At 51.9% G+C, this 115343-nt stretch carries 103 protein-coding genes (2 of these 103 cut by a window edge); 65 read left to right on the forward strand and 38 right to left on the reverse strand.

The features are described from left to right. Both ACYVK4_RS00205 and ACYVK4_RS00210 read left to right on the forward strand, forming a co-directional pair. A protein-coding gene (locus ACYVK4_RS00205; protein ID WP_461125464.1) for a GH39 family glycosyl hydrolase crosses the window boundary here: on the forward strand, positions 1-613 show its end. Its footprint begins 1097 nt before the window's first position; only the last 613 of its 1710 coding nucleotides appear in the window; the start codon falls outside the window, past its left edge; the stop codon is at positions 611-613. 107 nt (positions 614-720) lie between these two features. Then, on the forward strand, positions 721-1584 hold the full coding sequence (locus tag ACYVK4_RS00210) for a sugar phosphate isomerase/epimerase family protein (protein ID WP_461125465.1): 864 nt from the start codon (positions 721-723) through the stop codon (positions 1582-1584). Between the two features lie 130 nt (positions 1585-1714). Here ACYVK4_RS00210 and ACYVK4_RS00215 read toward each other — a convergent pair whose 3' ends face one another. From ACYVK4_RS00215 to ACYVK4_RS00240, 6 genes are all read right to left on the reverse strand, one after another. Further along, the gene (locus ACYVK4_RS00215; RefSeq protein WP_461125466.1) at positions 1715-2860 is read right to left on the reverse strand and encodes a chromate transporter; all 1146 of its coding nucleotides are present in this window, start codon (positions 2858-2860) and stop codon (positions 1715-1717) included. Positions 2861-2885: 25 nt separating this feature from the next. Beyond that, positions 2886-3128 (reverse strand): hypothetical protein, encoded by a 243-nt coding sequence (locus ACYVK4_RS00220; protein WP_461125467.1) that lies wholly within the window; start codon positions 3126-3128, stop codon positions 2886-2888. Between the two features lie 50 nt (positions 3129-3178). Continuing rightward, a complete protein-coding gene (locus ACYVK4_RS00225; protein ID WP_461125468.1) occupies positions 3179-3325 on the reverse strand; it encodes a DUF1259 domain-containing protein in 147 nt (48 codons plus the stop codon). After that, complete coding sequence (locus tag ACYVK4_RS00230) at positions 3304-3603, reverse strand: DUF1259 domain-containing protein (protein ID WP_461125469.1); 300 nt, start codon at positions 3601-3603, stop codon at positions 3304-3306. Before ACYVK4_RS00230 ends, ACYVK4_RS00225 begins: the two co-directional genes overlap by 22 nt. 47 nt (positions 3604-3650) lie before the next feature. Next, complete coding sequence (locus ACYVK4_RS00235; RefSeq protein WP_461125470.1) at positions 3651-4238, reverse strand: hypothetical protein; 588 nt, start codon at positions 4236-4238, stop codon at positions 3651-3653. A gap of 65 nt (positions 4239-4303) precedes the next feature. Further along, positions 4304-5161: a chromate resistance protein ChrB domain-containing protein gene (locus tag ACYVK4_RS00240; RefSeq protein WP_461125471.1), complete on the reverse strand. Its 858-nt coding sequence runs from the start codon at positions 5159-5161 to the stop codon at positions 4304-4306. A gap of 359 nt (positions 5162-5520) precedes the next feature. On the opposite strand from ACYVK4_RS00240, the gene ACYVK4_RS00245 reads away from it, so the two are divergent. Next, a complete protein-coding gene (locus ACYVK4_RS00245) occupies positions 5521-6234 on the forward strand; it encodes a VIT1/CCC1 transporter family protein (protein ID WP_461125472.1) in 714 nt (237 codons plus the stop codon). Between the two features lie 89 nt (positions 6235-6323). Here ACYVK4_RS00245 and ACYVK4_RS00250 read toward each other — a convergent pair whose 3' ends face one another. Both ACYVK4_RS00250 and ACYVK4_RS00255 read right to left on the reverse strand, forming a co-directional pair. Further along, positions 6324-6656, reverse strand: a complete 333-nt coding sequence (locus ACYVK4_RS00250) for a hypothetical protein (RefSeq protein ID WP_461125473.1) — start codon at positions 6654-6656, stop codon at positions 6324-6326. 132 nt (positions 6657-6788) lie between these two features. Further along, positions 6789-7313, reverse strand: a complete 525-nt coding sequence (locus ACYVK4_RS00255; protein ID WP_461125474.1) for a hypothetical protein — start codon at positions 7311-7313, stop codon at positions 6789-6791. A gap of 191 nt (positions 7314-7504) precedes the next feature. On the opposite strand from ACYVK4_RS00255, the gene uvrB reads away from it, so the two are divergent. Further along, positions 7505-9526 (forward strand): excinuclease ABC subunit UvrB, encoded by a 2022-nt coding sequence (uvrB, locus tag ACYVK4_RS00260; protein ID WP_461125475.1) that lies wholly within the window; start codon positions 7505-7507, stop codon positions 9524-9526. Positions 9527-10000: 474 nt separating this feature from the next. After that, positions 10001-10528, forward strand: coding sequence for a DUF2911 domain-containing protein (locus tag ACYVK4_RS00265; protein WP_461125476.1), 528 nt, complete (start codon positions 10001-10003; stop codon positions 10526-10528). Between the two features lie 34 nt (positions 10529-10562). Here ACYVK4_RS00265 and ACYVK4_RS00270 read toward each other — a convergent pair whose 3' ends face one another. Continuing rightward, positions 10563-11519, reverse strand: coding sequence for an alpha/beta hydrolase (locus ACYVK4_RS00270; RefSeq protein WP_461125477.1), 957 nt, complete (start codon positions 11517-11519; stop codon positions 10563-10565). Between the two features lie 362 nt (positions 11520-11881). Here ACYVK4_RS00270 and ACYVK4_RS00275 point away from each other — a divergent pair, with 362 nt between their 5' ends. Continuing rightward, the gene (locus ACYVK4_RS00275; protein WP_461125478.1) at positions 11882-13033 is read left to right on the forward strand and encodes a sigma-54-dependent transcriptional regulator; all 1152 of its coding nucleotides are present in this window, start codon (positions 11882-11884) and stop codon (positions 13031-13033) included. Positions 13034-13160: 127 nt separating this feature from the next. Here the strand turns inward: ACYVK4_RS00275 and ACYVK4_RS00280 are convergent, their stop codons facing one another. Next, entirely contained in the window at positions 13161-14327 is a 1167-nt protein-coding gene (locus ACYVK4_RS00280; protein ID WP_461125479.1) for an acyl transferase, read from the reverse strand. A 38-nt stretch (positions 14328-14365) separates the two neighbouring features. Here ACYVK4_RS00280 and ACYVK4_RS00285 point away from each other — a divergent pair, with 38 nt between their 5' ends. Both ACYVK4_RS00285 and ACYVK4_RS00290 read left to right on the forward strand, forming a co-directional pair. Then, positions 14366-14908, forward strand: a complete 543-nt coding sequence (locus ACYVK4_RS00285; protein ID WP_461125480.1) for a hypothetical protein — start codon at positions 14366-14368, stop codon at positions 14906-14908. A 181-nt stretch (positions 14909-15089) separates the two neighbouring features. After that, positions 15090-15230 (forward strand): hypothetical protein, encoded by a 141-nt coding sequence (locus tag ACYVK4_RS00290; protein ID WP_461125481.1) that lies wholly within the window; start codon positions 15090-15092, stop codon positions 15228-15230. 14 nt (positions 15231-15244) lie between these two features. On the opposite strand, the gene ACYVK4_RS00295 is transcribed toward ACYVK4_RS00290, so the two are convergent. Beyond that, positions 15245-16438, reverse strand: a complete 1194-nt coding sequence (locus ACYVK4_RS00295) for a sensor histidine kinase (protein ID WP_461125482.1) — start codon at positions 16436-16438, stop codon at positions 15245-15247. Between the two features lie 350 nt (positions 16439-16788). On the opposite strand from ACYVK4_RS00295, the gene hemA reads away from it, so the two are divergent. Continuing rightward, on the forward strand, positions 16789-18072 hold the full coding sequence (hemA, locus tag ACYVK4_RS00300) for a glutamyl-tRNA reductase (protein WP_461125483.1): 1284 nt from the start codon (positions 16789-16791) through the stop codon (positions 18070-18072). Between the two features lie 113 nt (positions 18073-18185). Here the strand turns inward: hemA and ACYVK4_RS00305 are convergent, their stop codons facing one another. Then, a complete protein-coding gene (locus ACYVK4_RS00305) occupies positions 18186-18788 on the reverse strand; it encodes an OmpH/Skp family outer membrane protein (protein WP_461125484.1) in 603 nt (200 codons plus the stop codon). A gap of 229 nt (positions 18789-19017) precedes the next feature. Between ACYVK4_RS00305 and ACYVK4_RS00310 the strand changes: the two genes are divergently transcribed. Beyond that, on the forward strand, positions 19018-19620 hold the full coding sequence (locus ACYVK4_RS00310) for a DUF4230 domain-containing protein (RefSeq protein WP_461125485.1): 603 nt from the start codon (positions 19018-19020) through the stop codon (positions 19618-19620). On the opposite strand, the gene ACYVK4_RS00315 is transcribed toward ACYVK4_RS00310, so the two are convergent. The 4 genes from ACYVK4_RS00315 to ACYVK4_RS00330 form a co-directional block, all read right to left on the reverse strand. Further along, positions 19608-21398, reverse strand: a complete 1791-nt coding sequence (locus tag ACYVK4_RS00315; protein ID WP_461125486.1) for a sodium:solute symporter family transporter — start codon at positions 21396-21398, stop codon at positions 19608-19610. The genes ACYVK4_RS00310 and ACYVK4_RS00315 overlap by 13 nt on opposite strands. A 74-nt stretch (positions 21399-21472) precedes the next feature. Then, positions 21473-22645 carry an LLM class flavin-dependent oxidoreductase gene (locus tag ACYVK4_RS00320; protein ID WP_461125487.1) on the reverse strand — a complete coding sequence of 391 codons (1173 nt, stop codon included), beginning with the start codon at positions 22643-22645 and terminating at the stop codon, positions 21473-21475. 46 nt (positions 22646-22691) lie between these two features. Next, on the reverse strand, positions 22692-23099 hold the full coding sequence (locus ACYVK4_RS00325) for a hypothetical protein (RefSeq protein ID WP_461125488.1): 408 nt from the start codon (positions 23097-23099) through the stop codon (positions 22692-22694). Between the two features lie 58 nt (positions 23100-23157). After that, positions 23158-24393: a sulfite oxidase gene (locus ACYVK4_RS00330; RefSeq protein WP_461125489.1), complete on the reverse strand. Its 1236-nt coding sequence runs from the start codon at positions 24391-24393 to the stop codon at positions 23158-23160. A gap of 228 nt (positions 24394-24621) precedes the next feature. On the opposite strand from ACYVK4_RS00330, the gene ACYVK4_RS00335 reads away from it, so the two are divergent. From ACYVK4_RS00335 to ACYVK4_RS00360, 6 genes are all read left to right on the forward strand, one after another. After that, complete coding sequence (locus tag ACYVK4_RS00335) at positions 24622-25182, forward strand: YqgE/AlgH family protein (RefSeq protein WP_461125490.1); 561 nt, start codon at positions 24622-24624, stop codon at positions 25180-25182. A 177-nt stretch (positions 25183-25359) separates the two neighbouring features. Next, positions 25360-25965 (forward strand): porin family protein, encoded by a 606-nt coding sequence (locus ACYVK4_RS00340; RefSeq protein ID WP_461125491.1) that lies wholly within the window; start codon positions 25360-25362, stop codon positions 25963-25965. A 22-nt stretch (positions 25966-25987) separates the two neighbouring features. Further along, entirely contained in the window at positions 25988-26455 is a 468-nt protein-coding gene (locus ACYVK4_RS00345) for an NADH-quinone oxidoreductase subunit A (protein WP_461125492.1), read from the forward strand. Between the two features lie 17 nt (positions 26456-26472). Further along, the gene (locus ACYVK4_RS00350; protein WP_461125493.1) at positions 26473-26979 is read left to right on the forward strand and encodes a hypothetical protein; all 507 of its coding nucleotides are present in this window, start codon (positions 26473-26475) and stop codon (positions 26977-26979) included. A gap of 17 nt (positions 26980-26996) precedes the next feature. Continuing rightward, a complete protein-coding gene (locus tag ACYVK4_RS00355; RefSeq protein WP_461125494.1) occupies positions 26997-27503 on the forward strand; it encodes an NADH-quinone oxidoreductase subunit B in 507 nt (168 codons plus the stop codon). A 108-nt stretch (positions 27504-27611) separates the two neighbouring features. Continuing rightward, positions 27612-28550, forward strand: coding sequence for a hypothetical protein (locus ACYVK4_RS00360; RefSeq protein WP_461125495.1), 939 nt, complete (start codon positions 27612-27614; stop codon positions 28548-28550). A gap of 41 nt (positions 28551-28591) precedes the next feature. Here ACYVK4_RS00360 and ACYVK4_RS00365 read toward each other — a convergent pair whose 3' ends face one another. Then, positions 28592-29977: a hypothetical protein gene (locus tag ACYVK4_RS00365; RefSeq protein ID WP_461125496.1), complete on the reverse strand. Its 1386-nt coding sequence runs from the start codon at positions 29975-29977 to the stop codon at positions 28592-28594. 260 nt (positions 29978-30237) lie between these two features. Here ACYVK4_RS00365 and ACYVK4_RS00370 point away from each other — a divergent pair, with 260 nt between their 5' ends. The 6 genes from ACYVK4_RS00370 to ACYVK4_RS00395 all read left to right on the forward strand — a co-directional run bounded on the left by ACYVK4_RS00370 (position 30238) and on the right by ACYVK4_RS00395 (position 37155). Continuing rightward, entirely contained in the window at positions 30238-31506 is a 1269-nt protein-coding gene (locus ACYVK4_RS00370) for an MFS transporter (protein ID WP_461125497.1), read from the forward strand. A gap of 129 nt (positions 31507-31635) precedes the next feature. Next, on the forward strand, positions 31636-32877 hold the full coding sequence (locus tag ACYVK4_RS00375; RefSeq protein WP_461125498.1) for an MFS transporter: 1242 nt from the start codon (positions 31636-31638) through the stop codon (positions 32875-32877). Positions 32878-32991: 114 nt separating this feature from the next. After that, positions 32992-33405, forward strand: a complete 414-nt coding sequence (locus ACYVK4_RS00380; RefSeq protein ID WP_461125499.1) for a hypothetical protein — start codon at positions 32992-32994, stop codon at positions 33403-33405. Between the two features lie 205 nt (positions 33406-33610). Continuing rightward, the gene (locus tag ACYVK4_RS00385) at positions 33611-35308 is read left to right on the forward strand and encodes a sodium:solute symporter family transporter (RefSeq protein WP_461125500.1); all 1698 of its coding nucleotides are present in this window, start codon (positions 33611-33613) and stop codon (positions 35306-35308) included. Positions 35309-35421: 113 nt separating this feature from the next. Beyond that, positions 35422-35820, forward strand: a complete 399-nt coding sequence (locus tag ACYVK4_RS00390; RefSeq protein WP_461125501.1) for a GxxExxY protein — start codon at positions 35422-35424, stop codon at positions 35818-35820. 99 nt (positions 35821-35919) lie between these two features. Next, complete coding sequence (locus ACYVK4_RS00395) at positions 35920-37155, forward strand: MFS transporter (RefSeq protein ID WP_461125502.1); 1236 nt, start codon at positions 35920-35922, stop codon at positions 37153-37155. Between the two features lie 143 nt (positions 37156-37298). On the opposite strand, the gene ACYVK4_RS00400 is transcribed toward ACYVK4_RS00395, so the two are convergent. The 3 genes from ACYVK4_RS00400 to ACYVK4_RS00410 form a co-directional block, all read right to left on the reverse strand. Continuing rightward, complete coding sequence (locus tag ACYVK4_RS00400) at positions 37299-38897, reverse strand: hypothetical protein (RefSeq protein WP_461125503.1); 1599 nt, start codon at positions 38895-38897, stop codon at positions 37299-37301. Positions 38898-38907: 10 nt separating this feature from the next. After that, positions 38908-39618, reverse strand: coding sequence for a hypothetical protein (locus tag ACYVK4_RS00405; RefSeq protein WP_461125504.1), 711 nt, complete (start codon positions 39616-39618; stop codon positions 38908-38910). 128 nt (positions 39619-39746) lie between these two features. Continuing rightward, on the reverse strand, positions 39747-41279 hold the full coding sequence (locus tag ACYVK4_RS00410) for an amidase (protein ID WP_461125505.1): 1533 nt from the start codon (positions 41277-41279) through the stop codon (positions 39747-39749). Positions 41280-41388: 109 nt separating this feature from the next. Between ACYVK4_RS00410 and ACYVK4_RS00415 the strand changes: the two genes are divergently transcribed. Beyond that, on the forward strand, positions 41389-42315 hold the full coding sequence (locus ACYVK4_RS00415) for a DUF389 domain-containing protein (RefSeq protein WP_461125506.1): 927 nt from the start codon (positions 41389-41391) through the stop codon (positions 42313-42315). 48 nt (positions 42316-42363) lie between these two features. On the opposite strand, the gene ACYVK4_RS00420 is transcribed toward ACYVK4_RS00415, so the two are convergent. Genes ACYVK4_RS00420 through ACYVK4_RS00440 form a run of 5 tightly spaced genes read right to left on the reverse strand, consistent with a single transcriptional unit; the run spans position 42364 to position 45766 of the window. Further along, complete coding sequence (locus ACYVK4_RS00420) at positions 42364-43485, reverse strand: glycoside hydrolase family 130 protein (protein WP_461125507.1); 1122 nt, start codon at positions 43483-43485, stop codon at positions 42364-42366. Continuing rightward, positions 43463-43624, reverse strand: a complete 162-nt coding sequence (locus ACYVK4_RS00425) for a hypothetical protein (RefSeq protein WP_461125508.1) — start codon at positions 43622-43624, stop codon at positions 43463-43465. The genes ACYVK4_RS00420 and ACYVK4_RS00425 overlap by 23 nt, the downstream gene beginning before the upstream one ends. Continuing rightward, positions 43621-43857 carry a HEPN domain-containing protein gene (locus ACYVK4_RS00430; RefSeq protein ID WP_461125509.1) on the reverse strand — a complete coding sequence of 79 codons (237 nt, stop codon included), beginning with the start codon at positions 43855-43857 and terminating at the stop codon, positions 43621-43623. Before ACYVK4_RS00430 ends, ACYVK4_RS00425 begins: the two co-directional genes overlap by 4 nt. Then, positions 43854-44186 carry a nucleotidyltransferase domain-containing protein gene (locus ACYVK4_RS00435; RefSeq protein ID WP_461125510.1) on the reverse strand — a complete coding sequence of 111 codons (333 nt, stop codon included), beginning with the start codon at positions 44184-44186 and terminating at the stop codon, positions 43854-43856. Before ACYVK4_RS00435 ends, ACYVK4_RS00430 begins: the two co-directional genes overlap by 4 nt. Beyond that, positions 44183-45766, reverse strand: a complete 1584-nt coding sequence (locus ACYVK4_RS00440; protein ID WP_461125511.1) for a M61 family metallopeptidase — start codon at positions 45764-45766, stop codon at positions 44183-44185. The genes ACYVK4_RS00435 and ACYVK4_RS00440 overlap by 4 nt, the downstream gene beginning before the upstream one ends. Positions 45767-45908: 142 nt before the next feature. On the opposite strand from ACYVK4_RS00440, the gene rpmH reads away from it, so the two are divergent. The 3 genes from rpmH (at position 45909) to ACYVK4_RS00455 (ending at position 48282) form a co-directional block, all read left to right on the forward strand. Next, positions 45909-46076, forward strand: a complete 168-nt coding sequence (gene rpmH, locus ACYVK4_RS00445; protein WP_100990412.1) for a 50S ribosomal protein L34 — start codon at positions 45909-45911, stop codon at positions 46074-46076. Positions 46077-46126: 50 nt separating this feature from the next. Further along, the gene (locus ACYVK4_RS00450; protein WP_461125512.1) at positions 46127-46507 is read left to right on the forward strand and encodes a ribonuclease P protein component; all 381 of its coding nucleotides are present in this window, start codon (positions 46127-46129) and stop codon (positions 46505-46507) included. Positions 46508-46623: 116 nt separating this feature from the next. Continuing rightward, entirely contained in the window at positions 46624-48282 is a 1659-nt protein-coding gene (locus tag ACYVK4_RS00455; protein WP_461125513.1) for a S41 family peptidase, read from the forward strand. A gap of 30 nt (positions 48283-48312) precedes the next feature. Here ACYVK4_RS00455 and ACYVK4_RS00460 read toward each other — a convergent pair whose 3' ends face one another. From ACYVK4_RS00460 to ACYVK4_RS00475, 4 genes are all read right to left on the reverse strand, one after another. Further along, positions 48313-48708, reverse strand: a complete 396-nt coding sequence (locus tag ACYVK4_RS00460; protein ID WP_461125514.1) for a GxxExxY protein — start codon at positions 48706-48708, stop codon at positions 48313-48315. Positions 48709-48774: 66 nt separating this feature from the next. Continuing rightward, complete coding sequence (locus ACYVK4_RS00465; RefSeq protein ID WP_461125515.1) at positions 48775-49359, reverse strand: LutC/YkgG family protein; 585 nt, start codon at positions 49357-49359, stop codon at positions 48775-48777. Further along, a complete protein-coding gene (locus ACYVK4_RS00470) occupies positions 49356-50735 on the reverse strand; it encodes a lactate utilization protein B (protein WP_461125516.1) in 1380 nt (459 codons plus the stop codon). Before ACYVK4_RS00470 ends, ACYVK4_RS00465 begins: the two co-directional genes overlap by 4 nt. A 116-nt stretch (positions 50736-50851) precedes the next feature. Then, complete coding sequence (locus ACYVK4_RS00475) at positions 50852-51589, reverse strand: (Fe-S)-binding protein (RefSeq protein WP_461125517.1); 738 nt, start codon at positions 51587-51589, stop codon at positions 50852-50854. 366 nt (positions 51590-51955) lie between these two features. Here ACYVK4_RS00475 and ACYVK4_RS00480 point away from each other — a divergent pair, with 366 nt between their 5' ends. The 6 genes from ACYVK4_RS00480 to arsB all read left to right on the forward strand — a co-directional run bounded on the left by ACYVK4_RS00480 (position 51956) and on the right by arsB (position 56349). Then, on the forward strand, positions 51956-52786 hold the full coding sequence (locus ACYVK4_RS00480; protein WP_461125518.1) for a phosphatase PAP2 family protein: 831 nt from the start codon (positions 51956-51958) through the stop codon (positions 52784-52786). Between the two features lie 159 nt (positions 52787-52945). Continuing rightward, complete coding sequence (locus ACYVK4_RS00485) at positions 52946-53275, forward strand: ArsR/SmtB family transcription factor (RefSeq protein ID WP_461125519.1); 330 nt, start codon at positions 52946-52948, stop codon at positions 53273-53275. A 105-nt stretch (positions 53276-53380) separates the two neighbouring features. Further along, on the forward strand, positions 53381-54268 hold the full coding sequence (locus tag ACYVK4_RS00490; RefSeq protein WP_461125520.1) for an arsenite methyltransferase: 888 nt from the start codon (positions 53381-53383) through the stop codon (positions 54266-54268). 98 nt (positions 54269-54366) lie between these two features. Further along, a complete protein-coding gene (locus ACYVK4_RS00495; protein ID WP_461125521.1) occupies positions 54367-54858 on the forward strand; it encodes a GNAT family N-acetyltransferase in 492 nt (163 codons plus the stop codon). A 10-nt stretch (positions 54859-54868) separates the two neighbouring features. After that, positions 54869-55294, forward strand: coding sequence for an arsenate reductase ArsC (locus ACYVK4_RS00500; RefSeq protein WP_461125522.1), 426 nt, complete (start codon positions 54869-54871; stop codon positions 55292-55294). Then, complete coding sequence (gene arsB / locus ACYVK4_RS00505) at positions 55291-56349, forward strand: ACR3 family arsenite efflux transporter (protein ID WP_461125523.1); 1059 nt, start codon at positions 55291-55293, stop codon at positions 56347-56349. Before ACYVK4_RS00500 ends, arsB begins: the two co-directional genes overlap by 4 nt. A gap of 206 nt (positions 56350-56555) precedes the next feature. On the opposite strand, the gene ACYVK4_RS00510 is transcribed toward arsB, so the two are convergent. From ACYVK4_RS00510 to ACYVK4_RS00520, 3 genes are all read right to left on the reverse strand, one after another. After that, positions 56556-56957: a hypothetical protein gene (locus ACYVK4_RS00510; protein ID WP_461125524.1), complete on the reverse strand. Its 402-nt coding sequence runs from the start codon at positions 56955-56957 to the stop codon at positions 56556-56558. Between the two features lie 276 nt (positions 56958-57233). Further along, positions 57234-58925: a tetratricopeptide repeat protein gene (locus ACYVK4_RS00515; RefSeq protein WP_461125525.1), complete on the reverse strand. Its 1692-nt coding sequence runs from the start codon at positions 58923-58925 to the stop codon at positions 57234-57236. Positions 58926-59094: 169 nt separating this feature from the next. After that, positions 59095-59910: a purine-nucleoside phosphorylase gene (locus ACYVK4_RS00520; protein ID WP_461125526.1), complete on the reverse strand. Its 816-nt coding sequence runs from the start codon at positions 59908-59910 to the stop codon at positions 59095-59097. Between the two features lie 314 nt (positions 59911-60224). On the opposite strand from ACYVK4_RS00520, the gene ACYVK4_RS00525 reads away from it, so the two are divergent. From ACYVK4_RS00525 to ACYVK4_RS00590, 14 genes are all read left to right on the forward strand, one after another. Continuing rightward, entirely contained in the window at positions 60225-61265 is a 1041-nt protein-coding gene (locus ACYVK4_RS00525; protein WP_461125527.1) for a LacI family DNA-binding transcriptional regulator, read from the forward strand. A gap of 197 nt (positions 61266-61462) precedes the next feature. Then, entirely contained in the window at positions 61463-62704 is a 1242-nt protein-coding gene (locus ACYVK4_RS00530; protein ID WP_461125528.1) for a mandelate racemase/muconate lactonizing enzyme family protein, read from the forward strand. A 184-nt stretch (positions 62705-62888) separates the two neighbouring features. Then, positions 62889-66020 carry a SusC/RagA family TonB-linked outer membrane protein gene (locus ACYVK4_RS00535; protein WP_461125529.1) on the forward strand — a complete coding sequence of 1044 codons (3132 nt, stop codon included), beginning with the start codon at positions 62889-62891 and terminating at the stop codon, positions 66018-66020. 46 nt (positions 66021-66066) lie between these two features. Next, positions 66067-67602 (forward strand): SusD/RagB family nutrient-binding outer membrane lipoprotein, encoded by a 1536-nt coding sequence (locus tag ACYVK4_RS00540; RefSeq protein WP_461125530.1) that lies wholly within the window; start codon positions 66067-66069, stop codon positions 67600-67602. A 167-nt stretch (positions 67603-67769) separates the two neighbouring features. Then, entirely contained in the window at positions 67770-69125 is a 1356-nt protein-coding gene (locus tag ACYVK4_RS00545; protein ID WP_461125531.1) for an enolase C-terminal domain-like protein, read from the forward strand. Positions 69126-69281: 156 nt separating this feature from the next. Continuing rightward, positions 69282-70529 (forward strand): galactonate dehydratase, encoded by a 1248-nt coding sequence (dgoD, locus tag ACYVK4_RS00550; RefSeq protein ID WP_461125532.1) that lies wholly within the window; start codon positions 69282-69284, stop codon positions 70527-70529. A 193-nt stretch (positions 70530-70722) separates the two neighbouring features. Next, on the forward strand, positions 70723-73713 hold the full coding sequence (locus tag ACYVK4_RS00555) for a SusC/RagA family TonB-linked outer membrane protein (protein WP_461125533.1): 2991 nt from the start codon (positions 70723-70725) through the stop codon (positions 73711-73713). 19 nt (positions 73714-73732) lie between these two features. Further along, the gene (locus ACYVK4_RS00560; protein ID WP_461125534.1) at positions 73733-75208 is read left to right on the forward strand and encodes a RagB/SusD family nutrient uptake outer membrane protein; all 1476 of its coding nucleotides are present in this window, start codon (positions 73733-73735) and stop codon (positions 75206-75208) included. A gap of 166 nt (positions 75209-75374) precedes the next feature. Beyond that, positions 75375-76367, forward strand: a complete 993-nt coding sequence (locus tag ACYVK4_RS00565; RefSeq protein WP_461125535.1) for a hypothetical protein — start codon at positions 75375-75377, stop codon at positions 76365-76367. A gap of 159 nt (positions 76368-76526) precedes the next feature. Further along, positions 76527-78773 (forward strand): outer membrane protein assembly factor BamB family protein, encoded by a 2247-nt coding sequence (locus ACYVK4_RS00570; RefSeq protein ID WP_461125536.1) that lies wholly within the window; start codon positions 76527-76529, stop codon positions 78771-78773. A gap of 21 nt (positions 78774-78794) precedes the next feature. Next, positions 78795-79802: a 2-dehydro-3-deoxygalactonokinase gene (locus ACYVK4_RS00575; RefSeq protein WP_461125537.1), complete on the forward strand. Its 1008-nt coding sequence runs from the start codon at positions 78795-78797 to the stop codon at positions 79800-79802. Continuing rightward, on the forward strand, positions 79799-80464 hold the full coding sequence (locus ACYVK4_RS00580; protein ID WP_461125538.1) for a bifunctional 4-hydroxy-2-oxoglutarate aldolase/2-dehydro-3-deoxy-phosphogluconate aldolase: 666 nt from the start codon (positions 79799-79801) through the stop codon (positions 80462-80464). Before ACYVK4_RS00575 ends, ACYVK4_RS00580 begins: the two co-directional genes overlap by 4 nt. A 97-nt stretch (positions 80465-80561) precedes the next feature. After that, on the forward strand, positions 80562-81857 hold the full coding sequence (locus ACYVK4_RS00585) for an MFS transporter (RefSeq protein ID WP_461125539.1): 1296 nt from the start codon (positions 80562-80564) through the stop codon (positions 81855-81857). Between the two features lie 15 nt (positions 81858-81872). Continuing rightward, positions 81873-82865, forward strand: a complete 993-nt coding sequence (locus ACYVK4_RS00590; protein WP_461125540.1) for a 3-hydroxyacyl-CoA dehydrogenase family protein — start codon at positions 81873-81875, stop codon at positions 82863-82865. Here the strand turns inward: ACYVK4_RS00590 and ACYVK4_RS00595 are convergent, their stop codons facing one another. After that, on the reverse strand, positions 82866-83069 hold the full coding sequence (locus tag ACYVK4_RS00595) for a hypothetical protein (protein ID WP_461125541.1): 204 nt from the start codon (positions 83067-83069) through the stop codon (positions 82866-82868). Here ACYVK4_RS00595 and ACYVK4_RS00600 point away from each other — a divergent pair. The 18 genes from ACYVK4_RS00600 (at position 83068) to ACYVK4_RS00685 (ending at position 104470) form a co-directional block, all read left to right on the forward strand. After that, positions 83068-84147, forward strand: coding sequence for a dipeptidase (locus ACYVK4_RS00600; protein WP_461125542.1), 1080 nt, complete (start codon positions 83068-83070; stop codon positions 84145-84147). The genes ACYVK4_RS00595 and ACYVK4_RS00600 overlap by 2 nt on opposite strands. 370 nt (positions 84148-84517) lie before the next feature. Next, positions 84518-84718, forward strand: a complete 201-nt coding sequence (locus tag ACYVK4_RS00605) for a hypothetical protein (RefSeq protein WP_461125543.1) — start codon at positions 84518-84520, stop codon at positions 84716-84718. 106 nt (positions 84719-84824) lie between these two features. Continuing rightward, the gene (locus tag ACYVK4_RS00610; RefSeq protein ID WP_461125544.1) at positions 84825-85037 is read left to right on the forward strand and encodes a hypothetical protein; all 213 of its coding nucleotides are present in this window, start codon (positions 84825-84827) and stop codon (positions 85035-85037) included. 79 nt (positions 85038-85116) lie between these two features. Continuing rightward, on the forward strand, positions 85117-85242 hold the full coding sequence (locus ACYVK4_RS00615) for a hypothetical protein (protein WP_461125545.1): 126 nt from the start codon (positions 85117-85119) through the stop codon (positions 85240-85242). 78 nt (positions 85243-85320) lie between these two features. Beyond that, complete coding sequence (locus ACYVK4_RS00620) at positions 85321-85791, forward strand: hypothetical protein (protein WP_461125546.1); 471 nt, start codon at positions 85321-85323, stop codon at positions 85789-85791. A gap of 824 nt (positions 85792-86615) precedes the next feature. Next, on the forward strand, positions 86616-86822 hold the full coding sequence (locus tag ACYVK4_RS00625) for a hypothetical protein (RefSeq protein ID WP_461125547.1): 207 nt from the start codon (positions 86616-86618) through the stop codon (positions 86820-86822). A gap of 769 nt (positions 86823-87591) precedes the next feature. Continuing rightward, positions 87592-88716 (forward strand): FecR family protein, encoded by a 1125-nt coding sequence (locus ACYVK4_RS00630; RefSeq protein ID WP_461125548.1) that lies wholly within the window; start codon positions 87592-87594, stop codon positions 88714-88716. 205 nt (positions 88717-88921) lie between these two features. Continuing rightward, on the forward strand, positions 88922-92350 hold the full coding sequence (locus ACYVK4_RS00635; protein WP_461125549.1) for a SusC/RagA family TonB-linked outer membrane protein: 3429 nt from the start codon (positions 88922-88924) through the stop codon (positions 92348-92350). A gap of 18 nt (positions 92351-92368) precedes the next feature. Next, a complete protein-coding gene (locus ACYVK4_RS00640) occupies positions 92369-93931 on the forward strand; it encodes a SusD/RagB family nutrient-binding outer membrane lipoprotein (RefSeq protein WP_461125550.1) in 1563 nt (520 codons plus the stop codon). Positions 93932-94256: 325 nt separating this feature from the next. After that, positions 94257-94715, forward strand: a complete 459-nt coding sequence (locus ACYVK4_RS00645; RefSeq protein ID WP_461125551.1) for a RidA family protein — start codon at positions 94257-94259, stop codon at positions 94713-94715. Between the two features lie 164 nt (positions 94716-94879). Next, positions 94880-95554: a carbohydrate-binding family 9-like protein gene (locus ACYVK4_RS00650; protein WP_461125552.1), complete on the forward strand. Its 675-nt coding sequence runs from the start codon at positions 94880-94882 to the stop codon at positions 95552-95554. 105 nt (positions 95555-95659) lie between these two features. Next, on the forward strand, positions 95660-96883 hold the full coding sequence (locus ACYVK4_RS00655; protein ID WP_461125553.1) for an aminotransferase class V-fold PLP-dependent enzyme: 1224 nt from the start codon (positions 95660-95662) through the stop codon (positions 96881-96883). A 108-nt stretch (positions 96884-96991) separates the two neighbouring features. After that, the gene (locus ACYVK4_RS00660; RefSeq protein WP_461125554.1) at positions 96992-98236 is read left to right on the forward strand and encodes an amidohydrolase/deacetylase family metallohydrolase; all 1245 of its coding nucleotides are present in this window, start codon (positions 96992-96994) and stop codon (positions 98234-98236) included. 165 nt (positions 98237-98401) lie between these two features. After that, on the forward strand, positions 98402-100201 hold the full coding sequence (locus tag ACYVK4_RS00665; protein ID WP_461125555.1) for a PQQ-dependent sugar dehydrogenase: 1800 nt from the start codon (positions 98402-98404) through the stop codon (positions 100199-100201). Between the two features lie 21 nt (positions 100202-100222). Beyond that, positions 100223-100690 carry a RidA family protein gene (locus ACYVK4_RS00670; RefSeq protein ID WP_461125556.1) on the forward strand — a complete coding sequence of 156 codons (468 nt, stop codon included), beginning with the start codon at positions 100223-100225 and terminating at the stop codon, positions 100688-100690. A gap of 115 nt (positions 100691-100805) precedes the next feature. Beyond that, positions 100806-102026 carry an aminotransferase class V-fold PLP-dependent enzyme gene (locus ACYVK4_RS00675; protein WP_461125557.1) on the forward strand — a complete coding sequence of 407 codons (1221 nt, stop codon included), beginning with the start codon at positions 100806-100808 and terminating at the stop codon, positions 102024-102026. 190 nt (positions 102027-102216) lie between these two features. After that, positions 102217-103500, forward strand: coding sequence for an amidohydrolase/deacetylase family metallohydrolase (locus ACYVK4_RS00680; protein ID WP_461125558.1), 1284 nt, complete (start codon positions 102217-102219; stop codon positions 103498-103500). After that, on the forward strand, positions 103454-104470 hold the full coding sequence (locus ACYVK4_RS00685; RefSeq protein ID WP_461125559.1) for an SMP-30/gluconolactonase/LRE family protein: 1017 nt from the start codon (positions 103454-103456) through the stop codon (positions 104468-104470). Before ACYVK4_RS00680 ends, ACYVK4_RS00685 begins: the two co-directional genes overlap by 47 nt. A 37-nt stretch (positions 104471-104507) precedes the next feature. Here ACYVK4_RS00685 and ACYVK4_RS00690 read toward each other — a convergent pair whose 3' ends face one another. Further along, a complete protein-coding gene (locus ACYVK4_RS00690) occupies positions 104508-105116 on the reverse strand; it encodes an RNA polymerase sigma factor (RefSeq protein WP_461125560.1) in 609 nt (202 codons plus the stop codon). Positions 105117-105396: 280 nt separating this feature from the next. Between ACYVK4_RS00690 and ACYVK4_RS00695 the strand changes: the two genes are divergently transcribed. Beyond that, complete coding sequence (locus tag ACYVK4_RS00695) at positions 105397-107178, forward strand: SGNH/GDSL hydrolase family protein (protein ID WP_461125561.1); 1782 nt, start codon at positions 105397-105399, stop codon at positions 107176-107178. A 128-nt stretch (positions 107179-107306) separates the two neighbouring features. Here the strand turns inward: ACYVK4_RS00695 and ACYVK4_RS00700 are convergent, their stop codons facing one another. From ACYVK4_RS00700 to ACYVK4_RS00715, 4 genes are all read right to left on the reverse strand, one after another. After that, entirely contained in the window at positions 107307-109127 is a 1821-nt protein-coding gene (locus ACYVK4_RS00700; RefSeq protein WP_461125562.1) for a beta-N-acetylhexosaminidase, read from the reverse strand. 203 nt (positions 109128-109330) lie between these two features. Further along, on the reverse strand, positions 109331-111055 hold the full coding sequence (locus ACYVK4_RS00705) for an FAD-dependent oxidoreductase (protein WP_461125563.1): 1725 nt from the start codon (positions 111053-111055) through the stop codon (positions 109331-109333). Between the two features lie 44 nt (positions 111056-111099). Continuing rightward, positions 111100-112707, reverse strand: coding sequence for an FAD-dependent oxidoreductase (locus ACYVK4_RS00710; protein ID WP_461125775.1), 1608 nt, complete (start codon positions 112705-112707; stop codon positions 111100-111102). 318 nt (positions 112708-113025) lie between these two features. Beyond that, positions 113026-115343, reverse strand: the end of a protein-coding gene (locus tag ACYVK4_RS00715; protein WP_461125564.1) for a beta strand repeat-containing protein. 3550 nt of this gene lie beyond the right edge of the window; 2318 of the gene's 5868 nt are visible here — the last part of the coding sequence; its start codon lies beyond the right edge, outside the window; its stop codon occupies positions 113026-113028.

Here is a 115343-nt window from a genome sequence, read left to right on the forward strand (position 1 = left end):
GGCTTTTGCCCGAAAGTATGATCTGGCTAGGGCACGTGGTGTGAATCTGTTAGGGGCGGTTACCTGGGCGTTTGAGTTCGAAGATCAGGCGTGGTTTCGCGGATTTCGGGATCTGGCCACCAATGGCGTCGATAAGCCGGTACTGAACGTATTTCGCATGTTCGGGATGATGCAGGGGAACCGGGTTGATGTCAACACCAACCTGGCCTATGATGCCAATAAGATCAGAAATGAAAGTGTTCGGGGTGAACGGGATATTAACGCGCTGGCGGCTAAAGATGCGCGATCGGCTACGGTAATGGTCTGGAATTACCACGACGACAATATCCTGGGGCCCGACTCGCCGGTCACTCTGGCGCTTAAAGGTATTCCGGCCCAACGGGTATTTATCCAGCATTATCGAATCGACCAGCAGTTTAGCAATTCGTACGAAGTGTGGAAGAAAATGGGCTCGCCTAAATCGCCGACCACTGAGCAAGTCGCCGAGTTGGAAAAGGCCGGTCAGTTGCAATTACTCACGTCGCCAACGTGGGTAAACGTCAGGAACGGTGAACTGACAATGCCCTTTTCACTGCCAACACAGGGCGTATCGCTGGTAAAATTATCCTGGTAAGCGATACCTGTCACCCGTTACCCGTTGTCCTCATCCCTATGAATCGCCGAACATTTACTAAAAAAACGGTACAGGCTTCTTCCTTACTTGGGTTAACACCTTCCTTTATGAATTTCACTGCCGGGAAACCGTTCGTTCGGCTGGGCGGGCCGTTATTCGACAAGTATAATGGGCCTGACGAATGGATAGCTGCGCTGAAGAAATACGATTACCGGGCGGCCTACTGCCCCCTCAAAACGGATGCGCCCGCCGATCAGATCAAGGCCTACGAAAACGCGGCAGAAAGGGCTGACATTGTTATTGCCGAGGTAGGTGCCTGGAGTAACCCGTTGAGCAATGACCCGGCCACCGCCCAGACGGCCATCAAAAAATGCGTCGATTCACTGGCTCTGGCCGAAGCCATTGGGGCGAACTGCTGCGTCAATGTCAGTGGGTCAAAAAATCCGGCACAGTGGGCCGGTCCCCACAAAGACAACCTCACGAAAGAGACCTTTGACCAGATTGTCGAGATCACCCGGCGCATCATTAACGACGTAAAACCCACCCGCACGTTTTTCGCGCTGGAACTGATGCCGTGGAGCTACCCGGATTCTGTCGACTCGTATGTGCGTCTGCTTAAAGCCGTTAACCATAAGCAGTTTGCCGTACATCTGGACCCTATGAATATCATTGTCAGTCCGCAGCTATTTTACACCAACGGGGAATTGATTCGTGACTGTTTCCGAAAGCTGGGACCCTATATCAAAAGCTGTCACGGCAAAGACATTATCTTAAAAGAAGACGTGTATACCCCTCAACTGGTGGAGTGCCGTCCGGGTTTGGGCCAGATGGATTACGCCGTTTATCTGAACGAACTCAGTAAACTAAAAAACATTCCGCTCATGATGGAGCATCTGCCCACAACGGAAGAGTACCAGAAAGCAGCAACCTACATCCGATCTGTGGGGTCGAAAGAAGGAATTTCCGTTTGAGTTATTGACATCGCGTAACAGGGAACGGATCGAACGTCACCAAAAAGTCGTCCCTTTTCATACAGCACGGTCAGGATCGCATCTGCTTCTATTGGCATATGGGAAAGAGGTGATCCTGATCTACGGCTGACTAGCCAGCGTATCGGAGTAACAACCCAAGTAAAGCGGCCCCGCCAATGACGGATAGCTCGGGTAATTTCCTGAACCGGTAGAGTAGTCCCACTGTGGCTAGAGCGATTATAATTGACGGAAGATCGACCAGTTGTCGACGTGCCAGCACAATAACTGCCCCGGCAATGGCCCCAACGGCGGCAACGGTTACGCCATCCACAAACGCTTTGACACCGGCATGCTTTCCCCAGCGCTTAAAGTAGGGTGCGGGCAGAATAGTGAATAAATAACAGGGCAGAAACGTGGCTAAAGCGGCTACACAAGCGCCCCAGAAACCAGCGACGAGATAGCCGATAAACGCTACCGTAATGACAACCGGACCGGGCGTTATCATGGCTACGGCAACAGCATCCAGAAACTGCTGTTCGGTCAGCCAGCCATATTCCTTCACAACACCGCCATACAAAAACGGGACAATGGCCAGTCCACTGCCGAAGACAAACGCACCGGCTTTGGCAAAAAACAACGCCAGTTGCCAAAGGATCGAGTCGGTGGGGATAAGCAGTATCTGCAGAAGAAAGGGCGCCAGGCTACTACCCATACCCGACCGAATAAACGGAGGGGGCGTTTTCACCAGCCAATAGATAGCTCCTGACAAAAGCACAAGCCACAGCAACTCGGATTCCATAACCACAGTCGCTATGGCCGACAGGCTGAACAACACCCAGCCTAAGGAGTCTTTTCCAATGGTCTTGGCGGTTAGTTTGTAGGTTCCTACGGCAATAATACCAATCACGGCTGCCCCAATACCATAGAAAATAGCCTGCATCCAGGGCAACCCCCCAAACTGTACATAGGCCCACCCCAGCAACAGGACCATCACAAATGAAGGCAGGACAAAGACCACTCCCGTTAAAGTAGCGCCTAGAACGCCATAGTGGACATAGCCAAGGTAAATAGCCAGTTGAGCCGCCAACGGTCCCGGAGCCAGTTGCGCCAGAGCCAGCCCCTCGCGGTAATCAGCTTCGGTAATCCACTGCCGCTCCACCACCAGATCGCGGTGCATAGCACTCACCAGCGCGGGCGGCCCACCGAATCCAAGCGCCCCCAGGCGCAAAAAGTAGTGAACCAACTCGCCCAGTGCGTAAGAAGATGGCGTTTTCATTTAGACATTAAAATGACCAGTTGCGTTAGTGTTTCATGTCGCCCGCTTTTCCGAATTGGTCCAGAGCAGCCCGGAACCCTTTAGCCAACGATGGAGCGGACCCGCGACCATAGTCGTATTGACGATACCAATCCAGCACAGGCAAGTCGAACAGCTCTTTTCCGGTAAAGGGCGGTGCGCTGGTTGCCGTTCCGGATACGGGTGAAGGTACGGCCGAAGCGGGCTGATTGGCGGGAAAGCAGTTTCGTATCACGAATAGCCTGTGCATACTTTTGGGCGAGTTCGGCGGTATAACCCACCAACGCGCCATTCCACAACTCACCAAAAAGCAGACCGAGCGTAAAAGAAGTGGTTATGAATAGCGCCCACTTCCAGACCGGCGGCCTGGGTAGCGTCGATAAGTGGGTTGACTTCATTGTCGGGCAGCACCGTATCGCTCATCATCATGGTTTGCCTGCCATCCATGTTTTTTTAAAGGCTATCCAACCACCAAATCCAAAGGGAATCGAAACCGGCTCACCTTTTACCGTCACCTTTAGATCGTTGCGGGGTAGCGGCACATTGTAGGTGGCCTGTGCTTCTTTATAAGTCCCTTTTTTACCCAGTGCCAGCACAATCGCACCCTGGTCATCAGGTGATAAAGCAGGCGTTTTACCAACGGGCAATAGCTTCGTTTCAGGCGCTCCACAGAGCGGAATGATACGAGGCAAGGCGATTGTTTGTAGGAAACTTCGTCGTTTCATGGCTTCAGAGGGGAATGAAAAGCTGACCTGATTTACGCGCTATTCCGTTAAAAAACAATGCCAAACTGAAAGCCAACCGTTAACGCCGTGGGTCGGTCGTTACCGAAACGAATAGGCATAGGTATCGCCACAAAGTAATTATTCGTTTTGCCATGCCGAACAATTTTATTGAGGACCGGCGTAACGCCATAACGTCCCGATGTTTCAAACGCCAGCCGACCGGCAAACGTAAAATCGTATCCCAAATTCACCAGAACACCCGGATGAAACAGCACATTAGCAACTTTACTGGTCCCATTCTCAGCTCGAATAAGCGGCACGATCTCTACGGAGAAACCAAGTTTACTGGTTTTCCAAAGGTTCAGTCCAACCGGGAAGCCAACGACATAATACTGCTTGAAGTTTGTCTCACTCCCCTTTTCGTCGAGCGTTACCAGGGGATGTAAAACCCCTAAATAACCAGCCATTCGTGGGTATACAGGCGATGGTGCAGGGGGTGCGGCCGTTTGGGCAGCCACCCGATAAATAAACAGGCAGGAGAAACTTAAAAAGACAAAAAAAGTCTTTTTAAGTGAATTTTTGTGAGGAAAACGTGTCGGTTTAGTAAGAATATCGTTGAGATCCAATGCGCTCATAACTGGTTGATTTATGCTTTCGCTTGCAAGAATAGAGCATGCCTCAACCCTGAAATAGAACAGATTTAACCTTTTGTATCCGCTTTACCTTTTTGCCAGTTTTTTCGATAGTCCGACGGATTTTGCCTCATCTGTTTCTTAAAAATCCGGGTAAAATGACTCTGGTCCGAGAAGCCCGTTAAGTAGGCAATTTCAGACAGGCTATAGTTCGTCGACTCCAGCAGCTGGATCGCTTTCTCAATCCGAAGCTTGCGGATGTACTCGCCAAACGACAAATCATCGAAGTATCGGGCGAAGGTGCGCGAAACATACGTCGGATTGACGTCCAGACTTTCGGACAGTTCGGACAGGCTAAGCGTAAGATTCGTATCAATCTGATCCTGGATCAATTCCTTCAATTCATTGACCCAGACCGGCGTTTTACGTTTTCCGGTCGGTTTACTATACGAATGAAGGACCTGCAACAACAGCCGCTCCGTTGGACTTTGCGTATGTTTAACCGATTGCAGGTGTTTTGCCCAGCTGTAGAGGGCATCATAAATGACTATTCCCTGGGCTAGCAACTGCTGATCATCAGAGATATTAAACGCCAATCCGGCCGAAATAGCCCACAAACCGGCCGCCTGTGCCGCCAGCGTATGGTCGTCTGTATCGGCCCCTCGAACAATAGGGGCCAGCGCATGCAGGGCCGGGTCGTTCAGGGCGTGCTTTTGCAGAAAATAGTCGAACGTGCAGCGGTCTTCATAGTGCGAGTACTCAACACCGGGTATATCAAAAGGAGTTGCCCCCAACGCCTGCGCCTTTGACAATACCTGCGTTTCAGGCACGAAAAGAATGGTAGCTTCCCGGTCAATAAATCGCCTGATGAGCCACGGGCAGGCTAATCGATCAATTTTAGGACGTTCGCGGGTAATCCAGATCATAAGCTATGCGTAGAGAGTCGTCGGTGTGACGTGTTTCCATGGCAAACATACTCCCAAAACCAGGCAGACGTTTATGATAATCGTTAAATCTAATCTATGAGAATCGGACTGTTTTAGTTGTCGGGTTTGCTGCCGGGCAAGTCCATTCCCTCATTTGGCGAAGTACCTCACTAACCATTTACCAGGAAAGCAGTAAAAGATGGATGACAAATGCCGTATAGTACATGACAACAGCCGGCATCTGATTTGAATGTCGGCTGTTTTAGCAGGCCACGTTCAGTTGTGCTAGAAAGTATACCCGATCTTCCTTACCTTAAGGTCGAAGAAGCGAACACAGCCCCACCCGTAGAAAAAGCACCATGACAAACACCGGTATGCCCCAGCATACAGCTCACCATGAGCATCATCTCCGAAGCTCCGACTTTATTTCCGATATTGTCATCGGCATGTCTGATGGGCTAACTGTCCCTTTTGCCTTAGCCGCTGGCCTGAGTGGGGCCGTTGCCAGTTCATCGCTGGTCGTTACGGCAGGAATTGCCGAAATCGTGGCGGGGTCGATCGCGATGGGCCTGGGTGGTTACCTGGCCGGTCGAACAGAAGCCGACCATTATTCATCGGAGCGACAGCGGGAAGTCAATGAAGTAGAGACCGTACCCGAACGTGAAAAAGAAGAGGTTCGTGAAGTCTTTGCCGAAATGGGCCTGAGCCCTGCCCTTCAGATAACCATTGCCGACGAACTGGCCAAGGATAAAACCAAATGGGTCGACTTCATGATGAAGTATGAACTCGGCCTCGATGAGCCCGATCCGAACCGGGCCACCAAAAGTGCCCTGACCATCGGGCTGTCCTATGTGGTTGGCGGCCTGGTGCCCTTATTACCCTACCTACTGATCAGCAACCCCGAAGAAGCGCTCATGTACTCATGCGGCATAACGCTTATTTGTCTGTTTGTTTTTGGGTATTTCAAAAGCAAAGTGACCGGCCAGCCGCCCATTGGCGGAGCCCTTAAAGTGATGGTCATTGGCGCGCTGGCCGCGGCTGCGGCCTTTGGAGTAGCCAAACTTGTCAGTTGATTCAGCCCCTTACAGGGTACTCCCATACATAGAAAAAGGTCGGCCGTGCGTAATGCATGGCCGACCTTTTTCTATGTATGAGTATTCCGTTACAGGAGGTCGATAGCGATCATTAGCACATGCAGAACCAGGCTGGTAGCAAACGCCGGGAAGATAATTTTTACGGGCATAGCCGACAAAATGGGCACTAGTACGCCCAGAAAGCAAAACATACTAATCAGGAACTGCCAGTCACCACCGCCAAAATACGACATGATCAGCAGTAATGCCGGTGATAGAATACAGCCCTGAATGGCCAGGGCGGTAGTAGCCCAGCCAAACCGATTAAATTCGGCTTTGGCGACATAATTGTTGTAAGCGCTTAGCGAGGAACCGGCCGAAGCGTTGGTATAATCAGAAGTCGAATGAGCGAGCGTTGCCATGTCTTTATGCGATTAACTTATGCTGCAAAGTACGGGCAACGGTTCGCGTTGAAACCTGACGAACATCACGTCAAAAAATGATCCTTATGGCCCTGATCGATTGACGTTGATCAGCACAGAGCCATACGTATTCTATTTGCCCAGGAAGAGGGTGGCAACGACCAGCGCCATCAGTATGCCGCCCAAGGCCAGCACGACAAATTCGCCGGGGCTGAAAACAGGCCGGTACTCATTCGGATAAGCTTTGTCGTAAATAAAGTTGAGTTGCCTGACACTCGGAATCAGGAAGATGAACGGCGGAATGAGGACAGCAGCCAGCGCCCAGGCACCCGGTAACGTACGATCCAGAATCCGTTGCAGAACAGCCAGGGCCACATATCCCGTGGCATAGGTGTTACTACTAATGTCAGCGTATCCTTTTTCAACCGCCAAATCGTTAATGTGCTCCAGTAGTATATGCACAAAGAAGATACTGAAAATGGCGCGCCACACCGGGTAAACATCCCAGTTATACAGGTCTCTGAAAAAACGCCAGTTTTTATAGAACCAGTAGATAATGTACAGGCCAAAGGATAAAAATGATAACAAACAGAACGCCCAGACAGGTTGTTTTTTCACATACTCAACGGACCCATTCAGGCCATAGTCATTTTGCATCAGTACACGTCTTTATAATTGGCCTACAATATAAAAATAAGCATCGAACCGACTTTGGATACACGCCTGTTTCCTCTAAAATTGGTCGTAAGTTGTCCTTTACAGACGCTGTTCACACACAATTTGTTTCAGAACCGCCCTTGTAATCCACCCCACATTTTCGTAAATTAGCCAGATTATAAACGGCAATAATGGACTTTAAACTAACCTCAGAATTTCAACCAACCGGCGATCAGCCCAAGGCTATCGAAAAGTTGGTGAAGGGTATAAACGAAGGCGAACCCGCCCAGGTATTATTGGGAGTTACGGGTAGCGGCAAGACCTTCACCGTAGCCAACCTCATTGCGCAAACCAATCGACCAACGCTTGTCCTGAGTCACAATAAAACCCTGGCAGCCCAGCTCTACGGCGAATTCAAGCAGTTTTTCCCCGAGAATGCGGTCGAGTACTTCATTTCTTATTACGACTATTACCAGCCCGAAGCGTTCATTGCCACCACCAATACCTACATTGAGAAAGACCTCGCCATCAATGAAGAGATCGACAAGCTGCGCTTGGCAGCAACATCGGCCCTTATGAGCGGTCGGCGCGATGTGATTGTGGTGGCGTCGGTATCCTGTATCTATGGTATGGGTAATCCCGAAGAGTTCAAACGCAACGTGGTGAACATTGGCGTGGGGCAAAACATGAGCCGCAACCAGTTTCTGCATCAGTTGGTCAGCATCCTGTACAGCCGCACGGAAGGCGAATTTCAACGGGGCAATTTTCGGGTGAAGGGCGATACCGTGGATCTGTATGTCGCCTATGCTGACTTTGCCTATCGGGTTATTTTCTTCGGCGACGAAATCGAGACCATACAGCGCATCGACCCGGAAACCGGCAAGAAAATATCGAACGAAACCCTGGTGACGATCTTCCCGGCCAACCTGTTTGTTACCGGTCGTGACACACTGAACGATGCCATGTATCAGATTCAGGATGACATGGTGGCGCAGGTTCGCTATTTCGAATCGGAGTTTCGGGAGCAGGAAGCTACCCGCATTCGTGAGCGCACCGAGTTCGACCTCGAAATGATGCGCGAACTGGGCTATTGCTCGGGTATTGAAAACTATTCGCGGTATTTCGACAAACGCAAACCCGGTCAGCGACCCTTCTGTTTGCTGGATTACTTCCCCGACGATTACCTGATGGTAATTGATGAAAGTCACGTGACCATTCCCCAGATTCGGGCCATGTGGGGGGGCGACCGCTCCCGCAAAACTGCCCTGGTCGACTATGGGTTCCGGCTTCCATCGGCCATGGACAACCGCCCGCTGACGTTCCAGGAATTTGAAGACCTCACGGGGCAGTCTATTTACGTGTCGGCCACCCCATCGGACTACGAACTCCGCAGAAGCGAGGGCGTTGTGGTCGAACAGCTCATCCGGCCAACCGGGCTGCTCGACCCTGAAATAGAGGTTCGTCCGAGTCTGAACCAGATTGACGACTTGTTAGAATCTATCGACGGCCGCATTAAAAATGGCGAACGGGTGCTGGTTACGACCCTCACCAAACGAATGGCCGAAGAGCTGACCAAGTATCTGGACCGCGTAGGCATAAAAACCCGGTACATCCACTCCGAAGTAAAAACGCTGGACCGCGTTGAAATTCTGCGTGATCTGCGACTTGGCAACTTCGACGTGCTCGTGGGCGTCAACCTGCTTCGCGAGGGCCTCGACCTACCCGAGGTATCACTGGTAGCCATCATGGATGCGGATAAGGAAGGTTTCCTGCGCGACATCCGGTCGTTGATTCAGACTATCGGTCGTGCTGCCCGGAATGCCAACGGCAAAGTGATTATGTATGCCGACCGGATAACCGGCTCGATGGAGAAAGCCATCGACGAAACCAACCGGCGCCGGGCTATTCAGCTGGAGTACAACACCGACCATGGCATTGTCCCAACAACGGTATTGAAATCCCGCGAAGCCATTATGGGTCAGACGAAAGTTGCCGACTCAAAGGCCAAGCATTTCTATGTCGAACCGGAAGAAATCCGGATTGCTGCCGACCCGGTGGTGCGTTATATGGGCAAGGGCGATCTGGAGAAAATGATTCAGGAGACCCAATCGAGAATGGAGCGAGCCGCCAAAGACCTCGACTTCATGGAGGCTGCCCGTTTACGAGACGAGCTGTTTCAACTGCGGGATAAGCTGAAGAAAGAAACGGTATAAACCGTTAAAAAAGCAGAATTTGTGTATTTGTACTGGTCAGGGAGCGATCCCGGGGCCCTCCCTGAGGTGATGCGGTTCGGCCGTGTCACCTCTTCGAGAGACGCATCCGTAACGCGTCCATTTTCACAGAACCACCAACTAACCCTGTCCCGTTTTTACGGAAATCAGCGCACATAAGTGGGTATCGGAATACGGTTATGTTTTTTCCAGCTGTTCTCAGAATCACGTTCATTACCTACATGTATGTAGTGGACGTGATTTTTCTTTGACTTCAACACAAGGGACTTATCTATATTTTGTAAGCTACCTTTTCCCAAAGTCATCAAAGGAATCCGTTTCGCCCTTGCCCGGACCTGGTTAAACAGGTGGGTAATGGATTCAGAACATTACGGTTTTGCAGGAACATAAGGGAAGTTTGCAAGTTACAAAATCTTCATACCTTGCATTCTGTCTGTGTAAAACCACTAATTACCCATGAAACGAATTCTTATCATTCTCGGTGTTATTGCCGCTATAGCCCTTGTTGGCTTCTTTTCGCTGCGCAGCTGGACTAAATCCGGCAGCCCCGAGGCCATTGCACAAATCGACCAGAACGGCCTGAAAATAAAGGTCGACTATTGCCAGCCGTATAAAAAAGGGCGCAAGATCTTTGGCGGCCTGGTGCCTTACGGCGAAGTTTGGCGTACGGGTGCCAATGAAGCTACCGTTGTCGACTTCGATCAGAATATTGTTGTGGCCGGGCAACCGCTTGACAAAGGAGAATATTCCTTGTGGACAATTCCGTCGCAAAACGGCTGGATCGCCATTTTTAACCGCGAAACCGGTCAATGGGGCACCAACTACGACCAGACAAAAGACATTTTGCGGGTACCTGTTGTCTCACAAAAACATAGCCCCAAAGCCGAGCAGTTTTATATAACGTTCAGGCCTTCGGCCAGCGGCACCGATATGGTGCTGGCGTGGGACGAAACAGAAGCCATTATTCCGATCCAGAAACGATAACGGGGTTACACCTACCGAGGTCGTGCGGTAGCCATTAACGTTGAAAACTTGTAGCCAAAAACTTGAGCGCATCGGGCAGGCCGGTGCGCCAGTATGACCAGGTATGTCCTCCATCCCGCACTCGGTATTCGTGCGGAATCTTACGATCGAGCAGGGCCAGATGCAGCATGGCGTTGCCAACGGTCAGGGCATCATCGTCGCCACAGTCGATGTACCACCGCACATTGGAAAGGTCTTTTTCCGGAGCCGACCTGGCCAATGTAATGGGACTGTTGCGTTTCCAGGTAATTGTCAGCCGTTCGTCGCCTTTGGCGGGACCGCTGAAAACCGGGGCAAAAACGAGGTTGTATCGCTCATCAGGAATACTTTTAAAGCCTTCATCGGTTCGAATACCCGCACTTAAAGCAGCACACGAACCGAACAGTTCGGGGTGGTGCATAGCCAGGGCCAGCGAACCAAAGCCACCCATCGACAAACCCGAAACACCTCTGAATTCGCGCTGGGTACGGGTACGAAACATCGAGTCGATGTGTGGAATCAGCTCCTGCACAAACATATCTTCGTAACGCACCTTGTTCTGATAGTCGTTTACGAACCAACTGGCTCCTCCGTTAGGCATAACGATAATCATTGGCGGCAACTCACCGGCTTTAATGCCCTCATCGGCAATACGATCGGCCTCGCCAAACTGTACCCAGCTGGTCTCATTATCTCCGTATCCATGAAGCAGATAAACCACCGGATAACGCCGGTTGGAAACGTAATAGTCGGGCGGCAAATAAATCGAGAACTTAAGGGCCTGATTCAGGAGCGAGCTGTTCATAATCAAACTCTCCAGCAAGCGGGCCTGCGGGGCTGATACTACCGGAACGGGGCCATTGGTTTGCGGAGCCGTCAGCTGCGCCCGTCGGCGGGACTGCCCCGAAGCCGTTGTTAACCAAAGGGCCAGCCCTGAAAAAAGCAGCAGATTGCGTATAGATAGAACCTTCATAACAGGATGAAACATACAGTCAGTATAACCTATGGTTTGCGCGTTCGAACGAACTCACTTGGGGATCGGTGTTATCCTATACTAGTACGTACAAAGATGGTCTAAACGTGTTCTATTGCGTCAGTTTGTGAAAAAGAAAGGAGATTTTATCAAATTTCGGCTCGTGGATAACGCATGCCGATGCAAAATCCCCTATTTTCGGGCTACACTAGGTAGTGCTGAATTGTTTATATGTCATTGATTTATTAGTAACCAGCTAGTCATCAGTAATTTACTAACAAAAAAGTCGCACTGGCGATCTACTGGATCGTAACACCTAACTTTTTACTTAAAATTCCATTGTTCAAATCTACCCCTGTTGTATGGCCAAACTGATTATCGTGGACGACGAAAAACCTATTCGGGCGGCTCTACGCGATATTTTAGAGTATGAAGGCTACGATGTTGACGAAGCGAAAGACGGCGAAGAAGGACTGGACATGATTATGCGGACAAGCTACGACGTAGCCCTGTGCGACATTCGAATGCCGAAGCTTAATGGGCTGGAACTGCTCATGAAGGTCAACGAAGCCGAAAAGAGCACGCAGATTATCATGATCTCTGCCTATGGTAACGTCGAAAACGCAGTAGAAGCAACCAAACGTGGCGCTTTCGATTTCATCACCAAACCACCCGATCTGAACCGCCTGCTGATCACGGTTCGAAATGCGATCGAACGATCCAAGCTGGTTCAGGAAACCAAAACGCTTAAGAAACGAATCTATAAACTGAACGAGATCGTTGGTGAATCCGACTCGATCAAGAAGGTTAAAGATACAATCAATCGGGTGGCAGCTACCGAAGCACGGGTCCTCGTAACGGGCGCCAACGGGTCGGGAAAGGAAATGGTTGCCAAACAGATTCACGAAAAAGGCAGCCGGGCCAATCAGCCTTTGATCGAAGTAAACTGTGCCGCCATCCCCAGCGAACTCATTGAAAGTGAACTCTTTGGTCACGAAAAAGGTGCCTTTACCGGTGCAGCGGCCCGACGCGTCGGCAAATTTGAACAGGCCGATGGGGGTACGCTCTTTCTGGACGAGATTGGCGATATGAGCTTATCGGCGCAGGCTAAAGTGCTTCGGGCTTTGCAGGAAAGTAAAATTACCCGTGTTGGTGGCGATAAAGAAATTAAAGTCAACGTACGGGTTATTGCCGCTACCAACAAAGACCTGCGGCAGGAAATCGTGAACGGCAACTTCCGGGAGGATTTGTTTCACCGACTCAGTGTAATTATGATTCATGTCCCCCCCCTCACCGAACGGCGGGGTGACATTCCGCTGCTGGCCGATAAATTCCTTCACGATATAGCCACTGAATATGGTGCCCCCGCAAAGGACCTGACGCCCGAAGCCATGAACTACCTGCAATCGCTGCCCTGGACGGGTAACGTGCGCGAACTGCGCAACGTCATCGAGCGCCTGGTGATCATGTGTGGCGATGAAATCATGCTGGACGATGTGAAGTTGTACGCGTAGCTATAACCGCACAGACGGCCCCGCCGGATTTAGTTGATTGGCCTGATTTTGCCTGTATAGAAAGCCAGCTTTTGAAAATCAGATTAATCCGTAAATCAACTAAATCCGGCGGGGTCGACCATGCAGTCTAGATAGTCATCAGATTACAACCCCGTACGTCTGAATTATCGAAACGCCCGATAATCCGAAAGTTTTCTGACGGGACTGCCTCTTCGTCGCTAACATATTGGCCTAGATCCTGCGTTTCGATAAAAGAGCAGGAATCCAGATTAGCCAGATCGATAACATTAACACCGCCCGTTTGGCGTGCCCCCCTCCCTCTAGAATCGGTCTGGATGGGTAGATCAGGGTAGATCGAAAATGGGTCGTTAATATCGCGGAGCAGGATACGGAACGTTGAACTGGGGGCAAAAACGCCATTGCCTGCCGAGTATGCCTGCGAAAGCAATTCCGTCATGCCGTACTCGGAATGGATGGCGCTGACACCTAATCGGCTCGTTAGAATGTCATGCACTTCTTCGCGCAGCAATTCTTTCCGACGGCCTTTCATACCACCCGTTTCCATAACGACCAGGCCGGGCAGTTGGCCCAGAAATGACAGATCAGCTTCTGATTCAGCCCAGTCAAGCAAGCCAAACGTAACGCCAATCAAAAGAATCCGCTTTTGGTCAGGCCGTTCGGCCAGTTGTCGCAGTCGTTGAGTCAGTTCCTGGTGGTTGTCAAGAAAGAACCCCGACAGGTTTGAGCCAGTATTCGAAAGCGCGCTCTTGTCCATAAATTGCTGAACCATATACACCAGCGACGAGTTATTTCGTTCAAGGTAAGAAGGCAGCAGTGCCAGAATGTGGAAATTACTGAGCGGGCCATACGTTTGCTCAAAAATTCCGAGGCTGACGGCCTCATAAAGGGCAGGGTCCGGCACAAAATGCTGGCTGGTCACAACGGGGCCAACCCGGCGATCGGTAGTACCACTGCTGGCAAATGTTAATAGCTTATTGAGTTGTTCGGGTATCGGATTGGCAGGAGCACCCGTCAGGATTGGGTGCTTTTTAAAAAAACCAATCGGCATAAACGGAATCTGACGTAAATCAGTAACTTTCTCAGGCTGAACATTGAGGCAGTGTAAGTATGCTGAGTAAACGGGATTATAACTCGCCTGATAGCGAAAAACAGCCAGCGCCAACGCGTCGAATACATCCCGATTGGGTAAGTTGGCGCTAAGCGTTAGTATCTGTTGCCGAAGTGATTGCCGAAGTGCAGTAGTCTCGGCCGAGAGTGTTGATAAGAATGACAAAATAATAAAAGCGTTTATTGCACAACGAGTACAACAGTATGCGACGGCAACTAATTCAACCGTATATCTTCGTAGTAGGGATAGCTCTGGCTCTATCGTCCTGTTTCAACGAACCAAATTACTCCGATACTCCTGCGATTGACTACAAAGGAATGTTTAAATACACCATTGAAGCGGGTAGAGGAGTCGGAAAAGGAAAGCGGGATTCCGTTGTTATTACCATTGGCTTCAAAGATGGCGATGGCAATATTGGCAACAGCATCCCACTGGCAAAAACTGACTCTGCTTTGTACCAGTCGAATGGAAGGTGGGGTAGTTATCGGATTCGTACCTTCCGCTTTATCAACAGGAAATACGAAGAGATAATCCTTCCGGTCAACAACACTCTTTATATCCCAGACCTCACAAAGGGAAAACCCAAAGGAGCTATTGAAGGCTCGTTAGACTTCAATCAGATCTTTCAGTACGGTACAAGTTTTAAGCTTTACCCCACCAAGTTCCAGGTTGAAATCAGAGACCGAAGTCTAAACACGAGCAATATTGTTGAAACCGATTCTATATCGGTTCCCTGGAGCAATTAACCGCTCTTTTCAACTGACCCATACCAACAGCGGGTGCATCATTCCGGAATGATGCACCCGCTGTTGGTATGGGTCAGTTGACCTGCGTATTTCCTAAAACCAGTTTTGTACATATATTTGCAGTTAAAAGTGACATGCACAGAATCCGGCCATTTAGCAAACTACATTGATTGAGTGTACCATGAAGAAAGCAACGAAAAAAAATGCACCTGCATTTACTAAAACAAAGTACACCCCACCAACACTCAAACTTTTAGGTAATGTGAAAAAGCTAACGTTGAAAACCGGTTCGAGCACTGATGGATTCGGCACATTTGCCTAACTGAACCAAGTCAGTTATTTTCTATTTAAAATAATCCGGAAGGTAGTTCCTTTGCCAACTTCTGAGCTTTTAACATAAAGCCGCCCGTTGTGGTATTCTTCAACGATACGCTTGGCCAGGGTAAGGCCTAATCCCCAGCCCCTTTTCTTAGTACTGAAACCCGGCGAAAATACTTTTTGCATATTCGCTTTCGAGATTCCTTTACCGGTATCTGTGATGTCAATGGCCACTTCATCATGTGGTAGCTGAAGCATATTCAGCCGTAACTCCCCAACACCTTTCATAGCGTCGACAGCATTTTTACAGATGTTCTCGATGACCCACTCAAACAGTAATTTATTAATTTTCACAACCTGGTTCGGCGGTAACTGGCTCGTAACGCTCATCTTGACTTTAGTCGAAATACGTTTCGCGAGGTAATCTGTAAACTGACGAACCACATCATTCACATTTTCCTCTTTTAATGTGGGCACAGAGCCAATACTGGAAAACCGCGCCGTAATCGTTTCCAGCCGTTGAACGTCTTTTTCTATTTCGTCGGTAATAGATCCATCAAATTGGTCAGGGTCGGAGCGCATATACTCCACCCAGGCCATCAGCGACGACATGGGGGTACCTAACTGGTGGGCCGTTTCCTTCGCCAGGCCAACCCAGACTCGGTTTTGCTCAGCTCTTCGCGAAGAGCTGAATGCCAGATAAGCCAGCACACTCAATGCAGCCAGAATCGTAAGAAGAGCGTATGGAAAATAGGTAAGTTGTCGTAACAGGTTGGAGTTGTTGTAGTACACCAGACCACGCTCGTTATTGCTGATATCAACAAGCATTGGCTTATGGTTTTTACGCATATCAACAATCATTTCGCGCAAAAACTGCTGTACCTCCTCAGGCGTCTTATCAGTCGGTACAGTAATATTCAAAGGCATGGCAATTTGCCCATCAGGATTGACATAAATAGCAGGAACTGACTTATTTGCCTGTAAAATCTCGCTTGTCACAAAGTTCAAGTCGCCGGAGTTATCGTGCCTACTGTCGAATAGGTAAGCAATGCTTTTAGCATACAACTGCACATACTGCTCTTCACGATCTTCCAGCTTGGAAATGAGTCGATTGGTGTAGAGTAGTGACCCCGTCCCGACAAGCAGCAGGTTGAGAGCAACAATAATTTTCAGAACGTTATTCTGATTATAAATATCAAATGACTTCAGCATATCGTCTTGCCACTTTTTTGCTTATCGGACCAAATAGACCTTTGCCTAAAAGAAGCTTGTGTGGTGTTACAAAATTAACGCTATCAGGCAACTAAACCTTCAATCAACTGATCTGTCTACTCCTAAATTAACTTCTATATCAGGTAAACGATAAATGCGGTTTAATTGTACACAACCGAACCTCCAATCGATCACTGACGTTACTAATATGAATAGGATTGAGCAAAGAATTCAGGCGATTATTTAGACGAATTCCAAATAGCAAATCCGTTTGTATCAAGTATGTCTATGTCCGACAATAATGCCGTAATTTTGTAAAGGCTACTGGCCAATTTGCGTGATTTACCACAATGTTAGACACCTTCAAAACAATTAGTTTATCGTATAAAACGGCACCTCTTCAGGTGCGTGAACTAATTGCACTTAACGAAGACGAAGCCAAGCGGCTCATGCTGCGGCTTCGGGATTTTTTTGGGTTGACAGACTTGCTTGTTATTTCAACCTGCAACCGTACTGAAGTCTATTACGCCTTTGAACAGGATTTGAACGCGGATATCGCCAAGCTGCTGCTCATTGAGAAAGGGCTGACCGATACCGATGCGTATTTGCCTTATTTCCAGTTTTACGGGGTCCATGATGAGGCTGTTCGGCATTTGTTCGAAGTATGCGTAGGCCTGCACTCGCAGGTGGTGGGCGATATGCAGATTCCCAACCAGGTAAAGCAATCGTACCAATGGTCGGCGGATTTAGATATGGCCGGTCCATTTTTGCACCGGTTGATGCACACCATTTTCTTTACCAACAAACGGGTAGCTCAGGAAACGCCGTTCCGCGATGGAGCCGCATCGGTATCCTATGCCGCCGTCGAATTGATCGACGAGTTGATCGGTGAGAAGCAGAATCCGAGTGTGCTGGTAATTGGTTTGGGCGAGATCGGAACCGACGTCTGTAAAAACCTCGAAGCCCGGAATCTGACAAATATCACCCTTTGCAACCGTACTCAATCGAAAGCCGACGATCTGGCCAGCCAATACGGTTTCCGGGTGGCTGACTTCGCCAACCTGACGGAAGAAATCCGGCGGGCCGATGTGATTATCTCATCCGTTATGCGCGATGAGCCGCTCATTACTCCTACCCTACTGAAAGACGTAAACGTACTGACGTTCAAATATTTTATCGACCTCTCTGTACCCCGCAGCGTCGATGCGGCCGTTGAGCAGATTCCGGGTGTGCTGGTCTACAACATCGACCACATCCGTAACCGTGCCGACGAAGCCCTGAACCAGCGCATGGCGGCCATTCCGCAGGTAGAAGCCATTGTGACACAGGCCGTCGCCGAGTTTGGTGACTGGTCGAAAGAAATGGTCGTTTCACCAACGATCAACAAACTCAAAAACGCCCTCGAGCAGATTCGTCGCGATGAGATTGCCCGTCACCTGAAGCATCTGACCCCCAGCGAGTCTGAAAAAGTAGACAAAATTACGCGGGGCATCATGCAGAAGATCATTAAACTACCTGTTCTTCAACTGAAAGCCGCCTGCAAACGGGGTGAAGCCGAAACACTGATCGATGTACTCAATGATTTATTCGATCTGGAGAAACAGTCCGTCGACGAACAGAAACATACATATTGATCATTACTTTTTCGTAATTAAAACGCCCGACTCAGCGATGAGTCGGGCGTTTTTTGTGTGCTAAAAGTGATAGGTAGTCCGCATGATGCAGAGTTTGTCAAAGGCGCTACGGTCTATTTCTTTTTAACCGTTTTGGGGGCTACTCGCTTGGCAGAAGTTGAGGGAGCAGGTTTGGCGACTGGCTTCCCTACCGGTTGACCGGGTGTAATGTCCAGATGCTTAAGAACCAAATCGGTAATATTATTTTCAGGAGCCACGTAGAGTATATCGGACGAACTGCCGGTGTTCAGGATGTGGGTGTACCCATTTTGTTTGGCAACCGAATCAATGGCCTGCTGGATCCTGGTAATGGTTGGTTCGACCAATTGCTTGTATTTATTCCGTATGGCTTCGTCGGAGGACCGGCTAAACTCCTGCATACGTGCTTGCAAGCCCTGCAATTCGGTTTCTCTATCCTTTCGGATAATGTCTGTCATTTGGGCCGCACCTTTTTGATACAGGGCATACTTGTCCTGAAACTCTTGCTGCATCCGTTTAAGCTCATTTTGCGTCTGCGTTTGCTGCTTTGATAAGAGGGTGGTTATTAGCTGATTTTCGGGCGTTTGAGACAGGATATAATCAACTCGTGTATAACCTATTTTTACCATTTGGGCGTTTGCATTCAAACAAGCTACTAACAAAAGTCCGGCAAGCGTGTAAATAAACGTATTCTTCATGTATCTGATAGGTTTGTTCCAAATAAGACAAGTGTACTACTGAATTTGCGTTGTATACGCACAAAGCCATAAAAGTAGCGGGAGTAAAGCGTCAAATTTAGTGATAGGATCGCGCATTGATTCATTAAATAGTATTAAGTTGAACCCATCCAGATACCACCTTTCCCTACCCATCAATCCATACGCCAATACAACAGGCGTTTATAACTGATTACGTTTCAGATAAACCATGTCCCGACTGTTAAATACCTTCCTCCGCCTGTTCTTTATTGCTCTGCTGGTTGCCGGCCTGATTGCCATCTGGGAACAGATTCGCGGCAATACCTTTATGAGCCGATTTCGGCGGGGCGATTCCACCACGCAAAGCATCGTGCTTAAAGAGGTGAAGGCCCTGGGAAAACTGGAAACGGTTAAATACACCTTCAAAGACATTGTCGAGCATGAACAGGTAAATACCTTTCTGCCCAATGCCAACGCCATTCTGATCGTGGAAGGTGAAGCAACGGGCTGTATCGACCTGACCCGGATTAGGCTCGATGACATTGCGACCGACGGCGATTCGGTTACGGTCAACCTCCCGAAACCGGAACTCTGCAGCTGGAAGATAAACCACGAGCGATCGCGGGTGTACGATACCCGATTCTCCTTTCTGAACGATACACAATTGGTGAGCGACGCTTACAAAAAGGCCGAACAGCAGGTAAAACAATCAGCGCTGAACGGTGGTATTCTCGACCAGGCCCGGCAAAATGCCACCCAGCTACTTCGGCCGCTACTGGAGCGCATTTCGGGCAGAAAAGTGGGCCTAACGTTTCAGGATCAAGCAAAATAGTACATGATCCACATCATGGCACTGGTTAATAAACCCGCGTAGAAAATGTCGGACTGATAGAAAGGAACCGGGTCGCTCTCCCGTTTCATGTACCACGTAAACAAAGCAAATGTGAGGCCGGCAGCCGGAATGGCCGCTTGCTGTGGTGATAGAATATTCAGGAACACAAGAGCGAAAATGGGCAACTGGATGGCCAAAAACCGGAGTAAAGCGCTGCCGATGCCATGCACGGAAACGGTCATGTCGTGGGTTTTCACTTGCCCGGTCCGATGGTTGAAGTACATGCTCAACAGCGCAATCATCACCGACCCAATCACAAAGATCAGGAAAACACGGTACAGGAAATTGAGTGTTTCGCCAAACGTATCGCGTACCCAGGCCGAGTTAACCAGCACATGGTCGTACAGCCAGTCGCAGCCAAAGCCAATGAGGGGCGAGCTAATGAGCACAATGACAGCCGCCTTCGGATTAGTCTTTTGCCAGAGTACACCCCAGAAAAAGACAACGACCAGACCGGGCTTCAAATACGAGGTTTGATTGGCCAGAATCAGAAAGAAGTTGTCCGACGAATTGGGGTCGAAGGTGGAGTAAGCCAGCCCCGTGGCAATGGCGCACATCAAAAAAACCCCCGCCTGCCCAAACCGAACCGTCAGTCGATCTGACGCATTGGTTTTTATGTATTTGCGATAGACATCATAAGCCAGCATTGTCGAAACGGAGTTCATCATCGAGTAAATAGCCGAAAAGATCGCGCACATCAGCCCGGCTAATATCAGTCCCACAAAGCCATAGCCCACCGGCACCACGGTTTTCAGCAGCATCAGAAACGTATCGTCGGGTTTGATGGTATTCTCGCCAAACCGGCTTCTGAACAGATAAAAAGCGGCTGTTCCGGCACCAATGGAGAAGAACGGGATGATCAGTTTCAGGAACCCGGCAACGATGGAGCCGAGTTTGGCATCCCGTTCCGTTTGAGCGGCCAACACCCGTTGCACCTGATATTGATTGGTTGTCCAGTAAAAGAAGTTCAGAATCGTGAGACCGGTAAAAATGCCCAGCCAGGGCAGCTTCGGGTGATTCGCCGGGAGATACAGATGCATTTTGTTGGCATCGGCATGATCCAGCTTGAGCAATCCGGTGAGACCACCAATTTCGGGCTGCATATAAGTCAAGGTGCCAATAAGCAACACCGAGATGATCATGACCACCGTCAGGATATTATCGGCAATCACCACCGATTCCATCCCGCCAAAGACCGTAAACAGGATTGTCACAGCGGCAATCACCAGAATACCTTGTAGGTACGTCGGTTCCCAGCTGGTGCCTTGAAACAGAATGCCCAGCGTCCGGCTCCCGATATAAAACCCGCCAATGAGCTGAATCATGATGAACGCAATCATCAGCACCGTGTAAACCAGACGGGTTTGACTACTGTAGCGGTTTTCGAGGAACTGCGACAGGGTAAAGAACTGCCGTTTCCGGTAGATGGGAATAAAAATGTAGACGAGAACCAGAATGGCAGGTACCGCCCATACTTCATAATGGCTCTGGACAAACCCAATCGAGTAGCCCACGCCCATCATGCCGATAATTTGCTGAGCGTGGATGTTCGTACCGAAAATGGACCCCGCCACGGAGTACCATTTCAGCGAGCGGCCCGCCATAAAGTACTCTTCGGAGCTTTTCTTTTTGACGCTGGAATACATACTGGCCGTTACTAGAAACAGCAGCAGCAAAACGACAACAACCAGATCTACGGTACTTAACGATTGAAGCATTCCAGGGATTTACAATAGACGGCTGATTTTTATGATCACTATGATTTGTAATGATTCTTAAACTTAATCGCCTTTTATACCCGCAGCTCACCGGTGGTAAGTGGGGTTACGGGGGTTGTAGCGGGCGTTCGGCCCTGCTCTACCGACAATTTTACGTTAGGCAGATGCGGTAGTACATGCTGGCCAAACAATTCGCATTCCTCAAGGAGCGGGTAACCCGACAAGATAAACGCCCGAATACCCATGTCCATGTAGCGGTTCAGCTTTTCGATGATTTGTGCCGGTGTACCAACCAGTGCCCCGCCACAACCCGACCGGGCACGGCCAATGCCCATCCAGAGCATGGGCTCAACAAAATCGTCGGGGTCGGCGTTGGCGCGAAGTTCGTTCTGCCGAAGCACCCCCGCCGACTGCGCATCCTGCGTTCGGTTTTTCAGCTGTTCGCCTACAGCCGCATCGAATTTCGACATCAGCGTTTTGGTATACGCCCTGGCTTCTTCCTCCGTTTCGCGCACAATCACGTGAATCCGAAGACCAAAGTCAATGGTGCGGCCGTGCCGGGCAGCCCGCTGGCTCATGTCCTGCATGGTCGCGTAGATATTGTCTTCCGGCTCGGGCCACATCAAAAACACATCGCAGTGTTTGGCGCACACCTCCTTTGAGCCGGGCGAAATACCGCCGAAGTAGAGGAGAGGGCCACCGTTTTGCTGGTAAGGTTTTACGGGGTCGGCCTTCATGCTGATTTTTCCGTACACCTCGCCCTCGAACTCGATCCGATCCTGAGTCCAGCCCTGTTTCAGAATTTCAATCACTTCTTCGCAGCGCTTGTACCGGAATTCGTGATCTTCTTTTAAGCCGGGCAGGTCGGAGTTGATGATGTTGATCGTCAGCCGCCCCTTCAGCAAATGGTCGAGGGTGGCAATGTGCCGGGCCAGCATAGGCGGGTGAATCTCACCGGTACGAACAGCCGCCAGCATCGAGATAGTATCGACCTGAGGGGCCATTGCTGCCGCAAAGGGAATGACTTCCTGCCCAACAATATAGGATGTGGGTAACAGGATATTCTCGAAACCCAGGCGGTCGGCCGTTTTCATAATATCGGCACAGTGTTCGTAATTGCTGCGCCGGTCGGGGTCGAGGGTACCCAGAAAGGCCGTATCACCCCCGCACAGATCATCGAACCAGGCTACTTCGCAGATTCGTTTTTCGGTTCGGACAGGTACGGAATTTATCGGATCGTTGAGCATATTCTAACGAATTCTATAGCCACCCCTCCGGGTCAGCCTTACCTATTTAGGGAAGCTTATACCACTTAACCTCTTTCAATGGCGCACGCCGGAACGTGTTCAGGTTAACGGCGGTTTGTGGACCGTAATTCTTTTCGAGGTAATCGAGCACCACTTTTTCTGACTCGCCCAGATCCCAGAGTTTGTGGTATTTCTGCATCCAGCGAATGCGCTCCTGCCAACCCGCGCGGGTAAACCGGTGCTGTAGAATAAGCTTCGACGAATGGCAGGCCGTACACTGCGCTTTCACCATCATCAGGTTGGCGTCATTGATCATTCCCGATTCGGGATCAATCCTGGCGGTGTCGCTCTTTACCACCTGCGTCTTCGCCTGCATCGGTCCGTAGGCAGCCCGAAAGCTGACCAGACTGATCAACAGGCCGGTTAGGAAGAGAACTGATTTTATTGTTTTCATTTGGTTCGGTCTGTTTTATAGCCATATACTGTTTTCCTGTCGACCGGAAGCGAGAGCATTAGGCTACTTTTACGGCTATGCGGTGGCAGGCATTGTTCAAATACCCACCGGGATTCCATTGCGGAATAACCATGGGCTGCATAATCCCATTGCTATCGGTTGCCCGTACCCACACTTCATAGTAACCCGTTTGCGGAAAGGTCACCTCCGTTGTCCAGTGCTGCCAGGCCAGCCGGTTTTTGGGTGCCTGAAGTTTACATTTCTGCCAGGTGGCCCCGTAGTCGATTGAGGTCTGAACATCCTGAACCGACTTATCACCCGCCCAGGCATGACCCCGTAGCTCCAGCGTTTTCCGGCCTTCCAGCATGGCCCCGGTCTTAGGGTAGGTGATCATCGACTTAACGGGCATCGACTCAATGATGCGGAAGTTCTCGGGTGTTTCGGCAATTTTTTCGCCGGGTTGCACGGGCCGGATGGGCATCTTATAACTGTGCCCTTCCATTTTAGCGCCGTCATGAATTTTGTCCCGAACGGCTATCGTATGCAGCCACTTACCCGACACCGAAGCGGGCCAGCCACCAATGACCAGCCGCAGCGGGTGGCCATGTTCCAGTGGAATATCTTTACCGTTTACGGCCCAGGCAATGAGCGTTTCGTTTTCCAGCGCCTTTTTGATGGGCACCCCGCGGGAGATGGCCACTTTGGTGGGGTCCTGGCTCAGATGGGGATCTTTACCGTAATAACCAATGTAAACCGCATTTTCTTTCAGCCCGACATCTGCCAGAATGTCTTTTAAACGAACGCCCGTCCATTCGGCACAACTTACCGCACCCTGATCCCAGGGGTTGCCCGTCGTCTGGGGTTCATAGCCCGCACGACCGTTGCCGCCACACTCAAGCACCAGCTGATAGGTATGCGGGGTGAACTTTTTCTTAAGATCGTTGAGCGTATAAGTTTTTGTCGACTTCACCGATTCGCCTTTAATGGTGAGCGTCCACTTGGCGGGGTCAATTGGTTCGGACGGAATCAGGCCGTTATTACGGATAAACATCTTCTCAACGGGCGTAACCGCATCATCGAGCAAATGAATGGGTGACTCCACGTTCCAGGGTTTATCGCCCAGCACTTTCATATCGGGACTTTTGCTTTTCAGCGGGTCATAATCGAAAGCTAAAGGAGTATAAAACGCAGGTATATGGTCTGCGAAAACAACGTGGGTACCCACTAAGGTTGTCAGCGTAGCCAGGGCACTTTTCCGGAGAAACCCGCGCCGGTCGTGAATCTGATCGTGCATAGATTCAATTAGATTTTTTTGAGTAGACAAAGTTGGCGAATAGTGACGAAAAATAGGTAGCTGGTCAAAGCAATATATACGTTCTTTCATTTGTGACGAAGCGGCCGTCAGTCGTAAAAGGCCGTAAGGTCATTATTCCTTTCTGATATAGCGTATTTAACAGTTTTTAACCAATATCAGCCTTGAAATGGCGTTTTTACTACATCGATCGTTAACTGTTTATGCCTTATGAATACCTCGTCGCCAACCGTCAAAAATGGAGATTTATTAATTGCCGAACCCTATATGGGCGACAATAACTTTGAACGCAGTGTCGTACTCGTTTGCGAGCATAATGCTGTTGGCACGTTTGGGCTGGTACTGAATCAGAAAACCGATATTCACCTCAGTGATGTCATTGAGGATATTCATACCGATTTACCGCTCTTTGTTGGCGGCCCCGTTCAGCAGAATACGCTGCATTTCATCCACCGTCGGCCCGACCTGATCGATAATTCGATCCATGTCGTCGATGACCTGTACTGGAGTGGCGATTTTGAGCAGATCAAGCAGGCCGTCAATCTGGGCACCATTACCGAGCGGGACATCCGGTTCTTTATCGGGTACTCAGGCTGGAACGAAGGGCAACTGGATAATGAGTTGACCCAGAAAGCCTGGATTATCAGCCGGATTAAAGCGGATTTCCTATTCGATACGCCAACGACGGAATTCTGGCGCGAAGTGCTGAAACGCAAAGGAGGTGAGTACCGCTCCATTGCTCATTATCCCGTTGATCCGCGGCTCAATTAACGGCCTCGCTCATCCAGTTAACGAATCTTAACAGCCATTTCTTAACTTTTTTCACCAATTTTACGCGGTCCGACGGTTCGGGCGGTCCGACGGTTCGGGCGGTTCGGCAATCCGGGCAGTCTGACGTTTCGGAGATAAATCGTTATTGCAGGGTTAACGACCTTCCAACAGTTCCGCATGTATACATATCGTTTTCTACTTTTATTTGCTTTATTAACCTCTCCCCTGCTCACGTGGGCGCAAAGTGATAAACCGGTGGGCGGCCATTTTGGCGTTAAAGTGGGGGCCTCGTTCACGCAGGTCGCTATCTCAGGAACAAGCGTCAATATTCCCAAGCGATCGCTGGAGCCTCATCTGGGTGTTATGTACCGCTACCGTTATCATAAGGTCGTGCTCCAGCCAGAAGCGCTGCTGGCCGTTAAAGGCGGTACATTCCAGCAGGAACAGGTGGGAGGCCGGTCAACCACGAAGCAGTCTTACTACTACGCCAGTCTGCCCCTTTTACTCGGCTACATACCTACCGAGGGACTAACGATTCAGGCGGGGCCCGAGTTTAGCTACGCCCTCAACCAGAGTGCAACGAGCGGTCCTAACGCGCAAAATGACATAGGTGCGGTCGTTGGGGTACACTACGATTTTCTGGATATGCTGAACAAGTTTAGCCTGCACGTTCGCTATGTATATGGCTTTACCAATGTTTCGCCCGAAGCAACAGCTTCCTACTACAACCGGAATCTACAGGTATCGCTCGTCTATAATCTCTTCCCGAAAAAGAAGAAATAAATGTATTGACTAGATAGTTACCATGCTTTCCCATTTCGGTATCATACTGCTGTTCATTCTGGGGGCGTTTGCGTTCATCGCGATCGTGCTTTTTGTGGCACGTTTATTACGGCCTAACAAGCCCAATATCGAAAAGAACAGCACCTACGAGTCGGGCGAAGAACCGATTGGTAACGCCAACATACAGTTCAACATACGGTTTTACGTGGTAGCCCTGGTCTTTGTGCTGTTTGATGTGGAGCTGGTCTTTCTGTTTCCCTGGGCTACGGTATTTGGTCAGGAGCGATTTATTCAGGCAACGGGGGGACTGTGGGGTTGGTTTGCGCTCACCGAAGCCATTTTGTTCGTCGTCGTTCTTGCGCTGGGACTTGCCTATGTATGGGCAAAAGGTTATCTTGACTGGGTAAAACCACAGCCTAAAGTACCATCGATAGAAACCAAAGTACCCGCCCAATTATACCAACAGGTAAACGAGCGCTACAAACGGTAAGGCAATGCATACTTGTCTTGGCAGGCTCATTTGTGTGGCTATCTGGCCCGCTACTGGCTCAGCAACCGTTTGAAACGGTATACCGTATCAAAGTCGTTACTAAAAGCGGAGAGCGCTATCGGGGACTCCTGTCCGACATTACCGATTCGAACGTATACCTGGGGAAAAGCTTACCCGGAGCGGTTATACCCTTAAGCGACATACAAAAAGTGGTACTGCGCCGGAACAGTAAAAAGAACGCGCTGATAACGGGAGCCAGCATAGGTGGACTTGTGACAGGCTTTGCCGCTTTTCAGTCGTTGAAAACCAATCAGGCGCGTACACTTGTTACGTATGGACTCACCCTCACGTTTGCGGCTGCCAGTGGGGCGGCCGCCGGTATGCTGGTCGGCTCCGGCATTGGTAATTTGAAGAAGATCGTCATCCGACCGGTAGCGTTTGCGAACCCGGAACAAAGCTTATTTCGGCAACTGGAACCCTTCACGACGCGTTATCAGGAGGACGTGATTAAACGTTTGCCATAAACTTATCAGGAACAACCATGACACCTCAATCAATAAGTGATAAAACCGGTGAAGCCAGTGTAATCATGATGCACTCCGAAGACCTGCTCAACTGGTCGCGGGAGAAGTCGATGTGGCCCATGAGCTTTGGGCTTGCCTGCTGTGCCATTGAAATGATGCAGGCCTTTGCGGCCAGTTACGACCTCGAACGGTTCGGTATTTTCCCGCGCCCTTCCCCCCGCCAGTCCGATATTATGATTGTGTCGGGGACGGTTACCTTTAAAATGGCCGACCGTATCCGCCGTCTCTACGAGCAGATGGCCGAACCTCGTTACGTTATTTCAATGGGCTCATGTTCTAACTGTGGCGGCCCCTATTGGCAGCATGGCTACCATGTGGTAAAAGGGGTCGATCGAATTATACCAGTCGATGTGTATGTACCAGGTTGCCCTCCGCGTCCTGAAGCCCTCATTGACGGCTTCCTGAAATTACAGGAGAAGATACGGACCGAACACCCTCTTTCGACGAAGGCTCTTCCAGAATAGGGATATGAACGCTAGCCGCCTGGCGAGATTACGATTAACTTAAAAATGCCTGTTGAACGATTTTTAGCCAGCTGATACCCCTAGCCCTGAACCATTGATCTAAAAAACGTGAATTCAATCCAGACCTCCTTCCGGCAAATGCTACAGTCGTCCAGACTTCTGTGGCTGATTTACGGTGTCACACTGGCTCTGGGATTAGTCGTTGCGCTACCCTTTTACAACACCCTTAAGGCAGAAGATCAGGATTCGATGGCTTTTTTGAATTTGCTGAACGGGTTTGACTATACCATTTTTTCAGACTTCATGCATCGGAGCGCCCAGACCCTCTCCCCTCTCTTGAGCGTTGGGCGCTGGTTAGGGCTGTTATACATGGTGCTGAGTGTCTTTTTTGCGGGTGGCATTCTGCTTCGCTTTTCCCAGCCCCACAACTATTTTAGTAATGGCCTTTTCTGGCAGGGGTGCGCGCATTATATGGGAAGGTTTATGCGGCTCTTCGGTGTTACCCTGCTGTTTGTGGTCGTGGGCGGTGGTCTCTGGCTGATTATTGGCTCTCTGGTCAGTGTGGCCGTAAACGATTCCTTTACCGAGCGCGGGCTGTTCTGGATCGGGGCTGGCTTCTTTGCCCTGTTTGCCCTGACAGCCACGTTATTTCTCTGCATTGGCGATTACGCCAAGGTCATCATGTTTCGGGAAGATGAAACGAATGCTTTTCGGGCGTTTGGCCGCGCCGGTCGACTCGTCCTACAGAATCCCGGCCGGACGTTTGGTCTCTACGGGTTGCTGATTCTGTTAGGAACCGCCCTGTTTGGTATCTACTTTCTGCTCGATGAAGTCATTACGGCCAGCAACTGGCTGACCATTAGCATCCTGTTTCTCATTCAGCAAACGCTGATTTTTGCCCGTGTTGGCTTAAAGGTCTGGTGGTTAGGAACCGCCTACGTAAGTTATCAAACGCTGCCTAAACCCATTCCTGTTAGTCTGCCAGTGCCTGTGGTTGTTCCAGCGAACGAGTCAGATGGCGAAATCCCATTAAGTCCTGTTGAGTGATACGCCTGTTGGCAAAACACAGCGGTTACCTGATCACTACCTTACCAATTCCACTGAATGCCCCATTTAGCCAGAATCATCACCGACAGAACGGTGTAAGCGGCCAGCGCCAGATATGTTCTGGGATTCATGAATTTAGGAAAAAATACAGCAAGTATGTAGCCTAAGAAGGGCCAGGGATGAACGAGGTACCGATCGAAAAAAGGGTGATTCCCACCAACAAACGCCTGCGAAACGAAAAAGGCAATCACAAAAACGATTGAAAACACCAGACCACGATCCGTAAAATCCCCTCGTTGGCCATACTCGATCAGTCGCTCCGTAACAAATGCCAGACTCAGCAGACTTAACGTGTAAATAACAAACATACCCAATGAAAGCGCCAGGCTTCCGTGCGCCGTTAACCACGCCAGGGTATGTTCAATGGGGCCGCTGAACACGTCATTCACAGACGACGAATCGTGGAAAAGATTAATTCTGAGCACAGCCAGTACCAGGCTTACCCCCAATGAAAACAGGAGTACATAACGGGTTTCTTTCAATCGCCATTGTGCATTGACCAGCACGGCCGGTGCCATATAGATACCAATCAGCGCCAGAGAAGAAACCGGCCGGAACGCATTAAAACTAACGCCCGATCGCAACTTCGACCATTGGTGAAAAGCAGGTGGTGTGAGTCCGCCCCACAACACGATCAAACCCACCAAAGGCAACAGGCTTACGGCTATGGACAGGTATAATAACACCTTGTTGGTTGTTAGGCTTTTCAGGCCTTGCTGCACAAAATCCTTCCAGTCGGAAACGAAAAGAACCACTGCCAGCGCTGGCAGCAGCGGAATGTAATAGAAACGGGAAATGGTGGTAATACCCAGCAACAGGCAACCCAGAAAAAAAGGCAGCAAACGCTGAAAACGGGAAATAGACAGGAACAACAATCCCGTAAACAGAAAAATAAACGATGGCCCTTCCGTCATGACGGTTGAGGTGCTCAGAAAAAAGTAGGGAAATGCCAATGTAAATAAGGTAGCTGCCAGCACTTTCTTCTGTAAAGCCGTCGAAAGTGTTTGCAGATGCATAAAGGCCCAAACGGCCAGCAAGGCCAGCACCGCACAGGTGATTAACCGCAGACCAACGTACGTAATTCCGGGAACCAGCCACATCCAGAAGGCAAACCAGATATGACTGGAAACCCCCGTTGGGGGCACATGATTGTATAATGTATCCAGGTCTACACCAAACCGGGCAAAAGGCTTGCTGGACTCCATATGAAAATCCTCATCCATAACACCCCATTTAACCACAACAGCGAGTACGGCGGCAATGACTAGATAGACAAGGCAACTGGTTAAAAAATACTGACGGTAGGCTTTCCGGTCAGTATGTACAGATGTATGCGATAGATTGGATTCAGCGGTTGATAGTTTCATCAAGCTCTTTAAAAATGAATTGGTCAAAATTAATAGATTGCCTGTTAATCGACACGGTTAACCCATTTGTTGTTTGGTCCCTGACAGCCAATAGAAGGGAGCTGTTCTGATCTAATGAGGCCCACCTACACCGTGTGCGTCTTCGGCGTGTATGCGGTTGGAATAATGATTCGCGTTGTCTACCGCTTTCTACACAATCTTCTTTGGTCATTTCGTATAATTGCAGAACTGTTTCGCCCTTTAATCTTTGATTTTGCCGTATGGCTGTTCCTACTGTCTCGTCTAAACCGACATCTTCTCATACCAGTTTGTTTGGACTGCCCGTTATCGTGGCCGCTCTGGGTTACTTTGTTGATATTTATGACCTGCTGCTTTTTGGTATTGTTCGCGTACCCAGCCTGAAAGACCTTGGCCTCACTCCCGACGAGATCTCTACGGTGGGCGCCAGTATCCTGAACTGGCAAATGGGTGGGCTACTGCTGGGCGGTATTCTGTGGGGTATCATTGGCGACAAGCGTGGACGGCTTTCTGTTCTGTTTGGCAGCATCATTACGTATTCCATTGCCAACATCGCCTGCGGCTTTATCAAGCACGTTACGTTCATGGACCCGACGACCTACTATGCCCTGATGCGCTTTGTAGCGGGTATTGGTCTGGCCGGAGAGCTGGGTGCGGGCATTACGCTGGTCAGCGAAGTCTTGCCGAAAGAGAAGCGCGCGATTGGCACATCGCTCGTGGCGGGTATTGGTTTGTTTGGCGCGGTGGTTGCCTACTTTACCGTTAAATGGTTCGACTGGCAAACAGCCTTTCTGGTTGGTGGCGGCTTAGGTATCGGCCTGCTGTTACTGCGGGTAGGTGTGGTCGAATCGGGCATGTTCAAAAACGTGACGGACCAGAAACACGTCAACCGGGGCGACTTCCTTTCCTTTTTTACCAACGCCAACCGGTTTAGCCGCTACATCAAGTGCATTGGCATTGGCTTACCCACCTGGTTTGTGATCGGCATTCTGGCTACGTTCAGCAACGAGTTTGGGAAGGCGCTGGGCGTTGCGGAGGAGATCCAGCCGGGCCTCGCCATTATGTGGTGTTATGTGGGCCTCGCCGTGGGTGACCTTTCCAGTGGCTTCATCAGCCATGCGCTCAAATCCCGCAAAAAAGGAGTTGCCTTGCTAATGGCCGTTGCGCTGGTCTTCAGCCTGATCTATCTGTTCACCGGCACCAAGTCGGCCACTATGCTGTATGGGCTTTGCCTGGCAATGGGCTTCGGAATTGGATATTGGGCTATGTTCGTGACCATTGGTGCCGAGCAGTTTGGGACGAATATTCGCGCTACAGCCGCCACTACAGTTCCCAATATGGTGCGCGGGCTGGTCATTCCCATGACCCTGTCGTACCAGGCCCTTAAACCATCGCTGGATATTATCAACGCCGGTGCCGTTGTCGGGCTGGTCTGCTTTATTCTCGGTTTCTACTCCATCCTGACCATCCCCGAAACCCACGGCAAGGATCTGGATTATTTAGAAGAGTAAATTGAGAGGGAGAAGGGACGAGAGGGAATAAAGGGACGATGGAAAAGGCTATACCTATCATCCTCTTTTCTTCCTCTCCTCCCCTTCGTCCCTTTCTCCCTCTTTTCCCTTTACCTCCTCCCTCATTTCATGCAAACCCTCTCCCCTCCCCGCATTTCGTTTCGTCCATTATTTGCTCTGCCCGTTATTGTATCGGCCTTAGGTTTCTTTGTGGACGTATACGACATGCTGATTTTCAGTATTGTTCGGGTGCCGAGTTTGCAATCACTGGGCCTGTCTGAAGCGGAGGTTTCTCAGGCAGGAACATTTATTCTTAATTGCCAGCAGGCAGGTTTGGTGATCGGTGGTTTTTTGTGGGGTGCCCTGGGCGACAAACGGGGGCGCATGTCGGTGTTGTTCGGCAGCATCGTTACCTATTCCCTAACCAACATCGCCTGCGGGTTTGTGCAGGATGTAAATACCTATGCCTTGTTGCGCTTCATTGCGGGTGTAGGTTTATCGGGCGAAATTGGGGCGGCCATCGTTCTCGTCTCCGAAATTTTGCCGAAGAATATCCGCAGTTATGGCTCGTCGATCGTGGCGGGTATTGGCTACCTGGGGGCGGGTGTCGCTTACTTCACCGTCGAGTACTTCAACTGGCGAACGGCTTTCTGGGTTGGTGGCGGCATGGGCATTGCGCTGCTGCTCCTGCGGGTAAGCGTGTTCGAATCGGGCGTGTTCAGCCGTATGAAGGACAAGCACAAAGAAGTGAGCCGGGGTAATTTTCTTTATTTCTTCAGCAGCTGGCCACAGGCCGTCAAGTACCTTCGCTGCGTGTCGGTGGGCGTTCCCACCTGGTTTATTGTCGGTATTCTGGCCACGTTTGCCAACGAGTTCGGTCAGGCGCTGGGTATTGCGGAAGTCGTGAAGCCGGGGCGATGCGTCATGATGGTGTATGTCGGGCTGGCGGGTGGCGATTTGCTGAGCGGCCCGTTGAGCCACTGGCTGCAATCGCGTCTGAAAGCGATTACGGGTTTGTTGATCTTCAGTTCCCTGTGTAGCGGGGTGTATCTGTTCGGCGGCATTCACACCGCGGGCGGCTTATACGCAATCTGTTTGCTGGCGGGCTTTTGCACGGGCTACATTGCCATGTACCTGACCATGGTAGCCGAACTCTATGGCACGAACCTGCGCAACACAGCCACGACCTCCGTACCCAGCGTAGTGCGGGGCACGCTGATTCCGATGACGCTGCTTTTTCAGGCCTTAAAGCCGTCGATGGGGACTTTACTGGCCGCCGGGTTGCTCGGCATCATCGTTTATGGGGTAACCTTCTGGTCGCTAAGCCGGATGGATGAGACGTTTGGGCGGGATCTGGACTACGTAGAATGAGCCGGAACCGCTCATCATTTTTCTTAACCGTTGCTCCAGAACGACAGCGTTGACGGGGCCTCTGTGCATCATTGGGTTGACAGCTAAAGGTAATCACTTAAACAGATCAACCCAATGAAAACTTCCTTCAAATTACTCGCCAGTGCCCTAGTCTTATCGCTCACCATAGCCGTTTCATCGCCCGTTTTGGCCGAAGACCCCCACGGTCAAAACAAAGTATTTGCGGCCGTCATGTTTCCCGCAGCTAAAACATCGACACTCTGGTTGTGTCTGGAAAAGTATAAATCAGAAAGTAAGATTGACCTGTCGCTCGTTAATGAACGGGGTGAGCTGCTGTTCCATGAAACGGTATGTGGTAAGAAAAGCAAACAGAATGCCTATCGCCAGAAATTCGACATGAGTGAGTTGGGCGATGGCACCTACACCTTTCGTATATGGGCGGGCGATCAAAAAGAAGAACGCACTTTTAAGATCACAACGCCATCCGTAGCAGAAACTCAGCCTACACGACTGATCGCCATTAAATAAGGTAATCTACTGATACACAAAAGGCGCGGAATGGACTCCGCGCCTTTTGTGTATCAGTAGATTGCATGGTTATCCTGGTCGTTGGCCTCCAAAGCAACACTTGTTTGACAAATCTTGAAATGATTTTATCCTAGAGTAAGCCTATTTGGAGAAATAATTGCTTTTTTACAGGCTAATTGATGAAACTAACTTCCTGCGTGTTGCAATGAACCAACTTAACCAAACAGATTACATAATTTTCTTTCTGTACTTCATTGGCGTATCCTCTTACGGGTACTGGATTTACAAACGAAAACAGACGACCAAGCTTGAGACTAAAGACTTTTTTCTGGCTGAAGGATCGCTGACCTGGTGGGCAATCGGAGCCTCCATGATCGCGTCGAACATCTCCGCCGAGCAGTTCATCGGTATGTCGGGTAACGGCTTCACCTTTGGCGTTGCTATTGCCGTTTACGAGTGGTTTGCGGCTCTGGCCCTGATTATTGTGGCAGTCTGGTTTATGCCCATCTACCTCAAAAACCACATTTACACCATGCCGCAGTTTCTCAAAACGCGGTATAACGAAACGGTTAGTCTAATCATGGCCGTTTTCTGGCTGTTCCTTTATGTATTCGTAAACTTAACCTCTATTCTGTTCCTGGGCGCGCTGGCCATCAGCACCCTGGTTGGGGGCGACTCGTTCCATGCGATTGTAATTGGGCTCAGTATTTTTGCCATCGTCATTACGCTGGGCGGTATGAAAGTAATTGGCTATACCGACGTAATTCAGGTAGCGGTTCTTATCATTGGTGGCCTGGTAACCTCCTACATCGCGCTTACGCTGGTGAGCCAGAAATTTGGCCTTGGCAATGATATTCTCGCCGGTTTCTCGTCGATGATGGCTGACGCGGATGACCACTTCCACATGATCTTTGAGAAGCCCGGTCCCAACACCTCGCAGGTCGACATCAACAAATACCTGACCCTGCCCGGTCTGGCGATGTACTTTGCCGGTATCTGGATCGTAAACCTGAACTACTGGGGCTGTAACCAATACATCACCCAACGCGCACTCGGTGCTGACCTGAAAACGGCCCGTACGGGTATCCTCTTCGCGGCCCTGCTGAAAATATTTATGCCATTGATCGTGATGTTGCCGGGTATTGCGGCTTACGTACTTTACAAGAACGGCAGTCTTCAGAATGAAATGGCACCGGGTGGTAAACTCCTTGCCGACAACGCCTACTCGGCCATTCTGTCGTTCTTGCCAAACGGCCTGAAAGGTCTGTCGATGGCCGCATTGACGGCGGCTATTGTAGCCTCCCTGGCCGGTAAAGCAAACTCGATCTCGACCATTTTCACGCTCGATATTTATCAGAAGTACATCAAAAAGGACGCTAGCCAAACCCAACTGGTGTGGGTTGGCCGGATCACTATTTTTGCCGCTATGCTGCTGTCTATCGGGCTCACCTGGCAGGATACGCTGGGTATTGGCCGCGAAGGTGGATTTACGTTCATTCAGAAGTACACAGGCTACCTGAGTCCGGCTATTTTCGCCGTGTTCCTGTTAGGCTTTTTCTGGAAGCGCACCACCGGTACCGCAGCCGTGGCGGGTATTCTGGGTGGTTTTGGCCTGGCCGTGCTGTTCAACAACTTCGCTCCATCGCTGTTTGGCAACGAAACCATTCTCTACACCGCGTATCCAAACGGAAACGGTGGGTATGAAATCCCTTTCCTGATCTGCATGGGCTGGGCGTTTGTGTTTACGATCCTGATGATGGTTGCCATTAGTCTGGTCGGACCGGCTATCAACCCAAAAGCATTTGTTATCGATTCAAGCATGTTCCGTTTGGCACCCTCTGCCACAGCGCTGGCCGTTATTATCGTGATGCTCATCACGGTGCTATACGTTCGGTTCTGGTAGAGATTTTTTAGGACACAGATTATACGGATGGAACGGATTTTTATGGATGAAGCTACTTAACGCTTCACCGTTATCCGTTCCATCCGTATAGTGTTTACTAATGTCAATAAACTATGCCCAACCTACTTCATCGTGAACTGACCGAAGCTATTATTGGCATCTACTATGATGTTTTCAATGAATTGGGCTATGGCTTTTTGGAACGTGTCTATCAGAACGCGATGTATGCAGAACTGAAAAATGAAGGATTTAACGTAACTGCTCAACAGCGAATCAAAGTGCATTATAAAGGTCTGCTAGTTGGCGATTACTATGCCGATTTACTTATCGACAACTATGTCATACTCGAATTAAAAGCTGCAGAGTCGCTCGCAGAAGAACACGAAGTGCAGTTACTGAATTACCTCCGAGCTACTGATGTGGAAGTCGGTCTGCTACTCAACTTTGGTAAAAAGCCGGAGTTCAAACGTATAGTCTATACCAACGATCGAAAGAGGTTAAAAACCGGCTAAGGCAACTATAATAAGTGAATTGCTATAGGAAGCAAATCGGTAACTATCTGTATAATCCGTTAAATCTGTGTTCCTTTTTGGTGCATTTGTCTGTTACTTATGCCAACATCTTCAATGTCACCCGTTTCGATACGCCCATTATTTGCCCTCCCCGTCATTGTGGCCGCCCTGGGCTATTTTGTCGATGTATATGACCTGTTGCTGTTTAACATCGTTCGGGTACCCAGCCTGAAAGAACTGGGTATGTCCGAAGCCGACATTTCCCTCATTGGCGGCAAAATCCTGAACTACCAGCAAGCCGGTTTATTATTGGGCGGTATACTCTGGGGAATTCTAGGCGATAAACGCGGACGCCTGTCGGTCTTGTTTGGCAGTATCATTACCTACTCACTGGCTAATCTGGCCTGCGGATTCGTACACGACCCTGAACTATATGCCTGGCTTCGGTTTGTAGCAGGTCTGGGACTGGCGGGTGAGCTGGGGGCAGGCATTACGCTGGTCAGTGAGATTCTGCCGCCTAATCTGCGCGGCTATGGCTCATCGCTGGTAGCCAGTGTCGGGCTGCTGGGTGCTGTTGTCGCCTACTTTACCGTGACGCTTTTCGACTGGCGGACAACCTACTTTATTGGTGGTGGACTGGGGCTTGGTTTGCTGGTGCTCCGGGTGAGTGTCCTCGAATCCGGCATGTTCAAACGAGTACAAGGCACCAATGTAAGTCGGGGGAATTTTCTGGCTTTATTCAATAGCCGGTCAAAGATCCTGCGTTACTTCCGCTGCATGGGCATTGCCCTCCCAACCTATCTGGTGATTGGTATTCTGGCCACCTTCGGCAACGAATTTGGCAAAGCCATTGGCCTTACCGAGTCCATTCAACCCGGCCGTTGTGTGATGTTTACGTATGTGGGCACCGTTATTGGTGATCTAACAAGCGGTATTCTGAGTCAATATTTGCGGTCACGCCGGAAAGCGATTGGCCTGATGATGAGCCTGACGTTTGTTTTCGTCGTGATTTATCTGTTTGGCGGCATCAACTCCACCGGTGCGTTTTATGGCCTTTGTCTTGCAATGGGTTTTGGTATTGGCTACATCGCCATGTTCCTGACAATTACGGCCGAGAGCTTTGGTACCAACCTCCGCGCTACGGCCACCACCTCCGTTGCCAACAATGTGCGCTCGACTACCCTGATCAGCATTCCGGCTTTCCAGGCCATGAAGCCTCACCTTGGTGTTCTGGAATCAGCCGCCATCGTAGCGTTTGTCTGCTTTGCACTGGGGTACCTGTCGCTGGCAACGATGGAAGAGACGTATGGCAAGGAGCTGGATTATACGGAGTAGTGCCCCATTGATTGTATGCTGATAAACAGTTTAAAAGTGCCAGACAAGTTGGGTTTGGATGCCAATACTGTACGAATGGTAACGGGTAAATTTGTACAGCAGATCATCGGCTGGCTGATGGTGACCCAAAGACTTGCTTGCTTTTACTGACAGATACTGACTTCTTTTGAAAACTTGATTTGAATGACCCGTTCATCGGTGGCCTGACCCGCGTTGATGATGATTGGATTGAAGCCATTGTAATCTACACCTGCTTCATAATCAGCATTGGGTTCCAGGCCAACCAGTTTGCCCTTTCCACTGGTCAGGAATGACTGCTGCCAGTTGTTTGTACCAACCTTGCGATACTTAACCCAGGCACTGGGCGTAATCTGTATGTCAGGTTTGTTCTCGCAGAAGGCACTGATGGCCACGTTGAGATCAATCAGGTTTGGTGGATACGTAACGCTAACGGTATGGTTGCCACAAAACGCACTGACGGTCGATGTGCCAATGAGTTTGCCGTCGGGCGAGAACAGATCGAGTCGGGCAGAACCCGCAAACGGTCTTGGAAAAGTAATTTTATTATCCGTCGTTGAGCCACTCTGATAAAGCTGATCGCCATTGTACAGCGCCCAGTTCAGCGGTTTTCCGTCTGGCTTGCCAGAAATGGCCCATTGCGCCCCATCGGCACAACTCGAACTCCTCGGCGACCAGAAAGCCAGATGATAACCCGACAAATGGGTAACGGGAATCGTCACATACAAGGCGTTACCCTCCTGCTTCACGGCAACATCCCGCTCGTAGGTCCATTCGCCGGTGAGGTCATTGTAGCTAAATACCGGCACCAGATCACCCGGTCTAATCTTCTGCCCCGTTTCAGGATTATTCAGGTTCTTCTCTAGACCCGCTTTCACCGTAATGGGCTGGCTGAAGGTCGAAACGACCTGACCGCTTGCATTGGCTAACTCAATGGCAATAAAACCTGCCGTGGCAAATGTGCCATCGGCGTTGGTGTTCCCCTGATCATCCTTGTTAACGCGCGTGGTAAAACCGCCCGGGAAAGCCCGCAATGATGTTTCCAGTTGGCTGGAAAACTCCGCTACCTGAGCGGTTAGATTACCGGCTACGGGCTGTCCCTTCGCATCTTTGAGCTGGGTGTTGGCCGGTATCTGCACCGTAACGCTGGAAGTCATCGAGCTATTGACGGGGGTTGTTATTGTTTCATCCGATTTGACCATACCCGTCGCTGACGTTTCAACCACATCCTGCCGGATCATGACCCCTGCCGCCGGAGCCGTTTCCTTAACCATCCGGATTTCGAACGGCTCCGGCTTGGCTTTATCAATAAACAGGTAGATGCTGGAAGCAATGTAACCGGGGGCATCGACTACAATTCGTAATTCGGCCGGTTTGCCTGCCGAAGCTACCGTACCTTTCAACCCCAGAAATAAGTCGGCTTTGGCACTTTTGAACGATGTTGTTGCCACGCCTTCATACGTCAGCACTCGGCTGGCATCCGGCCCGTAAATCGTCACCTGAATGGGAACCGTGAGCGAAAGACCCGTTTTAGCGTCGACAACCAGCCCTTGGAGAGCCGTGGGCGATGGCTCGTAGTTGATCTTGAATACCACTCCTTTGAGCGGATCAAGTTGTTGTATATCCTTGATGTCCTGACAACCTGCCACCAAAGCCGCCATACCGATTGATGCGGCTATTCCTTTTAACCGGTGCAGCACACCGATATATTTTTTAATAAGCATAGCTGTAGATTTAAAAACGGGTGGATACGAGGTTGTACGACAGGCCCAGGCTAATGACAGGGTAATATTTCAGCGGCTTCAGGTTATTTTCTATAACGGGACCCTGATCGCTGGAGGGCTCCAGCATACCCGTCGTAACGAACGTGATGGAGGGCGATTGCTGATAGAACAGACCGACATCAGCCGTGAACTTGAGTCGATTCCGTAGAAAAGGATGTCCCCAGCCAAGGCCCACATAAGGGGCGACTTTGTTAAAGTTAGCCGTACCACTCACCGTTCCAACCTGCTCTATGGTGAAAACCACGTCATTGAAGCGGACGTCTTTAATAGGTTTTCCGTTAAAGTTGAGCTGGTTAAGGTTGTAGTAAGCGCCCGTCGTCAGCCGAAAGCCAACCCGCTTAAACGGGAAATAATCGACCAGCATGTTGACGGATGATAACTTGACCGTATAATCGAAGCCGAGTTGAAGATTATCGCTGGCTTTACCCGACGTAAGGGTTCCCTGATACGTAAACGAGTTGATACCCGCCCGGACAACCACCTGCCGAAAAACGGATTTAGCTAGTCCAGCCCCAAAACCGGCCGTGCTGGCATGAGCCACCAGGGCAATACCCGGCCTGTAAACGGGTAATGGTGTGGGGGTTTCCCTGATTGATCTGGTTTGTCCAAAACTTATCAGTGATGATAAACTGAATAATAGAACTCGTATATAGAACCGCATAGTGGATAACCGTTTGCGGCAAGATACTCACTATATTTACATTTTACAATTTTCATAAACTTATAATTTACAGAAAAATCATTCGTTAAATTAAATGAGTCGTATTCACGCCGGACATGTCGTGTCGATTATAACAGCCCGGCCTTTTTATTGAACCAGGGGCGTTCCTGTTCCAATTGCCCGGCTAACCGAAATAGAGTGGCTTCATCACCCAGCTTAGCCGCAAACATAACACCAATAGGCAAACCATCGGCCGACCAGTGCAACGGTACCGACATAGACGGCTGCCCGGTCATATTGGTGATAACAGTAAAGGAAATGTAGGACAGCGAACGTTCGGCCAGATCGTTTACGGTTTTGCTGCCCTTCAGGTATTTGAGCCCCCCAACCGAATCGACCAGCTTTAACAGTCGCTGCTCTGAAGCCGTATTTTGGTACGTGCCCGTAGTGATGGGTGAACGAGGTAAAGTAGGTGTCAGAAACAGATCGTAAGTTTCGTGTAGCTGACCCATACTGCGGTTCAGGGTATTCCAGCGACGTTTTTGATAAGCTACATCAGCTGCGGAGAAGGCTTCTGCCAGACGGCCCTGCGCCCAGGTATTCAACTCCACATCGTCACGTCGGACAGGACGCCCCAGATAGTCACCCAGCTCGCGAAGGGTAGCCGCGGTTTCACTCAGAACGGTAACAAAAAAGGCTTCCGTTACCAGTGTCTGCTCATATGGCAAGGGGACTTCTTCTACCGTATGCCCCAGACTTTCAAGCAAACGAACGGTTTCAGTCACGGCCTTTACGCATTCCGGTTCAACGGGTTGCGAGGCAATGAGTGACTGCGTCGAAAAAGCAATGCGTAACTTACCGGGCTCCCGGCCAACCTCTTCCCGAAAAGGACGTTCCGGTGGTGCAATGCCGTAAGGATCACCCGCCAACGACCGATACGTCGGACCGCCCGCAATAACATCCAGCAATCCGGCACTATCCCGAACACTGCGTGTAACGGCATGGCCCACCACCGCACCATTCCACAGCTCACCAAAACGCGGACCGAGTGTCATTCGCCCCCGTGATGGTTTAAACCCAAACAGTCCACAGCAGGAAGCCGGAATCCGAATGGAGCCGCCCCCATCCGATGCCGATGCTGCGGGCACAATACCAGCCGCCACCGCAGCAGCCGATCCGCCACTCGACCCGCCCGGCGAATGCGTCAGTTTCCAGGGGTTGTACGCGGGTCCGTACAGTTTGGACTCGGTATACGGCGTCAGGCCGAACTCCGGCGTATTGGTTTTACCGAAAAACACGAGCCCGGCCGCTTTCAGACGTTTGACGGTTTCACTATCGGTTTCGGAAACATAATTCCGATAGCCAGCACACCCTGATTTCATAGGTGTACCGCCCCACTCCATCTCCAGATCTTTCAACAGAAAGGGGACGCCCCGAAACGGCCCGGTTGTGGGTAATTGACCAGCCATTTCCCGTCCCTTGTCGTACAAAGGTGTGACGATAGCGTTCAACTGGGAATTGACCGATTCGGCCCGGGCAATGGCCGTTTCCAGCAATTCAGCAGGTGTCACCTCACCCGAACGAACCAGCTCAGCTAAGGCCGTAGCATCGTGTTTGATGTATTCTCCAAAAGACAGGGTTTGTGGGCGGGACGTTTGCATACCAGGCTCTGAGTTTTGCGTAAGATACTACTCTTTCAATGTACGTCAGTAAACACTGGTCAAACATTTAGGAAACCCCTTCGGTTAGATTTTTACGTTAATCGCCATTATGCATCGTTCATTCCAGATTCAGCTTGCTACCGATAAAACAGCCACTGTGGTGACACACCTGCTGGCCATTGATGAAGTCATTGGTCTGGCCCTTTCTCCCGGCACATCACAGAAGCCGATAGGCGATGCGATATCCGTGCAGTTGCTCAATACAGGATCCGACAAAGTCTTACGCACACTGGCCGAATGTTGTGGCGACTCCCCTTACATGGTCAGTACCGCATTGACAGAAAGTATCATTGAGCCAAATCAGGCGGAGAAACTTGAAAACGATGCCGACGAAGCTATCTGGGAAGAGATCGAGTCCGGTATGCGGCATCAGGGCCGCGTTACCCCTAACTTCGTGATCCTGATGGGGTTGGGAGGCATTATGGCAACCATTGGCATCGTATCGGAGCCAACCCGCCAGATTATGCCGTTTGTGGCAGCCGCGATCCTTGCCCCGGGATTCGAACCCGTTGCCGGCATGGCCCTGTCGGTCGTATTGCAGCGCTGGCTGGTGCTGGGCAGAGCGGTAAAATCAACCCTGATTGGCTATACCATCCTGATTGCGGCATCTGCCCTGACGTTTCTCTTTTTACAGGCAATTGGCGAAACCAGTGTCCGTGCATTTGTTGCCAGCGACGAAGCACACCATCTGGCGCATCCAACGCCAGCCGACACGCTCCTGTCAATTTGTGGAACGCTGGCTGGTGCCATTATTTTGTCGTCGTTCCGAAAGAGTGTTATTGCCGGTGCGTTAATTGCCATGGTCATTATTAACGCAGCGGCCATGATTGGTATAAGCGTAGCAGCCGGTCGGTATGATCTGGCCCTGGAAGGTTTGCAGCGCTTTGGTTTCGATGTACTGCTGATCCTGTTATCCTGCGGTCTGGTATTCTGGAGCAAGCAACAATTTTTTCACCACCGCCGACCCGTGGCGTAAGAACTGATGGCGCGAGGCCGGAGCCTCGCGCCATCAGTTCTTACGCCATTACTGTTTCGCAACGGCTACCCCAATCTTGGAATCAGCCGTGCCGTAGTACAAAAACCACTTACCCCGAAACGGCACCATTCCTTCCAGAAAACAAACCTGATTGACCTGACCCACCATCTCATAAGGCTGGTCGGGCTTGATAAAATACGTCTCCGACCGGTCGAGAAGCTTGGTGGGGTCGTTGGCGTCGAACAGGAGTTGCCCACCGGCATAAGCGCCTTCGGGCAGGGTTACGTCGCCATTTTTTGCGTCGTTCATGCCATTATAAATCAGCAGGATTCCCTTCGGCGTAAGCATGGCAAACGGACCCGGTTCGATCAGCCGGACATCGTGTTTTCCTTTGCGTGACTCAGCCGCCACCGTTGGCTGGCCGGTAGTCGATTCGAGGGGTGTCCAATGCAAAAGATCGTCGGAGGTAGCCAGACGGAGCTGGGGTTGATCGCCCCAGTACATCCAGTATTTTCCATTGATCTTTTGAGCCACCAGTCGGCTTCCGATTCGTTTGCAGACAATAGCCCCCGATTTTGACCAGCTGTTTCGGTATTTCCCGTTATCGACATCCCCAAAAATTAACCCCTGCTTGTTCCATTTCATCAAGTCGCGGGAAGTAGCCACGCAAAGCCGGGCTTTGTCGCCGTCGTAAGAGGTGTAGGTCATCACGTACACGCCGTTGGGACTTTCGACAATGCGCGGATCTTCGCAGCCCCCCATCCATTCGTACACCTTCATGGGGTCGTTGTCAGGGTAAAACACCGGCTTTGGCATGCGTTTGAAGTGAATGCCATCGTCGCTGACGGCCAGGCCCAGGCGTGATGTTCCACCTACGGCCCGAACGGTATCTTCGGCCCGGTAGATCATGTACACTTTGTTGTTGCGCACCACGGCTGCCGGGTTGTACACGTCTTTTTCTTCCCAGCGGACATTTTTTTTCTGAACCGGGCAGAAGAATTCCGTGCTGGCTTTGGCGTCTAAAATGGGATTATGCGCATTTTCTTTTTGAAACGGGCCGAGCATCCAGGGCTTTTCGGGTTTCGGCTGGGCCAGGAGTAAGCCCGGCAGGAAAAGTAATAATAACGTGAAGCGCTGCATTTTTGAGTTAATCCGTAAAACTTTGTTCATTCAGGTATGCCTCTGTCTGTAGCAAGAATTCTTTAGCATATTCGATGCTTTCTTCAGCTTCTTGTTGTGTGATATCCCGACTAAAATCATAGTCAGCCGTCTGCCTCAGACTGAAACTTCTGCTTAACAGTTTATTCATGTTTTTTGAGAGAATTGCTCAGTGCGTACAAAATTCAGATTAAATGTATAGCTTAATCCCGAATGAGTATTGGCATACAAATCCTTCAAACGAAGAATGGCGTTATCCGCATCGAAGATAGCATAGTAAGCCCGGTTTGTTACGCTATTATATCGTTTCTCTCTACACAGCAATTCAGCATCCGATAAGTTATCGTAAGCACGAGACATGAGCACTTTAACCTCATCATTCATAGCAATTTTCCTTCCTTGCGAACATTACGATAAAAGAGGAAATTATTTGACAGGTATGTTTCTTCGGTCGTTGGCATGAATGAAATCAATCGATCGTATTTATCAAAAAGACGCACTATGGTATCAGTTGTAATTTCTATTTCCTCTAACCGCTTTAGTTCACGATCCTTTAATACGACCATAAAGTCCACATCTGATTCAGGCTGAAAATCGCCACGGGCATATGAACCGTATAAAATAACTTTGGCCAAACGCTCACCATATAACTCCTCCATAGCCTGTTTAAACTCACTAGTCAGCGCGTTTAGATTTAAGGTTGTCTCACTCATTTTGCCACTACTTTTTTGCCTAACTTTTCTTCTGATACAGGCTGCACAGGGTCTTCCGGCTTTAGCGCGGTCAGTGGCCCTTCAAACCAGCGGGCCCGCTGCTGACGGCCCGCTTCATCGTCCAGTTCCAGCAGTCGAATACCGCCGGGCTGATCGGGAGTGGGTTCTTCATAGCCAATAAGTAAGCCAACCCAGGCCAGATACTCGTTTAGTTTTCCTTCGAGGGGCTGGTTACCAAAAATACACAAATCATAATACCAGGCCAGCGATTCGCCCGCTACCGATTCCGTAATGGTACAGTAATCGTCCAGTGTATAGCCAATGAAAGGTTTACCGAATCGCTCCCACATCAGACGCATTACGTCGTCCAGTGAACGGGCGTGGTTAGTCAGTTGACGAATGTGCAGATCCAGAATCAAGGCCGCAATGGCTCCTTTATGGTACACGGACACTTTACGGTCGGGCACCCCCTTGTCGTACCCATCGAGCCACAAATCCCAGGACGACTCCGTCAGTGACTGAAACGCCCGTCCATTATTTTCAAAATGACGTTTACACAAAACCTGCAACTCTTTCAAATAGGCCTCATCGGTAAAAACCCCCGACTGCCGCAGCATCAGGTCGCCGTAATAGGTTGTTACCCCCTCGGCGACAAAGCAGGTAGTGAAGTAGTTTTCTTTGGTGAAGTCATACGGCAGTAATTCGGTGGGGCGTATTCGGATGATGTTCCAGGCGTGAAACAACTCGTGCGACGATACCCCCAGCAAATCCTGATATAGCCCCTCACCCTCGTCATTCGGCCCAAGCACCAGCACCGTTGAGTTACGATGTTCAACACCATGATAATACGGAACCGGCAACACCAGTGTCAAGAAATGGTATTCCTTTTCGGGAAACTCGCCGTAGAGTTCGATCTGCCTGGCTGAAAACCGGCTAAAGTCGTCGATGATGCGTTCGGTATTGAACGTCAGATCACCATCCGTCCGTCGACCACCCTGAATCCAGACATGAAACGTGACCCCGTCCAGTTCATATTGGATATCCTGAATTACCGGGGCCGCGATGAGCGGGCAGTCGACCAGTTCGTAAAAATCCGTTGCCAGAAGTGTTCTTATTCCGGTTTGCGTATGATCAGCTTCTGACAGGCCACAGGCCACTGTCCAGCTGTCTGGGATGGCTAACTCCAGCGTGCAGGGTTCCGAAATGCGGCCTTCGGTATAAACGCAGAGGTTGACCGGATTGACATACAACAGGGTATCGCTGATAAAGCTCGTACCCGCATTGAGTTGATTAGGCGTTGCCACCAACGCGTAATAGTTGTAGCGGACAGTTAACTCAGTAACCCCATCGGTCTGTATCCGCCAGCGATCTTTGGTAATTTTGTGAAAAATAAGTGATTTCCCTTCGCCATCAACCACCTCAAATCGCTGGATATTTTTTGCAAACTGCTGCAGTTCATACCGTCCCGGACGCCAGGCAGGCAATTGAATGTCAACCTCTGCTGTTGAAATACCGGTCAATAAAGCGTCAACAGCGATATAATGGGGATGAGTAGGGTCGGCAGACAGGCGATAACGCATAGAGGTAGAGGCTGATTATTCGTACAAAAGTAACTACCAGCTAATCAAATCGTTTTTCTGAATTGGGGCTTGGTAAAATGAGGCTGTTCCCGTATCTTTGCGGACTCATTTGGAAAAATAAAGGTTTTAGGGATTATATATCATGAAAAGAACGTACCAACCATCAAACCGGAAGCGGAAAAACAAACACGGCTTCCGCGAGCGGATGGCTACTGCTAATGGCCGTCAGGTTCTAGCTCGCCGTCGTGCCAAAGGTCGCCACAAGTTGACTGTCTCTGACGAGAAAAAAGGCGAACGCTTTAAAATTTAATTAGTGGGTACCGGAGCCGCCTATGCGGTCGGCTCCGGTACCAGCCTCCCATGCCGCAAACCTTTACGAAATCCGAACGGCTTTGTAGCAAAAAAATTCTGGGCGAATTATTCAAAAAGGGTAGTGCTTCCGTGCGGACGTTCTACCTTTTTCCGTTTCGGGTGCTTTATATCCCACAGCCTGAAACCGATTCTGTCGGCGAGCCGCCCCTGCCCGCTATTGTCATTACCGTTCCCAAACGTACCTTCAAAAAAGCCGTTGACCGTAATCAGATTCGCCGTCGGGTACGGGAAGCGTATCGGCTCAACAAGCTCATTTCCAGCCCGGAGAAACAATCCCCCGCCTACATTGCCTTTCTTTATACCGCCAAACAAATAATTTCGTTTGAAGAGATAGAAAAAGGTATGAAATTAGCTTTAAAGAAAATGTAGAATGAAGACGGGGCCGCCCGAGCGGTGTAAAGTGAAGAGTATTCCCAACAAGGAGTCTGTTCTATCGCTTCAGGTCTTTATTCTCCATGCTTCACTCTATATTCTTCACTCAATTTATGCGCTTCTCTAAACGACTTACCCTGTTAGCCTCTTCCGCCCTTGTTGCGGGTGGCATTGGCTTCTTTTCGTTTAAAACCGACGACCGGTTTTTCGAGATAGCCCGCAACCTCGATATCTATGCCACCCTGTTCAAGGAACTCAATCTCTATTATGTAGATGAGGTGAATCCAAACCGCATGGTGAAGACCAGCATCGACGCCATGCTGAAAGCCCTCGACCCGTACACGAACTTCTTCGCCGAAGACGAAATTGAGGATTACATGACCATGACCACCGGCCGCTACAACGGCATTGGTGCACTCATCGGTCAACGGCAGGGCAAGAGTATCGTGCTGATGGTGTATGAAGGGACACCCGCTGAAAAATCAGGCCTTCAAATTGGCGACGAAGTACTGAAAGTGGATGGTGTCGACCTTAAATCCCGCAAAGACGCTGACCCCGGGAAACTGCTGAAAGGCCAGAATAACACGGCCGTAAAACTGACCGTTCGCCGATTTGGACAGAAAGATCCGCTCGATCTCAGCGTGATTCGGGATGTGGTAAAAATGACCAACGTGCCCTATTACGGCATGGTCTCCGAAGACGTTGGCTATATTGATCTCAAGGATTTTACAGCAACGGCCTCGCGGGAAGTACGCACGGCGTTTCAGGAGTTGAAGGGTAAGGGCATGAAAAAGCTTATCCTCGACGTTCGCGAAAATCCGGGTGGGTTGCTGAATATGGCCATCGACATTTCTAACATCTTTATTCCAAAGGATTCGGAAGTAGTAACGACGAAAGGCAAAGTAACCGAGTGGAACAAAACCTACACGGCCATGAACCCACCGCTCGACCTCGACATGCCTATTGCCGTACTGACCAACAACCACAGCGCATCGGCCGCCGAAATTGTGTCGGGGGTGATTCAGGATTACGACCGGGGCGTCTTGATTGGGCAGCGTACCTACGGCAAGGGCCTTGTACAAACCACCCGCGAACTGTCGTTCAATACCAAGTTGAAAATCACGACAGCCAAGTATTACATTCCCAGCGGACGCTGTATTCAGGCTATCGACTACAGCCATCGTAATCCCGACGGCAGTGTGGGTAAAATCCCCGATTCACTCAAAACAGCCTTTAAAACCAAGGCTGGCCGGGTGGTCTATGATGGGGGTGGCGTTCTGCCCGATGTTGTGGTGGAAGCGCAGACTCCATCACCTGTGGCCCTCAGCCTGACCAACAAGGGACTTATTTTCGATTACGCCGTAAAATATCGTCACGAGCACGCGACCATCAAACCCGCCCGCGAGTTCCGCCTGACCGATGCCGAATACAACGATTTTGCCAAATGGCTCGGCGACAAGGAATATGATTACACGACACAGGTAGAAAAAGACCTCGGCACCCTCGAAGCATCGGCCAAGAAAGAGAAGTATTTCGACCAGATTCAGGATCAGCTAAAGTCGCTCAAGACCAAGATGTCGCACAGCAAAGATGCCGATCTGAACACGTTCAAGCCTGAGCTTAAAACGCTCCTGGAGCAGGAAATTGCCGGACATTACTACCTGCAAAAGGGCTTGAAAGAAGCCTCCTTCGCTACAGACCCCGAAATGAAAGCCGCTCTTGATTTATTCAAAGACCTTGACCGGTACAAGACGATCTTGAAGGGCAAATAGTATAGAACACAGATTTTTATGATTTTAAGATCAATGATGATTTTTTCTATCATTGGTGAATACTTTACGTCTTTGCTGTGGTTCACGACCAAAATTCAACAATAAACCTACTTCAATATTAGTGGCTCTGAGGTAATTAGTGAGTTGAGCTTCATGCTCAGCCACTAATCCATCAGCGGCTTTCAATTCAACAATTACACAGTTATTGACCACCAAGTCAGCGTAATATAATCCTACTTTTTCTTTTTCATAAAAGACGTCAATAGGTAGTTGCGTAACACACACCAAGCCTACTTTGCGTAGCTCAATGCACATCGCTTTTTCATAAACTTTTTCTAGAAAACCGTAACCCAAAGTATTATAAACCTTATAAAACGATTTTATAATTAACTGAGTAGTTTCGGAGTGCAGATAGTTACTATTCATGGGCATTAAGGTACTTAAAAATCATAAAAGCACCTTAAAAATCATAAAAATCTGCGTTCTATACAATCAGGGCAGTATATACACCATCAACGACCGGGCACCGTGCGCTCCAATCACCAGACTCTGCTCGATATCAGCCGTTTTGGATGGTCCGCAGATAAACGTCCCGAAGCCAGTCTCATCGACTTTTAATCGCTTGTAGGCGTCGTGCATATTGGGCATGATGGTCGATTGCCGGATGATGATCACCAGGTACTGCGTAATCATGGGCGCTACCCGCTGGGGTAACTGACGCTCATCGACCCAGATGGCTGCGTTCTCAGCCACCGCCAATGGCCCTTCGATAATTGCCAGATTGAGCCCCGACAAGTCATGCGGATCGCTGACGTTCATGGTCACATCAGCCAGATCAGCGAGTTCCGGACAGGTGGTCGCTACGCTGGTCATGTTTGGAAATTGCGTTTGCAGCGAAGTGCGGATAGCGGCAAAATCGGCCACAATAAGGGCAGCCCCACCCACAAATGTGAGCACGTCAATAAACTGTTTCGTCAGGTCCGGGTAAACCGATGTGAACGTAAAGTCGGTTGGAACGGGTCGTAGGGCTGGCTGGTTGGCTTTTATGTTCGCCAGCATCTGGTCGCGGGTGGTCATGCTTTTTTGTGGTTAACGTACCAGTCGTGGAAACTTTCGGCAGGTGGTTCGGGCATTTCGCGTTGGGTATACCAGGGGTTCAGCCCGTTTTCGACCGTGATCGGTGCAAACCGTAATACCCCCCGCCCTACTTTACCCGCCATCCGGTACAACCGGGGCGACTCCAGCACCGTCGCCATCGCTTTCATGGCAACGGTCTTACTGCCGGGGCCGTAACCCTCTTTCATCAGTACCTGTCGCCATTTGTAGAGCTGGTCGTGAATATCGATCTTGACCGGGCATACGTTGGAGCATGACCCGCAGAGCGTCGACGCAAACGGCAGATCGGCATTTTGTTTCATGTCCAGATTTGGCGCCAGGATAGACCCGATGGGCCCGGCCACGGCGCTGTGGTAGCTAAATCCGCCCGATCGTCGGTAAACGGGGCAGGTATTCAAACAAGCCGCGCACCGAATGCACTTGAGCGAATTCCGGAAATCGGGTCGCCCGAGCTGACGGCTACGTCCGTTATCGACAATGACGATGTGCATCTCCTGACCCGGACGCGGCCGGTGGAAGTGACTGGAAAAGGTCGTAATGGGTTGCCCGGTGGCCGAACGGGCCAGCAATCGCAGAAACACGCTCAGGTGTTCGGCACGGGGAATGATCTTTTCGAAACCCATAGCCGCAATGTGTACATCGGCCAGATGCGCGCCCATATCGGCATTGCCTTCGTTGGTACAAACGACAAAACCACCCGTTTCGGCAATGGCGAAGTTAACCCCCGTCAGGGCTACTTTGCGCGTCAGGAACGTTTCGCGCAGGTGCTGGCGGGCGGCTTCGGTCAGGTATTGCGGGTCGGTAGCGCCTTTATCGGTGCCCAGGTGCTCGTGAAAGGTCTCCCCTACTTCGGCCTTGGTCAGGTGAATGGCGGGCAGCACGATATGGGATGGCGGCTCGTTGCGCATCTGCACAATTCGTTCGCCCAAATCACTGTCGATCACCTCAATACCGTTGTCGATCAGGTATTTGTTCAGGTGGCACTCCTCGGTCAGCATCGACTTCGACTTGACCATCCGGTTGGCGCCCGCCTGTTTTATAATATCGAGGATGATGGCATTGTGTTCGTCGCCATCGGCCGCCCAGTGAATTTTGATGCCGTTACGTGTGGCATTTTCTTCAAACTGAATCAGCAGATCGTGCATGTTGGACAACCCGTAGTTTTTTATCTGCGAAGCGGCTTCCCGAAGTTGCTCCCATTCCGGAATCTGCGCCACGGCCCGGTCGCGTTTGGTACGCACAAACCAGAGCGTCTCATCATGCCAATCGACTTTCGCTTCGTTTTTATTGAACTCCAGTGCCGCATCGGCGTGGTCTAACGTGAGCTGCTTGTTCATTGAGATAGTATTAATGAAGCTGTTTTCAATTCCTAAAATCAGCACCTGCCGACCACCCCCAACCCCCTCCTAAAACAGGAGGGGGTTGGGGGTGGTCGGCAGGTACCGTCGTGTTTTTATATCGTGGCTGTCAATATCTCAGCAATGTGTTTGACTCTTACGGCCGAATTGGCCCGTTTCAGAATACCTTCCATGTGCATCAGACACGACACATCGACGCCGGTGATGAAGTTAACACCATGTCGAAGATGATCGGCGACACGATCTTTTCCCATTTTCACCGACACGGCTTCTTCCGTTACGCAAAACGTGCCCCCAAATCCACAGCACTCGTCACGTCGGTCGAGTTGTATCAATTCCAGATCTTTTACTAAGCTAAGCAATTGCACCGGCTTCGAAAAAGGGGGCGAAACGACTAATTCTGACATTTGGGCCAAATGCAGACCGCGCTGTCCGTGGCAGCTCTGGTGTAAGCCCACTTTATAAGGAAAGGTAGCATCTAACGTATTCACCTTCAGCACATCGGTCAGAAATTCAGTGAGCTCGTATATCCGGGAACGGATCCCCGTAGCCACGGCCTCGTTGGTCGAATGCAGGTGATGTTTGATGTGGAGGGTGCAACTACCCGATGGCGAAACGATGTAGTCGAAATCGGCAAAATTGCGCACGAAATTCTCGTTACAGCCCCCCGTCAGGTGCTCAAAGCCAGAGTTGGCCATGGGCTGACCACAACAGGTTTGCTGAAGCGGATACGATACCTCACAACCTACTTTTTCCAGTAATTTCAGTGTAGCGATGGCTACCTGCGGATAGAATTGATCAATGTAACACGGGATAAACAGACCAACTTTCATATTCGATTCAGACTATGCAATTGCCGGCCAAAAACGCCGGGCCAAAAAGGGCAGCATTAAGCAACAAAGGTAGCCACCAACCGGCTTAATCTGTCCTGTACTCTCCTACTTAAAAGGCATATGTCAACAAACGTTACTGTGCGTAGCGGGCTGGCCCGGCCAATACGACAGACAGACAAGAGCCGTTGGTGTGGCCCTGAAGCAAGTCCACTATTCCCAGAACAAAAGTCCAGGGTGCGTGTGTTAGGCTATAGGGTCGGCAAGCATCCGATTTATCCGGATAAACCCAGGTAGATGAACGTTTACAGAAACGTCAATGTGCCCGATGATAGTTGCCGACGAAAACTTACTCAATGTGTTCTGCTTATGAAAGTACTCGGTATACTTATCTTTTTACAGGTTTCTTTTACGAATGTTTTTGGCCAGACGGATACCACAACCCAAGAAGTCTATCGGGTAAGCTTGCCCTATGAAGGGGCTGGCTCGCTGGTCTTCATCGGCGTTTCAGCGCTGGGATTCAAACAACTGGATCGTGTCGCGTCCTTCGATCAGGCTGATGTGATTCATCTTGATCCAAATTCCGTCAATGCCTTCGACCGGTCGGTCATCTTCAACAATCCTGCGAATTACGATCGGGCGCAGAAACGATCAGACCTTTTCCTCAATGTATCCATCCTTAGTCCGCTGCTGTTGATGGCCGACAAGCGAATTCGCAAAGACTGGCTCGATCTGCTGACCTTATACGTCGTGACCCATGCCGTCGATAACGCGATTTATTTTGCGTCGGCCTATTCTGTTCGGCGAGCCAGACCGTTTACCTACAATCCGGATGTGCCGCTGGAAACAAAAATCGGGGTGGCTAAAAGTAATTCGTTCTACAGCGGCCATGTGTCTTTTAGTTCAACGGCCACCTTCTTTCTGGCCAAGGTATTTATAGACTACCATCATATTAAAGGCTGGCAGCGAGTCGCCATTTTTTCACTGGTGAGCGTTCCTCCGGCGCTGGTTGCCTATAATCGAATGGAAGCAGGCAAACATTTCAAGACCGATGTTATGCTCGGATTTGCCGTTGGAGCGGCCTCGGGCATCCTTATCCCGGAGTTGCACAAACGCATCAAACAGTCCAAATCGGTAACCCTCGATCCATTCTTTTCCCCAACAGGCCAGAAGGGATTAACCCTTACGTATCATCTCTAAGCCTTTTTATATTGAACACAGGGAACACTGAGGGTATAAAAGCTGTGTTCTCTGCGTCGCAATGACGTACCATCTCTATGTTCAATCAAGCTAGGAGAAAATGTAAAAAATTATTCATCGTAATATTACGATTCACAAATATTCTTTTACCTTTGGGACATGGGAGCGACCAAAACAGAAATTTTTACGGACGAGCAGAATCGCGTTGCTGATCTGGCAAAAGCCTTTGCACACCCGGCCCGGGTTGCTATTCTGCAATTACTCGCCCAAAAGAAAGCCTGTGTTTGTGGTGATATTGTTGATGAGTTACCACTGGCTCAGGCCACCGTTTCGCAGCACCTGAAAGAGTTGAAACGAATTGGCATCATTCAGGGCAGCATCGACCCACCCCGGGTTTGCTACTGCATCGATGAAACTGTTTGGGAAGAAGCCCGTCAGTTGTTCGGACAAGTATTTGACTCGTTTATCGCAGAAAAAACCTGTTGCTAAGTAATACCGACAGTCGATGCGTCGATGCGTCGATGCGTCGAACCGTCCCGATCAGCACTACGTTTACCTAAATCTATCGTAATATTACAATAAACCAGTACAACTATGCAAACCGATGATCAGTTGAAAACCGTTGTCCGGGAGGCTTACGGGCAGATCGCCAGCCAATCGAAAGCCTACAACGAAGCGTCCTGCTGTGGGGCTACCAGTTGTTGTTCGCCAACGGATAATCCAGCCATCATGGCCGATGATTATAGCCAGTTAGCCGGTTACGTCGCCGATGCTGACCTCGGCCTGGGCTGTGGTCTGCCTACCCAGTTTGCGCACATCAAACCCGGCGACACTGTGATTGACCTCGGCTCGGGCGCGGGCAACGATTGCTTTGTGGCTCGCCATGAAACGGGTCCAACGGGCAAGGTCATTGGCATCGACTTCACCGAAGCCATGATCAGCCGTGCCCGGAAGAATGCAGATACACTCGGCTATAACAATGTTGAATTTCGGTTCGGCGACATTGAGGAAATGCCCGTTGCCGACAACACCGCCGATGTTATCGTGTCGAACTGTGTACTGAATCTGGTACCCAACAAGAAGAACGTTATTTCAGAAATCTGGCGCGTGCTCAAACCCGGCGGCCATTTTAGCATTTCGGACATTGTACTGGTCGGTGATTTACCGGCCAATCTGCTCAAGGCGGCAGAGCTATATGCGGGTTGCGTTTCCGGTGCTATCCAGCAGGACGTTTATCTAAGCCTGATTCAGGAAGCTGGTTTTACCAACCTGACGCTCCAAAAGCAGAAACCCATTTTCCTGCCCGATGAACTTCTGGCCAACTACATGACGACTGACGAAATAGCGTCCTTCCGTCAATCCGGTACAGGTATCGTTAGCCTGACAGCCTATGCGGAGAAGCCCACAACCTCCCCTATTCAACTGGCTGACCTGACAACGAGTGCGGCTGCCTGCTGCCAACCCGGTAGCGGTTGCTGCTGATAAGTGGTGCCTGTGGTGTCGGATTCTCAAAACCGACACCACAGGAATGATCCGGATGATTTAAAAACCGTAATTGATCCTAACAATCTGTGTTCTATATGCAAATCCGATCTGTACAACCCACCGACTGGCCTGCCATGGCCGCTATTTACCAGCAAGGCATCGACACGGGTAATGCCACCATGGAAACGCAGGCTCCCTCTCCGGAAAACATGGCGACCTCTTACATGCCCTCCCCGCAATTAGCCGCCGTTGATGGCGATCAGGTAATTGGTTACGCTTTGCTCACAGCAGTATCGGGCCGATGCATATTCTCAGGCGTAGCCGAAGTGAGTCTTTACATCGATGCCGCCTACCGGGGCAAAGGGGTCGGGCAGCAACTCCTTAACCAGCTGATTTTGGCGAGTGAAGACAAGAACCTGTGGACATTACAAGCCAGTATTTTACGCGAAAACGCACCCAGCCTAGCCCTGCATAAACGCTGCGGCTTCCGGGAAATCGGCTATCACGAACGCATTGGCAAACGTGCCGGTATCTGGCGGGATATTGTACTGCTCGAACGACGCAGCACACAAGTAGGTATTGATTAATCCCAAGATGATGAAAACGATTTTAGTACTCTGCACGGGCAATTCGGCCCGGTCGCAAATGGCCCACGGCTACCTTCAGCATTTTGCCGGAGACCGCGCTACGGTCTACAGTGCCGGGGTGGCTCCGCACGGTGTCAACCCGCTGGCCATTCAGGCAATGGCCGAAGATGGTGTCGATATTTCGCACCATACCTCCAACCATGTCGATGAATACGTGAATCTCCCCATTGACTATGTTATTACCGTTTGCGACAATGCCCGTGAACAGTGTCCTTACTTCCCATCGACGGCGGAACTGATTCACCACAGTTTTACGGACCCGTCCCACGCCCCGGAAAGCGAGCGACTGGCGCAGTTTCGGGTAGTTCGGGACCAGATCAAACAGTATAGTGAGCAATTTATTAACGAGCGGCTACCCGAGTCGGCAGGTGCATGAATACGGAAACGCTAACGGGCAAACCCGCCAAACGACAACTCTCGTTTCTGGACCGCTACCTGACACTCTGGATATTCGGGGCCATGGCTCTGGGCATTCTACTGGGAAATCTATTTCCCCAAATCGAGCAGTCGCTGAACGCCTACCAGCAGGGAACAACCAACATTCCGCTGGCCATTGGGCTTATCCTGATGATGTACCCGCCCCTGGCCAAAGTCCGATACGACCAGTTGCCACAGGTGTTCCGGAACCGAAAGATTCTGCTTCTTTCGTTGGTACAAAACTGGCTTATCGGGCCGGTCCTGATGTTTGCGCTGGCCGTTTTACTGCTGCCCGACAAGCCGGAATACATGACCGGTCTGATCATGATCGGCATTGCCCGTTGCATCGCCATGGTGATTGTCTGGAACGATCTGGCCCTCGGCGACCGCGAATACGTAGCGGGGCTGGTTGCGTTTAACAGCGTTTTTCAGGTGCTTTTCTATTCGGTCTACGCTTATGTTTTTGTCACGATCTTACCACGCCTGTTTGGGTTACCAGGCATGACGATCGATATAAGCATCGGGCAGATTGCCGAAAGCGTATTCATCTACCTGGGCATCCCGTTCATAGCCGGTATGTTGTCCCGCTGGCTACTGACCCGCTGGAAGGGTCAACATTGGTACGAAACTCGTTTTCTACCGACGATCAGCCCGATTACGCTGGTCGCCCTGCTCTTTACCATTGTGGTGATGTTCAGCCTGAAGGGCCGTCTGGTACTGGAATTACCGGGCGATGTGCTACGGATTGCGCTCCCGCTGGTTATCTACTTCGGGCTGATGTTTTTTGCCGCCTTTTATCTGGCCAAACGCGCCGGAGCCGACTACCCCAAAAGCACGTCACTCGCCTTTACGGCCGCTGGTAATAATTTCGAGCTGGGCATTGCCGTTGCCATTTCGGTATTTGGTATCAACTCCGGTGTGGCGTTTGCCGCCGTAATCGGACCGCTTATCGAGGTGCCGGTGTTGATTCTGCTGGTCAACTTTGCGCTCAAACAGCAGCCAAAGTTTCATTGACGGGGGGAGATAGTCGTTAGCTTGCTGACTACCTCCACCCCAGGCCAGTCTCCGGAACCCCGGACTACCCCGACCCCGAACCCCGGACTACCCCGTACCCCCGGCCCCGGACTACCCCGGACTACCCCGTACCCCCGGACTACATCCGGGGATATCCACAGTCAACCCCTTCGGGGTAGGTAGCTTGAGGGGGTGGCTTTTTTGTGCTAGTTGATCGCAACCAGACGTTGCGGTGTAGCTACCGGCGTCGCAGTGCCGAGTTGCACCCGTTTAACAATGCTGGCACCGCTGGCCGAGCTGAACTCCAACTCGTATGTTCCATTTGGCAGATCGTCTACGTTAAGTTGCAAACGAGCCTGGGTTTGTCGTCTGCCCATTTGTTGCGTAAACAGATAATTACTCTGGCCCGCTTCACGCAAGCGGATACTGACTGGCTCAGCAGTTGTTTTGTCGACAGCCAGCTTGATTTTGTTATTCTTCGTCACGTAGACGCTGGCGTCGAAGGAAGCCGGTTTTGTTGGGTTGGTCGGATTGGCTAATAAAGGTGTGGCGCTTAAAAAGAGAGCGGCAACGGTTTTGGCGAAAGCGGAAGTAAGTGAGTTGTTCATGGCAGTATGTTGTTGTTTTACGTGATTTTTAAGTTCACATAGTATATGCCAACAAGTATGCCAACAGAAATACACTACTGGAAATCAATAACTTAGTTTAAAATGTCATTTTTCAGGATGTACGATAGTGGACAAGTTTGGTCCGCTATCGTACAAATCAGCAAGGTAATGAGTTAAAAGCGGTGAGGGTCAGATTAACCGTTTATCTACGCTTGCTCCTACCGCAAGAAATGGCGTTTATCAGACAGACTTGACCAATTGGAAAAACTCAACAAATTAATAAACAGACGATACGGGAATGTGCTCGGCCTTCGAAAAAGCGGTGCGATAGCCAGTCTCAATCCGTGCCAGTTCAGTCCGTTTTCCCTGAAGGGCAAGCGCCTTGTGAAGGCCTACCAAAGACCACCCATTGCCAGGATGATGCAACAGATCCTCCCGGTATACCGCTTCGGCCTCTTTCGCCTTTTTCAATTGAAGCAGATAGGCACCCAAAAATTGCCGGGCCGGTAAAGGCCAGTCACTGGGTTCCGTATAGATCAATTGATCTTCCAGACTAATAGCCTGATTGAGAGCCGCAAAAGCCGGATCGTATGCCTTTTGAGCGAACTGTATTGATGCGTCCAGAATATAGCCGGCCGTGCGGGCTACGGGCAGGGGTGCGTTGAAGGGAATGCGTCGCTTTTCAAGAACAGGATCACGCAATCGCTCTTGAAGCAGCTTCAGTTCCTGTTGAGCTCCCGCCGTTTGCCCAAGAGCCACCAGCGCCATACCTCGCGAAAAATGATCCAGCAACATGCCATAGGCCCAGTCACTCTGCGGTTTTGGTGTCGCCAGTATTTCATTCCATTTACCCAATCTCACCAGCGTCAGCGAGGGCAACATATACAGGTATTGGTCATAGGTATTTCCGGCTACCGGCGAGACGGATTTTCGACAGCGCAGGGCATCCTTCAGGCCAATTTCATACATCCCTCCGGTCAGGGCGCAGTAAGTCTGGACAGCGAAATAATGGGGCGACTGTTTCATCAGATTCAAATGAGCTGCCAGCGAATCGTAGGTCAATAAATTGGCATCGGCTTTATCATTGACTATCACTCCCTGCTCAAAAAGCCCGTTTCGCTGGTATTCATGGCTCGCCATGTGAACCATATGCGCAACGCCCGGCAGCAATGTTTTGAGCTTATCAGCATTGGGCAAAGCTACCTCCGGTTGTCGGGACGCTTCGGTCAGGTGAATCTGATAATGCAGCGCAGCCGGATGATTCGGGTATTGTTTGAGTACATTCCCGGTCAGGTCGACGACTTCCTGCGTCCAGGCTTTCGGCTTACCATCGGGCGTCCAGAAATCCCAGGCATGAATCAACATGATAGCGTCTACATACAGCATCTTGATTTCCGGGTCGTCATATTCAGGAATTAGTTCTTTGGTCGCCGACGCATAGGCTTCGTTAAGTTTTTTCCGATCTTCCCCAACCGTCCCGGATGCATATCGGGTGTTCATCGCCTGAATCAGCCTTTTCTCTTTCACACTGGCATACGGGCTGAGTTCATTCATACGGGTCAGGATCGTGGGCATGTCGGCGGGAACGGTATAAGTATGAGCCGCATTGTAATAAGGGCCTCCCGCCAGAGCCTGCCCCCACCAGGCCATCGGGCACGAAGGGTCCTGACGAGCGGCTTCTTTAAAGGATGCCATTGCTTCCTTCATATGGTAGCTATAGTACATCGTCAGACCCTGATTGAAGTAGAACTGAGCACTATCCGACCGGGTAGAAATTGGATACGAATGATTCCCCCAACCCGGCAGGGGAACGATAAACTTCCCATTTTCCAACCGGTTGATACGGCCGCTGGCTTCCGTGCCGCACATGGTGATATAGGTGCTGGTCTCCGCAATGGAAGAGGGCTTGAGAACGAAAAAGGCGGTTAGGAAAAGAGGCAGGATTAAAATCCAAAAAACAGCTTTCATATCGGTATGTTTTTTTCAAAAGAGGATGAACCGCCCCGGATCAACGACTCGCTATGGATGGTTATCAATAAGGAATATAGGCTTTTTCGTTGTGTTCGCACACCACCCTTTACCAAACGGTCGCACAGCGTGGCTGAGGAAGAGCCTGCCAACCAACCTACCGTCCATTTCATAATTGGCTAACCATTGCCCGAATCAGCGCCGTCAGTTTTGGTTCGGCCAAGGCAGCAGCAGCCAGAATCTTGACCAGTTCCGCTTTTTCGAGTGTGTCGGGGAAACACAAATCCGTAATGACAGATACGCCAAAAACGGCCATACTGAGCTGATTGGCTACGATTACCTCCGGCACCGTAGACATACCCACCGCGTCGGCACCCCATTGGCGCAGCATCCGGTATTCGGCGCGGGTCTCTAACTGCGGCCCCGTTACACTTACGTATACGCCACGCTTAAGGGAAATTCCCAGATCAGCGGCAATCGAAAAGGCAAGATCGATCAGTGATTTTCGGTAGGGCTCACTCATATCCGGGAAGCGTTCGCCAAAAATGGGTGGATTCGGACAAATCAATGGATTTTGCGGCAACAGCAAACTAATATGATCGTCGATCACCATCAGATCGCTCGTTTGGAAAGCCGGATTCATGCCCCCGGCGGCATTGGAAACAAGCAGCGTCTGTATGCCCATAGCATGCATCACCCGCACCGGAAACGTCACCTGCTGCATGCTGTAGCCTTCATAATAATGAAAGCGCCCCTGCATAACCACTACCGGTTTACCAGCCAGCGTCCCGATCAGTAATTTACCCGAATGAAATTCAACCGTGGAGAGGGGAAAATGAGGAATTATCTCGTAGGGAATGGTCGTCTCGATGGTTATTTCATTGGCCAGGGCACCAAGTCCGGTACCGAGAATGATACCAACGGTGGGCCGAAGGGTTGTTTTTGATTGAATAAATTGAGCAGTTTCCTGAATCTGTTCGAGCATGATTACAAAGCGGGGTATCTTTTCCAACAAAGTAACGGCTTGCCAACGTAATCAGCTAGTTATTTCTGATCTCGACTCGACGGGATCTCAAGGCTTAACCTGCGTCAATATTTCTCCTACACCGAATGACAACATGAACAGTTCTGGCAAAAACGGCTTCTCGCTGCCTGCACTTCATCTGATAATAAAACAAATTCCAATAAAAATAATAATAGTTCTTGCTTTGCTTAAACGATTAACTTTATATTTGTTTGATTTTGTTACCGGACTCTACTTATTCCACCAGCAGGGTAGCTTAATCCGATAAATGAAGCATGAGTAAGACCAAGGTGTCTATAAAAGATATAGCCCAGAAGGCCGGTGTCTCCACCGCTTTAGTGTCTTATGTATTGAATGGAAAAGAAAAAGAAAGTCGGGTTGGACAGGAAATAGCCACAAAGGTCAGGCAGATAGCTGCCGAGCTTAACTACCAGCCGAGCCATCTGGCCAAGAGTTTACGAAGCGGCAAAACGCATACGATCGGCCTGATCATTGCCGACATATCGAACCCGTTCTTCGCCAACATTGCCCGGGTGGTTGAGGATGAAGCAAAACGAAACGGATATACAGTTATTATTGGAAGCTCAGATGAAAACGCCAGCAAATCGCGGGATTTACTGGAGGTACTGATCAACCGACAAGTAGATGGCTTTATCATTGTCTCTTCGGAAGATTCGGAGGACCAGATTCGCTCTCTGAACGACAAGAACATTCCAGTTGTGCTGTTAGACCGGTACTTCCCGGATATACCCATCGATTTTGTTTCGACAGACCATTATCAGGCATCATATGACGCAGGCACCCACTTAGTCAGAAATCAGTACCAGCACATTGGCATGATCGCTTACGATTCGCAGCTGTTTCATATGCAGGAGCGAATTAGGGGGTATCAGGACGCACTTAGGGATAACGACGTGCCCGAACATGCGCATTGGCTGAAACGGGTAAAGATCAGTGCCATCGACACCGGCGTAAAAGCAGCCATCGACACCATGCTGGCTATTGACCAGCCCGTTGACGCACTCCTGTTTGCCACCTACAGCCTGGCAGTAAGCGGGCTGAAATATATAAATGAACTAGGCATCAAGGTACCGAACGATCTGGCTATCGTCAGCTTTGGACAGGCCGAAGTATTTGAACTGTATTACTGCCCGATCACCTATTTAAAACAGCCTATTGTGCTGTTGGGCCAGCGGGCGGTGGAATTATTAGTGAAAAAATTAACCCATAAACCCACTGAACCGGCGCAGATACTTATGAAAGCAGAGTTGATCGAACGAGCCTCGTCAAAAACCAAAAAAAGCCTGACCACTTAGTTTTACGCGTTTGCTTAAACGATTAAGCAGGCATGAACAAAGCCCTTATATTGACTACTCCTAAACCTTAATCTGATTCTCTCCGATGATGCCGTAGATGTCATCATAGGACATCACGAACCCAGAGTGCCTTATTCTGACTACTTCCTAAACCTTGATTGACTATTCCTAAACCTTAATTTGCCTTCCTTAACTTTATGGAAAGACGAAACTTTCTCAAGTCAGCGCTCGTCGGTTCAACCGCTCTCTGGGCGGGTTGGCCGACGAGCCTGGCCCAGGCACCCCCGAAACTTAAAATCACAAAAATCAGGTATTACAGCGCCCCCGGCTACAACAAACCCCTGTTCAACCAGGCGCGCGGCATTGTCGAGATCTACACCGATGGGGGTATTATCGGCATTGGCGAAGGTGGGTCCAAAGACATGATTGAGCAATGCGCCCAGATGATGATCGGCGAAAACCCGTTCCGCATCGAGCACATCTGGCAAAACGTGTACCGGGGTATGTTCTATCCGCCGGGCCGCGAGAAGCTGCACGCACTGGGTGCGCTGGAAATGGCCCTCTGGGACCTTAAGGGGAAAGCGCTGGGCGTACCCGTTTATGAATTGCTCGGCGGAGCCACGCGGGATTATGTCGAATGTTACGCCACAGGTTTCCGGGCTTCCAAAGCCAAAACCGAAGAAGAACGCGCCAGAGACTGTATAGAAGCCGGTCTGCGCGCCTATCGTATCGGTCCAACTGGCGGCAATGGCGAGCAGCCATTTGACTTTTACGACAACGCGAAAAAGACCATCGAACTTTGTAAACGTATCGACTCGGCCGTTGGCGGTGGCGGCAAATGGGCGCTCGACCTGCATACCCGTTTCGACACCACCGAAGGGATCAAGATCTGCAAGGCGCTGGAAAACATGGAGCCTTACTTCGTCGAAGACATTGTCCGCTCCGAAAATCCGGCTGTATATAAAACCGTTCGGCAGATGACCACCGTGCCTATTGCCGTGGGCGAGCAATTCGGCGACCGCTGGGACATTAATGAGTTCATCGAACAACGCCTGATCGACTATACGCGGGTAACCTTACCCAATACCGGCGGTATCGGGGAGTTTAAAAAGATAGCCTCTCTGTGCGAGACGCACTACGCCGGCATGATTCCGCACTTCACCGGGCCACTGTCCACGGCGGCACTGGTGCACGTTCTGGGCTCCAGCAGCCCCACCCGCTGCCTGATGGAACTGGGCGGTGGCGAGCCCGAGCGACCCGCTTATTTCAATGAGGATTTTATAAACTTCAAAAACGGCAAACTCTATCTGAATCCCGAGCCGGGTTTAGGCGTCAAATTCGACCCGAAGAAAGCAACGTTCGTCTTGGAGGTCGCGGCCAAAACGGAGTTCCCGCACCCGATCCTGAAAAGCCCCGACGGCGCCATCCACAACTGGTAAGCATATCCCTCATACAACCTGAAGATCGATTAACAGCCTGATGATGTAATTCCCGGTCCTCTGTCTTTGACAGGGTTGGGGTAACTCATTTCATTTCAATCAGAAATTAGAATTATATCAATACAACACATTGATATTCAAGGACAGTTCAGTACTCATTCCTCCACCTAAATCTCTGTTACACATGAATAAAGCTCTAATCTTTCTTTGTTGTCTGCTCCTGAGTGTCGGTCTGGCACATGCCCAGACGAACCGGATAACCGGTAAGGTAACCGGTACAGACAAGCAGCCATTACCCGGTGTGAACGTACTGGTCAGTGGTACATCCATCGGTACCGCCACGGATGCCTCGGGCAACTACGCGATCAATGCACCAGGCAATGCCTCGCTGATTTTCTCCTACATCAGCTACGTCAGCCAGACAGTACCCGTCAACAATCGCTCGGTCGTGAACATCGAACTGGCCGAAGATGCCAAGGCCATTGATGAGGTCGTGGTAACGGCGCTCGGGATCAAGCGGGAGGCTAAAACGTTGGGATATGCCACCGCAACGGTCAATGCCGAACAGATCAACGTGAACAGGACGCCCAATTTCATGAGTGGATTACAGGGCAAAATGGCCGGTGTTAACATCACGTCTATGGGGACAGGCCCCGCCGGAACCGCTAAAATCCGCATCCGGGGGCAGTCGTCGTTTAGCGGACAGAACAACCCGCTGATTGTGGTAAACGGTGTCCCGATCGACAACTCCAATTTTTCGCTAGGGGGTGATTTCGGCAACCGGGCCTCCAACAGTTCGGACGGTGGCGATGGGCTGAGCAGCATCAATCCCGATGATATTGAAGAGATGACCGTATTGAAAGGGGCCACGGCGGCCGCCCTCTACGGCTCACGCGCCAAGGATGGCGTGGTGATGATCACGACCAAAAGCAAAGGCTCCGGAAAGGGCTTCGGCGTTACCTACAACACCAACTTCACGACCGATACCCCACTGGACTTCACCGACTTCCAGTACGAATACGGGCAGGGCGAAGGCGGCAAACGACCCACTACACCTAACCCGACCTCCGGCGTGTGGAGCTTCGGAGAGAAGTTCCAGCCGGGCATGACGCAGATTCTGTTCGATAATAAGACGTATCCCTACGAGCCCGTTTATAACCGGGTGCGGCAGTTTTATCGGGTCGGTACCAATTTCACGAATACCGTTACGGTCTCAAACAGCGGCCAGAACGGCGGTTTCAGCCTGTCGTTTGGCAACACCGATAACCGGGGCATCATGGAAAACAACACCTTCAATCGGAAGGTGATCAACCTGGGATTCACCCAGAACATTACCTCCAGGCTCACGGCGCTGGGAAACATCAACTACTCCCTGGAAAAGAATGTCAACCCGCCCCAGCTCAACACCCAGGACCTGTCGGTCTCGACGGTAATTTTCACACTGGCCAATTCAATGCCGTTTCAGGCTTTACGGGAAAACCAGACGCTGCCCAATGGCGATGAGTTCGTTTTCTCGCGGTTCCTGGTTCGGAACAATCCCTACTATTCTATGAGCCGCAAATTCGAAAACGTCAATCGAAATCGTCTTTTTGGTAATGTAGCTCTTAAATACCAGTTCACCGACTGGCTGTATGCACAGGCCCGTCTGGCGCAGGATTTTTACGTCCGCAATCAGGAGTACAACATCCCGAACGGTTACGCCCCCATTGCCCGCGCTCCGGTGGGCTTTGTGAACGGCTCTTACACGCAGGATGTCCGCCAGAACACCGAACGGAATCTCGACCTGATCCTCGGCATGAACAAGACGTTTGGCACGATCGGCGTGGACGTCACACTGGGTGGTAACCACCGCTATGCCCGCAACGACTACAACAGCGTGTCGGTACAGGATTTTGTGCAGCCGGGCCTGTACACCGTCATGAACGGACGCATCAAAGACCCGCTCTACAGTCTGGCGGAGAAAAAGATCAACTCCGTATTTGGGGCGGCTACGGTATCCTACAAAGACTTTCTGTTTTTGAGCGCCACAGCCCGCAATGACTGGTTCTCGACGCTGGCTCCCTCCAACCGGAGCATCCTGTATCCATCCGTCACGAGCAGCTTCGTATTCTCGCAGGCGTTCGATAACATGCCCGCCTGGCTGTCGTTCGGAAAGTTAAGGGCGGCTTATGCGCAGGTGGGATCGGATAACGTCGACCCCTACTCCAACGCCCTGTATTTTTCGGTAGACAATAACTCCTTCCCGAACCCCTCCGGAGCGCCAGTGCCCGTGGGCGGTATCAATGCAACGGTTGTTCCGAACAAAAACCTGCGTCCACTCCGCATTCAGGAGGCCGAAGTAGGCCTGGAACTGAAGCTGTTCGCCAACAAAGTCGGCTTTGACTTCACGTACTACCACAAAACAACGGACGATCAGATTCTGGCCGCTCAGGTTTCCGATGCCTCGTCGTACACCAGCAAGTTGATCAACGTAGGCCGGAGTATGAACCAGGGACTTGAGATGCTGTTAACCTTTTCGCCCGTCCGGACGAACGCCTTCCGCTGGGATGTCAGCGCCAACGTATCGTACAATACCTCCAAGGTGCTGAAACTTGGCTTATCGCCCAACGACACCGTCATTACCGTCAGCAGTGGCGGTGGCCGAACCCTGAATCAGGTAGTGGGCAAGCCGATCGGGCAGTTGTATACCTTCACCTACCTGCGGGATGCGCAGGGTCGGCAGGTGTTCGACGCCAACAGCGGAATGCCGCTTCGGAATAATACTCTGAAAAACGTGGGCAACGCCCTGCCCAGTTATTTCGGTGGTATCACCAACACCTTCAACTACCGGGGCATCGTGCTGTCGGCCCTGATCGACTTTAAGCTGGGCCACAAAATGATTGCGGGCCGCAATATCAACTACATGCGCCACGGCTTGTCGAAACGGACCTTGCCGGGTCGGGATGTGGGCTATGTGATCGGCAACGGGGTCAATCCAAACGGCGAGATCAACCAGACAAGAGCCGCCGTACAGCCTTTCTACGAATCCATTAACCCGCTGGGCATCAATGAAGATTTCGTTTTCAATGCCGGGTTCTGGAAACTGCGCCAGATCTCACTGGGCTACGATTTCGACAAGCTCCTGCCTAAAGGATTTTTCCTGAAAGGTTTACGGCTGAATGCGGTAGCCAACAACGTCCTGATCATTAAAAAGTGGACCGAGAACATGGATCCGGAAGAAGTGTTGGTGTCGTCGGACAACGCCGTTGGGCTGGATTTCTGGCCGGGCCTGCCGCCTACCCGCAGCATAGGCTTCAACCTCAACGCCCGATTCTAATTTCTCTGTCATTCCTCAGGATGACAACAACCAAACGACAGGAATCATGAAAACAAATCTCAAACATATACTTACCCTGGTTCTCTCGATAAGCCTGCTTTCGGGCTGTGATGAAGGGTTTACTGAACTGAATACGAACCGTGTCAACCCAACGGCGCTGGCCCCTTCGCTGGTGCTCAACAAAGCCATTATCAACACCACTTACCTCGACGGCTTTGGCACGCTGGGTATGCTGACGTACAATTTCGGCATTGTGCAGCAGATCATTACGCCTTACGGCAGTTCACTGTCGGGGGCTAACTACGATCAGGTCAACGGGAGCAATACCCCGCTGGTCTGGACCAATTTCTACCGCAACGTACTGAAACAGCTGGTAGCCGTGCTGGACCAGACCAAGAGCGATCCCCTTCAAGTCAACACGTATAACGCAGCTCGCATCTGGAAAGCCTACATGTTCATGATCCTGACCGATACCTACGGTGATGTACCGTATTTCGAAGCGGGACAGGGCTACACAAATGAGATCATCTCCCCCAAATATGACGCCCAGCAGGCTATCTACAAGGACATACTGAAGGAACTCGACGAAGCATCGGCCGCGCTGACGACCACACAGCCTGCCGTCACCACCGATATTCTGTACGGTGGCGACCCGGTGAAGTGGAAGAAACTGGGTTACTCGTTCATGCTTCGGGCGGCCATGCGGTTAACCAAAGTCGATCCGGCCACGGCGCAATCGTATGTAACAAAAGCGGTAACGGGTGGAGTTTTCCAGTCCAACGCCGACAACTCCATTATCCGGCACACGGCCATTTACAACAACTACATTGCCAATCACTTGGCCGCCCGCGAGAAAACCAATTTCTACCTCGCGGCTCCGTTCGTCAATTACCTGAAAGAAAACAACGACCCGCGACTGCCCATTTTTGCGGTTCGCTACGTTGGGGCCAAAGGCGGTCAGGAACAGACAGCCTCCCGGGCCTCCTCCGACCCAAAAGTACAGATTGGCATGCCGATGGGCTACAATGACGTGTCTATCACAACGACACTAGCCCAAAACGGAGTAGCCAGTCTGTGGGATTATAGCCAGGTGAATCTAAGCACCGTATTGAAGCTGGACGCTCCCGAGTTTCACATCACCTATTCGCAGGTGCAGCTGCTGCTGGCCGAAGCCGCAGTTCGGGGCTGGGTGACGGGCTCGGCGGCCGACTATTACGCCAAAGGGATCCGGGCCAATCTGGAACAGATGGCCTCCTACGGATCACCCGTTTCGGAAGCCGATATAAAGGCGTATCTAGACACTCACCCATTGGATGCAGCCAAAGCGCTGGAGTTGATAAACACCCAATACTGGGTAGCCACCTTCCTGGATGGCAATGAGTCCTTCGCCAATTTCCGGCGATCTGGCTTCCCTGCCCTGAAGAAAAATCCGTATCCCGGCTCTGAGGTCAAGGGCGACTTTATCCGACGTTTGCCCTATCCGGATAGCGAAATCGTCGTCAACTCGGCAAACCTGAATGAAGCCATCACCCGGCAGGGACCGAACACCCTCGATACACGGGTGTGGTGGGATAAGAAGTAGGGATTTACCCCTCCCCAACCCCTCCCCTAAAAAAAGGGGAGGGGCTAAAAAAAGCAACACAACTAACTGACTATGTGCACCCTCTCTTTTTTTTAGGGGAGGGGCCGGGGGTGGGGTAAATTCTCCAGGCATCCTGCTTACAACCTATTAAACTTTCTTTTTCTCACATGAATAAACCTGATCAAAGTCGTCGCGACACGTTGAAAATGCTAGGATTCGGCTCGTCGGCCGGTCTGTTAAGTCTGTTTGGTGGCATCTCCACCGCCGAAGCCCGTGAACAGCAGGGAACCCCGCAGTATGCCAAAGGATTGGCACCTGTCAAGATCAAAAGTGTGAAGGCCATTGCCACTGCGCCACAAGGTTCGAATCTGATCGTGGTAAAAGTGGAAACAACGGAGCCCGGCCTCTATGGCCTTGGTTGTGCGACTTTCACCCAACGGGCAGCCACCGTCATTGTCGCCATCAACACCTACCTCAACGAGTTCTGCGTGGGCAAAGACGTCGACAATATCGAAGACATGTGGCAGGCAGCTTATGTCAGCTCGTACTGGCGGAACGGGCCGGTGCTTAATAACGCGCTCTCCGGTCTCGACCAGGCATTGTGGGACATTAAGGGGAAACGGGCCAATATGCCGGTTTATCAGCTGCTGGGCGGCAAAGTGCGCTTTGCCATTCCGTGCTACACCCACGCGGGCGGCAATACGCCGGAGGCAGCCGCAGATAGTGTCAAGAAATTCATGGCAGATGGGTTCAAGTACATCCGCATCCAGCAGGGCGGCTACGGAGCGGTAGGTGCCACCGCCGATAAGCCCGACTTCAAAGTCGCCAATTTTGGGGGTGAAACCGACAATTATATGAACGAACGGCTTTACCTGAAGTCGGTTCCCAAGATGTTTGAGATCGTCCGCAAGCAGTGCGGGGATGAGATCGAACTGCTCCACGACATTCATGAGCGCGTTCAGCCCATCGACGCCATCAACATGATCAAACAGGTGGAAGAGTACCGGCCTTTCTTCATCGAAGATCCCTTCTCGCCCGAAAACATGAAATGGTTTGCCAACCTTCGGCAGGCTACGTCGGTGCCCATTGCTATGGGTGAATTGTTCAACAACATCAACGAGTTTAAAGAGCCGATGGTCAACCAGTGGTTCGACTTTATCCGGATACACGTGTCCCAGATCGGGGGCATCACTCCAGCCATGAAAGTAGCGCGGCTGGGCGAGTGGTTCAACATCCGCACGGCCTGGCACGGACCGGGCGACGTGTCGCCGGTGGGACACGCGGCTCACGCGCACATCGACCTGGCGGTCTGGAACTTCGGCATTCAGGAAGCGGTGCAGTTTTCGGAGAAGACGCAGGCCGTTTTCAGCGGCTGCCCCACGATGAACAAGGGCTACATGTCGGTCAACGAGGTGCCGGGATTAGGGGTCGACATCAACGAGAAAGAAGCCGCCAAATACCCCATCTCGACCAAGTCGAACTGGCAGGTACGGAAGATGGACGGAACGATTATCCGGCCGTGATTTAGTGAAGTGGGGTGAATGGTGTCGGGTTCTTTGGGTGATGTCGGGTTTAAGAACCCGACACCACCCACTCTACCTACTTCACTACTCCACCACTCTACCCATTTCACTACCTAACTACTCCACTTACTCCACCAAATACAATCCTAAACCCAAATGAAATCATTAAATAAAAAGCCGGGCATGTCCCGTCGGGCGGCCATACAATCGGTGCTGGGTGTGACGGGCGTAGCGGCCCTAAAGCTTCCACAATCGTCGTATGCGGCCAGTCCGGGCCACTTTGCCGATTACAGTAAAGTGAAGATTACCAGGCTGGAAACCTTTCTGGTCAAGCCCCGCTGGATCTTCCTGAAAATTCATACCGACGTGGGCGTCGTGGGGCTGGGCGAACCACTGCTGGAAGGCCGGGCGCTGACCATCCAAACGGCCATCAAAGAAGTGGAGCCGTACCTGATCGGGAAAGACCCTCGCCACATTGTTCACCACTGGCAGGCCATTTACCGCCATGCCTTTTACCGGGGTGGCCCCATCCTGACCAGTGCCCTGAGCGGCATCGACCACGCCCTGTGGGACATCAAAGGCAAGCTCCTGAATGTGCCCGTCTACGAACTGCTGGGCGGCCCCACCCGCGACCGGGTGCGCGTGTACGGACGCGCCAGTTCGGGCGAGGAGATCAAGAAACGAAAGGCCGAAGGCTATACGGTTATCAAAACGGGTGTCTTCAAAAAAGACCCGGCCAACATTGTCGAAAACCCGCGATTCGTCCGCAATGCGATCAACAATTTTGCTGAACTGCGGCAGGCCGGTGGCGACGACATGGATATTGCCATCGACTTCCACGGCAGCATTCCGCCCCAAACGGCCAAGATTCTGATCAAAGAGCTGGAACGTTACCAGCCCATGTTCGTGGAGGAGCCCTGCCAGGCGCAGAACGTCGATACAATGGTCGACATTGCGCGGGGCACCCACCTGCCCATTGCCGCCGGAGAGCGAATTTTCACCAAGTGGGGCTTCCGCGAGCTGCTGGAGAAAAAAGCCGTCAGCATCGTCCAGCCCGACCTCTGCCACGCGGGCGGCATTACGGAAGGTCGTCTGATTGCGGGCATGGCCGAAGCGTATTACGTACCCATCGCCCCGCACAACCCGATGGGTCCGATCTCGCTGGCCGTTGGGCTGCAACTGGCCGCCAGTGTGCCCAATTTCCTGGTGCAGGAGCAGGTGTCGCTGGGGGAAGGCTACATTAAGAACCCGTTCAAATTACAGAAAGACGGTACCGTCATGATCCCGCAGGGCCCCGGGCTGGGCGTCGAACTGGACGAAGCGCAGTTGAAAGACAAGATCGGCCACGACTGGAAAAACCCCGAATCGTACAATGCGCTCGACGGGTCGGTAGTGGACTGGTAGTTCGCTAACCCAGTCTACCCCACCCCAACCCCTCCCCTAAAAAAAGGGGAGACGGTCGGCCGCTGCCGGGCTCCGTAACGGGTTACTCCTTTTTAGCCCCTCCCCTTTTTTTAGGGGAGGGGTTGGGGTGGGATAATTTCTAATAAGCAAATTTCAATACCCTTAACTTTCCTTATACTCAATCAATTTTCTCATGAAAAAGCATGTAAAACTTTTCTTTTTGCTACTGCTACTCTGCCGGGGGTATGCCTTCGCACAGAACGCAAGAATTACGGGCACGGTCATCGGGCCCGACAATCAGGGGCTGCCGGGGGTCAATGTTCAGGTGAGCGGCACCACACTGGGTACGGCCACCGATGCAACGGGCCTTTTTACATTGAATGCGCCTGCCAACGGGTCGCTGGTGTTTTCGAACATCGGCTATGTGAGTCAGACGGTAGCGATTGACGGGCGTCAGGTTGTGAACGTCAAGCTGGTCGAAGATCAGAAAACGCTGAGCGAAGTGGTCGTGGTGGGGTATGGTACACAGCGCAAGACAGACGTTACCGGTGCGCTGTCGGCCATTTCGACGAAGGAATTTGCCCAACAACCCGTTACGCGCATCGATCAGGTGTTGCAGGGTCGTGCGGCCGGGGTGCAGGTAACACAGGCAACGGGGGCGCCCGGTGGCGATGCCCGTATCCGGATTCGGGGAGCCAATTCGGTGCTGGGGAGCAACAACCCGCTCTATGTAGTGGATGGCTTTGTGGGGGCCGATTTCAACTTCATAAACCCCAGCGATATCGAAACGCTTCAGGTGCTGAAAGATGCCGCTTCGACTTCAATTTACGGAAGTCGCGGGGCCAATGGCGTGGTGATCATTACCACCAAGAAAGGCGCACGGGGGATTAAAGTAAATTACGAAGGGCAGGGTAGTGTATCGAGCGTCATCAAGACATACGATGTGCTGCCCGCCGGTGAATTTGCCGAGATCGTGAACGCCCGCGCCACGGCTACCGGCTCCAACCTCCCTTTTACCACCGACCAGATTGCTCAGTTTAAACAGAACGGCGGCACCGACTGGCAGGACATTGTGTTCCGAACGGGCAGCGGCCAGCAGCACCAGATCACGGTTTCGGGGGGGGGCGACAAAACGACCTTTCTCATTTCCGGAAATTACGTCAACCAGAACGGTATTGTGGAGAACAGCGGCTTCAAACGCTATATTCTGCGTACCAACCTGAATACCCAAATCAACGATAAGCTTTCGCTCCGCCTGAATCTATGGGGCACGAAGTCACGGAACCACAACACCAACGGGGGCGGAGCCATCATTCAGGCACTGGCCTGGGCACCCACTACTCCCGCCTACGGAACGGATGGGCAGCCTACCTTTACCGACCCCATTGGTTCGGTGTACCGGAACCCGATCGACTACCTTTATGATCAGGCCGTCGATCTGGATCGGTCGTCCATTAACGTCAATGGCGGTTTGAATTACAAGCTTCCCATCAAAGGGCTCACGCTTGATTTGCAGTACGCGGTCAATTACCTAAACGCCCAGAACCTGAACTTCTCGGGGAAACGGCTCTCCAACAATAACCCGAGCGCCAGCCGCTTTTCGTCGGAGCAGGTGACCTTGCAGAACACGAACTCGCTGAACTATACCGTAGCCTTTGGCCACCACTCCATCAACGCGGTGGCCGTGCTGGAAACGCAGCAGTTCACCGATAATAACTTTACGGCTACGGCTACGGGGCTGCGCTTTCCGCAACTCGGCTACAACAACATTGGCGGCAACTCGGCGGCTTCGGTAGGGTCCGGCTTTCAGAAATGGACGCTGCTTTCGCTGTTGGGCCGGGTGAACTACGCCTATAAAGACAAATATCTGGTAACGGCGGCCGTTCGGCAGGATGGCTCGTCGAAGTTCAGCCCCGAGAACCGGAACAGCGTCTTCCCCTCGCTGGCACTGGGCTGGCGACTGTCGGAAGAGGAGTTCATCAAAAAAATGAACGTGTTCAGCAACCTCAAGCTGCGTGGAAGCTGGGGCATGACGGGCAGTCAGGCCATCAACCCCTACGCTACCTTATCGCCTTACAACACCACCTTCGTGGCTTTCAACAACACAGCGGCTGTGGCGGGGGTGATTCAGGGAAATCAAGGCAACCGGAACCTTAAATGGGAAACGACCAAACAAACCGACGTCGGTCTGGAGATGGAATTCTTCAACGGACGGTTACGATTCGAAGCTGATTACTTCAAGAAAAACACCACCGATCTGCTCTTGAACGTTGCCCTGCCAAGTTATGCCGGTGGCGGTACGCAGACCCGCAACGTGGGCGAAATCGAGAATAAGGGATTTGAATTGTCGCTCGGTGGAACGCCCTTCGACAAAGGTGGCTTCCGTTGGGAAACGAACCTGAACTTTTCGACCCTGAAAAATCAGGTCATCAGTCTGGGCGGACTACCCCGGCTGGGCACCGGCACCGGTGTGGGCGCGGGTATGTCGACTACCAACGAGTTCATGCTGAAGCCCGGCGAACCCCTCGGGTCATACTGGGGCCTTCAATACCTCGGCACGTTCAAGCCCAACGAGGCTGACCTGGCCGCCAAATTCGGACGTGTTCCCGGCGACCCGCATTACCAGGACCTCAACGGCGACAACTCCATTACGACCGACGATTTTCAGATTATCGGCCGGGCGTTCCCGAAAGCAACCGGCGGCTGGAACAACACCTTCACCTACAAAGGCCTAACGCTGAACGTGTTCTTCAACGGTGTTTTCGGCGTCGACAAACTTAACTACACGCGGGCGGCTGCGCTTTCGGGCGCGGGCGACGCCCGTCAGTTCATCCTGTCTGAAATCCGCGATTATTACCGGCCGGGCAACGAAACCTCCGATGTACCCGCGTTTACGAGAACCTACCAGCCGTTTACCCAGTCGAGCCGTTTCCTGGAAGATGGCAGTTTCGTCCGGCTCAAAAACGTGAGTTTATCGTACAACTTACCGGCATCTGTACTTAAAAACAAGGCAAACGCCCGGGTATTCTTCAGCGCTACGAACCTGCTGACCTTCACGAAATACAAAGGCCCGGACCCGGAATCGAGCAGCGTTGGCTCCGGTACTGATACCGCGATTGGCATCGACTACGGCTCTTATCCTAACTCAAAAACCTACACCATTGGCCTGAACCTCGGTTTCTAAGCCCTTACTCTTCGCTAGTATGAAAAAGATATTGATCTGTTTACTCGCTGCGGCTTTAACAACGGGCTGCAAAAATTACCTCAACGAAGACACCACCGGCCTGCTGTATGGCCCCAATGTACTGTCTACTCAGGACGGTCTGGAATCGGCACTGACGGGGGCTTACAAAGGACTGGGCTCCCAATGGTCGTATGGCTTTATTCACCCGTCGGCCAATGCCGCGGTGCTGGGGGCCGACGATGTGACCACCCACCCGGCCAGTAACAAAGCCGACTGGCGGGAGTTCGACCAGTTCAACGTATCGACCACCAACCAGCGGTCGGGGGCGGTGTATAATGGTTGTTATAAAGCCATTCAGGGCGCTAACAATGTCATTAACAACTATGCCAAAACGGTTGGCACCAAGGCCACAATCGACATCATTGCGGGCGAAGCCTACTTCATCCGGGGCTTTTCCTACTATTGGCTGACGCGCTTTTACGGCAACATTCCGCTCGTTACGGCGGGTGAATATTCGGACAGTTTGCTGACCATCAAAAAATCGACGGTAGCGCAGGTGTATGACCTGATTGTGTCGGACCTGAAGAAAGCTGAAACGATGCTCCCCAACACCCGGCGCGATCCGGGTCGGCCCAACGCGGGTTCGGCGAAGGCGTTTCTGGCCGATGTGTACCTGACAATGGCGGGCTGGCCGTTGAAGCAGACCGACAAATACGATCTGGCAGCGGCCAAAGCCAAAGAGGTCATCGATAACCGCGCGCTGTATGGTTTTCAGTTGATGCCCACCTTTGCCGCCGTCTTCGACAATGACCCGGCGGTATCCATCATCCCCGAATCGGTCTATCAAATCAGCGGCTTTGCGGCTGGCAGCGGCACGGCCAATGCAACCTATGGCAACACCGCAATGCCCGGCGAAGAGGGCGGCTGGGACGACATGTTCGCAGAACTAAACTTCTTCAATACCTTTCCCGAAGGTCCCCGGAAGGACAAGACATTCCGGACGCAGTTTGGCTTGGGAACTAGCACCATTCCGTGGCAGCAGAGCCTGACCCGGCACCCGTATTATCAGAAGTGGTACATCAAAGGCAACATCGTAACGTCAAGCATTTCGCTGCCGTCGGTCATGATGCGGTACGCCCACGTGCTGACCATCTATGCCGAAGCCAAAGCACGGGGCACCGGTGGCCCCGATCAGGCAGCCTACGATGCGCTCAACCAGGTACGACTACGGGGACGGGCCACCGGAACAAAGGCGCTAACTCCCGGCGATGGATTGACCGCCACCCAGTTTGCCGATGCGGTGGTAGAGGAACGGGCATGGGAATTTGCCGCCGAGCGGACCCGCTGGTTCGATCTGGTTCGGCTCGAACAGGTAGAAGCTGCCAACGCCAAAAAGAGCCCTGACGACTTACAGCCGATCAAAGCGATTACAAAAGCCAATTACTGGTTTCCGCTGCCGTATAGCGATACGTCGTTGAACCCGAATTTGAATTAGTGGAGTAGGTGACGTGGTGTCGGGTCTGAGGACCCGACACCACAAATTAGATACGTTCAACAAAAGATAGAAAACTAAACCGAAAGCACTACCCCTCGAAGACAGCCAGCTCCCTCCCCTTTTTTTAGGGGAGGGCTGGGATGGGGTTAATACCGACCAACCCGCCATGACGACCCCAACCACTCTGAAACGAATCCTCCTACCCGCTTTCACCCTGATCGGCTTAAGCGGCACGACTTTACCCCTGACCGACTGGCCACAGGCTGACCTGTCGAATGGCATCATCCAGACGACGCTTTATCTGCCGGATGAGCAGCAGGGCTATTATCAGGGTACGCGTTTCGACTGGTCGGGGGCGTTCAAGAGTCTGACCTACAAAGGACATAGCTTCGTTGAGCAGTGGTTTGAGAACTACGACCCCAAGATGCACGACGCCATCAACGGCCCCGCTGAAGAGTTTACACCCCTGGGTTATGCTGACGCCAAACCCGGCGAGACGTTTGTGAAAATTGGCGTAGGTATCCTTCGCAAACCTGCTGACAAACCCTACACCTTTGCGACCTACTACGACGTTGCCGACCACGGCCAATGGACCGTGAAACGACACAAAGACCGTATTGACTTCACGCACGAGCTGAGCGATGCAACAGGCTATGGGTACCGCTACACAAAAACGGTGAGACTCGTAAAAGGGAAACCGGAGTTGGTGCTGGAGCATAGTCTGAAAAACACCGGCAAGCTGCCCATCCAGACGAGCGTGTACGACCATAACTTCTTCATTCTGGACAAAGAACCCACCGGCCCCGGCATCAGCATCCAGTTTCCGTATGACGTAAAAGCCGAAGGAAAAGGGTTCGGGAGCGTCATTCTGCCTCAGGGAAACCGGTTCGTCTACGCCCGTGATCTGGAGAAAAGGGAGAATGTGTATACGGCCGGGGTGCAGGGCTTCCGTCCAACTCCTGAAGATTACAACATCCGTATTGAGAATCAGAAGACAGGGGCGGGCATCCACATCACCAGCGATCAGCCCATGGAAAAGCTGGTGTACTGGGCCTGTGCTACCACCTCCTGCCCGGAGCCGTACATCCGACTGGAAGCAGCCCCCGGTCAAGAAGTGACCTGGAAAATACAGTATGAATTTTATGAGAAAGGGAGGTAGCGTTTTTTGTTAGCAGTTTAACCACCCCCAACGCCCTCCTAAAACAGGAGGGGGCTATTCAGAAGGCAACCTTATTTAAGCTCCCTCCTGTTTTAGGAGGGCGTTGGGGGTGGTCTCTTTTTACATGTTCCTGAAACCCTTAACGGATTCAACAAATCCATGAATACATTCCTGAAACCTGTACTCAGTCTGCTGATTCTGGGAAGTTTCATTTCCCTGAAAGACGACAAAAAGCCTGCCAGCCAGTCGCCCCCCAACGACGACTGGCCGACGTATGGCGGTAATAATGCGGGTAACCGCTACTCAAAACTAAACCAGATCAACACGCAGAATGTAAAAAGCCTGAAGCTGGCATGGAGCTACAACACGGGCGATAACAAGGATGCCACGCAGCGGGGGATGGACATTCAGTGCCAGCCCATCGTAGTTAAAGGTGTGCTCTATGGCACCTCGCCCCGGCTGAAACTCTTCGCCGTCGATGCCGCTACGGGCAAACAACATTGGCAGTTCGACCCCTTCGCCGACCCTGATGCCAAACCCCGGTTTCACCCGATGCGCGGGGTGATGTACTGGGAAGAGGGCAATGACAAACGGGTTCTTTACACCGTTGGCTCGTTTTTGTACGCCATCAACGCCGACACCGGCAAACCGGTCGAAAGCTTCGGCAAGCAGGGAAAGGTCGATCTGCACGAAGGGCTGGGCGATAAGGAAACCATCGGCCACGACGTAGCGAACCTGTCTATCCGCGTCACGACACCGGGGGTTATTTATAAGGATCTGCTCATTACAGGATCGGCGGTTAGTGAAGGGGGCGACGCGCCACCGGGCTACATTCGGGCGTTCAATGTACGGACGGGCAAACTCGCCTGGGTATTCCATACCATCCCGCTGCCGGGTGAGTACGGCTACGAAACATGGGCCAAAGATTCCTACAAAAAGCTGGGCGGGGCTAACTGCTGGGCAGGCATGGTATTGGACGAGAAACGAGGGGTCGTGTATGCCGGTACAGGCTCGCCATCGGTCGACTTCTACGGGGGTGCGCGGGAAGGCCAGAATCTCTTTGCCAACTGTGTGATTGCCCTGAACGCCACCACCGGCAAACGGATCTGGCATTTCCAGACTGTTCACCACGACTTATGGGACCGCGACTTACCCTGTCCGCCCAACCTGGTTACGGTGAAGCACAACGGTCCCGACGGTCGGCCCCGGTTCGTCGAAGCGGTAGCCCAGGCAACCAAAGATGGCTATGTATTTGTCTTCGACCGGGATACGGGCAAACCGCTCTTTCCCGTAAAAGAAATTCCAGTGATGACATCGCCCGTCCTACCCGGCGAAAAGCCCTGGCCTACGCAGCCTGTGCCCACCAAACCGGCCCCATTCGTTCGGCAGGAGCTGACTGAAAACGAGATAACGACCCGCACGCCCGAAGCCCACGCCTATGTGCTGGATCGGTACCGCAACAGTCGGCACGGGAGCAAATACATGCCGCCGAGCATCGAAGGCACGCTGTATTACGGATTCGGGGGCGGGGCCGAATGGGGAGGTAATGCCGCCGACCCGGACGGAATTCTCTACCAGAACGCCAATACCATGCTCTGGTGGCTCAAAATGCGGGACGTTCGGGCGCAGACGGGTGGTGTAGCCCTAACGCGCGGCCAAAGCCTGTTCAATACCAACTGCGCCGTTTGCCACGCTGCGGGTGAAAAATCGGGCGGGAGTAACCAGACGGCCCAGGCCTATCCAAACCTGACCGACGTCGACAAGCGGCTGACCAAAGAACAGGTAGCGTCCATTCTGGTTACGGGCCGGGGTCGGATGCCTTCCTTCGGGCACCTGCCTGCCGACGACCGGGAGGCCATTGTCCGGTATCTGTTCAAGCTGGATACTAAACCCAGGTCCACATCGGCCGTAGCGTCCAACGACCAGCACAGTTCCGTAGTCAACACGCCTACGCCCGAGGGAGAAGACTTCCCTTATACGCCACCGTATCTGAACAACGGCAACACCCAGTTTCGGGGTCAGGATAACTACCCCGCCATAAAACCGCCCTGGGGCACGCTCAACGCCATCAACCTCAACACGGGTGAATACCTCTGGCAGGTGCCGCTGGGCGAATACCCGGAACTGACGAAGCAAGGCATTCCCCCCACCGGTACCGAGAACCATGGCGGGCCCATAGTGACGGCGGGTGGCCTGATCTTTATTGCGGCTACGTATGATGAAAAGCTTCGGGCTTTTGATAAGAAAACCGGTAAAATCGTGTGGGAGTACACGCTGCCCGCTGGTGGTTTTGCCACACCGATCACCTACATGGTCAACGGAAAACAATATATTGTCATTGCCGCAGGCGGAACCCGCTACGGACTCAAATCCGGCGGTTCGTATGTCGCATTTGCATTGCCGTAAAAAGCACAAAAAGAGGAACTAATGAAAAACTATCTATTAGGGTGTGATTGGGGGACGTCCTCTTTTCGACTACGGCTCATAGACAGCTCAGACATTAAACTTATCGGGGAGGTTACGTCGCAGGAAGGAATTGCCAATACCTTCACGGCCTGGAAAGCTATGGGCGATGGTGAACCATTGGCTAGAGAACAGTTTTTCCGGCAGCAGCTGAAGCGGCAGATCAACCAGTTGTCGGCCAAAACGGGGATCAGTCTGAGTGGCATTCCCATCGTTATTTCGGGGATGGCGTCATCCTCCATCGGCATGGCTGAAGTGCCGTACGCGACCCTCCCCTTTCCGGTCGATGGCAGTCTGTCCAGTACAAAACGGCTTCCGAAACAGGTCGATTTCCCGCATGAGATTACGCTGATCTCGGGGGTTCGGACGGAGCATGATGTCATGCGGGGCGAAGAAACGCAGCTCATCGGACTCCTGGCGTTGCTGGATACCCTGCCTATAGCTGCCGACGCGTCGATTCTGATCTTTCCGGGCACTCATTCGAAGCACATCTACATACAGCATCATCAGGTCATTGATTTCCAGACGTTCATGACGGGCGAAGTCTTCAACCTCATGGCGCATTACAGTATCCTGAAAGATTCGATTGCACCTGCGGAGCTGAGTACATTCACGAACGATCAACTCGACGCGTTCAAATCAGGCATCAACGAATCCGATTCGCCGTCTATCCTCAACAGCCTGTTCAGGGTCCGGACCAATCAATTGTTTGGCTTACTGAACAAGCCCGACAATACCCTTTACCTGAGTGGGCTGCTGATCGGTGCCGAGCTCAAAACGTTGCTCAACCAGCCACAATTTCAACTAATTCTCTGCAGTGGAAACAACTTGTATGAGTTATATAAACTGGCCATGAATGAGCTTCAGCTGGGCAACCGAACGACAACGATTTCATCCGATCTGATCGACAAAGCAACCATCGTCGGGCAGGTAAAAATTGCCCAGAACCAGCTAGTCACCTTACCTAAATGAGTCAACAGAAATTTTCCTGGGCGTTATTTTCCAAAGCGCCGGTCGTCGGTATCATCCGGGGCCTCCAACCCGACGATATTCACCATATCATGCCCGTTTACCGGGAAGCCGGCCTGACCACCATTGAGGTCACGATGAATACCGACTTTGCCGAGGTCATTATCCAGAACGCCGTAAAATACCATAGCGAGGGACTGAACATCGGTGCCGGAACGGTTTGCACACTCGACGACCTGGACAAAGCACTGGCCGCTGGCGCTCAGTTCATTGTCACCCCCATCCTCGACAAGAAAGTCATTAAAGCCTGTGTCAAGCGGGGAGTACCCATTTTCCCGGGGGCTTTCACCCCGTCGGAAATTTACAAGGCGTGGTCGCTGGGGGCATCGATGGTCAAGATATATCCGGCCACATCACTCGGCCCCGACTATATCAGAGACCTGAAAGCGCCCCTCCATCAACTCAAACTCATGCCCACGGGGGGTATTAGTCTGGACAATATGGCCGCTTATTTCAACGCCGGAGCCGACGGGCTGGGCATCGGGAGTCACCTTTTCGACAAGGCGCTCATCAGGCAGAAAGACTGGGACGGGCTGAAAAAGCACTTGCAGGATTTTGTCGAAAAAATGCAACAGGCGATATCACCACCCCCAACCCCCTCCTAAAACAGGAGGGGGCTCAAAAAAGACACCCCTTCGACATAGCCCCCTCCTGTTTTAGGAGGGGGTTGGGGGTGGTAAACACCCACTAAACCCTACCCCTGTGACTACGTCAAAAACCCAAAATTACCGGTGGATCATTGTTTTCCTGTTGTTCACCGCTACCACGATCAACTACCTCGACCGCCAGATCATCGGCCTTTTGAAACCCATTCTCGAAGTTGAATTTAGCTGGACAGAAACCCAGTTTGCTAACATTGTTATTGCCTTCACGGCAGCTTATGCCGCTGGTCTGCTGGCCTTTGGCTGGTTTATCGACAAGGTTGGCACGAAAATAGGGTATGCCGTCACGATCGTCTGGTGGAGCGTAGCCGGTATGCTGCACGCACTGGCCCGCAGTGCATTTGGTTTCGGTCTGGCCCGCGTTGGGTTAGGGCTGGGCGAAGCGGGGAATTACCCGGCCGCGGTGAAGACCGTGGCCGAGTGGTTTCCGCAAAAAGAACGAGCGCTGGCAACGGGCCTGTTCAACGCCGGAACCAGCATTGGGGTGGTGGCAGCCCTGGGTATCGTTCCCTGGATACTGAATCATTACGGCTGGCAGGAAGTGTTCTGGATTACGGGGGCCATGGGCTTCGTCTGGCTGATCTTCTGGCTGATTTTTTATGAAGTTCCCAGCCGGCAAAAAAGGCTGTCGGAGGCCGAATACGACTACATTGTCAGCGGTCAGGAAGCGGAAACTGAAAAGAAGCTGCCCATCAACTGGTTCAGGCTATTTTCCCTTCCACAAACCTGGGCGCTCATCACGGGCAAAGGCCTCATCGACCCCATTTATTGGTTTTTCCTGTTCTGGCTCCCCTCCTATTTTTCGTCGACTTTTAAGCTGGACCTCAAAAAACCCAGTCTGGAACTGATGCTGATCTATCTGGCCACCACCGTGGGCAGCATTGGGGGCGGGTACCTATCCTCCTGGCTGATCAAACGCGGCTGGCCGACGCTAAAAGCCAGAAAAACTGTCCTTATTATATTTGCCGGGTTGGAATTATCCATTATCCTGGCTCAATTTGCGACGGATGTCTGGGTAGCCGTGGGGCTGATCAGTCTGGCAGTGGCCGTTCACCAGGCGTGGGCGACCAATGTGTTCACGATGGCGTCTGACCTGTTCCCAAAACAAGCGGTGAGTTCGGCCGTTGGTATAGCGGGGATGGCCGGAGCGGTAGGCGGCATTTTCTTCCCGATGTTGGTGGGTCGTTTGCTGGACGCCTACAAAGCGGCCGGGAATCTGGCGGGGGGCTATAACCTCTTGTTCACCATCTGCGGCTTTACGTATTTGACTGCCTGGGTGATCATCCACCTGCTTACCCGCAAACCTAAAATTGTCGACATCAGTGAACTAACCTAACCCTCCTTTCAACGTATGAACCAGTCAATAAATCCGTCAGAGATACCCGTCAGCGTCGTGGGGCTGGGTCTGATGGGTTGCAGTATCACCGTCTGCCTGCTCATTGCCGGGCATCCGGTACTCGCCATTGCGCCTTTGCCCGCCGATATGGAAACGGCCGAGCCCCGCATCCGCGAGCATCTGACCAAAGCTTTCGACAAAGGGCTGATAACCGAAAGCCCCGAGCATTATGTTGAGCGACTGACCATTACGGAGGACTACAGTCTGTTGAAGAACTGTAAGCTCGTGCTGGAGTGTACGCTCGAAGACATCGATATCAAGAAAGCCGTTTACGAAAAAATCGAAGCGGTGGTTGCCGACGATGCCGTGATTACCAGCAACACCTCGGCCATTCCAATCAGTATTCTCCAGCGGCAGATTCGGTTACCGGAGCGATTCCTGGGCCTGCACTGGGCCGAGCCTTCGCACACAACCCGCTTTCTGGAAATTATTTGTGGCGACCTGAGCAATCAGCAAACCGCCGACTGGATCTATGAACTGGCTCACTTTTGGGCCAAAGAACCCACGCTGGTGCGCAAAGACATTCGGGGATTTATTGCTAACCGACTGGCATACGCTATGTACCGCGAAGCCTTCAATCTGGTCGAAAACGGCTACGCGACCGTTGAGGATGTAGACCGCGCCTGCCGCAACAACACCGGCTACTGGATGACGCTGGTGGGTGTATTCCGGTGGATGGACCTGACGGGCGTACCAGCCTACCACACCGTCATGAAAGACCTTCTCCCAACCCTGAGTAACAAAACCGAAGTTCCGAAACTCATTGATGACATCGTGAAAGCGGGTGGCAAAGGCGTTCAGAATGCGCATGGTTTCTACGAATACACGCCCGAAGAAGCTCAACTCTGGAAAGAAACCTACGAGGAATTCAGCTACGAAATTCGCCAGCTGGCCTTGAAATACCCGGCCGATGTGGTGAAGAAAAAACTGAAAAAAGATGAAGAGTAGTTAGTATTGTCCCAGACAACAGGGATGCTGTCTGGGACAAATGTGCTGACGCGGGTATTTACCCGTGCCTGTTAATATAGCCAGTTGGTCCGGCGTCCCGGTTCGCTGGCGAATCGTCCTGTAATACGTCAGTAAATACTGACGAAATGAATGGGCACGGATAAATACCCGCGCCCGCTGTAGATCAATAAATAATACCTTCATGTTCATTATCGACGCCCACCTCGACATGGCCCTCAACGCCATCGAATGGAACCGTGACTACCGACTATCGGCCCACCAGATCCGCGAACTGGAAGCCGACATGACCGACAAAATTGACCGCGCCAAAGGCACCGTTTCCCTGCCCGACCTCCGCCGGGGCAACATTGGTTTGGTCGTCGCGACTCAGATTGCCCGCTTCAACCAAAGCAACGGTAACCTGCCCGGCGCAGGCTGGAATTCTCCCGAACAGGCCTGGGCCATGACACAGGCGCAACGGGCGTGGTACGAAACCATGGTCGATGCAGGCGAAATGGTACAGATCCTGGACCGCGCCACGCTGGATAATCACGTAACCCTGTGGCTCGACGAAAGCATTCCAAATGAAACGAAACCCGTCGGCTACATTCTCAGCCTCGAAGGGGCCGACTCGCTGGTAAATCTGTCGTATCTGGAAAAGGCGTATAACTACGGCCTGCGCGCCCTCGGCCCGGCTCATTACAGCACCGGCCGTTACGCCCCCGGCACCGGCTTAAGTGGACCCCTCACCCCGCAGGGCCGCGAACTCGTGCAGGAGATGGACCGGCTGGGTATCATTCTGGACGCCACCCACCTCACCGACGAAGGCTTTACCGAAGCCCTTTCTTTGTATAAAGGTCCGGTGTGGGCCAGTCACCACAATTGCCGGTCGCTGGTGCCCCACCAACGGCAACTTACCGACGACCAGATCAGGCAGCTAACAGAACGGGGCGGGGTTATTGGCGGGTGCTTCGATGCCTGGATGATGAAGCCTGGCTTTACCCAGCGGGTCAGCAATCCGACAGAATTTGGCATCTCTATCGAAACGATCATCGACCATTACGATCACATCTGCCAGCTAACCGGCAGCAGCCGGCACATCGCTATCGGCAGCGACCTCGACGGCACCTACGGCGTTGAGCAATCCCCCAGCGACCTCGACACCATCGCAGACCTGCAAACCCTAACCGGTCTGCTAGCCAAACGCGGCTACTCCCAAGAGGACATCGAAAACATCTTTCACAAAAACTGGCTGCGTTTTTTGCGGGGGGCCTGGCGGTAACGTCTGTCTTAAACGTCATGTTTTAGCGTACAACCCAAGAGTCCCGGCATGCAGCGTGATATAGTTGATCGGTAGGCGCAAACGAGGGGATTGCCCGTTGAGATAGTGGGCTACCGTACGAAAGGACTGTCCAACCAGTACGGTGTTGGGTACAGTCAGGTGAGGAATACGTTCTTCGGTTAAAATAGTTTATAACTAATTAGCCCGCAAAGTACAAGCCAACACCCTATCTGTAAGGTAGTTAAGAATTTTACCCTCACCAAAGAATAACTCAGCCAACGACTTAATTAACGGGCTCGTAATCATTTCAGCAATAACTACGTTCAACTAGATACATTCGTTTACTGAGTGTTTGCTTATCGGCAGTTACATGCCATCGATCATGATTGATTACTCGCATGCCATCCGGAATAAGCAGCAACTTTCTGATCACCTCACCTGCCTCTCACAGCTATTCCCGGCGAAAGGTTTCAGGAAACCGACTCCCTTCACTCATCAGAGTCAGGTTCAATGGATTGAATTGATTTGTATGGAAGCCAAACACTACCTGCAATCGCTGCCTCTCCCCTAATCTTCTTGCGTCTACTGCCTACAGGCCACCTGCAATTCATTCACGGCCATCCTTTCATCTGCCCATCATGCGCAGCTTGATATTCAATACCCTTAATCAATCACCCATGACAATAATCTTCAATTACCTGTTTACACAGACTGGCGATGGATTTAAAACCCGTGTACCCGTTCGTATTCAACAAGGGCAATTGCTTCATTCAGGTTTATACCTGACACCTGCCAACCTCGATGGCATAGACCTACAGCACTGGGTAGGTAAAAACTTAGCCGTTACCATCAGCGAGGGCGTACATAACATTGGTGGATTGGCAGAATAGAAACTTAGCCATCGGTTTATGTAATTCCTGATGCCATTACGTATAAAACTTCAACACGTATTTTAACCCAACACAAAGCATGAATATGTTAATCAAACAACTCATTGAACGCATTGGTCGTATGATTCAGGTAATTCAGTGGAGCGACGAACGCGATCGCATGTTTCGTCCGATTCTCATTCCGGTCAACAATGGCCGCCAGTAGGTGTCTTTCCATTTTACTTCAGCAGGGCAGATCTTTTTCAGATAGAGATAGCTTTACGCTCACTAATCCACTTCCGAAATGACAACCAATAACAGTCAGCTATCGCCCGGTTTAAAGCACATTCATATGCTGATGGAGTCCTTGGCTTTCACCAAAGAATCACCCGAAGACGGCCCCTGGAAAATAGCTTTTGCCGAGTTGATCCTTCTCCTCAATGATCGGTTGATTCAGGAAGACCGGGCCGGTCAACGAGTCGATTTCTGGGAAGGCGTTGGTGTACAGGGGAAGCTTCAGGATGTTACATCGCTGGTAGCCTGGCTACGAGCCTGTTTCCCCGATACATTACCTGATTTCACCACGACATTCGCGAGTGATCGCTTGAATCGTTATTTCGGGAAAGGCACTGGCTACTTTGCAAACGGTGCTTTTTTCACCTGTGAACAAGCTGATGATCTGGCCTTTTTCGTGGATGATCAGCGTATTTATCTGAAATGTCAGATCGGGCGGGCAGTTACCGAAATAGAAACGCATGCTCAGGCAGTCCACTAAGCCGTTTGCCTTGATATATTGCCCGTTCTGCATCATAAGGGGCGTTTCTGTTTAAACATATAGGGTTAGCTGAGTGCCTTATTTCTTGTCTCGGATGCATTTGCCGTTTCGTATCGGTACGCAGTGGTCCGGCACGCCGACGCGAATCACCATCCGCCCGAAAAATCCACGCTGGGCTGCCTGAGCGGTTCGTCTCAGAGTCGCGCTCAACAGGCAGTCACTTACGTTTAACGAGTCCGTACAACACCAAGGGATTGGTCACATCACATCCAAACGCTCCTCTACCCAGATAAAGTGTTGCCCTTTTGCTTAAAGTGTGGGCAATGAAAATTTGATCTATCTCAATAGGGCAGCGTTTAAAGAGACCATTATTTTTACTATCAGGCAGGCTTAGTTAGTCCCATTCGTTCAGCCGTCCTCAAATTCATCTTCGGTTGCCGGTACTTACTGACCAGGTAGCTAAGTACCGGCCAGACAAATATTTATTCCGGCAGAAAGCTATTTTGAAAAATAATTAAAGCGTTTCAGCGCTATCGGTGTTCTAGTAAGAGATCAATCCGCCTGACCCGCTTTTTGAAATTAATAAAACACAGACAGGTAGTTTAAATCACTAAAAACATTGATCTGTCTCTTTTGGGAAGGTGGTTTTTTTGTAGCGGATTGTCAGTAGCAACCAGCCTGGTCGACCTCTGGCTAGACTTATGTACGTAAAGGGTTGATGGTTTCGCTCCATTACGGCCAGATCAATTGATCCGGTTTTATGCCCTCTGTAACTGAGCGAATCAAACGCTCGGGACTTATTCATTTACTTAATCAAAATCCTTATGGCAACTAATACATTAACCATTGTCACGGGCTATGGCTCCATCTCTCCCAAACCGTTTCGCAAAGCGTATTTAAATAATAGCGAGGAAATGGCTACCCAACGCTTCCTGCGGGATTATCCCGGAGTGCGAGATGCATCCGTGGTTATCGTTTCGTTTGATGATGAATTAACCATTCGTACCAACGGAGAGATCGCAGCCTATTAGCTGTTTGCAAACGGCTCGCCTATCCATGAACGAAGCGGAAGGTGATGGCCGTTGATGCTTTCGCCGAGCGGGCAGTCCGGCCAATTAACCTTATTTCCGATAAACTAACCAAATGGTACCCATGAATGAACTACCGTACACATCCATTCCCGATACGTCTGATAGCAATTACTGGGAGTCAAAGTCAATAAAGAATAATTTACGAAGTACCACCTTTGTTCCGCGGGATAAGGAACTCCATCAGCGGTTACGGGTAAAAGCGTGGGTGATTATTCAGGCCTCCCTATCGAAGAGAAATAGAAGAGGAAAGAACTAACTACCCGTGTAGTAAATCACTTATCTCTTTTTTTGTCGCGAGAATCGTGCGCTTTCAGTATCCTACGATTTAAGCACTAATCAGGATAAACCGGTTCCCGCCAGGATCACCTTCATCAGCCAGGGAACCGTAAAAAATAATTGAGTAAACACATTCGACAGGTAAGCCAGATTTTGTTGATCTACTTGTCGTTTGCCAGGAGATTAAGTGTTCGTCAGCTGTTTCATAAACCTGACTGAGTTGGAACAACCATCTACTTTTGCCTCGGCTACAGCATTTATACAACAGCTTTTTACTGCTTTCAACGGGAGAACGGTCTTTCACTTATAGGACTCCCAAACGTTCACCCTACTGCCATTTTAAAAAAATTTAAAATAAAGTTTCGAAAAAGAGAGTATTCGCCAACGACTCCTGCATCTTTCCTTCAAATGCACCGATAGCGCATTCATGTGTATGCAGGAGTATAGGGATCTGGAACCCGAAGAATTGGCCCTCGATTCGTCTTTTCAACGCTGGCAGTTGAGCCACGACCCCGCAGCCGATGCATTCTGGCAGGCGTGGCTGACCCGCAATCCAGACAAAACCGAACTGGTTGATAAAGCAGCTTCACTGCTGCACGCTCTGCATAATACCTACAGCGAACACATTGCCGAACGGCTTCCCATTTCAGAACGGGAAATTCAGGAGGAAATCAGTCGACTGCACGATGCGCTGGACGATCGGGAGGTGCCGGTCATAGCCGTGCCCTGGTTTCGGACCTTGCCTGTTCGCTATGGCGTGGCGGCCAGCGTGCTGATTGTACTTGGTCTGTTTGGCTGGTACCAGCTCCGCCCTTCGGCCAACAAAACACCCGAAACCTATACCGAGCTGGTAGCGCAGGCTACGGAGCCGCTTTCGGAAGTGAGCAACACCACCGATCGGCCCTTACGCGTCAACCTGCCCGACAAAAGCACTATTACGCTGTATCCTAAAAGCCGGGTGAGCTACGATAATCAGTTTACCGGCACTAAACGGGAAATCTACCTGTCGGGAAAAGGCTTTTTCGAAGTCGTCAAAAATCCAACGAAACCGTTTTACGTCTACGCCAACGGGCTGGTGACGAAAGTGCTGGGAACCAGCTTTACGGTACAGGCGTATGAAGGTGCCCGACAAATGCAAGTTGTTGTCCGGACGGGGAAAGTGGCCGTATTTACTCAGAAACAGGTGGCGGATCTCCCCCGGAAAGAGACGTATAAACTGGACGGTATCGTACTGACGCCCAATCAGCAGATTGTCTTTTCGACGGAGAAAACACAGTTAACGAAGAGCCTGGTTGAGAATCCGGTTTTACTGGAGCAAGCTCCGCAGAAGCCACTTTTCGCCTTCAAACGCACTCCTATTGCCGATGTGTTCGCCAGCCTTGAGCAATCGTACGGGGTACCTATCGTATTCGACAAAGAATTGATGCGGGCCTGTTACCTGACCGCTTCGTTTACCGACGAGCCACTTTTTGAAAAACTTGACCTGATCTGCAAGACCATCAATGCCAGCTACAAGCAGGTAGATGGTACCATTCTGATCAGTAGCAACGGCTGTTAAAACCAATACCCAATTATCTTCTAACCGCTCTAATATTCTGCATGCCTATGGTCAACAACGCTCCGACATACGCATAAAAAAGGCGGAGATGCGCTAACATCTTCGCCTTCAAAACCGCCCCTCGTTAAGCTCATTACGGTATCCGCAAAAATTGCGGACTGGGACTTTATTGTGCCGAATTTTTCACCCGACAAAAGCCAAAACTATGTCAAAACGAGTACTTTATCAAAAGACTTTACAGAAAATCATGCGCATTGGCATCTACCAGGCCTTTCTTTCTGTCGCTTTTGCCACCTTCTCCTACGCCTTTGAGGTAAGTGGGCAGAAAGTGCTGGAGCAAAAAGTAACCCTCCAACTAACCAACGCCGATATTGAGAAGGTGCTGGACAAGATTGAGACCGTTACAAACGTCAAATTCCTGTATAACCCGCAAATCTTTGGAACCGACGCCAAAGGCTCCTTTAAATTCCGTAACGAACCGCTCTCCGACGTCCTGAACAAGGTGCTGAATCCGTACCAGGTTACCTACGAAGTGCTTCAGGATCGGATTATTCTGAAACGCCAGGAATCATCCGAGATCAGAACGCCCCTCCAGCAGGAAGCCCCTAAACGCAAAGTAGCGGGCATTGTCCTCGACGAAAACGGGGCGGGGCTGCCGGGCGTCAGTGTGGTCATAAGGGAAGCCCAAAAGGGAACTACCACCGGCGCCGATGGCCGGTTTTCGCTGGATATTCCGGACGAGAACGCCGTGCTTGTGTTCAGCTTCGTTGGCTATAAGCGGCAGGAAGTTACGGTAGGCAACCAAAGCAACCTCTCCGTCACGCTGGCCCCCGAAGCCAGTACCCTCGGCGAAGTGGTGGTGACGGCTCTCGGTATTGCGCGGGAGAAAAAAGCCCTCGCCTATGCCGTTTCGGAGGTAAAGGGCAGCGAATTTACCCAGGCCCGCGAAAACAACGTAGCCAACGCGTTGACTGGCAAGATTGCCGGTGTCAACGCAACGGGTATGGCTACCGGCCCCGGCGGGTCGAGCCGCATCATTATCCGGGGCAACGGCTCCCTCAACGGCAACAACCAGCCGCTGTACGTTATCAACGGTATGCCCATGGACAACAGCACCCCCGGCGGTACCACCGCCGACGGTAATGGTATGAACGTGGACCGGGGCGACGGCATTGGCGGGATCAACCCCGACGACATTGAGTCCATCAGCGTACTGAAGGGTGGCCCGGCGGCTGCTCTGTACGGCGCCCGTGCCTCCAACGGCGTTATTCTGATCACCACCAAAAAAGGACGCGCCCAAAAGGGTGTCGGGGTGGAGATCAACAGCAACACGACCTTCGAAGACATTGCCGTAATTCCAAACTGGCAGTATGAATACGGTCAGGGTCTGGATGGCAGAAAACCAACCACCGTGACCGAAGCCAAAAGTACCGGACGCCTTTCGTATGGTGCCAAAATGGATGGGCAGCCCACCATTCAGGTCGATGGGCAATTGCACCCCTATTCCCCACAGAAAGACAACCTGAAGAACTTTTACCGTACGGGTACGAACTACATCAATTCGCTGGCCTTCACCGGCGGCAGCGAAACGGTCAACTTCCGTCTGGGCCTGAACAACACCCAGTCGAACAGCATCGTACCCAATTCATCGTTCTCCCGGCGGATCGCCAACCTGAACCTGAACGCGTTTCTGGGCAAGAAACTGAGCGTTGAAACGGTCTTCCAGTACAATGTGGAAGAAGGTGTCAACCGCCCCAAAGTAGGGTACGCCGACTTCAACCCGCACTGGGCGACTTACCTGATCGCCAACGTGGTCGACATCCGCAGTCTGGCTCCGGGTTACGACCCCGTGACCGGTAAAGAGATGGAATGGAACCCCGTTCCGGCCGCACCGAACCCATATTTCGTGATCAACAAATTCAAGAACAACGACACCAAGCACCGGTTCATCAGCCAGGGAAGCATCCGTTACGACATTCTGGACAACCTGTTCATCAAAGGCAGCGTGAGTCAGGATTTTTACAGCTTCTCGTCGGAGTACGTCCAGCCAACCAACAATGCCTACCAGCCGCTGGGTACCTACGAAGCCCGCAAAACAAGCTCGTCGGAAACCAACGGCATGCTGACACTGAACTACAACACGACCTTTTTCAAGGACCTTAGCTTTTCGGCCCTGCTGGGCGGCAATGCCCAGAAAGCCATCTTCGACCAGACAACCATAGGTGGCAGTGAATTTACGGTACCCTATTTCTACAGCTACACCAACCTTGCTACATCGACCACCACGCCAACGTATCTGAAAAGCGCCATCAACTCAGTCTTTGGCTCGGCAGATTTTGGGTATAAAAACGTGGCGTATCTGACGCTGTCGGGTCGGCAGGACTGGTTCTCGGTGCTGAACCCCAAGAGCAATCACATCTTCTACCCTTCTGTGGGGGGCTCGTTCATTCTGTCCGATGCCTTCCAGTTGCCCAAAGCCGTGAGTTTTGCCAAGTTGCGGGCCTCGTGGGCGCAGGTGGGTGGTGCTACGGTCAACGCCTACCAGATTTACCAGTACTACTCTATGCAGCAGGGCGGCCACAACGGCCGGCCCGTACAGGTGCTATCGTCGTCACAAGTACCCAACCCCGACCTTAAACCGCTGACCTCCACCACCTACGAAGGCGGTATCGAAGCCAAATTCCTGAACAACCGGCTGGGTATTGACCTGACGCTCTACAACCGCAAAACGACCGACGACATCGTAACGACAAACATTGCGCTCTCGTCGGGCTACACCTCGGCACTGCTGAACGTGGGAGCGCTGAGTAACAAAGGTGTTGAGCTGCTGCTGACCGGAACGCCCGTTAGCCGAGGTCCTTTTTCCTGGGATGTGAGCTACAACATGGCCTATAACAAGAGCAGAATCGAACAACTGGCTACGGGTATCACCGGCATCGATGTGGGTGCGGGCGTGGGCGGTGGTCTGGTCCGGAACGTGCTCGACCGGCCTTACGGTACCGTTTGGGGGTATAACAAGAAAACTGATGCCAACGGCAACGTCGTATTCAACACAGCCAGCGGTTACGCCCTGCGGGGTGATTTGCAGGAAATCGGGCAGGGAACGCCCCCGCTCACGATGGGTATCACCAATAACTTCCGCTACAAAAACTTCTCGCTGAACGTACTGGTCGATGGCAAATTCGGCAGCATCGTATACTCGAACCTGTACCAGTACGCCTATCGTTTCGGTCTGCCGCAGGAAACGCTGCCAGGTCGCGAAACGGGCATCACCGTTACGGGTGTAACGCCCGAAGGCAATCCTTACAGCAAAACATGGAGCAAAGAAGAGGTCGATACATACTACGATAACGACAAGAACTACACGGCCATGTTCATGTTCAACAACGATTTCGTGAAGCTGCGTCAGGTGATCCTGAGCTATAACCTGCCCGTTGCCAAACTGCCATTCCTGAAGCTGCAATCGGCTACGATCTCGTTTGTGGCGCGTAACCTGGCTATTCTCTACAAAGACAAGAAGAACCAGTATTTCGATCCGGAATCGGGCTATACGAGCACCAACGCGCAGGGACTGGAAGCCTTCGGCGTTCCCAGAACCCGTAGCCTGGGCGTGAACTTAATGGTGAAATTCTAACCAAAAAATTTTCTGACGATGAAGAATCTGATCCAAAAAATACTGGTTGTGGCCCCAATGCTTCTGCTCCTCTCTGCCTGCGACAAGGGCTTCGAGGAGATGAACGTAGACCCGAACAAATACTCGGAAGTGGTGCCCGGCTACCTCTTCACCCGCGCCCAACTGGATGGCGTTAGTACCAACTTCACCGGGGCGGCTTACCTGACCATTGGCCAGTCGATGCAGCAATTTGCTACCTACAAAGAGGTACCGGCCGCGGGTGATAAGTACTTCAACTACAGCTACTCGACCGGCAACTGGAATGCCTACGCAGGTACCGGAGCCGGACAGGGCGCGGTGGTGTCTATCCGGCAGGTGATCGACGCCGTGTCGACCAGCCCGCTCGATGTGAACAAGCTCTCGGCGGCTCGTATCTGGAAGGCGTATATTTTCCATCGCCTGACGGACATGTACGGCGACATTCCGTACTTCGACGCGGGTAAAGCCCTTTCGGATAAGAACTACAGCCCCAAATACGACACCCAGCAGGCCATTTATGCTGATCTGCTGAAAGAGCTGGACGAATCCATCAAGGCGTTCGACGCCAGCAAAGCCACCTTCGGCAACGCCGACCTGATGTACGGGGGCGATATCACCAAATGGAAGAAATTTGCTTATTCGCTGATGTTCCGGCTGGGTATGCGCCTGACCGAAGTCGATCCCGCTTTGGCCAAAACCTGGAGTGAGAAAGCCATTGCCGGCGGGGTTATTCTGGACGATGCCGACCGCGCCGTGATTGCATACGTCGATGGATCGCAGACGGCCAGCCGGAACTTCATTGCCAGCGGTCTTATCAGCACCGATTACGTAACCCCCGGTGGCGACAACGTGGAAGGCGGCAAGTTCGCCAAAACGTTCATCGACTACCTGAAGAACACCAAAGACCCGCGTCTGAATGTGATTTCCATTGTGTGGACCACCACCGACGGCAAGACCTTCACCGCCGATACCACAACGGCTCTGCAAAGCGGCATGCCCAACGCGGCCTACAACAACCTGCCCGCTAACTTCAACTCCTTCTCGGAGCCAAATCCGAACACGCTCTTAAAGTACAGCACGCCGTTGATTGTGTTTGGCAATGCTGAAACGAACCTGTTGCTGGCCGAGGCATCCGTTCGGGGCTGGACCAGTGGTACCACTGCCGCTACAGCCTATGACAATGCTGTAAAAGCGGGAATGCGCCAATGGTCGTTGTTCGGCACGGGCGGCACGATTCCCGAAGCAAAGATCAACGCCTATCTGGCAGCTAATCCGTACAAAGCCACTGGAACGACAGCCCAGCAGATGGAACAGATTCAGACGCAGAAATGGGTATCCCTAATTCTGGAAGATGAATATGAGATCTTCTCCAACTGGCGTCGGACGGGCTATCCGGTACTCACGCCAACCAACTATCCGGGTAACCTCACCGGCGGCAAAATCCCGACCCGCTTTGTGATTCCGGATTCCGAAGAAACGTATAATAAAACCAACTTTATCGAAGCCCGGACACGGCAGGGTGGTACGAACACGCTTTCCAGCGTGGTCTGGTGGGATAAGTAGAGGAGTGGTGGAGTGGTCTGCTGTGGCATTGTGATGTTGTGGTGTTGTGGTGTCAGGTCCTCAGACCTGACTTGGCGAGGTTTCTCAAAACCTCGTGCGGCTCGTTAATAAACGAGGTTTTGAGAAACCTCACGGTGTCGGGTCTAGGACCCGACACCACCGGCAGACATATCACATACATCACTCTGCACCGTAAACTCCAGGCTTCTGTCAGTAAATTCAATGCACTACACCAGTTTCTAATATTTTTTAATAAATTGACAGGCAGTGGCTTAAAATTAGAGTAAGTTCCTAAGAAATACTCTTTTCCTTCTTTAATAGATTTATGAAAGCACAACGCCGTTCCCTGCTAAAAAGCCTGTTTACCTTCGTAGCCGGAATAGCCGGATTGGGGTCATCGACCCGCGCCCTTGCTGCGTCAACGCCCGAACAGGAAGATGCCGGTGTGCTGTCTCAGGATGATATTCCGCTGTATTCGGGGTCGACAAAACTCGGTAATCTGATATTCGTTTCGGGGGCAGGTGCGCACTTCGAGGGCGATATCCGTTCGCATACCGACCATGTGCTCAAAGAGATCGAGAAAGAACTCATCAAAGCGGGCTCGTCGATGGATAAAGTACTGAAAGTAAACGTCCTGCTGCACGATCTTAAGGATTACAAAGCCATGAACGAGGTGTACAGAGGGCGGTTTGGCAAGAATCCACCCGTCCGCACGACGGTAGCCGTACACGCGGGCGTTCCCGGTAACTCGTGGGTCGAAATTGATTGTGTGGCCTATGTGTAGTCCTGTGTTTTGTACCAAACAGCCAGAGGCTGTTTGAGCCGCGAAGCGGCTTATAAGGTAGCTGCATTGTCAGCCTTCGGCTCAAACAGCCAGAGGCTATTTGGTACAAACTAAGACCCATGAAACCCACCGTCCTCGTTTTAGCTCTTTTACTCGCACTAAACATGCAACCTACCTCCGCTCAAACCAGCGATCCAAGCCAGATGGTCGTCCGGAAAACCGATGATTTTCAGGTGAATGGAAACGGCGACAATAAAGCCTGGACAAAGACCGATTGGGTACCGATCACCATCCAGGAATCTGCCGGACGCAACCTGGCGACCAAGACCAAAACGCTGTATTCCGGCACGGGTATGTATTTCCTGTTTCAGTGCGAAGACGAAATGTTAACGGCAACGATCGAGGAGGATTTTGGGGCGTTGTACAACGAAGATGTGGTGGAAGTTTTTCTCTGGCCCGACCAGTCCGCGCCTATCTATTTCGAGTACGAACTGTCGCCGTTGAACTACGAATTAGCGATTCTGGTCCCGAACCTGCATGGTAAGTTCATGGGCTGGAAACCCTGGAATTACTCGGGCAAATCGAAGGTGCAGCACGCGACCAGCATTCAGGGGGGCGACAAGGTGAGCAAGGCAACCGTCAAGGGATGGACAGCCGAATTTTTCATCCCCTATACCTTGCTGAACCCCATCGTTCAATCCCCTCCAGGCTCGGGTACCAAATGGCGGGGGAATTTGTACCGCATTGATTACGACAAGGGGTATCAAACCTGGTCGTGGCAAAAAACGAGTGGCAGCTTTCACGAATTCAATAAGTTCGGAACGCTGATTTTTGAATAATGAACGCAGAAAACACAGAGAAAAAGTACAATGATCAATAACCGCTGTGCCGCACGGCGAACCGTCTCTGTGTTCATCAAAAGAAATTTATAAACCAACTTTCTCATGCTCAATAGACGATCTCTCATCAAGCGACTGTCGACAGTGCCCCTGCTGGGTGGCGTTTTCGGTGGTGCAACGCCCCTGGCATCGGTGCTCGCGGCTCCGGCCAAAGCCGTTCCCCGAAATGTTCTTAAAGAATTGGGCCTGCGTACCTTCATCAATGCCGCCGGTACCTATACCGCCATGACTGGCTCGCTCATGGAAGATGACGTGGTTGAAGCCATCAACGCATCGTCCAAAGAGTTTGTCATGCTCGACGATGTGCAGACCAAAGTCGGCGAGAAGATTGCCGCCCTGACCCATGCCGAATCGGCGGTGGTGACGGCGGGCTGTTTCTCGGCCATGACGTTGGGGCTGGCAGGCGTGCTGACAGGTATGGACCAGAAAAAAGTGGAGCTGCTGCCGCATCTGGAAGGCACCGATATGAAGTCGGAGGTGATTGCCCAGAAAGCGCACAACATCGGCTACAACCACGCCCTCACCAATACCGGTTGTAAAATCGTAGTGGTTGAAACGCTGGAAGAGGCCGAAAAAGCCATTAACAGCAAAACGGCTATGCTCTGGTTCCTGAATATCCAGTCCGATAAGGGCCAGATTCAACACCAGGAGTGGGTGAATCTGGGTAAGAAGCACAACATCCCGACGATGATCGACATTGCCGCCGATGTGCCGCCGGTCGAAAACCTCTGGAAATTCAACGACATGGGCTTCGATCTGGTTTGCGTATCGGGCGGGAAAGCCATGCGCGGCCCACAAAGTGCCGGTTTGCTGATGGGCAAAAAACAGTACATCGCAGCCGCCCGGCTTAGCATGCCACCCCGTGGCTCCACCATCGGCCGGGGCATGAAAGTTAACAAGGAAGAGATTCTCGGTATGTACGTGGCCCTCGATAAATTCATCGCCACCGACCACCAGAAAGAATGGAAGATGCTGGAAGACCGGGTGGCAGTCATTTCCAACGCCATTAAAGGGATCAGCGGTATCAAGATCGAAACTTATGCACCACCGTTGGGCAACCACACGCCTACCATGCGGGTAACCTGGGAAACGGGCAAGGTCAACCTGACGACTAAGTCTTTACAGGAAAACCTGCGAAACGGCAACCCATCCATCGAAGTGGTGGGTGAAACCAACGGCATCAGTATGACGACCTGGATGCTCAAACCCGGACAGGACAAGATTGTAGCGGCAAGGCTGAAAGAAGAATTTACAAAAGCGGCTGTGTAGTTTGTAGCGCGGTTCTTTAGCCCGCGTAGCCGTAGGCTAAAGAAGCTGATAGCACATTAGCCTACGGCTACGCGGGCTAAAGAACCGCGCTACTTAATATCCTAAACCATGAAAAGCATCTGTTTATTCCTAACCCTTTTCTCTTTTCTGGCGGTTTCGGCCCGGGCGCAGCCCTATACCCTGCTCATCAAAGGCGGACACCTGATCGATCCAAAAAATAACATCGACGCCATCATGGACGTCGCCATTACCGATGGCAAAGTCACGCAGGTGGCCAAATCCATTGACGCCAAACAGGCCCGGCAGGTAGTCGATGCTAAAGGTATGTACGTCACGCCCGGCCTGATCGACATTCACGGGCACGTGTTTTATGGCACCGAACCCGACCACTACCTGAGCAACGGGCTGGTAGCCGTAGCACCCGATGGATTTACGTTTCGGGTAGGTGTAACGACTATTGTCGATGCGGGGGGCGCGGGCTGGAAATCCTTCGAAACTTTTAAGAAGAACATCATTTTTACGTCCAAAACGCGGGTGCTGTCATTCCTGAACATCGTCGGCGAAGGCATGCGCGGGGGCGTTTTTGAGCAGGATACCACCGACATGGACCCCAAAATGGCGGCTAAAGTAGCGCTCGAGAATAAGAATGATGTTGTCGGGTTTAAGGTGGCCCACTTTCAGGGGCCAAGCTGGGCACCCGTCGATCATGCTGTGGCGGCCGGCAAGCTTGCCGACATGCCCGTTATCATTGACTTTGGCGGCAACAATCCCCCCCTTTCGCTCGAAGAGTTGTTCATGAAGCACCTTCGTCCGGGCGACATTTTCACCCATGCCTACACCCTGCTGGAAGGCAACGTTCGGGAGACGATTGTGGATGAAGCCACCAAAACCGTGAAGCCCTTTGCCTGGGAGGCCCGCAAAAAAGGCATCGTCTTCGACGTGGGCTATGGCGGAGCGAGTTTCAACTATTCGCAGGCCATCCCGGCAGTGAAAGCCAAATTTTACCCGACCACCATCAGCACCGACCTGCATACGGGCAGCATGAACGGCTCCATGAAAGACATGCTTAGTATTATGTCCAAATTCGTGGCGATGGGCGAAGACATTTCGAGCGTCATCAGAGCCAGCACCTGGACTCCGGCGCAGGTCATCAAACGTGAGAATCTGGGACATCTGTCCGTAGGCGCCATTGCCGATGTTGCCATTTTCTCGATGCGACAGGGCACGTTCGGCTTTTACGACAAAACCGGCTATAAGATGATGGGCAAGCAGAAGTTCGAATGCGAAATGACCATCAAAGGTGGCAAAGTCGTATATGATCTGAATGGAATTGGCATTGCCAAGGCTAACTAGCACATTCATTATGAACAAACAGATTTTTCAACCACAGAGGCACAGAGACCACAGAGGTCCAAGGACATACTGTAGTTCCCCTTTGCAACTCTGTGGTCTCTGTGCCTCTGTGGTTGAAAAATCTGTTTACCACCTCAATTAATTAAATTTTCCACTCTCAATCCAATGACAAAAATTTACATCAAAAGCATTGCGCTGGCCCTGCTGACGTTTGTTGGATTTACGCAGCGGGCGACCAAAAATGGCCTGCCTATCCAGACGGAGGCCAACGGCGGACTCTTTCTGCCCGAAGGGTTCGAAGCAACGGTCGTTGTCGATAGCCTGCCGGGTCGGGCGCGGCATCTGGCAGTCAATGAAAACGGCGACATTTACGTAAAAGCCCGCTTCGCCCGAAACAAGGGGGAGTCGGTGATTGCGCTGCGCGATACGAACGGCGACGGCCGGGCCGACATGGTTAAAACCTTTGGCGGCATCGGCAATGAGCGGGCCTACGGAACGGCCATGCGCATCTACAAGGGCTACCTGTATTTCAGTTCGGAGATGAACGTGTTTCGTTACAAACTCAACCCCGGCGAACTGGTACCCAGCAGTCCTATGGAGACGATCCTGACCGACGACCACGAGCACGGCATGCACGAACACATCGCCAAGCCCATTACGTTCGATAACGACGGCCACATGTACGTGGCTTTCGGAGCAGCTTCCAATGGGTGCCAACCCAAGAACCGGACACCCAACATGGCCGGTATCGACCCCTGCCCTATGCTCGTAGACCACGGTGGTATCTGGCAGTTCGATGCGAACAAAAACAATCAGACCCAGAAAGATGGCCGTCGATACGCAACAGGCCTGCGCTCAGTGGTGGGCATGGACTGGAACCCGACCGCCAACAGTTTGTACGCCCTCCAGCACGGGCGCGATGATTTGCTGATGCTGTGGGCCGAAAAATACAACCCCTGGCAAAGTGCCGTTTTCCCCGCCGAAGAGCTTTTTCAGGTGAAAGACGGCATGGACGGCGGCTGGCCGTATTGTTATTACGATCAGATTCAGGGCAAGAAACTCCTCAATCCGGAGTACGGTGGCGACGGTAAACTCGTAGGCCGCTGTGGTGATTACGAAAAGCCGCTGATTAGTTTCCCGGCGCACTGGGCACCCAACGACATCCTGTTTTATCAGGGCACCAACGCATCGAACGGCTTCCCGGAACGGTATAAAGATGGGGCATTTATCGCGTTTCACGGCTCTACCAACCGGGCACCCTATCCGCAGGCTGGTTATTTCATTGGTTTTGTCCCCGCCAAAAGTAAGACGCTGGGAAGCGATTGGGAAGTCTTTGCCGATGGTTTTGCCGGTATCGACCCGATTGTCAACGTAAGCGATGCGCATTATCGGCCGATGGGTGTGGCGATGGGGCCGGATGGTTCGCTGTATTTCGCCGAAACCGAGAAGGGTAAAATCTGGAAGGTCACTTACAAAGGCAGTAAACAGAATTTTGGCCCGGCTCAACTGGCGCAGATGGAGAAGCGTAAGACCCTGTCGAACATCCGCGACCCGGACTTTATCACCGACAATCTGGACCGCGACCGGCCCGTGGCAGGTGGCAAAGTCTATGGCATTTATTGTTCATCCTGCCACCAGCGCAACGGTCTGGGTGACTCGCAGCGGTTTCCGCCCCTCGCCGGTTCGGAGTGGGTAACGGGCGATAAGAAGAAACTCATTACGGTGCTGCTGAAAGGCCTGGAAGGTCCCATTGAGGTAAAAGGGCAATCGTACAATAATGCCATGCCGCAGCATAGCTTTCTGAAAGATGAAGAGCTTTCTGAAGTATTGACGCACATTCGTCAGAACTTCGGCAATACCGCCGATGGCATCAGCGCGGCTGAAGTCAATGAAGTCCGGCTGGCGATCAATAAGGAGAGCGCTCCGGCACCAAAACGCAAATCCAGTAGCAAAACCAAACGATAACAACCAGTAATTTAATTTAACATGGAAACACAACGCCGTTCTATTCTCAAACGTCTTTTTGCCTCTGCCGCCGGTGTCGTCGGGCTGGGTGCTGCCAGCAAAGCCATCGCTGAACCAATCGAGCCTGCCGCCGAAAAAGAAGTTTTCAACGTGGTCATGCAGGACGATGTGCCGCTGTTTTCGGGCTCCACCAAAATGGGCAATCTGGTGTTCGTGGCGGGCAAAGGCTATCATAAGGAAGGCGATATCAAAGTACATACCGACGAAGTACTCAAAGAGCTGGAACGGGAACTGATCAAAGCGGGCTCGTCGATGGAGAAAGTATTAAAAGTAAGCGTATTCCTGCACGACCTCAATGATTACAAAGGCATGAACGAGGTCTACAAAGGCCGTTTCGGCAAGAAGCCCCCCGTGCGCACCACGGTAGCCGTCTACGGCGGTGTACCCGGCGATTCGCTGGTCGAAATGGATTGTATCGCGTATATCTAATCACTCCTTGGTGTCGGGTCCTCAGACCTGACACCGATTGCTGCCGCGAGTGTGTCAGGTCTGAGGACCCGACACCACGCTAGTATAGCTAACTACTCTCTTCTCAATTCTTCCGATGTTAAGCAGACGAAAACTCATCAAACGCCTGTCGAGCGTTCCCGTTTTAGGCGGACTGGTCGGCGGGCTGCCACTTTCTTTAGAAGCCGAAGCCAAACCCGCGCCCAAACGCGACCTCTTCAAGGAGTTCGGCATTCGCACGTTCATCAACGCGGCTGGTACGCTTACCTACATGACCGGTTCGCTCATGCACGACGAGGTACTGGACGCCATCAATTACGGTGCGAAAGAATTTTGTCTGCTCGATGAGATTCAGGATAAAGTCGGGGCGAAGATTGCGCAACTGGTCCACTCCGAAGCGGCCGTCGTAACGTCGGGAGCGTTCTCCGGCATGACGCTCGGGCTGGCAGGTATTCTGACCGGCATGGATCAGAAAAAAGTGGAGATGCTGCCGCATCTGGCGGGTACAGGTATGAAAACGGAAGTGATCTGCCAGAAAGCCCATGACATCGTCTACAACCATGCCCTCACCAACACCGGCTGTAAAATCGTGGTGGTCGAAACGGCGGCCGACGTGGAGAAAGCCATCAACGAAAAAACCGCTCTTATGCACTTCCTGCACATCGAAGCGGATAAAGGCAAGATCATGCACGAAGAGTGGGTAGCCTTGGGCAAGAAGCACAATATCCCAACCTCGATCGATATTGCCGCCGATGTGCCGCCGGTCGAGAACCTCTGGAAATTCAACGATATGGGCTTTAGTTTCGTCGTTATCTCGGGTGGAAAAGCCATGCGTGGCCCCCAGAGTGCGGGCCTGTTGATGGGTAAGAAAAGCATTATCGAAGCGGCCCGGCTGCATATGCCCCCCCGTGGATTTAATATTGGCCGGGGCATGAAGGTCAACAAAGAAGAGATTTTCGGCATGTACGTCGCCCTCGAGCGGTTCATCAACGAAGACCACGACAAGGTGTGGAAAATGTGGGAAGAGAATACCGCCTACGTTGAGAACACGGTTAAGGCTATCAATGGGGTGACGACCAACGTTCATGTACCGCCCCTGGGCAATCACACGCCTACCCTGCGCATCTCGTGGGACCCCGCCAAACTGCACATTACGGGTAAAGACCTGCAGGAAGCCCTGCGCAAAGGCGACCCATCCATTGAAGTGGGCGGCAGCGGCCCCAGCAACATTGGTGTAACGGTCTGGATGCTGAAGCCCGGCCAGGAGAAAATCGTAGCTAAACGAATTAAAGAAGAACTGACCAAAGCGGCTGTGTAATATTTACCCCACCCCTAGCCCCTCCCCTTGAACTAAGGGGAGGGGGACAAGCCGGTTGTTTTTTAGCTTTCTCCAAACCGCAGTCATTACAACTATAACTGGGAGAAAGAGAGGAATAAGTCGGTTGTTTTTAGCCCCTCCCCTTTTTTCAAGGGGAGGGGTTAGGGGTGGGGTCTAAGTCCCCTCAACCATGAAAAAGATACCCTTACTCCTACTCTTCCTTTACTGCGTCTTGAGTCAACTGGGCATGGCGCAGCCGTATAGCGTCGTCATCAAAGGCGGGCATGTGATCGACCCGAAAAACAATATCGACGGTATTATGGACGTCGCCATTGCCGATGGGAAAATTGCGCAGGTCGCTAAGTCTATCGATACCAAAGGTGCCCTTCAGGTGGTCAATGCGAAGGGGATGTACGTCACGCCCGGTATTATCGACATGCACACGCACGTCTTTTTCGGTACTAACCTCGACCAGACGTACAGCAACGGCCCCAACGCCCTGCCCCCCGACGGCTTCACCTTTCGCAACGGCGTGACAACCATTGTCGATGCGGGCTGTTCCGGCTGGCGCGACTTTGAAACGTTCAAGAAACAGACCATCGACCTGTCGCAAACGCGGGTGCTGGCCCTGCTCAATATTGTGGGGAGTGGCATGCGCGGGGGCAAGTTTGAGCAGAACATCGACGACATGGACGCCAAACAAACGGCCGAAATGGCGAAGAAGTACCCGGACTACGTGGTGGGCGTTAAGCTCGCGCACTTCAACGGCTACGACTGGACACCTACCGACCGCGCCGTAGAAGCGGGGAAACTGGCCAATGTTCCAGTCATGATCGACTTCGGCGGCAGCACGCCTACCCTATCCATTGAGGATTTGTTTTTAAAGCGGCTTCGTCCGGGCGATATTTTCACCCACTGCTTTGGGCAACTGAAGACACGGGAGCCTATTCTGGATGTAGCTACCAACAAGGTAAAACCGTTCGTGTGGGAAGCACAGAAGAAAGGCATTCTTTTCGACGTGGGCTACGGCGGCATCAGCTTCGCCTTTTCGCAGGCCATTCCGGCTATCAAAAGCGGCTTCTACCCCAACACCATCAGTACCGATATTCATACCGGCAGCATGAACAACGCCATGAAAGACATGCTCAACGTGATGTCGAAATTTATGGCGATGGGCATGAATCTCCAGAGTGTGATCAAAGCCAGTACCTGGGCACCGGCGCAGGCGATCAAACGCCCCGAACTGGGGCATCTATCGGTAGGTGCCGTGGCCGATGTGGCGATCCTGAACCTGCACGAGGGCAAGTTTGAAGTTCGGGATACGGGCTATTTCGGTTTCTTCGATTATACCGGTCACAAGATCGAAGGCAAACAGAAACTGGGCTGCGAAATGACCATCCGAAAAGGAAAAATCGTGTATGATCTGAATGGTATCGCCAATCCGGTCGTTGTTACGCAACAACCCCGCTCGTAACGGTGCCGGTCAGCACGAATCAAACCCGCGCCAGAAACTACCAATACCCATGTTCACCAAAATACCCCGTTTTATTACTCTCCCGCTATTGAGCGCGGTTACCGTTCTCTTGTCGTCCAATCATTTGCGTCTGGCCGATGATCTGTTCAAATCCAGCGTTTTCACCTCTGTCAACGGCTTCACATCGGGCGTTGAAGGCCCCGCTGTCGACAAGTCCGGAATGCTCTACGCCGTTAATTTTGCCAAACAGGGTACTATAGGGCTGATTAGCCCGGCGGGTCAGGCCAGTGTATTTGTCGAGTTGCCCGAAGGCAGCATTGGCAACGGGATTCGCTTCAACAAAAAGGGTGACATGTTCATTGCGGATTACCCTAAGCACAACATCCTGAAAGTGGTGATGGGCACCAAACAACTGACTGTTTTTGCCAACGAACCGCGCATGAATCAACCCAATGATATTGCCATCGACAGCCAGGACCGGCTTTACGCCAGCGACCCGAACTGGAAAGACAATACCGGCAACATCTGGCGGATCGACACCGACGGAAAGGTAACGTTGCTCGAAGCAAACATGGGCACCACGAACGGTATTGAAGTTAGTCCCGATAACAAAACGCTGTATGTAAATGAGTCGGCGCAGCGGAAAGTGTGGGCCTACGATCTGTCGAAGGGGGGTCAGGTCAGCCACAAACGGCTGCTCATTGAATTTCCCGACTTCGGCATGGACGGCATGCGGTGCGATACAAAAGGGAATCTCTACATTGTCCGGTATGGCAAAGGCACCGTTGCGAAACTATCGCCAGCGGGGAAACTCCTTCAGGAAATTAAACTGACGGGGCAAAAGCCGACCAACATTGCCTTTGGCGGTAAAGACGGACGTACCGCTTATGTCACCTTGCAGGATCAGGGGAATATTGAAACCTTCCGGGTCGATATACCGGGGCAGGAATGGGCAATGCGGCAGAAGTAGCGCGGCCAGGGTCAAACACCCGCCCCATGTCAACCCGTTACTCAACCAGAAAACTCACCAAAAGCCAGAATTGGTAAAAAGCCATCTGGCTTTTGAGCGTTCCCAGTGCTTTATACAACAGGTTGGCAACCGACTGGCGGTTGATGTCCATGAGGGCGGCAATCTGGTCGTTTTCCAGGCCATTATAAAACTTAAGAAAAACGACTTCCTGCTGGCGTTTGGGCAGGGTATTAATGGCCTGACGGACTTTGTACTGACTCTCCGAATCGGCTTCGCTCTGCTCAATTTCCGTTTCAATCGTCTGCCAGTCAGAGAGGTCACTTACTTCCAGGCTGTTCAGTGAGGAGCGTTCGGGCTTGCTCCGGCGAAACTCCTGCAAGAGCTGATTCCGGAGTGATTTGAACAGATAGATCGAAACGTATTGTATCGTTGTCGTGGTCCGTTTCTCCCAGATCCGGATAAAAATTTCCTGAATGGAGTCTTTTATAAAGTCGCGATCATCCGTGAAGTTGGTTGCATAGGCGAACAGAGACCGGTATTGTTTTTCGGCCAGTTGACAAAAAGCGGCTTTATCTCCGGCTTGTGCTTTATGCCAGAGTTCCAGTAAGTATTCGTTCTCTTCGATAATACGATGTCGCTGATCCAAAATACTTCATTTTTATTATAAGGTAAAGTAAGCTTAAAATTCAGAAAAACATAAATAAGAAGCGGGTCAATTGCCAGGTTGACAATCAAACATACGTTTTCCCATAGATTACCAAAATATAATTATGTAACTAAAAAACGCGCCGATCGTCCCTGACCGTGTAGCTGGATGAAGTTGTTTTGACGGGCAGGCTGCCTTTAGAAGCGTTAGATATACGCGTAGATGCCCTTTACGCTAAAATGACTGTTCTGACAGGGGCCTGCCGTGTCTCCGCTGATGTATGAAAAAAACGCTACTCCTCTGTTTTCTTCTGATTTATACCCAAACCCGATTTGCCCTTGCCCAAACACCGGTCGAATATGCCTGGTGGAATCCTGCCCAAAACGAGATCCCTGTTATTGAGGGGCAAGGCTGGACTGGTAAAGACCTGCAAAACCCCTATGACCGGCTGCCAGCCGTGGCAGAAAAGAGCATTCGCAAAGAAGTCTGGAACCTGTCGCACAGTTCGGCGGGGTTGATGATCCGATTCCGGGCCAGCACCGATCAGGTGGTCGTTCGATATGTGGTAGGCAACAAGCAGCAGGCCCTACCCCACATGCCCGCTACGGGTGTGAGCGGGGTCGATCTATACGTGGGCAACAGTGACGGCGACTGGCTCTGGGCAACCGGCAAGTACACCTTTGGCGATACCATTCAATACCGGTTCGCGAATCTGGAACCCAACGACACCTACAAACGAGGGCGCGAGTATCGGCTGTTCCTGCCCTTATATAACTCCGTTCAATGGCTCGAAATAGGTGTCCCTAAAGGGGTAACGCTAACGCCACTGCCCGTCCGGCCCGAAAAGCCCGTCGTTATCTACGGCACGTCCATTGCCCAGGGTGCCTGTGCGTCGCGGCCCGGTATGGCCTGGACGTCGATTTTGGGTCGTAAGCTGGACCGTCCGGTAATTAATCTGGGCTTCTCCGGCAACGGCCGACTCGAAAAGGAAGTCGTTGACCTCGTGGGCCAGATTGATGCCCGTGTATATGTGCTGGATTGTTTGCCCAACCTGATCGCGACCGTGGGCATTAAGCCCGAGGAAATCAAAAACCGGATTCTGGAATCGGTGAGAACACTGCGGCAGAAACGGCCTGCCACGCCCGTGCTACTGGTCGAACACGCGGGCTATACGGATGGCAGCATCAGCCCTATCCGGCAGCAGTATTACAGTGAAGTCAACCTACTGATGCAACAGGCGTTTACGCAGCTGAAAGCCGAAGGCGTGAACGGAATCTACCTGTTGCCCAAATCGCAGATTAATCTGGATATGGATTCGATGGTCGATGGAACGCACCCGACGGACCTGGGCATGCAGCAATACGCCGATGCCTATGAGAAAAGCCTTCGAACCATCCTGAATGAACCCGTTGGCGACCTGTCAACCATGAAACCCCGCACTCAATACCGCGACGGGTCTTTCGACTGGGAGATTCGCCACCGCGACGTGCTGGCCCGACTGAAAGCCAAACCGCCCCGCCTTGTGTTTATGGGCAACTCCATTACGCATTTCTGGGGTGGTGAGCCCAAAGCGTCCCGCGTAAATGGAGCCGACTCCTGGAATAGTGTGCTGGAACCGCTGGGCGTGCAAAATCTCGGCTACGGCTGGGACCGGATCGAGAATGTATTGTGGCGCGTTTACCACGGCGAACTGGATGGCTATAAGGCGGATCAGGTAGTACTGATGATTGGCACCAACAACCTCCAACTGAACACTGACACCGATATCGTTGCCGGGCTCCAGTTTCTCATACAGGCCATTAAGTCCCGTCAACCGGGTACCGAGGTGTTGATGGTGGGTATTTTACCCCGCCGTGACGGTGAAGTTCGTGTGTCTACCATCAACGACGCCATTGCCCGGATGACGGGTGAGATCAATGTTTCCTTTGCACAACCGGGTGCCGTTTTTCTGAAACCCGACGGCAAAATCGAGGAGTCGTTGTTCTCCGATGGCCTCCACCCCAACGCCGAAGGTTATCGGCGGCTGGTTGGAGCACTGAAGCCGTTTTTGAAAAAGAACTGAGGTGTACTTTATAGGCTATCGCGATCATTCGCTCGTGCCTGTTGATAAAGCAACATTCGCTTGCGTCAGTGAATACTGACTTTATAGGCTGGCATGAGCGAATGCTCGTGCCAGCCGCCAACCTTACCCTACTGCACCTTTTTCTCGACCACAGGCATCATTACTTCCACCATTTTACCGATAGGTTTCCCGTTTTGATACGCGATAACCTTCACCCGATCGGCTCCTTTGGGCATCAGGAAAGGCTGGGTGTAGAGAGGAAAATGATCGTCGGGGACGGTATTGTCCACCGAATAATAGAGATACGTATCGGGAAGTTCGTGGCTTAGAGTGACCTCCATCATACCCATCGGGTGCTTTTTCAGCGTAACAATAGGGTTATATACGCTGCGGGCGTAATTCACATCCTGTGCATCGAAACGATTGAAATGAGCCTCCACCCGCTTCATAAAGCCCGGCCAGTTGCGCTGGTTTTTTGGCGACCAGAGTACTTCGGCAATGGCAAACGCCCGTGGCCAGGTCATGTACTCCGCATGCCGGTTATTCGGAACCGATTCCGTCCATAAGTTCCCTTGCCCGCCCAGAATCAGGTCGACCCGTACGCTGTCGGGAACAGGTTCAAAAGAGTAGGACGTGCTTAACCGGGCCATGCTGTAGGTGCTGGGTTCGGCAGAGGGTTCGCCCTGGTAGAGGTCGAGGTAACAGAACTGGGCGGGCGTCATAATGACCGGATGGCCCTGTTTGGCGGCTTCAATCCCTCCTTTCATACCCCGCCAGCTCATGACGGTGGCATTGGGGGCCAGGCCACCTTCCAGAATTTCGTCCCAGCCAATGAGTTTTTTACCCTTCGACTGCACGATTTTCTCCACCCGTCGAATGAAATAGCTTTGCAGTTCTTCCACGGTTTTGAGGTTATTGACAGCCATTGTGGTTTTGCACTCCTCGCAGGTAGCCCAGAACCCTTTGTACGCTTCGTCGCCCCCGATATGGATGTAAGGTCCCGGAAACAGTTGGGCAATTTCCGTCAGGACCTTATCGATGAATAGGTACGTGCCGTAGTTGCACGGGTTCAGGGTGTTGTCTTCCAACTTATAGAATTTACCGTTTGTCGGTACAAGCACCTGTTTTTTACCACAGGTCAGGGCCGGGTAAGCGGCAATGGCAGCCATCATGTGGCCGGGCATGTCAATTTCCGGTACGATGGTAATGTTGCGCTGCTGCGCATACTGAACGATTTCACGAATATCGTCCTGCGTATAAAACCCGCCGTAAGACGGTACTTCGCCCGGCTGAGCGTTTTCAATATCATTCCATGGCCCACCCAATCGCGGTGCACGCCACGCGCCGACTTCGGTCAGTTTGGGCAAACTGTTGATCTGAATTCGCCAGCCCTGATCGTCGGTCAGATGCCAGTGAAACACATTGAACTTATACTGGGCCATCTGGTCGATGTAGCGCTTGACGAATGCTTTATCGAAAAAATGGCGGCTTACGTCCAGCATCAACCCCCGCCACCCAAAGCGGGGCTGGTCGCGAATGTGCAGGGCTGGTATCGACTGTCCCCGAAATGTTTTGGCAACGGGCATCAGTTGGCGCATGGTTTGGAGTCCGTAGAAAAGCCCGGCCGCTTCGGGGGCCGTCAGCGAAATACCCGCAGGGGTAACCACCAGGTCATAGCCTTCCGGCCCGACACCCGCTACGGGAGCCAGCCGAACCGTAATCGCCTTGATTAGTTTGGGCGCGTCAGATGCCGGAATACCGGGAAGGTTATCCATCACCATCCGGCGTATGTCGGCCACGGGTGTCAGGATGGCCAGTCGGGTTTGGGCGGTAATAGCAAACGTTCCTTTGCCGGGTTCGAGCGTTTGGGGAGCCGGAATAAGCGCCGGAACCGGCATCTGAGCGGAAGCCGTGAAAGCCAGCAGAAGCAACGCAATTAGCTTATACATTCAGTTTAGATTGTTTACTGTCGGTTAGACGAATAAAGGGGCGTAAGGTTTAGAAAAGTCCGCTGGAACAGGGTGACGTGGGTGGCTGGCGCGGGTGTTTGCCCGTGCCTTTTGATGAAGTCAGTATTCACTGACGCAAGCGAATGCTTGCTTTATAAAAAGGCACGAGTAAATACTCGCGCCAGCCACTTCACCCACGCCAGCTACACCTTCGGCCAGTGGGTTTCAATACCCTGGGCACGAATGAATTTCTGAAAATCACCGAGCAGCTGCTCCTTTTCCCGAACGGCGCGGGGTATAACTTTTCTGTCGAGCGAATAAGCGACCAGCATCCCCACGGCTTCGCCAATACTCCACTCTACGGGGTGCAGCCGATAACAACCGTTGGTGATGTGCGTGGTACCGACGTTTTTGTTGGCGGGCAACAAATTTTCCATGCGTTTGGGCAGCAAAGCCCCCAGCGGAATCTGGAACGGCAAGGAACCAAAGTCGATGTAATTGTTGCCGCCGGTGCTGGGGTGTAAGTCAATGTGGTAATAGCCCACCCCCACGCTATCGGGAAAATCAGCGGCTGTATTCGCGTCTTTTTTGCCCGTCACCAACGCCCGATTTTCGGCTCCAACATGTTCTTCGAGAACGGTAAAAACGGCTTTGATTCGGCGGGATTCCCGAACGTAGGGGTACTTGGCCAGCCCGTCTTCGGTGCCCATAATGTCGGGTCGAAATCGGATACCCGGCCAGCCCTGCCCACCATCGGGGCGCGGAGCTTCGGTCTGGAGCCAGTAAAGCAGCGACAAACTTAACTGCTTGGCCTGATCGACGTATTTTTTAAAGTCCTTCTCGCTGGCTCCGATCAGGTTACCGGCGCTGTAATCGTTTTGCGGCCAGTTGACGCCCGACACATCGCCGGGGTACGTTCCGGGCTTAAAATTCGCCTTGCTGATGACCCGGCGGTAATTCCAGAGGTTCAGTTTATCGCCGGTGCTGATGCCTTCCGGATGAAAACCAAGCCGTTTTGGTTCCAGCGTTTTCGGATTCGAGTACGACAGATCGAGCAACTTCCCTGACCAGGACGGCGTCACTTTAGGTGAGTAATTTCGCCAGAAAGCGTAGTCTTTGGGCTTGTCGATAACGTGGTTGGCCCCCGCTATGTAATCCATCGCAAAGCATACCGTAAATGCCTGACAGTTGTTGGGGTCGGCCTTTTCGGGCGCGTGGAGTTCCCCGGTTTCGGAACGGGCTTCTGCGCCGGTCACGAACTCGGTTCCGGTAAGGGGCAGCAGGTCGCCGAGTTCCGTGGCATCGACGAAATAGGGTGCCGTCAGCATCGTCTCTTTCCCCGTTCGCTGGCTAACGGCTTTGAGGGCACGCACTCGACTACCCTGCACATCGGCCGAGGTGATCTTGTGTTCGAGCAGCAGCGTCAGCTGGCCGGAACTTTGATACGGAGCCATCATTTGCTGTAAGACCGCCAGAGCTACCTTCGGTTCATGACATAAACGCGATACGGCCCCATCGCCGGGGTTCAGGAACTTACTGGCTTTAGCCGCATCGGTCAGCGGGTAGTTCTGTTTGTAATAGTCCCGAATGGCGGTGCGAAGGTCGCGGTAAAGCTGGGTCGCGCCGTGCGTTTCGATCCATTGGTGCTCATCGGGCGGAACGCCCTGCTGGGTCATCTGCCCGCCAATCCAGTCGGTCTCTTCGGTCATAATGACCGTTCGTCGATTGCGTAAAGCCGCCAGAGCAGCCGCACAGCCACCCAGCCCGCCCCCGGCAATGACTACATCGGCGGCTCGTTCAGCCTGCCCCGCTCGATTCAGTATGCGTTCGGTTTGCGCATGCGTTTCTCCCGAAAATGTGAGTAGTGGAGCGGTTAAGGCGGCTCCACTACTTACGGATACTTGTTCTAGAAAATGACGTCGGTTCATGTGTATGTGCTGTACAACGGATTACCAATTCATTGTACGTAAAATCAATTTGCCGGATTCAGCGTCAGCCGCTGTTTGTCTGTCAATAAGACCTTGCTTAACGTTTCGTACGGTAATCGTTGCGGGCTTACTTTGTTGTTAATGCTCAGCACAGCCGCCGTTGCCGCCGACTGCCCCAGGATCATGAATACGGGCTCCATCCGAATGGAGCCGTAGGCAATGTGCGAGCTGGAGACACAAACCGGTACCAGCAGGTTGTTGCACGCTGTTTCTTTCGGCAAAATTGACCCGTAAGCAATGGAATAAGGTTTGTCGGGATGAACGCCGATATCACCTTCGTTCTGAACAAACCCATCCGGCTTAACATACCGCTGGGCATTGTGCGCATCCAGCGAATACGAGCCCATCCCAATGGGTTGCGGCACCGTCGTTTTCCCAAGTGCGTCGGCTTCTTTCATCACAAATACACCGATCATACGCCTGGCTTCGCGAATATAAAGCTGATGCGGCCAGTTTCCGTTATCGGTGAATTCGTCTTTCGCCAGGCCCCACTGCTGCATGGCGGTGTGTACATCAGCGGGCACGCGCGAGTCGTTTGCCAGAAAGTACATCAGGCCCTTCTGGTACAGTTCATGGTCCTTAATGATCTGCTTCCGGCGGGCATAGGATGCCTCGGGGTAATCGTAATTTTTACCGATGTAATCCGTACTGAACGGGCCGTGGTTATTGGTGTCTGTTTTTCGGTTGGGGATGGGGTCGTACTTGTCGAACGTTTCGCGCCAGCCAGCGGCAAATACCCGCGCCAGCAGTTCGTAACGGTCGGGGTTATAGCCTTCGGGTTTTGGGAAGGGTACCCGGTTGTCGGGGTGATTGCTCAGGCACATTCGAAAGCAATACGTCTGCACTTTATTGTCGCCCGTTCCATTCTCGCCGGGTGCTTCGGCAGCGACTTCGGGAAGTAGACCGCTGGTCGGATCGCCGGGTATTTTGTACGGGCTGACGTTGGTTTTGAAGTGGTGGCCGTGTTGGAAAACACCTTTCTGTACGCCGTTCCAGGTTTCACCATATACACTATTGGCTTCGCGGCCTACGTGGTACTTCACACCAGCAGCCGCCATCAGATCGCCTTCATAGGTGGCATCGATAAACATTTTACCCTGATAAACGGCTCCGCTCAGCGTCCGGAACGAACGAATACTGCCCGCCTGTTTGGTCAGCCCTTTGGCCGACCGGTCGAGCCATTCGTCTCGGTAAACGGTAAGTTTATATTCTTTTACGAAATCCTCAAAAACCTGCTCGGCGGCATGCGGCTCAAAAATCCACATAGTCCGGCTGCTGCCATCAATGGCGGGTGTTCCCTGGCCTTTGTTGCCGTACTCTTCGGGCTTCTGCCACTTCCAGGATTCTTTTTTCTGGTAGTGCTGGTACAGTCGCTGATAAAATTCCCGGGAGAGGCCGCCAATGACTTCTTTATTCCCCGTATCGGTAAAACCAAGCCCACCTGATGACAGGCCACCCAGATGGGTATCCGGCGAGACGATGATCACCGACTTACCCATCTTTTTTACCTGAACCGCAGCCATGACAGCCGCCGATGTACCCCCATAAACAATGACATCGGCCTGCCGCGTCAGGGCCTTTGGTGCGACCATCCGGCGCACCGTTACCGGACGCGCTCCCGTGGAGAAACCAAGTATTGCCAGGAGCAGTACGCATTGTAGCGAACAAAAAGAAAGGAAGCTCGTGTAATTTTTCCGGCGTGGGCTGTTGGCGGAATTTTCCATAACCATTTATTGAGACAAAGGCGATTGACGAATGAGAGACATGGACTCTGCTGTCTCAAAGGATTTGTGTCAATCAGTTTACTTTACTCCTCGCTCAACTTCGCCCATTCAAACGAAACCCCGGCGCTGGCAAGCCGCCGGGGTTTCGTTTATTACTCTGTGCCAATAAATTGTCAAAGACATTACTTATCGGGCAGTTTTCCGAAGAACAACCGGTACACATTTTACCTCCGGACAATCACATAAGGTTGGTTCGAGTACAACCGTAACGTCTGTATAACAACTGCCTCCGGCACTGAACAGGCGAATGGTGTAAGGCTGACTTGATCCGGGGTTCGGCAAGTTGGTAAAACTGACATTACCCGCCGTTACGGTCAAATTAGTAACGGCGCCATAAGCGGGACCGCTTCCATATGTACTGCCTAAAACGATGTCAGCCCGTTGGGTATTTTGCAGCGTTGTCAGGTTAATTCGAGCGTTATTGTTCGACACGGCGCCCGTACAGGTAGCCGCCACGACTTGTACCGGTGTGGTATAGGATGGAGCTGGATTGACCGTAACCGTGGTGGCAATCGTTGCTGAACAGCCGGTGGCAAATGTACATGTTGCCGAATAGGTCGCAGTTAACAGGGGCAACACTTGTATACTGGCTGTTGTTGACGCGGTTGACCAGTTAATGGTGCCGCCATCGCAGCCAGACACCGTCAATACAGCTGATTGGCCCGCGCAAATCGTTGCCGAATTAACCGTCAGGTTTGGGGCGGGATTTACCGTAATCGTTGTACTGGCTACACCCGAACAGCCGTTTGTGTTCGTAGCCGTAACCGAATAAACGCCCCCCGTTGTAACGACTATCGAAGCCGTTTGCTGGTTGGACGACCACACGTAGGTGTTCCCACCACTGGCAGTTAACGTCGCGCTTTGTCCCTGACATAGTGTTGCACTGCTAACGGAGATTGTAACGGTGGGCAAGGGATTGACCGTGATGCTGCCCAGGCCCGTGCCCGAAGCCACCCCAGTACAACCCGCCGAACTCACGGCTGTCACCGAGTACGTACCCGCCACACTGCCCACCGCCTGATTGGTGCTGCCGATCTGGGTCAGCCCCGAAGGAAAGACATAACTGGCATAGCCCGCTGTGGCGGTCAAGGTCGTGGACTGACCCGCGCAGATGGTGGCCGAAGTCAGCGTAACGGTCGGTAGAGGGTTCACCACTACCGTAGCCGTCGCACTGGCCGAACAGCCCGCGCTGCTGATGGCTGTCACTGAATAAGTGCCCGCCGTGGTGGCCGTAGCCACGTTGGTGCTGCCCACTTGGGTGAGCCCCGAAGAGAAGACGTAACTGGCATAGCCCGCTGTGGCCGTCAGACTCGCTGTCTGACCCGCGCAAATCGTCGCCGATGCTAAGGCAACGGTAGGTAAGGGATTGACCGTGATGCTGCCCAGGCCCGTGCCCGAAGCCACCCCTGTACAACCCGCCGAACTCACGGCTGTCACCGAGTATGTACCCGCCACACTGCCCACCGCCTGATTGGTGCTGCCGATCTGGGTCAACCCCGAAGGAAAGACATAGCTGGCATAGCCCGCTGTGGCGGTTAGGGTCGTGGACTGACCCGCGCAGATAGTGGCCGAAGTCAGCGTGACGATCGGTAGGGGGTTCACCGTTACGGTGGCCGTCGCGCTGGCCGAACAGCCCGCACTGCTGATGGCCGTCACTGAATAAGTGCCCGCCGTGGTGGCCGTAGCCACGTTGGTGCTGCCCACTTGGGTGAGCCCTGAGGAGAAGACGTAACTGGCAGAACCCGCCGTAGCCGTCAGACTCGCCGTCTGACCCGCGCAGATCGTCGCCGAAGTCAGCGTGACCACTGGTAGAGGATTGACCGTGATGCTGCCCAGGCCCGTACCCGAAGCCACCCCTGTGCAACCCGCCGAACTCACAGCCGTCACCGAGTACGTACCCGCCACACTGCCCACCGCCTGATTGGTGCTGCCGATCTGGCTCAATCCCGAAGGAAAGACATAGCTGGCATAGCCCGCTGTGGCGGTCAAGGTCGTGGACTGACCCGCACAAATGGTGGCCGAAGTCAGCGTGACTACCGGCAGAGGGTTCACCGTCACGGTGGCCGTCGCACTGGCCGAACAGCCCGCGCTGCTGATGGCCGTCACTGAATACGTACCCGCCGTGGTGGCCGTAGCCACGTTAGTGCTGCCCACTTGGGTGAGCCCTGAAGAGAAGATGTAACTGGCAGAACCCGCCGTGGCCGTTAGACTCGCTGTCTGACCCGCGCAGATGGTGGCCGAAGTCAGCGTGACCACTGGTAGAGGATTGGCCGTGATGCTGCCCAGGCCCGTGCCCGAAGCCACCCCTGTACAACCCGCCGAACTCACGGCCGTCACCGAATAGGTGCCTGCCACACTGCCCACCGCCTGATTGGTGCTGCCAATCTGGGTCAATCCCGAGGGAAAGACATAACTGGCATAGCCCGCCGTGGCCGTCAAGGTCG

The sequence above is a fragment of the Spirosoma aerophilum genome (assembly GCF_054782495.1).

Coding starts and splice junctions, on each gene's coding strand:
- ACYVK4_RS00210 (WP_461125465.1), top strand. CDS start 721: ATGAATTTCACTGCCGGGAAACCGTTCGTTCGGCTGGGCGGGCCGTTA.
- ACYVK4_RS00215 (WP_461125466.1), bottom strand. CDS start 2,860: ATGAAAACGCCATCTTCTTACGCACTGGGCGAGTTGGTTCACTACTTT.
- ACYVK4_RS00220 (WP_461125467.1), bottom strand. CDS start 3,128: ATGCACAGGCTATTCGTGATACGAAACTGCTTTCCCGCCAATCAGCCC.
- ACYVK4_RS00225 (WP_461125468.1), bottom strand. CDS start 3,325: ATGGATGGCAGGCAAACCATGATGATGAGCGATACGGTGCTGCCCGAC.
- ACYVK4_RS00230 (WP_461125469.1), bottom strand. CDS start 3,603: ATGAAACGACGAAGTTTCCTACAAACAATCGCCTTGCCTCGTATCATT.
- ACYVK4_RS00235 (WP_461125470.1), bottom strand. CDS start 4,238: ATGAGCGCATTGGATCTCAACGATATTCTTACTAAACCGACACGTTTT.
- ACYVK4_RS00240 (WP_461125471.1), bottom strand. CDS start 5,161: ATGATCTGGATTACCCGCGAACGTCCTAAAATTGATCGATTAGCCTGC.
- ACYVK4_RS00245 (WP_461125472.1), top strand. CDS start 5,521: ATGACAAACACCGGTATGCCCCAGCATACAGCTCACCATGAGCATCAT.
- ACYVK4_RS00250 (WP_461125473.1), bottom strand. CDS start 6,656: ATGGCAACGCTCGCTCATTCGACTTCTGATTATACCAACGCTTCGGCC.
- ACYVK4_RS00255 (WP_461125474.1), bottom strand. CDS start 7,313: ATGCAAAATGACTATGGCCTGAATGGGTCCGTTGAGTATGTGAAAAAA.
- uvrB (WP_461125475.1), top strand. CDS start 7,505: ATGGACTTTAAACTAACCTCAGAATTTCAACCAACCGGCGATCAGCCC.
- ACYVK4_RS00265 (WP_461125476.1), top strand. CDS start 10,001: ATGAAACGAATTCTTATCATTCTCGGTGTTATTGCCGCTATAGCCCTT.
- ACYVK4_RS00270 (WP_461125477.1), bottom strand. CDS start 11,519: ATGAAGGTTCTATCTATACGCAATCTGCTGCTTTTTTCAGGGCTGGCC.
- ACYVK4_RS00275 (WP_461125478.1), top strand. CDS start 11,882: ATGGCCAAACTGATTATCGTGGACGACGAAAAACCTATTCGGGCGGCT.
- ACYVK4_RS00285 (WP_461125480.1), top strand. CDS start 14,366: ATGCGACGGCAACTAATTCAACCGTATATCTTCGTAGTAGGGATAGCT.
- ACYVK4_RS00290 (WP_461125481.1), top strand. CDS start 15,090: ATGAAGAAAGCAACGAAAAAAAATGCACCTGCATTTACTAAAACAAAG.
- ACYVK4_RS00295 (WP_461125482.1), bottom strand. CDS start 16,438: ATGCTGAAGTCATTTGATATTTATAATCAGAATAACGTTCTGAAAATT.
- hemA (WP_461125483.1), top strand. CDS start 16,789: ATGTTAGACACCTTCAAAACAATTAGTTTATCGTATAAAACGGCACCT.
- ACYVK4_RS00305 (WP_461125484.1), bottom strand. CDS start 18,788: ATGAAGAATACGTTTATTTACACGCTTGCCGGACTTTTGTTAGTAGCT.
- ACYVK4_RS00310 (WP_461125485.1), top strand. CDS start 19,018: ATGTCCCGACTGTTAAATACCTTCCTCCGCCTGTTCTTTATTGCTCTG.
- ACYVK4_RS00315 (WP_461125486.1), bottom strand. CDS start 21,398: ATGCTTCAATCGTTAAGTACCGTAGATCTGGTTGTTGTCGTTTTGCTG.
- ACYVK4_RS00320 (WP_461125487.1), bottom strand. CDS start 22,645: ATGCTCAACGATCCGATAAATTCCGTACCTGTCCGAACCGAAAAACGA.
- ACYVK4_RS00325 (WP_461125488.1), bottom strand. CDS start 23,099: ATGAAAACAATAAAATCAGTTCTCTTCCTAACCGGCCTGTTGATCAGT.
- ACYVK4_RS00330 (WP_461125489.1), bottom strand. CDS start 24,393: ATGCACGATCAGATTCACGACCGGCGCGGGTTTCTCCGGAAAAGTGCC.
- ACYVK4_RS00335 (WP_461125490.1), top strand. CDS start 24,622: ATGAATACCTCGTCGCCAACCGTCAAAAATGGAGATTTATTAATTGCC.
- ACYVK4_RS00340 (WP_461125491.1), top strand. CDS start 25,360: ATGTATACATATCGTTTTCTACTTTTATTTGCTTTATTAACCTCTCCC.
- ACYVK4_RS00345 (WP_461125492.1), top strand. CDS start 25,988: ATGCTTTCCCATTTCGGTATCATACTGCTGTTCATTCTGGGGGCGTTT.
- ACYVK4_RS00355 (WP_461125494.1), top strand. CDS start 26,997: ATGACACCTCAATCAATAAGTGATAAAACCGGTGAAGCCAGTGTAATC.
- ACYVK4_RS00365 (WP_461125496.1), bottom strand. CDS start 29,977: ATGAAACTATCAACCGCTGAATCCAATCTATCGCATACATCTGTACAT.
- ACYVK4_RS00370 (WP_461125497.1), top strand. CDS start 30,238: ATGGCTGTTCCTACTGTCTCGTCTAAACCGACATCTTCTCATACCAGT.
- ACYVK4_RS00375 (WP_461125498.1), top strand. CDS start 31,636: ATGCAAACCCTCTCCCCTCCCCGCATTTCGTTTCGTCCATTATTTGCT.
- ACYVK4_RS00380 (WP_461125499.1), top strand. CDS start 32,992: ATGAAAACTTCCTTCAAATTACTCGCCAGTGCCCTAGTCTTATCGCTC.
- ACYVK4_RS00385 (WP_461125500.1), top strand. CDS start 33,611: ATGAACCAACTTAACCAAACAGATTACATAATTTTCTTTCTGTACTTC.
- ACYVK4_RS00390 (WP_461125501.1), top strand. CDS start 35,422: ATGCCCAACCTACTTCATCGTGAACTGACCGAAGCTATTATTGGCATC.
- ACYVK4_RS00395 (WP_461125502.1), top strand. CDS start 35,920: ATGCCAACATCTTCAATGTCACCCGTTTCGATACGCCCATTATTTGCC.
- ACYVK4_RS00400 (WP_461125503.1), bottom strand. CDS start 38,897: ATGCTTATTAAAAAATATATCGGTGTGCTGCACCGGTTAAAAGGAATA.
- ACYVK4_RS00405 (WP_461125504.1), bottom strand. CDS start 39,618: ATGCGGTTCTATATACGAGTTCTATTATTCAGTTTATCATCACTGATA.
- ACYVK4_RS00410 (WP_461125505.1), bottom strand. CDS start 41,279: ATGCAAACGTCCCGCCCACAAACCCTGTCTTTTGGAGAATACATCAAA.
- ACYVK4_RS00415 (WP_461125506.1), top strand. CDS start 41,389: ATGCATCGTTCATTCCAGATTCAGCTTGCTACCGATAAAACAGCCACT.
- ACYVK4_RS00420 (WP_461125507.1), bottom strand. CDS start 43,485: ATGAACAAAGTTTTACGGATTAACTCAAAAATGCAGCGCTTCACGTTA.
- ACYVK4_RS00425 (WP_461125508.1), bottom strand. CDS start 43,624: ATGAATAAACTGTTAAGCAGAAGTTTCAGTCTGAGGCAGACGGCTGAC.
- ACYVK4_RS00430 (WP_461125509.1), bottom strand. CDS start 43,857: ATGAATGATGAGGTTAAAGTGCTCATGTCTCGTGCTTACGATAACTTA.
- ACYVK4_RS00435 (WP_461125510.1), bottom strand. CDS start 44,186: ATGAGTGAGACAACCTTAAATCTAAACGCGCTGACTAGTGAGTTTAAA.
- ACYVK4_RS00440 (WP_461125511.1), bottom strand. CDS start 45,766: ATGCGTTATCGCCTGTCTGCCGACCCTACTCATCCCCATTATATCGCT.
- rpmH (WP_100990412.1), top strand. CDS start 45,909: ATGAAAAGAACGTACCAACCATCAAACCGGAAGCGGAAAAACAAACAC.
- ACYVK4_RS00450 (WP_461125512.1), top strand. CDS start 46,127: ATGCCGCAAACCTTTACGAAATCCGAACGGCTTTGTAGCAAAAAAATT.
- ACYVK4_RS00455 (WP_461125513.1), top strand. CDS start 46,624: ATGCGCTTCTCTAAACGACTTACCCTGTTAGCCTCTTCCGCCCTTGTT.
- ACYVK4_RS00460 (WP_461125514.1), bottom strand. CDS start 48,708: ATGAATAGTAACTATCTGCACTCCGAAACTACTCAGTTAATTATAAAA.
- ACYVK4_RS00465 (WP_461125515.1), bottom strand. CDS start 49,359: ATGACCACCCGCGACCAGATGCTGGCGAACATAAAAGCCAACCAGCCA.
- ACYVK4_RS00470 (WP_461125516.1), bottom strand. CDS start 50,735: ATGAACAAGCAGCTCACGTTAGACCACGCCGATGCGGCACTGGAGTTC.
- ACYVK4_RS00475 (WP_461125517.1), bottom strand. CDS start 51,589: ATGAAAGTTGGTCTGTTTATCCCGTGTTACATTGATCAATTCTATCCG.
- ACYVK4_RS00480 (WP_461125518.1), top strand. CDS start 51,956: ATGAAAGTACTCGGTATACTTATCTTTTTACAGGTTTCTTTTACGAAT.
- ACYVK4_RS00485 (WP_461125519.1), top strand. CDS start 52,946: ATGGGAGCGACCAAAACAGAAATTTTTACGGACGAGCAGAATCGCGTT.
- ACYVK4_RS00490 (WP_461125520.1), top strand. CDS start 53,381: ATGCAAACCGATGATCAGTTGAAAACCGTTGTCCGGGAGGCTTACGGG.
- ACYVK4_RS00495 (WP_461125521.1), top strand. CDS start 54,367: ATGCAAATCCGATCTGTACAACCCACCGACTGGCCTGCCATGGCCGCT.
- ACYVK4_RS00500 (WP_461125522.1), top strand. CDS start 54,869: ATGAAAACGATTTTAGTACTCTGCACGGGCAATTCGGCCCGGTCGCAA.
- arsB (WP_461125523.1), top strand. CDS start 55,291: ATGAATACGGAAACGCTAACGGGCAAACCCGCCAAACGACAACTCTCG.
- ACYVK4_RS00510 (WP_461125524.1), bottom strand. CDS start 56,957: ATGAACAACTCACTTACTTCCGCTTTCGCCAAAACCGTTGCCGCTCTC.
- ACYVK4_RS00515 (WP_461125525.1), bottom strand. CDS start 58,925: ATGAAAGCTGTTTTTTGGATTTTAATCCTGCCTCTTTTCCTAACCGCC.
- ACYVK4_RS00520 (WP_461125526.1), bottom strand. CDS start 59,910: ATGCTCGAACAGATTCAGGAAACTGCTCAATTTATTCAATCAAAAACA.
- ACYVK4_RS00525 (WP_461125527.1), top strand. CDS start 60,225: ATGAGTAAGACCAAGGTGTCTATAAAAGATATAGCCCAGAAGGCCGGT.
- ACYVK4_RS00530 (WP_461125528.1), top strand. CDS start 61,463: ATGGAAAGACGAAACTTTCTCAAGTCAGCGCTCGTCGGTTCAACCGCT.
- ACYVK4_RS00535 (WP_461125529.1), top strand. CDS start 62,889: ATGAATAAAGCTCTAATCTTTCTTTGTTGTCTGCTCCTGAGTGTCGGT.
- ACYVK4_RS00540 (WP_461125530.1), top strand. CDS start 66,067: ATGAAAACAAATCTCAAACATATACTTACCCTGGTTCTCTCGATAAGC.
- ACYVK4_RS00545 (WP_461125531.1), top strand. CDS start 67,770: ATGAATAAACCTGATCAAAGTCGTCGCGACACGTTGAAAATGCTAGGA.
- dgoD (WP_461125532.1), top strand. CDS start 69,282: ATGAAATCATTAAATAAAAAGCCGGGCATGTCCCGTCGGGCGGCCATA.
- ACYVK4_RS00555 (WP_461125533.1), top strand. CDS start 70,723: ATGAAAAAGCATGTAAAACTTTTCTTTTTGCTACTGCTACTCTGCCGG.
- ACYVK4_RS00560 (WP_461125534.1), top strand. CDS start 73,733: ATGAAAAAGATATTGATCTGTTTACTCGCTGCGGCTTTAACAACGGGC.
- ACYVK4_RS00565 (WP_461125535.1), top strand. CDS start 75,375: ATGACGACCCCAACCACTCTGAAACGAATCCTCCTACCCGCTTTCACC.
- ACYVK4_RS00570 (WP_461125536.1), top strand. CDS start 76,527: ATGAATACATTCCTGAAACCTGTACTCAGTCTGCTGATTCTGGGAAGT.
- ACYVK4_RS00575 (WP_461125537.1), top strand. CDS start 78,795: ATGAAAAACTATCTATTAGGGTGTGATTGGGGGACGTCCTCTTTTCGA.
- ACYVK4_RS00580 (WP_461125538.1), top strand. CDS start 79,799: ATGAGTCAACAGAAATTTTCCTGGGCGTTATTTTCCAAAGCGCCGGTC.
- ACYVK4_RS00590 (WP_461125540.1), top strand. CDS start 81,873: ATGAACCAGTCAATAAATCCGTCAGAGATACCCGTCAGCGTCGTGGGG.
- ACYVK4_RS00600 (WP_461125542.1), top strand. CDS start 83,068: ATGTTCATTATCGACGCCCACCTCGACATGGCCCTCAACGCCATCGAA.
- ACYVK4_RS00595 (WP_461125541.1), bottom strand. CDS start 83,069: ATGAAGGTATTATTTATTGATCTACAGCGGGCGCGGGTATTTATCCGT.
- ACYVK4_RS00605 (WP_461125543.1), top strand. CDS start 84,518: ATGCCATCGATCATGATTGATTACTCGCATGCCATCCGGAATAAGCAG.
- ACYVK4_RS00610 (WP_461125544.1), top strand. CDS start 84,825: ATGACAATAATCTTCAATTACCTGTTTACACAGACTGGCGATGGATTT.
- ACYVK4_RS00615 (WP_461125545.1), top strand. CDS start 85,117: ATGAATATGTTAATCAAACAACTCATTGAACGCATTGGTCGTATGATT.
- ACYVK4_RS00620 (WP_461125546.1), top strand. CDS start 85,321: ATGACAACCAATAACAGTCAGCTATCGCCCGGTTTAAAGCACATTCAT.
- ACYVK4_RS00625 (WP_461125547.1), top strand. CDS start 86,616: ATGGCAACTAATACATTAACCATTGTCACGGGCTATGGCTCCATCTCT.
- ACYVK4_RS00630 (WP_461125548.1), top strand. CDS start 87,592: ATGCAGGAGTATAGGGATCTGGAACCCGAAGAATTGGCCCTCGATTCG.
- ACYVK4_RS00635 (WP_461125549.1), top strand. CDS start 88,922: ATGTCAAAACGAGTACTTTATCAAAAGACTTTACAGAAAATCATGCGC.
- ACYVK4_RS00640 (WP_461125550.1), top strand. CDS start 92,369: ATGAAGAATCTGATCCAAAAAATACTGGTTGTGGCCCCAATGCTTCTG.
- ACYVK4_RS00645 (WP_461125551.1), top strand. CDS start 94,257: ATGAAAGCACAACGCCGTTCCCTGCTAAAAAGCCTGTTTACCTTCGTA.
- ACYVK4_RS00650 (WP_461125552.1), top strand. CDS start 94,880: ATGCAACCTACCTCCGCTCAAACCAGCGATCCAAGCCAGATGGTCGTC.
- ACYVK4_RS00655 (WP_461125553.1), top strand. CDS start 95,660: ATGCTCAATAGACGATCTCTCATCAAGCGACTGTCGACAGTGCCCCTG.
- ACYVK4_RS00660 (WP_461125554.1), top strand. CDS start 96,992: ATGAAAAGCATCTGTTTATTCCTAACCCTTTTCTCTTTTCTGGCGGTT.
- ACYVK4_RS00665 (WP_461125555.1), top strand. CDS start 98,402: ATGACAAAAATTTACATCAAAAGCATTGCGCTGGCCCTGCTGACGTTT.
- ACYVK4_RS00670 (WP_461125556.1), top strand. CDS start 100,223: ATGGAAACACAACGCCGTTCTATTCTCAAACGTCTTTTTGCCTCTGCC.
- ACYVK4_RS00675 (WP_461125557.1), top strand. CDS start 100,806: ATGTTAAGCAGACGAAAACTCATCAAACGCCTGTCGAGCGTTCCCGTT.
- ACYVK4_RS00680 (WP_461125558.1), top strand. CDS start 102,217: ATGAAAAAGATACCCTTACTCCTACTCTTCCTTTACTGCGTCTTGAGT.
- ACYVK4_RS00685 (WP_461125559.1), top strand. CDS start 103,454: ATGGTATCGCCAATCCGGTCGTTGTTACGCAACAACCCCGCTCGTAAC.
- ACYVK4_RS00695 (WP_461125561.1), top strand. CDS start 105,397: ATGAAAAAAACGCTACTCCTCTGTTTTCTTCTGATTTATACCCAAACC.
- ACYVK4_RS00700 (WP_461125562.1), bottom strand. CDS start 109,127: ATGTATAAGCTAATTGCGTTGCTTCTGCTGGCTTTCACGGCTTCCGCT.
- ACYVK4_RS00705 (WP_461125563.1), bottom strand. CDS start 111,055: ATGAACCGACGTCATTTTCTAGAACAAGTATCCGTAAGTAGTGGAGCC.
- ACYVK4_RS00710 (WP_461125775.1), bottom strand. CDS start 112,707: ATGGTCGCACCAAAGGCCCTGACGCGGCAGGCCGATGTCATTGTTTAT.